This window comes from Archangium gephyra (assembly GCF_049060025.1).
In the GTDB taxonomy this organism is placed as follows: domain Bacteria; phylum Myxococcota; class Myxococcia; order Myxococcales; family Myxococcaceae; genus Archangium; species Archangium gephyra_A.
This window is the reverse complement of record NZ_JBMEQQ010000002.1, coordinates 3,161,562-3,271,493: the sequence shown is the minus strand read 5'-3', so window position 1 is coordinate 3,271,493 and position 109,932 is coordinate 3,161,562. Positions and strand designations below refer to the sequence as shown.

Sequence of the window (109,932 nt, the reverse complement as noted above, 5' to 3'; positions counted from 1 at the left end):
TGGCGTTGGATCCGCGCGAGGTGCTGACGCGCAAGGTCGGGCTCGGCGAGCGCATGTCCATCTTCGAGCGGGAGGTGCTGGAGGTGGGTGGGCGCTCGGTGGAGGCGGTGCTGAGCAAGATGGATCGCAAGACCATTGGCAGCTTCGTCATGGCCAGCAGCACCGGCTACATCGCCCCCACGCCGGATCTGCTCCTGTCGCGGCAGCACGGCCTGCCCATCACCGTCCGCCGCACCTTCGTGGGCAACATGGCCTGCAACGCGGGGATGAACGCGCTCAACGTGGCCCTGGACAGCCTGTCGGCGCGCCCGGACGAGCGCGTGCTCCTCAACTGCACCGAGTTCAGCTCGCTCCACGTCCGCCCGGAGGAGTCCACCCGCGAGCAGCTGGTCGTCCACGCGCTCTTCGCCGATGGCAGCGCCTCCACCGTCCTGGGCATGGCGCCGCCGGGACTCGGGCCGCAGGTGCTGGCCTTCCACTCCATGAGCATCTACGAAGGGGCCCCCCACATGACGTGGGGGCTGGTGGACGAGGGCTTCCGGATGACGCTCTCGTCCGCCGTGCCCGACCTCATCGGGGAGCACGTCGGGTTGCTCATCGGGGCGCTCACCGAGAAGGCGGGGGTGCGCACCCGCGACATCAAGCACTGGGCCGTCCACCCGGGTGGGCCGAAGATCGTGGAGGTCATCGGCCAGAAGTTCTCGCTGAGCGATTCGCAGCTCCGGGCCTCCTGGCACATCCTCGAGGAGTACGGCAACTGCTCCTCGCCCACCGTCTACCTCGTCCTGGAGGACATGATCACCAAGGACAAGCCGCAGCCGGGGGAGTACGGCGTGATGCTGGCCTTTGGTCCCGGGCTGACGATGGAGGGGGCCCTGCTGCGCTTCTGAGGGAATGGGCCACGGGTGGAGCCCTTGGGGCTCCCCCGTGTGCTCCCTGTCCGTCCGGTCTTCGCGTAGGATCCCCGGCGATGACGTCAGACAGCAAGTGCCCCGGATGCACCCGGGCCCTCCAGCCCTTCCTCGTGCCGATGCGCTCCGGCACCGAGCTCGAGCTGTGCCGTTGCACCCACTGCGGTGGGTTCTGGGGCGCGGCGGGCCGCATCCAGGACTCCTTCGGCCCTTCCGCCCGGCACCAGCTCATCGGTGGCACGACGGCACGCAACTGCGTGGAGTGCCGGATCCTCATGACGCCCGCGATGCTCCCCTCCGACATCGCCGTCGAGGTGTGCTCGGCGTGCCGGGGCATGTTCCTCGATGCCGGGGAGCTGGAGCGGCTCGGAGTCCGGGAGAATTCCCGTGCCCCCGCGCAGCCCGGCCTTCCGCGGCCCGCCGGTACGCCACGACCCGCTGTGCCTCCGCCGGTCCGAGCCGCGCCTCCTCCGCCCGCGCCGATCGAGGCCCCCGAGCCGGACGACGCACCCGAGCCGCCCGCCCAGCCCGTCGACACGGCGGGCACCTTCGAGTGCACCGAGTGTGGAAGGCGCAAGCCGCTGCGTGAGGGGCAGGCGCTCCGGGACGGGCTGGCCTGCCGTTCCTGCATGAAGGCGCGCCAGGAGGGGCGCGACAGCGAGGACTTCAGCCTGGGCAACCTGTTCCGCGGGCGGCCCAAGTCCTGAGCAACACCTGCTTCAGGCCGTCTTCGTCGTGGGATCGTTCTCAGCGACCATCGGAGGCATCGCCGCCAGCAGGGAGCGCAGCCGCTGGAACTCGATGGGCTTGTCGATGCAGGGCATGCCCGTGTTGGCCAGGAAGGCGCGCGACTGCTCGGTGAAGGCCCCTCCGGTCATGAAGATGACCCGCTGGGCCTGCTCCGGCGCCATCCGCGACAGCTCCTCGTAGAACCGGGGACCGCTCATCTCCGGCATCATCAGGTCGCACAGGATGGCGTCGTAGCGCAGGCCCGAGGAGAGCTGCGCCAGCGCATCCCGGCCCTGGCTGAGCACGTGCACCTCGCAGTGCGTCTGCAGCAGGCGCTGGAGGGCGCGGCCCACGACCGTCTCGTCATCGAGGATCAGCAGGCGCTGCTTCAACACCTTGCCCGGGGCGGGACGGGCGGGCTTCTCGGTGTCGCCGTGGGCCGTCTGCAGCCGGAGCTGGAACACGGTGCCCCGTCCCACCTCGCTCTCCACGGAGATCTCCCCGCCCATCTCGTTGAGGGTGCGGCGGCAGATGGCCAGTCCCAGGCCCGTGCCCACCCCCACCGGCTTGGTGGTGAAGAAGGGCTCGAAGATGCGCTCGCGCAGCTCCGCGGGGATGCCGCGGCCGGTGTCGTGGATCTCCACCCGCACGTGGTTGGCGCCATCCTGGCGCGTCACCACGCGGATCTCATGCGTGGTGCTGTCGCCATCGGGAATGGCGTCCGCGGCGTTGACGAGCAGGTTGAGGAAGACCTGGCCCAGGGGGGCCTCGTTGCCGAGCACCGGGGAGATCGCCCCGTAGTCCTTGGTGATGCGGGCGCGGTGGAAGATGTGGTTCCACGCCATCCGCAGCGACGAGTCGAGCACCCGGTGCACGTCCAGCGGGCCGCGCTGCTTCTCGTCCGGCCGGGAGAAGATCTTGATGTCGCGGACGATCTCCCGGATGCGCTCGGAGCACAGCAGGCAGTCGCGCAGCGCCTGCTCCTGATCGGCGGAGACGGACGTGGCCCCCTCTTCCGGGTTCAGGACGAAGTCCAGGTTGGCCATGAGCGAGGCCAGCGGGTTGTTGATCTCATGGGCCACGCTGGCGGCCAGCAGGCCCAGCGAGGCGAGCCGGTCCGAGAGCAGCAACTGCTCCTGCATCTTCCGGCGCTCGGCCCGCAGCGCCGCCTCGCGCAGCTCGCGGGCCACGGCGGGCCCCAACCGGCTCAGCCGGTCCTTGAGGAGGAAGTCGTGGACGCCGGCGCGCATCGCCGCCACGGCGGTGTCCTCGCCAATCTGTCCGGAGACGATGAGGAAGGGGACGTCCAGCCCCCGCTGTTGCACCAGCGCGAAGGCGGCCAGCGCGTCGAAACGCGGCAGCGCGTAGTCGGCGATGATGGCGTCCCAGGGCCCCTCGTCGAGCGCGCTCGTCAGGGCCTCGGCCGTCTCGACGCGCTTGTGCGTGACGTCGTAGCCGCTGCGCCGCAGCTCACGCAGCACCAGCAGGGCATCGTCCTCGAAGTCCTCGATGAGCAGGAGGTGCAGCGGCGTGGGCATCAAACACTCCGTCTCGCGGTGGGAAGCTCGTTGAGGACGAGCCAGTACATGCCGAGCTGCCGCACCGCCTCGAAGAAGGCGGTGACGTCCACGGGCTTGTGGACGAAGCTGTTGACCCCGAGCTGGTAGCCCTCCACCAGATCCCTCTCCTCCTTGGAGGAGGTGAGGATGACCACCGGCAGGGTGCGGGTCTGCTCGTGGGTGCGGATGCGCCGCAGCACCTCCAGCCCGTCGATGCGCGGCAGGTGCAGGTCCAGGAGGATGACCTGCGGCCGGATGTCGGGATCCCTGCCCGCGTGCCGGCCCTGCGCGAAGAGGTAGTCGAGCGCCTCGGCGCCGTCGCGCACCACCACCACGGGGTTGTGGATGTTGCTCTTGCGGAACGCCCGGAGGGTCATCAGCTCGTCGTCGGCGTTGTCCTCGACGAGCAGGATGACGCGTTGATTGGGATCATACATGGGGGGCTCCTCAGTTGTTTCCTGACGGGCGGGAGGAGGGAGGATTCACGGTGGGCTCGTGAAGGGTGAAGTAGAAGGTCGCGCCCTGACCCACCCGGCCCTCACCCCACACCCGCCCCCCATGGCGGCGGATGATGCGCTGGACGGTGGCGAGCCCCACTCCGTTCCCCTCGAACTCCTGCTGGGTGTGCAGCCGCTGGAAGACGCCGAAGAGCTTCTTCTGGTACTCCATGTCGAAGCCCGCCCCGTTGTCCCGGACGAAGTAGACGCGTCCGTTCCCGGTGTCCGGCAGGGTGCCGAATTCGATCTCCGCCACGGGCCGCTCCCGGGTGAACTTCCAGGCGTTGCCCATGAGGTTCTCCAGCACCAGGCGCAGCAACTGGGAATCCCCGCGGTCCACCAGCCCGTCCTGGAGCTGGAAGCGCACGGTGCGCTCGGGCTGCCAGCGCTGGAGCTGCTCGGAGATGGCGCGCGACAGGCCGGACAGGTTGACGTCCGTCTCCACGAACTCGGTGCGGTTGACGCGGGAGAGCGCGAGGATGCCGTCGATGAGATCGGACATCCGCTGGGACGAGCCCCGGATGCGCTGGAGGTAGTCCAGGCCGGTGGCGTCGAGCTTGTCGGCGCAGTCCTCGGACAGGGCGAGCGTGAAGTTGGAGATGCTGCGCAGCGGGGCGCGCAGATCATGGGCCACCGAGTAGGCGAAGGCCTCCAGCTCCCGGTTGGAGAACTCGAGCTGGGCGGTGCGCTCGGCGATGCGGCGCTCCAGCTCCGCGTTGAGCCGGCGCACCTGCTCCTCGGCCTCGCGGCGCTGGGTGATGTCGGTGATCATCGCCATGGCCCCGGCGTATTTGCCGTTCTCGTCGAACAGGGGGCCGGTGGAGACCAGGGTCCAGATGAGCGTCCCGTCCTTGCGCCTGAGCCTGAAGTCATCGAGGACGGCGGACTTGCCCTGCTGCCGATCCACGACGTACTGCTGCATGAGGGCGATGTCCTCCTCGCGGATGATGTCGAAGAGGGTCTTCTCCATCATCTCCTCGACCGTGTAGCCGAGCATCTGGGCGAAGTAGCGGTTGACGTAGGTGGTGTGGTTGTTGGCATCCACCGTCCAGAGGCCCTCCTGCGCGGACTCCACGAGGAGCTTGAAGCGCAGCTCGGTGCGGCGCTGGTCGGCCTCGGCCATGCGCTGGCCCTGGGTATCGCGAATGCTGAGGGTGGCGCCGAGGAGCTTTCCTTCGCTGTCGCGCACGGGCCTGGCGATCGAGTGGACGTGCTGGCCCTCGGGGAGGCTGGCGTTGCGCATGAAGAGATCCTCCTCGGCCGCATCCTCGCCCTGGAGGGCGCGGTAGATGGGCAGCCGCTCGGAAGGGCAGCGCGTGCGCATGTCCGGGAAGAAGACGCCGTAGCGCTCGCTCCAGGTGTCGGGGGCGGAGTCCACGAGCCCGAGCCCGAGGAGCCGGCGGGCCATGTCGTTGATGTAGAGCAGCCGGCCCTGTGAGTCGGACACGGCCAGGCCCTCGGCCGCGTTGTCGAGGATGGCGCGCAGCAGCGGATGGTGCTGGGGCTGGAAGAGGCTTTCGGCCAGCTCGTCAGGAGGAAGGGTCGAGGCGGTCGTGGCGGTCATGGCTTTGGGCTGGAGGCCCGTCGAGCATAGCGATTCCCGAGGGAAAGAGTCAGCCGGGTGACAGCTTTCCATGGGCGGGAAGCCCGGTGCTTGACCCGCAGTCGTGGCGCACCGCGCCTAGAGGTCCGCGGAGAGTGCGTCACGCACGCCCGGTAGCTGGGCGAGCAACTCCAGTTCGGCGGCCTTCAGGTGGGAGATGCGCCGTCCGGCGATCCGCTCGAAGTGCAATTCGAGCCGGTGCTCGCCCTCGGCGTCCACGTGGCGGAAGAGGCGGGCGCGCCGGCCCTCCCGCACGCAGGCGAGGATGTCCTGGTGGAGGCTCTTCAGCCGTCGAGACACCTTCAGCGCCATCCGGCCCTCGGGGGTGTCGAACGTGTGGAAGTGCCGGTTGCGCGACAGGGGGCGCGCTGGGTCATGGAGCCTCTCCACGAGGCGCCGAACGAATGGGTCCATCGACGCCGCAGGATAACATCCGCTACCCTGCATCTCAGCGATGCAATCGAAACTTCCCCGCCTGCTCTGCGCCCTGCCGCTGCTGCTTCCGCTCGCCTGCAAGGATCCGGACACCCTTTCCGTCCAGACCCGGGATCAGAAATTCCAGGCGAAGATGAGTGAGGGCCAGGCCCTGCTGAACAGTGGTGAGCCCGAGCAGGCCGCGAGGGCCTTCGAGGCGGCCTCGGGGCTGATGCCCGACAACCCGGAGCCGCTGCTGCGGGTGGCCGAGGCCCGGCGCCGGGAGGGCAACACGGGCGCTTCCATCCTGGCGCTCAAGCGGGCCATGACCCTCAATCCGGGGCAGGCGCCGGAGATCAAACGGAAGATCGCCGAGCGCCACGAGCAGGACGGGCGCCCGCGCGACGCCATCAGCGTGCTCCTGGAGCTGCGCGATGCCGACGAGCTGGGGGACCTGGACGTCCTCCGGCTGGCGCGCCTGCAGACGCGCGAGGGCCAGCACCAGGCCGCCTTCCAGACATTGGAGCGCATCCTGCGCGAGCGCCCGGATGACGTGGACGCCAAGGTGGTGGAGGCGGAGATCCTCCAGGACAAGGGGGAGGAGGTGCTCGCCACGAAGCTGATGGACCGGCTCCTGACGGAGCAGCCGGGGCTCGCGGCGGCGCGGATGCTGCGTGCCAGGTACTTCCTCCGGAATGGCTATGCGGAGTACGCCGAGCAGGACCTGTCGGCGGTCCAGGGCGAGGAGGCCGCGAAGCCGGAGTTCGTCTCCCTGAAGGCGAGGGTGCTCACCCAGCTCGAGCGCCACGCGGACGCGGAGGCGCTGCTGACCGCCACGGTGGCGAAGTACCCGCAGAACGCGGACCTCATCGGCCGGCTCGCGGAGACGCGGCTGACGCTGGGGAACAAGGCCGGGGCGCTGGCGGCGGTGGAGCAGGCGCTGAAGGCCCAGCCGGACTCCGCGCGGGCCCTGTATGTCCGGGGCCGGTTGCAGGAGGCCCAGGGGGACACGAAGCGCGCGAAGGAGGACTACGGCTTCGCCCTCCAGGAGAATCCCCGCCTGGTGCCGGCGCTCTCGCGGATGTGGCGGCTGCAACAGCAGGCCGGCGAGAAGGAGGAGGCGCTAGTGTCGCTGGAGCGGCTGGTGGGCTCGGGCGAGGCCTCGCTGGAGGAGAAGGTGGCACTCGCCAGCCTGTACGCGGAGACCCGGCGGCGGCCCGAGCAGGGTTTGAAGCTCATCGCCGAGGCGCTCAAGCAGGACGCGGGCAACCCCGAGTACCTGGACATCCAGAAGGCGCTGAAGAAGGCCCTGCCCCGGAAGAAGAAGTCCGGGCCCATCATCATGCGCGGACGCTGGTGATGGGTCCGGCCGTCCGCGGCTACGCGGGCGGGCGCTGCCCCCAGACGCCGAAGATGGTGGGCCCGTAGAACCAGGCGTTCGGATCCTTCAGGCGCTCGGAGAACCCGTCGAACTGCTCGCGCGTGAGCAGCCGCATCTTCTCCGCGTACGGCCAGTGCTGCTCCCCGGTGAGCCGGTGGAACTCGGCGGTGGGCGTGCCCCCGGAGAAGTAGAGCATCTCGCCCTCGGCGTTGACGTTCTGCAGCCCCAGCCGCTGGAAGGTGCGCGGCAGCGTCCGCGCCCAGTCCACGGCCGTGCCCGCCGCCCGCCCCATGGCGTGCATGATCTCCACCACCTGGAGGAAGGGCCCGGTGTCGTTCTGGAAGAGCGAGAACGTCTCCATCTCCTCCAGCAGCAGCCAGCCGCCCGGCTTGAGCGACGCCACCAGCCGCTCCACCAGCTCCTCCCGCTCGGCCAGATGCTGGAGCACCATCCGGGAGTGCACGAGATCGAAGGTCTTCTCGGGAGGCTTCATCGAGCGGATGTCCTGCTCGCGCACCTCGAGGATGGGCCCGGCCGCTTCGGCGACGAGCTCGGTGTTCATGTCCACGGCCAGCACGTGGCCGTGCGGCGCCACCCGGTAGCGCATCCAGCGGGCGATGGAGCCGCTGCCACAACCCACCTCGAAGCAGCGCCAACCCTCCTTGATGCCGAGCCCCTCCATGCGCCGGAGGGTGATGTGATCGGCCATTCCTTCGATGGCTTGCAACCGCCGGCGCCCTTGCGCGCCGGAGCTGCCCAGGTCCTGTTTGTAGCCCTGGATCTTCGCAGCCATCGTATCGACCTGTGAGGTCATGTGGTCCACCCCAGATGTAATAGGGGGGCGAGCATAGCGTGTGGCCCGTAGGGTTCGCGCCCCCCCGTCAGATTGACCCAGCCCCCGGCGGCGGGATCAGCTGGTTTCACTTTTGGACAGCACCACTACATGGCCGGTGACGGGCTGGCCTCCCTGCTTGCGCAACGTGTCCTCCCGCTCCAACACCGGGTGAAGGTAGGCCGCACTGGCACACCGCCTCAGGTAATCGAGGTGGTGCACGTAACGCGCGGTGGGCTGGAGCCGGTACCCGGGCTCGGTGCCCTTCTCCACGGTGAAGGCGAACAGGCCACCGGGTGCGAGCCGCCGGGCGGCCTGCTGGAAGAGGGGCTCCAGCGCGCCGAAGTAGACGAGCACGTCCACGGCGACGATGAGATCATGACTCGCCGTGGAGGCGGCGAGCTCCGCGGTGATCTCCCCGGCCCGGAGGGTGTCGTACACGCCCCGCTCGCGGGCCTTGTCCAGCATGCCCTTGGACAGATCGATGCCCTCCAGCCGCCGGGCGAAGGGCCGCAGGAGGGGACCGGCCAGCCCGGTGCCGCACCCGAGGTCGAGCACGTCGAGCTCCCGCCGTCCGCCGAGCACGGTGCGCACCGCGTCCATGAGCCGCTCGGGCGCGCGGTAGGCGAGGAAGCCGCGCAGGCTGTCGTCGAAGCTGGGGGCGTAGACGTCGAAGAGCGCGGCGACATGGGCGTCGGCCATGCGCTCGGGCGGGGTGCTCCCGGTCTCGGCCGCTTCCAGGTAGGCGATCACCGCCTCCCGCTCGGACTCGGGAATGCGCCACTCGTGGCAGCGCCGCTCGTGCAGGTGGCGGCGGAGCGGAACCACCTCCCTGGCGCGCCCGCTCTCCTGGAGGATGGAGATGAGCATCTTCAGCGAGTCCTTGTCTTCCGGCTGCTGGTCGAGGTGCTCGAGCAGCGCGGCCTCGGCGGCCAGCGGCTCCCGCCAGGACCACAGCACGTGGGCCCCGTACGTGGCGGGCACGAGCTCCGCCCCTTCGAATCCACACGCTTCCAGGCGCGCACGCCAGTCGATGGGAGGCTTCATGGGTCTCCCGGAGAGGGTACACCCCGGGCGATCCATATGGCCATTGACGCCGGGCTCGCTCCCTTGGAAGCGTGACGGCATGGACAACATGGTGCGGGCACGCAAGTACGCGGTGGTGACGGGCGCCTCCAGTGGCATTGGCCGGGAGCTGGCGGCGCTCCTGGCGCGCGAGGGGTATGCGCTGGTGCTGGTGGCCCGGCGCACCGGTCCCATGCAGGAGCTGGCGGCTCAACTCCAGCAGGCCCATGGGGTGCCCTCGGTGGTGGTGGGGGCGGACCTGGCCGCGCCCGAGGGGGTGCGGACGGTGGTGGACGAGCTGAAGACGCGCCAGCTCGACGTCGAGGTGCTGGTGAACAACGCGGGCTTCGGCCTGGCGGGGAATTTCGAGGTGCTGCCGGCGGAGCAGCAGGTGGGGATGTTGGAGCTCAACGTCCGGGCGCTCACCGCGCTCACCCGCGAGCTGGTTCCGGGGATGGTGGCGCGGCGGCGCGGGTACGTGCTCAACGTGGCCTCGCTGGCGGCCTTCACGCCGGGCCCGTTCATGTCCGTGTACTACGCGAGCAAGGCGTACGTGCTGTCCTTCTCCACCGCGCTGCACGCGGAGCTGCGGGGCCAGGGGGTGACGGTGACGGCGCTGTGCCCGGGGTACACCGAGACGGAGTTCGCCGCGCGGGCGGCGGAGCACCAGAAGGCCCGGCTCTTCAGCGGGCCCATGGGGACGAGCAACGCGCGGCAGGTGGCCGAGGCGGGTTACCGGGGCCTGATGCGTGGCAAGGCGGTGGTGGTGCCCGGGATCTCCAACCGCCTCTCGGCCTGGTTCATGCCGCTGGCGCCGCTGGGGCTGAGGCTGCGCATCGCCGGGTACATGAACGCGAGCGAGCCCTGAGGGGTGGGGCGCCCATGGCCAGCGGGGGCCTTCTGACGCCAGAATGGGCCAGGGAGGAGCTTTCGATGAGCGGGGACAAGCGGTGCCCTTCGTGCGGGATGCGGATGCAGCGTTTCTTCGCGGTCGGGGTCGAGCTGGATCGATGCCGGTCGTGCCGGGGCGTGTGGCTGGACGCGGGGGAGCTCTCCGAGGTGCTCCTGAAGGATGTGTCGCCGCGGCTGGTGGCGGGCCGGAGCGAGCGCCCGTGCGCCTTCTGCTCGCGCCCGATGCGCACGGCCCAGCTTCCCGGAGGCGTGCCGGTGGAGACCTGCGAGCGCTGCCGGGGCATCTACCTAGACGAGGGCGAGCTGGAGCACCTCACCTTCGGGACGGAGGAGGAGGCGCCGCTCGCCGCGAACGTCAGCCCGGAGAAGCGGTTCTTCTTCTTCTACTGCGTGAGCTGCGGCGAGCGCTTCGCGCTCAACGAGGCGAGGAATGGAAAGGGCGGGCTGCACTGCACGGAATGCGCCCCCTTCGCCCAGCCGCATCCCGTCGAGGAAGAGCAGCCGGTGAAACAGGTGGGGGGGTGGTTGAGCCGGTGGTTCGGCCGGGAGTAGAGGGACGGAATGAACAAGCGCTACCGCTGCCTCACCTGCCAGCACATCTATGACCCCGCCGAGGGAGATCCCGACTCCGGCATCGCGCCGGGCACGCCCTTCGAGCAGATTCCCGACACCTGGTACTGCCCCCAGTGCGGCGCGAGCAAGGCCGACTTCGAGCCGATGGAGGACTAGGGAGCCGGGCGGCGCAACACGTAGACGACGCGCTGGGAGCCGGGCTCGATGGGCTGCAGCTCACTGCGGGTGAAGGGCGCGCCGACCAGCTCCATCATCGCGTCCATGTTGCCGTGCATGAAGTGCGGGTCGATGCCGGGCGTGGAGCCGAGGGCGGCGTGGAACTCGGGCATCACCTCGAAGGTGACCTCGAGCGCACCATCCGGCAGGAAGCGGGTCCGGGCGGACAGGAAGTTGGTCCCCGACTGGAGGCCGCGCGAGATGCGGCCCAGCGAGCGCTCCCAGCCGAGCATCCGGAGCATGGCGAACACGGCCCGGCCCATGGTGGTCTGGCCGTATCCGTCCACCAGCTTGCGGCCGATCCGGTAGCGGGCCTGCTCATTGGAGAGATCCGGGCAGAGGACTTCCGAGCACACCCCGACGGCGGCGAACCAGGTCGGCACGGAGTAGGCGACGAGGAACGGATGATCCAGATCGATGCCGATCTTCTTGAGCCGTGCGCGGGTGTGGGTGTCGAGCCGCTCCTTGAAGGCGTGCTTGAAGAGCGCCTCCACCACCTGGCTGAAGATGACGGGTTCCTTCCGGGGTACGGCAGCGGTCATCATCGAGCATCCCTGGGACGAATGGGTACCCTGCTCAGGGTCTGGTCATCATCCGTTACCAGACCGGGGCAGGGTAGCCGCCCCATGGTGGTGGCATCTACCACCATCTCCGGAGATTTGGTTCCCGGAGGTGTGTTCCAGGGTAGGAGTCCCCCGCTTCAGGGGGGAGTTACTGGATCAGGTCCGCCTGGCGGGTGGCGGTATTGCGGACCAGGCCGAAGTGGCTCTCACTGAGGGTGTAGCTGGCGGTCTCGTTGGTGAGCTGGCTGGAGTGGACGCCGTTCACGGTGCACACGCCGGTGGCGCAGACGATCTCATCCGAGTTGCTCTTGAGGGAGTAGATGCGGGTGGCCATGCGCTTGCCGAAGATGCCGGTGAGGAAGGGGCTCTTCACGGACAGGCCCCAGTAGCCGCAGGTGGAGGTGACCACGTTGAGGGGGTAGGTGCCGCAGGTCCACAGGCCGCGGTAGCCGGCGGCGAGGCCCACGAAGGCATCCACGCGGCTCTGCACGCCGAGGTCGAGGATGGCCTTGATGGCGAGCGTCACGCCCATGGAATGGCCGATGACGTCGATCTTCCCGGTGCAGGAGCGGGCGAGGGCCTGATTGATGGCGTCGCGCACGGGAGTCTCCTCCGAGCCGGAGTGATCGTTACAGGCGGCGCACGTCTTGGAGCCCCAGCTCGGGCGGAAGATCTCCCCGGCGGCGTATCCGCGGGAGATCAGCGTGTTGTAGGTGTTGTTGTAGTCCGAGGGATAGGAGGTGTTGCCGTGCACCAGCACCACCGCATCCCGGCACGTCTGCGCGCTGGCGGAAGCCGCGGCGAGTCCAACGACGAGAACGGACAGAAAACGCACTGCGCTCGACAGCCGCTTGATCTCCATGGTGCTCCTCCGGGTCGTGCCGTCCACCTGGGACGGCGCCGCCGGGGAGGGTTCATGAATCATGATTCAGGTGTCAACTGCTGATTCCCGGATTCAGCGAAAACAATGAATGGGGGAGGCGGTTACTGGGGCAGGGTGACGCTGTGGGCGAGCACCATCCGCCACTGCCCTCCGCGCTTGATGGCGATGTCAGTGAAGGCGCCCACGTCGGCCACGGTGGTGCCGTCCTCCATCTGGATCCGGGCACGCTGCCGGCCGAGGAGGACTCCGACGTCGCCGTAGGTGCGGACTTCCAGGTCATCGGACTCGACGGACAGGATGGTGCCGGGGATGGCGAGGATGGCGGCGATGAACCCGGCGCGGTCTACGGGGGGATTGCCCGGGACGCGGAGCTCGAAGGTCTCGTCCAGGATGCGCTCGAGCATCTCGCGGTCCCGGGTGCGGATGGCGGTGAACATGTCCTTCTCGAGCTGGCGCAACTGGGCTTCGTCAGTCGTGTTCATGGAGTCCGTTTGCCGGGTGGAACGAAGTCCGCAGGCGGTGCACAGGCAGAGGACGGCGAGGAGCGCGAGCCGGGCGTGGGTTCTCATGGCCACCGAAGATACCGGTCTCTTCGGTGGACCCCAGGGGCTCACTTGGAGGGCGTTCTGGCTCGTGTCGAGCCGGTTACCCGAGCGGCGTCACTTGCGTTGACTTGGCTCCGCCGGGTCGACATGGTTGGGCCATGTCGCCGGAGCGCCCGCTTCCTCTCTCCCTAGAAGATCCTGCTCCACTCCTTCAGTGGTTGAGTGGAACAGGACCCGAGCCGCAGCAACTTGATTTGCTGGTCCTCGCTCGCGCGTGGGTATGTGCCGCCATTGGTGCATCGCTGGATGACCCGAGGGCCCGTACGGTTGCTGAACGTGCGATCAAATTGAACGACCAGATGCTGCAAGGGGAGAATCCGGATGCGATTGCGCGGCTCTTTTCAGCCGGCAGTCCATTCGACCCCAACCGTTTTCGTACACAGTGGGTCAACAGCTTCGAGAAGATCGAGCCCTTCGCGAATTACATTTCGAGAGCCCTCATCCCTGAGCCGGAGATGGAGGACACACGGCTTACAATCCGGTACGTGATCGTGGAACTGCTGCGGAATGCGGTCCAACACAGTCAAGCTCCAGCGGGTGGCTTCGTTGCTGCCGACCTCTGGAATAAGGAGAGTGGTCGGCCGATGCTGCAGCTTGCTGTGGGCGATGCGGGTATTGGGATTCCAGCAAGTTTGCGTGCCTTGCATCCCAATCTGTCGGACCCAGAGGCTGCGCTTGAGAAGTCGCTCTGGCCCCACATCTCGGGAACGTTCGAGGAAGGGCTCACGGGCACGCAGCAGAACGCTGGCATGGGCCTCTTCTTCATCGCGGAGATGGCCAAGCTGACGAGTGGCACACTGCTCATCGCGACCCGTGGGGCAACGCTCCTGTTGTCCGGATGGATCGATGAGGCGGGAAACCACAGCCTGCGCTTCATTGAGCCGCGTGGCGTCGGCTTCCCCGGAACGCTCGTCGTGTTCGAACTGCCTGTCGGAGATGTGGCCGACTACCCCGCGCTCATCGAAACCATTAAGGAGCGGGCGAAGCAGCGTACTCCCCAGCGAGCCATCCACCGGTGGATCCGCTTTGACTCCGCACCGCCCGAGTCCACTGTTTTCGAGATCCAGAAGCAGGCGGAGAACACGCCCGCCGCGATCCAGCTCGCCCAGAACGAGATCACGCCGCGCATCCTCCGGCGTGAGCCGATCGTGCTCGACTTCAATGGCCTGCGGATCCTCACGCAGAGCTACCTGCACTCCCTGCTCTTCGAGCCTCTGCGGCTCGCGTGGGCGCTGCGCACGCCCATCCATGTGAGGAACGTCGAGCCCGCCGTGCGCAGCAACCTGGAGCTTCTGGAGAACTACGCGCTCGCTGGGTAGGTCTCGCCCCCCTCACTTGGACGAGGGCAGCCCCTCGGCGGTGTCCACGACCTTCTCCAGGGCCTTGATGCCCTTGCGCTGGCCCACGGCCACCACGGTGAGGTTCTCCCGGGCGAAGTAGCGACGGGCGATGTCTCGCACATGGGCCGCGCTGGCGGCATCCACCAGGTCCGCGCGGCGGCCGAAGGACTCGGGCCGGCGGAACAGCTCCGTCCCGCCGAACCACCCGGCCAGCTCGCCCGGCGAGTCCTGCGAGAACTCCAGCAGCATCCGGTGCCGCCGCCTGGCGCGCGCCAACTCCTCCTCGCCCACCGGTGTGGTGGCCAGCTCGCCCAGCACCCGGAACACCTCTGCCACCACCACCGACGCCCGGTCCGGCGCACACGCGGCTTCGATCTCGAAGATGCCCGCGTCGTGGAAGGCCTCCAGCGAGGCGTGCACCGAGTACGCCAGCCCACGCTTCTCCACGATCTCGAACGGCAGCCGCGAGGACAGCCCGTCATCCAGGAAGCGCCGCAGCAACTGCAGGGCGGGCCAGTCCTCGTGGTGCTCGGGCACGGTGCGGAAGCTGATGCGGAACTCCGTCTGAGACTCGTCGTGGGTGACGACGTGCAGGTGCGGCCCGGCGGGCGTGGGCGGCGGCGGCAGGTCGATGCTCTCGGCTCCCCGGGGCAATCGCGCGAAGTGGCGCTCCACCAGCGCGAGCACCTCGTCGTGCTTCACCCGGCCCGCCGCCGTCACCACCATGTTGCCGGTGACGTAGTGGCGCGCGAAGTGCTCGCGGATCTGCTCGTGAGAGAGCAGCGAGACGGACTCCTTCGTGCCGGCGATCTTGAAAGACAGCGGATGTTGGGGGAAGAGCACCCGCTTGGACAGGTTGTCGATGTCGATGTCCCGGCCGTTCTCGTCCACCTCGTCGAGCATCTCCTCGAGGATGATGCTCCGCTCCACCTCCATGTCGGTGAGCTTGGGGCGGGTGAGCATGTCCCCCAGCACCTCCAGGCCCACGCCCAGGTGCGCCGGGTGCAGCGGGGTGTAGTAGTAGCCGTGGTCGCGCGTGGTGACGCCGTTGAGGTTGCCGCCCACCTCCTCCACGGCCGAGTTCATCTTCACCGTGTCCGGCCAGCCCTCGCTGCCGCGGAAGAAGAGGTGCTCGAGGAAGTGGCTGACGCCGTTGTTGGCGGCCGTCTCGTGGCGGCTGCCGGTGCGCACGTACACTGCGAGCAGGGCGGTGTGCAGGTGCGGGGTCTCGACGGTGACGACGCGCAGCCCGTTGGGCAGGACATCGCGGTGGTAGCTGAAGCTCATGCGCGGGGAAGCCTGACGGAGAAGGTGGTGCCCTGGCCGGGTTCGCTCTTGCACCCGAGCGAGCCGCCGTGGGCCTTGAGGATCTGCTGGCAGACGGCGAGGCCCAGCCCCGTGCCGTCTTCCTTGGTGGTGAAGAAGGGTTCGAAGATGCGCGAGCGCACGGACTCGTTCATGCCGCGCCCGGTGTCCTGGATGGCGACCTCCACGTCGCGCTCGTTCACGCGCGTGGCGATGGTGAGCCGGCCTCCGTCGGGCATGGCCTCGCGGGCGTTGCGCAGCAGGTTGAGGAATACCTGTCGCAACTGGCCCTCGTCGGCCAGGGCCTGGGGCGGGTCCTCGGAGAAGCTCGCGCACCACCTCCACCTGGGCGCGCTCCAGCTCCTCGCGGGAGAAGTCCAGCACGCTGGCCAGCACCTCGGTGACGTCCGTGGGCTCGAGGCTGGGTTGGGGCGGGCGCGCCATGCGCAGGTATTGCTCCGTCACCTCGGTGAGCCGGTCCACCTCGCGGGTGACGGCGGCGAGCAGCTCGCGTGACTCGCGGGCATCGTGCGGGGACTCGAAGGTGGCGCGCTCGAAGGCATCTTGCATCAGCTCCACGTTGAGGCCGATGGAGGACAGGGGATTGCGCACCTCGTGGGCCACCTGGGCGGAGATGCGGCCCACGGCGGCGAGCTGCTCGGCGCGCATGAGGGCCTCGGCCTGGGCCTTGAGCTGGGCCTCGCGCGCCTGGAGCGAGCGGGCCATGGCGTCGAACTCGCGGGCGAGCACCGCCACCTCGTCATCGCCGCGCACGCCCAGTTGCGCGCTGTAGTCGCCACGGCCGATGCGCGACACGCCCTCGATGAGGGTGCGCACCGGGCGCAGCGTGCGGGCCGACCAGGCGGTGGCCGCCAGGCCCACGCCGATGGCCAGCACGGACAGGGTGATGATGGCCAGGCCCGTGCGCCGCTCGCGCTCCTCGGCCCCGTCCACGCGCTCGCGGATGCGGTTGCTCAGCGCGGCCCGGAGGAAACGGATGTCCCGGCCGATGGAGGCCTCCTGCTGGCGCAGCTCGGCGGTGGCGCGTGAGACCTCCTCCGTCGCGGGCCGCTCGTTGGCGAGCACCGTGAAGACGGCGTCCGCCGCCCGCCCGTAGGCCTGGTAACGGGTGGCGAGCTTCTCCGAGGCGCGACTCCAGGTCCTGGACGAAGTGCACCTCGCCGGTGGGCGCCAGGGTGCGCACCTCGCGGGCCCGCGCCTTCGCCGCCTGCAACCGCTCCGCCATGAGCGAGGGGAAGTACAGCCGCGCCAGCCGGATGAGGGCCCGCCGCGTCTCCACGCTGCCCTCCTCGAGCAGCCGCTCGGTGTCCTTCTCCTGGTTGGTGTGGAAGGACTCGAGCGCCGCCGCGTCCTGAGAGAGCTGCAGGTAGCCCTGGCTCACCAGGCGGATCTCCAACCGGTTGCGGTGCAGCTCGGCCACGCTGAAGAGCGACACTCCGCCGAAGGTGACGAGCACCACCGCGTAACCGAGGAAGATGCGGGTGGCGAGCGAGAGCTTCATTCAGGGGCAGGGGGCCGCGTTGACCCCGGACGGAGGCCATCGCTACGCTCGCGGCGGCCCGAGCGCAAGCCCATCTTTAGCCTTCGTCGGGACCTGGGACCGCAAAAGGGGAACACGATGAGGTGGAGTATCAACGGGTGGACCTCGTCCGTCCGCCGGGGCAGGGGACAGGGCAGGCCACGGTCGTCAGGTTGGAAGGCCAGGATGGTGGCACTGGGTCTCCTGAGTGCCTGCGGGTCCTCGGAAGATCGTTACGGGGTGCGGATCAACCACGAGGGGACATGCGGCGGCACTCCGGCCCTGGAGGGCGTCCGCTACCTGCGCTTGCGCATCACCGGCGAGAACATGGAGCCCGTGGAGCGCTACGAGTCCGTGGTGGAGTATCTCAGGCAGCGGCGGCCGGTGCTGCCGCCCGTCCCTCTTGGGAAGGGGCGCGTGCTGGAGGTGCGTGGCTATACGGATCTGCCTCGCTCGGGGGGCCGTGTGGTGGCCCGGGGACTCTCGAGTCCCTTCGATGTCGAGGCACTGGCGGCCTCCTGGGTCCACGTCACCGTCCGCCGGGTGGATGAGTATGTGCGGCCGGCCACCTCCGAGGGCGGGTGCGTGGCGCTCGCCGAGCCTCGCGCGGGACACACCGCGACGCTGCTCGAGGACGGCCACGTGCTGCTGGCCGGAGGCTTCCAGTCCGGCGCGGGTGGTGCCGCCTCCACGGTGTCCTCGGCGGAGATCTTCGATCCGGTGACGGGCTCGGTGCCGCGGGTGCTGTCGCTGGGGACGCCTCGGGCGTTCCACACCGCGACGCGGCTGCCGGGCGGCAGGGTGCTGCTGGCGGGTGGCGAGGTGCAGTCGGTGGAGGGCGCTCTGCCCGTGCGCGGCGCCCAGGTGCTGGACGTGGCCCGGGGGACGTCCACGTCGGTGGAACTGAGGGCTGCTCGCAGCCAGCACGCGGCGGCGGTGGACTCGGGGGGACGGGTGCTGCTCGTCGGCGGAGTGGGGGCGGGCGGCACGGTGGTGGCCGAGGCCGAGGGGTATGAGCCCGCGACGGGCCAGGTGTTCCCCGTGAGCACGCCGGTGCCCCGCGTGGGCATGGCGGCGATGCCGGTGGAGGACGGCCGGCGCATCGCGGTGGTGGGCGGCTCGGACGGGAAGTCGCTGCGGCCCGAGGTGCTGTTCTTCTCCTACGAGGGAGGCTCGTTCGTCCCGGTGGGCGAGGGCGCGCGGCTGCGGTCACCCCGGCGCGACGCGGCGCTCGTGCCGTTCGGCGGGCCGGAGCGGCTGCTGTACGTGGGGGGCAATGACTCGCCTGGACATGTCGAGGAAGGGCGCATCCTGGCCTCCTCGGAAGTCGTCTCCCCGGGCGAGGCCTCGCAGGTGACCGCGGGGCCCCAGGTGTTCGCCAGGAGCGGGCTGTGCGCGGTGGCGCTGCCCGATGGCCGCGTGATGACGCTCGGTGGGGTGCGGTACGGCGGCAGCGGGTTCGTGAGCGACTCGCACGTGGAGCTGCTCGTTCCTGGCGAGGAGGGCGGTGCGCCGGGTCTGCTCGGGTTGAAGCCGCTGGAGCGTCCGCGTCACCAGCACTCGTGCACGGTGCTGCGGGACGGCTCGGTGCTCATCGCGGGCGGGGTGGATGACGATGGGTTCCAGCGGACGACTCTGAGCGACCTGGTCATCTACACGCCGGTTCCGCTGGACTGACGGACCTACGGTGGGGGCCCGGGGGACAACCTGGGGCCCCCGATACCCTCACCCCGTCCCTCTCCCGGGGGGAGAGGGGATGTTGGGGAGAGGGGGGGACAGGTGTTGCGGGTACGGCTCAGGCGCTCGGCGCGGAGGACTTGTCGTCCTGCTGGGACTCGCTCTTCGCGGGCTGCTCGCCCGTCGCGCTGGCCGGCTCGCTCGCCGTGGCCACCGCCTGCTGCTGCGCCGCTTCCGCCGTGGCACGGGCCTGCGCGGCCTCCTCCACCTTCTTGTCGCTCGCCGCCATCTCGTCCGGCGTCAGCTCCGTGCGATCGGCCAGCATGCCCGTCTTCTTCTCCAGGTCCTTGATGGCCCGGCGCAGCAGATCCCGCTCCAGCAGCGTGCGATTCAGCCGCTTCTCCAGCGCCTTGTACTTGTCCTTCACCAGCTCCAGCTCGTTCTTGCTGGCGGAGAAGATGCGCTGCTGCGAGTCAGACCGGCCCTTGATGCGCTTCAGCTCGCGCTCCAGCTCGGCCGCGCGGCTGCGCTCCTTGTTCGCCGTCTGCTCCAGCCGCTCCATCTTCTCGCGGTCGGCGTCGTTCAGCTCCCGGTAGCGGCGCGGGGCCTTCTCCGCGGCGGACTCGGCGGCGGCCGCGGCGGTGGCGGCGGGCAGCACGGTCATGGTCGCGTTCACCACCCGCTCCTCCGGCTGCGCCGGGGCGGACACCTGCTGCGGCTGCGCGGGGGCGGCCACCGCCGGAGCGGGCGCGGCGGCGGGCGCGCCACCCCGGCGGCCCCCCTTGCCCATCTCCATCTCGGACTTCAGGCGGGCGATCTCCGCCTCGGCCTGGGCCAGCTCACCCCGGACCACCTCGAGCTGCGTGGAGGCGTTGCGCTCCACCTCGACGCGCGCCCGGGCCAGGTCCTTCTCCCCCTTCTCCGACTCCTTCTGCTCGTAGAGCTTGCGCTTGGCCTGCTTGAGCTGCTCCTTCACCTCCTGAAGCTGCGCACGCTGTTCATCGGCCTCCTTGCGCCTGCGATCCAGCTCCGCCTCCAGCTTCGCGCGCGCCTTGGTGTCCGACTCCAGCTCGCCCCGCGCCGTGGGCGAGGACGACGAGGGGAGCGCCGCGGCCGACTTCTGGCCGAAGAACACGTACGCGAGCGTGGCGAGGAAGAGCACCGACACGACGACGAGCAGAACTTCCAACACGGGGGTGACCTCCGGGGATGATGCAAAAAGCGGGGCAGCCTAGCGTCAGGCGGCGGGACGTCAATAGGTCTCGTCGCCCGCCCTCCAGCCAATGGACCAGGCCCTGCCTTGCTCCTTCCCTCCAGCGGGGCGGGGGTCCGCTGCTCAAATTAGGAGTCAGGGTGCGGGAGTGCCCGGAGAGCCCGGGTGGTGGTGAGCAGGGCAGGGGGGCTTTCTCCGGGCCCCGGAAAAACGTAAAGCTGGGGGCTCCGCGCACCGTCGTCCTGAGAGGAACCACCGCGTCATGGCTCACCTGGAGCTCATTCCCAAGGAGAACGTTTCCAGTTTCCGCAAGCTGGCCATTGGAAGCTGGAAGACGGCGTACGACCCGACCGTGTACGGGACGATGACGCTGCGCATGGACAAGGCGCTGGCCTACATCGAGGCCTTCCGCCAGAAGACGGGCATCCGGCTCACCGTCACGCACCTGCTGGCCAAGGCCATGGCCGAGGCGCTGCGCCGCTGCCCCGATGCCAACGCCATCCTGCGCTTCAACCGCATCTACCTGCGCAAGCGCATCACCATCTCCACCCTCGTGGTGCAGACGGATGGCGGCAAGGTGGACCTCACCTCGGCGAAGATCGACGACGCGGAGCAGAAGTCCCTCCGGGAGATCGCCGCCGAGCTGGAGGCCGCCGTCCAGAAGGTCCGCCAGCGCAAGGACGAGATGCTGGAGAAGGGCAAGGGCACCATCCACAAGATGCCCTACGCCTTCCTCAACTTCTTCACCTGGCTCATCTCCTTCTTCATGTACACGCTGAACTGGGACATGACGTGGGCGGGCATGCCCCGGGACGCCTTTGGCTCGGCCATCATCACCAACGTGGGCTCGCTGGGGCTGGACACGGCGTTCGTGCCGCTCGTGCCCTACACGCGTGTGCCCATCTTCATCGCCCCGGGCGCCATCAAGGACGCCCCCGTGGTGGAGAACGGCAAGGTGGTGGCCGGCAAGCTGATGAACGTGAACGCCTCGTTCGATCACCGCTTCATCGACGGCTTCCACGCCAGCATCCTGGCCAACACGTTCCGCGAGATGCTGGAGAACCCCTTCGAGCACTTCGACAAGCTCGACGAGGTGGCCCCCGTGGTGCCGGCGGACGCGACGCCGCCGGTGTCGGCCGCGGGGTAGGTGCCCGCGCTCCCGCTACGCCCAGGCGCTGCGCCAGCCGCGCGTGCTCCTGGGCCCCGCCATCTCGCGCAGGCGGCGCACCCGCTCGGGGATGGGCGGGTGGGTGGAGAACAGGCCCATGATGGCGCCGCCGGACAGCGGGTTCACGATGAAGAGGTGCGAGGTGGCCGGCGCCCGGTCATAGGGCATCAGCTCCGCGCCCCGCTCCAGCTTCAGCAGCGCATCCGCCAGTGCATCCGGATCCCCACACAGCTCCGCCCCCGTCGCATCCGCGCCGTACTCGCGCGAGCGGCTCACCGCGAGCTGCAGCAGCGTGGCGGCGATGGGCGCCACCAGCAGCACGCCCAGGTTGCCCAGCGCGTGGCCTGGTCCACCCTCCTCGTCGTCATCTCCGCGGCCGAGCAGCGAGCCGCCGAACCAGAAGAGCATCTGCGCCGCGTAGCTGATGACGCCCGCCAGCGTGGCCGCCACCGTGCCAATCAGCGTGTCGCGGTTCTTCACGTGCGCCAGCTCGTGCGCCAGCACACCCTCGAGTTCCCGCTGATCCAGGATGTCCACGAGGCCCGCCGTCACCGCCACCGCGGCGTGCTCCGGGTTGCGGCCCGTGGCGAACGCGTTGGGCGTCCGGGTGGGCAGCAGGTACAGCTTCGGCTTGGGCATGCCCGCGCGTGCCGCCAGCCGCTCCACCATCTGGTGCAGCCACGGCGCCTCGGCGTACTCCAGCGGCTGCGCCCCGTGCATGGCCAGGGCGATCCGATCACTGAACCAGTACGAGCCGAAGTTCATCACCACGACGAAGAAGCCCGCGACGACGAGCCCCTGTGGGCCGCCCAGACGCTCGCCGACGACCAACAGGAGCGCCGTGAGTCCCGCCAGCAGCACCGTCGTCTTCAGCGCGTTGCCCAGCCGGTGGCCCCAGCCGCTCCCGCGCGCGCCCCCCTGGGGCATCGACGATCCATACATCCCGCCAGCACTCATGACGTTGCCTTGCCTTTCCTTTCCCCTCTCAGGTACGGGCTCAACGTAAGCAGGCGGCGGGGCGCGTCAAACGCACGGGAACCGCTGGCACTCGCTAGAGGTAGAAGCGGTCCACCACATTCGCGGTCCGCTGGAGGATGGCGCTCCAGCCCACCCAGCCGTCGATGGGCCCCTTGTCCGCCTGGGACTCGGCCCCCAGCGCGCCCAGCGAGCCCGTACACCCCTGCACCGTGCCCAGCCCGGACTCCCGCACGTGCTCCAGCAACTGGCGCAGGGTGGGGATGCGGCGCGTCTCGAAGCGGTCCGCCACGTCCTCGCGCGGGGGTTGGAAGTCCGGCTCGTCCAGCCGGCCCTGGAGGAAACGCTCCAGCGCCCACCAGAAGAGGTACACCTCCGCCCGCCGGCCCGACGCCACCGCCGCCGCCGCGATGGACAGCCCCTGATGCACCCGGTCGTAGTCGCCGCTGTGCAGGAAGACGACCACCTTGGGCGCCGGAGTGCTCACGCCGCCCTCATACCGTCCGCCCTCCTACCCGTCCACCCGCACTCCCCGTCCTGGCTCGTGGATCAGCCGTGGCTTGCGCCTGCCTGCCCTACTTGCTAGGGAATCAAGGATAACGGACACTCTCGACGCATCTGTAATTTTCCAAGCACATGGTTCTTAAAGAGGGCAGGCGGGACGTCATGGATGAGGCGACGGCGAAGCGCAAGGACGCCCACCTCGACCTGTGCGCGACCGGGGACGTCGAGCCGGCGCAGAACACCACGCTGCTGGAGTGTGTGCGGCTGGTGCACTGCGCGATGCCGGAGATGGCCGTGGAGGAGGTGGATCTCTCCACGGAGTTCCTCGGCAAGAAGCTGCGCCATCCGCTGCTGATCACCGGCATGACCGGTGGCACGGAGCGGGCCGGGGTGGTGAACCGGGACATGGCGCTGCTGGCCGAGCGGCACGGGTTGGCCTTTGGCGTGGGCAGTCAGCGCGCCATGGCGGAGAACCCGCAGGTGGGTGAGTCGTTCCAGGTGAGGCAGGTGGCGCCCACAGTGCCGCTGCTGGGCAACATCGGCCTGTACCAGGCGGTGGGGCTGGGCGTGGACGGCGTGCAGCGGCTGGCGGAGGCCATTGGCGCCGACGGCATGGCGCTGCACCTCAACGCCGGCCAGGAGCTCACCCAGCCCGAGGGCGATCGCGACTTCCGCGGTGGCTACAAGGTGGTCGAGGGGCTGGTCCGCGCCTTCGGCTCGCGGCTGCTGGTGAAGGAGACGGGGTGCGGCATCGGCCCCGAGGTGGCGCGCCGGCTGGTGGAGCTGGGCGTGCGCAACCTGGATGTCTCCGGACTGGGTGGCACCTCGTGGGTGCGGGTGGAGCAGCTGCGCGCCACGGGTGAGCAGGCCCAGGTGGGCGCCGAGTTCTCGAGCTGGGGCATCCCCACGGGCGCGGCCATCGCCACCGTGCGGAGGGCCGTGGGCCAGGACGCCCGGCTGGTGGCCTCCGGCGGACTGCGCACCGGCCTGGACGTGGCGAAGGTGCTCGCCCTGGGCGCCGACGTGGCCGGCATGGCGCTGCCCCTCTTCCGCGCGCAGCAGCAGGGCGGACTGCCAGCGGCCGAGCAGGCACTCGCCATCATCCTCGCCAGCCTGAGGCAGGCGCTCGTGCTCACCGGCAGCCGCAGCTGTGCGGAGCTGCGCCAGAAACCCCGTATCGTGGTGGGGGAGTTGAAGGACTGGCTCGCGGCACTGTAGGGATTATTCCCGCGGCTCCGAATTGCCTTCTGTGGTGGAGAAACGACGAATGTCTGAATCGCTGACGTCCCGGTTGTCTGGCTTCCACAAGCTGTCGATGGTCGAGCGCCACGAGAAGCTCTCCCAGATGCTGGGCCTGGACGAAATGGACCTGGCGCAGCTCCAGGGCATCAGCGCCCTGCAGCCGGGTCTGGCGAACAAGATGATCGAGAACGCCGTGGGCACGTTCTCGCTGCCGCTGGGTCTGGGGCTGAACCTGCAGATCAACGGCCGCGACTACCTGGTGCCCATGGCGGTGGAGGAGCCGTCGGTGGTGGCGGCGGTGTCGTTCGCGTCGAAGATCGTCCGCGAGGCGGGCGGCTTCAGCGCCGAGGCCGATGATCCGATCATGATCGGCCAGGTGCAGCTCACCCGGTACGGGGACCCCACCGAGGCGACCAAGCGCATCGTCGCGGCCAAGGAGGCCATCCTCGCGCTGGCCAACAGCTTCCACCCGTCCATGGTGAAGCGCGGCGGTGGCTGCAAGGACATCGAGGTGCGCGTGCTGCCGGCCCCCGAGGGTCCGCGCGGCGAGCCGCTGCTCGTGGTCCACCTGATCATCGACACGCAGGAGGCCATGGGGGCCAACCTCATCAACACCATGGCCGAGGGCGTGGCCCCGCTGCTCGAGCAGCTCACCGGCGGCAAGGTGTTCCTGCGCATCCTCTCCAACCTGGCGGATCGCCGGCTGGCGCGCGCCACGTGCCGCATCCCGGTGGAGATGCTGGCGGACTTCGACATGCCGGGCGCGAGCATCGCCGAGGGCATCTACCAGGCGAGCCGTTTCGCGCTGGCGGATCCCTACCGGGCGGCCACGCACAACAAGGGCATCATGAATGGCATCGACTCGGCGGCCATCGCCGCGGGCCAGGACTGGCGCGCCATCGAGGCGGGTGCGCATGCCTTCGCCTGCCGGGATGGGCAGTACCGGCCGCTGTCGACGTGGCACGTGGATGACGGACACCTGGTGGGCCGCATCGAGCTGCCCATGGCGCTGGGCATGGTGGGGGGTCCCATCAAGATCCACCCGGGCGTGCAGGTGGCCATGAAGATCCTGCGCGTGGAGTCGGCACGCGAGCTGTCCATGGTCTTCGCGGCGGTGGGACTGGCGCAGAACTTCGCGGCGGTGCGCGCGCTGGGCTCGGTGGGTATCCAGAAGGGCCACATGGCGATGCACGCGCGGTGCGTGGCGGTGACGGCGGGCGCGCGAGGCGACTGGGTGGAGAAGATCGCCGAGCTGCTGGTGACGGCGGGACACGTGAAGGTGGAGAAGGCTCGGGAGATCATCGACTCGCTGTCGGAGTCGGACTTCCGCGCGGCCACCGGCACCGACGGGTAAATCACACCCTCTCCCACCGGGAGAGGGCCGGGGCGAGGGTCGGGCGTATCCGGAGGTGAATCCGTGTGCGCCCCCTCTCCCTCTGGGAGAGGGCTGGGGTGAGGGTCTTCCTCACGTCCCAGCCATGACAGGACATCATGGACACGAACAACAGTTCCTCCCTGACCGGCTTCGGCGCGGGCAAGGTCATCCTCCTGGGCGAGCACAGCGTGGTGTACGGCTACCCGGCGCTCGCCGGCCCGCTGTCGCGCGGGGTGACGGCGAAGGGCGAGCCCTCCAACAAGTGCCAGCTCGTCATCCCGGATGCCCTGATGCCCGAGCAGCGCAAGGTGCTGAAGGCGGCCTTCGCGCGGGCGATGTCGGCGTGCGGCGAGCCCGGGGTGAAGGTGTCGTTCGATACGGATCTGCCCCTGTCCATGGGCCTGGGCAGCTCCGGCGCGCTGTCGGTGGCGTGCTCGCGCGTGCTGCTGCAGGCGGCGGGGCGCAGGGGCTCGGCCTCCGAGGTGGCGGCCGTGGCGTGGGAGATGGAGCAGGAGTTCCACGGGACGCCGTCGGGGGTGGACCACACGACGAGCGCCATGGAGCAGCTCATCCTCTACCGCCGCAAGCCGGGCGCGGATCAGGGCCGGGCCAAGGTGGTGGAGAGCCCCAAGCCGGTGAAGCTGGTGGTGGTGATGGCGGGCGCGCGCAGCCCGACGAAGCAGACGGTGGGCGCGCTGCGCGAGCGCCAGAAGCGCTGGTCCGAGCGCTACCAGCGCATCTTCCGGGAGATCGGCCTGCTGGCCTCCGAGGGAGCCGAGGCGGTGGAGGAGGGTGACCTGGAGGCGCTGGGGGACGTGATGAACGTCAACCACGGCCTGCTCGCGGCGCTGGGCCTGTCCTCGCCGGGCCTGGATGACATGGTGCACCGGCTGCGCAACATGGGCGCGCTGGGCGCCAAGCTGACGGGAGCCGGAGGCGACGGTGGCGCCGTCATCGGCCTCTTCAACGAGACGGGGCCGGTGGTGCACGAGCTGACGCGGCTCGGCATCCGGTGCTTCGACAGCCAGCTCGCGGGTCCGCGCAACGAGGGCACCCGGGGGGCGGCATGAAGGCGACCGTCCGGGCACACCCCAACCTCGCGTTGGTGAAGTACTGGGGCAAGCGCGATGACGCGCTCATCCTCCCCCACCAGTCGAGCCTCTCGATGACGCTGTCCCCGCTGTCGGTACGGACGACGGTGGCCTTCGGCGAGAGCTCGGCGGACGAAGTGGAGCTCAACGGCTACGTGGCCAAGGGCAGCGAGCGCGACCGCGTGCTGCGCGTGCTGGACACGGTGCGTGCCGAGGCGAAGGACGCGAAGCTCGGCCCGGCGAGGATGGTGTCGCGCGGGGACTTCCCGGCGTCGGCGGGCCTGGCGAGCAGCGCGGCGGGCTTCGCGGCGCTGGCGGTGGCGGCACGCGCGGCGGCGGGACTGCCGGCGGATCCCCAGGCGGCGAGCATGCTGGCCCGGCTGGGCAGCGGCTCGGCGTGCCGCAGCGTGCAGGGCGGCTTCTGCGAGTGGATGCGCGGCGAGCGTCCGGACGGCACGGACAGCTACGCGGTGCAGCGCTTCGACGAGAAGCACTGGCCGGAGCTGCGCATGGTGGTGGCCATCGTCAGCCGCGACGAGAAGGAAGTGAAGTCGCGCGACGGCATGAAGAACGCCGTGGAGACGAGCCCCTATTACCCGGCCTGGGTGAAGGACGCCGAGGCCGAGGTGGTGCGCGCCCGTGAGTTCCTCGCGAAGAAGGACCTGCAGGCGCTGGGCGAGATGTGCGAGCGCAACGCGTGGAGGATGCACGCCACGTCGCTCGCGGCGGATCCGCCCCTCTGCTACCTGATGCCCAAGACGCTGGAGCTGATCCACTCCCTGCGTGAGCAGCGGAAGAAGGGCGTGCCGGTGTGGTTCACGCTGGATGCGGGGCCCAACCCCTGCATCCTGACGGACGCGGCGCACGAGCTGGCGGCGGAGGCGGCGGCCATGGCGTGCGGAGCCACCGAGGTGGTGCGGTGCGTGCCGGGCGGTGACGCGCAGTTGCTGGCGGAGCACCTCTTCTGATGGAGCGCGCGCTCTCGGCCCCGGGGAAGCTGTTCGTGTCTGGCGAGTACGCCGTGCTGTGGGGCGGCGTGTCGCGCGTGGCGGCGGTGGGCCCGCGGACGGCGGCGCTGGTGCGACGGCGCGCGGACAGCCAGGTGCACGTGTGCGTGGAGGAGGGGACGCTGTCGGGGCGGACGACGCCCCGGGGCGTGAAGTGGGAGCGCGAGGTGCCGCCGGGCTTCTCCTTCGTGGCGCGCACGCTGGACGAGGCGCTGCGGCTGCACGGGCGCGAGTCGGTGGGCTTCGACCTGGCAGTGTCGCCGTCGGCGGTGGATTCCAATGGGCGCAAGCTGGGCATGGGCGGCAGCGCGTGCGCCACGGTGCTGGCGGCGGACGCGGTGCGCTTCGTGCTCGAGGAGAAGTTCGACGCGCTGAAGGTGGCGCTCGTCTCGCACGCGGCGGCGCAGGGCGGGAAGGGCAGCGGCGGCGACGTGGCCGCGAGCTACGCGGGCGGTGTGGTGCGCTACCGGCGCTACGAGGTGTCGGGGCTCATCGAGGCCTCGAGCGCGGGTGGGTATCGCGCGGCGCTGGACGCGGCCCCCACGGTGGACGTGTGGCGCATGCCGGTGCCCAAGGTGTCTCTGGGGTACGCCTTCACGGGGGAGAGCGCCTCGACGCGGGTGCTCATCTCGCAGGTGGAGGCGAAGATGGGCGAGGCGGGGCGCCGGGCTTTCGTGGAGCGCTCGGACGCGCTGGGGCACGAGATTGAAGTGGGCCTCGGGGGCGGGGACTTCCGCGCCTTCTCCGAGGCCGTGCGCGATCAGCACGCGCTGCTCCAGGAGCTGGGCCCGCTGGAGACCGAGCCGATGCACCGCGTGCTGGCGATGGCCTCGGCCTACGGGTGCGTGGGCAAGCAGTCCGGCGCCGGAGGCGGGGATGGGTGCATCCTGTTCGCCCCGGACGCGGAGAAGCGCGCCGCGCTGCTGGAGGGCATCCGCGCGCGGGGCTTCCATACGCTCGAGCCTCGACGTGGAGCCCGGCGTGCGCGGCGAGGCCCAGCCGGACGCGCGGCTGCGCTCCTGGCTCGACGCCTCGAAGTGAGCCGCGGGCCCGGCGGTCAGCCGCGACTCGCTTCGTGGAGCACTTCGTGGCTCGGGCGCAGCGAGAGCTGCCCGGGCCGCCTGGCGGGCATGAGTGACAGCACGGCCACGACGAGCCCCACGGCGATGTTGTGCGCGGTGGGGACGATGTCGTCGCTGTAGCCGAGCACGAACGGCGAGGCGAGGAGCCACAGTCCGAGCGCGGTGTCGACGAAGCGGAAGGCCGGGATGGAGTCGGCCACCAGCACGAAGAGGAAGAGGCAGAGGCCCACGGTGATGGTGTTGGCCCGCGCCTGCGGCGAGTCGAAGCCGAGGATGAGCGGCGCGATGATGAGCCAGACGGACAGCAGGAGGTTCGGCCAGCGAGCCCTCATGGGGGCCTCCTTGCGGCGGGGGTCTACCTGACAAGGTGGGGCGTGCTCCGTCGTGCCCGCAAGGCAGGTCCTGGGCTGATGGAGAGGGCAGGGGAACGGGACCAGGGCTCGCAGGCCGTGTCCCTGCGGAGCATGATGGGAGCGCCCATGAGGAATATGTCCCACCGCCTGTTGCTGCTCGTATCGCTCGCCGCCCTCCTGGGATGTCCGGGAGGGGCGGTGGCCGGTTCCCCCGCGCCTCGTCCGCCCACGAAGGAGGAGCGGGCCCGCTACCCATGGCTCTCCGCTGAGCGCTCGATCCGCCCGCTCGCAGAGGCCATCGCGCCCCCGTCCGGTTACTCGCGGGTGGCCGTCGAGGACGGGTCCTTCGGGGCGTGGTTGCGCGGCCTTCCGCTGCGTCCCCCGGGCACCCCGGTGCAGGACTTCGGGGGGGCGGACATCCTGCCCGGGGACCATGCCGCACTCGCGGCGGTAGCCGAGCTGGACGTGGGCTCGGCCAACCTCCAGCAGTGCGCGGACTCCATCATCCGCCTCCATGCCGAGTGGCAGTGGTCCCGGGGACAGAAGGAGCGCATCGCCTACCGCTTCACCAGCGGGCACCTGGCCTCCTGGCCGCGTTACGCGGCGGGAGATCGGGCCCGCGTGTCCGGCTCCCAGGTGGCGTGGGTGAAGAGCGGGCCGGTGGATGGCTCGCGGGCCTCGTTCCGCGCGTACCTGGACCTGGTCTTTACCTACGCGGGCACGCTGTCCCTCGCCGCCGAGAGGCAGCGCCCCAAGCGCGAGGACGTGCGGCCGGGTGACTTCTTCGTCCTGGGCGGCAGCCCGGGGCATGCGGTGCTGGTGCTGGACGTGGCGCGCAACCCCGAGGGCGAGCGCGTGGCGCTGCTCGGCCAGGGCTTCATCCCGGCGCAGGACTTCCACGTGCTGTCACCGGGCGAGGACGGCCCCTGGTTCTCGCTGGAGGGGGACGAGGTGGCGACGCCCTTCTGGAAGCCCTTCCCCTGGTCCTCGCTCCGCCGGTTCCAGGTGCCCTAGTCCGCGTGCATGCTCCGCTTGCGAGCAGCCCTCCAGGTCTGACCGTCCTCCGGTACACCGTTTAGCTTCAAGGTGTCATGTTCACCGGGCTGAAAGCAGGGCGTGCTTCCACTCCTTGGCGGCCCGTGGCCATCTACGCCGTGGTCGCCGGGTTGTGGATCCTCCTCTCCGACGTGCTTCTCGCGGGGGTGGTCCGGGGCCTGGGCGCTTTCGTCCAGGTGCAGATCCTCAAGGGGTGGTTCTACGTCGCCGCCACCTCGGTGTTGCTGTACGCCCTCATCCGCAAGGACACCGCGGCCCTGCGCGAGTCCGAGGCCCGCCACCGGGCAAGCCTGGAGAGCATGGCCGACGCCCTCTTCCTGGTCGATTCCCAAGGGCGGATCGTGGAGGCGAACAAGGCCGTGCTGACGCTGTTCGGCATAGGGGCGAGCGGGATGCCGGAGGAGCTCGAGCGCTTCATCGAGCTGCTCGACATCCGCCATCCGGACGGACGCCCGGTGGCCTGGAACGATCTGCCCAGCCAGAGGGCCCTGCGCGGCGAGACGGTTCGCGAGGAGGAACTCCTGGCCCGGCATTGCAATGGAGAGACGCTCCACATCAGCGCGACGGCTTCCCCGGTCGCCACCGAGGAGGGGCAGCAGCCGGAGAGCTCGCCGTGGTGGTGCTGCGCGATCTGACCGCGCTCAAGCGCCTGGAGCGGATGCGTGACGAGTTCATCTCCACCGCCGCCCACGAGCTGCGCACGCCCATCACCACCATCAAGGGCTACGCCCAGCTCCTGGATCGCTGGACGCCCGGCGGGCACGATCCTCGCGAGGGCAAGGCCTTCCGCATCCTCAACCGTCAGAGCGATCGGCTCACCCAGCTCGTGCAGGAGTTGCTCGAGGTGTCCCGGCTCCAGCTCGGCCGGCTCGCGTTGCGGCGCCAGCGCTTCGAGCTGGGCGAGCTGGTGGCGGACGTGCTCGAGCGCATGCAGGGCGTGTCCTCCCGGCACCGGCTGGTGCTGCACCAGGAGGGCCGCGTGTTCGTGGACGCGGATCGCGAGCGGATCGATCAGGTGCTGGTCAACCTGTTCGACAACGCCATCAAGTACTCGCCCGAGGGCGGAGACATCGAGGTCCGGGTATCGGCCCGGGACGGCTCGGGGGTGGTGTCGATCCGGGACCCGGGCATGGGCATCCCCAAGGAGCGCCAGGGCCAGCTCTTCGAGCGCTTCTACCGCGCCCATGCCGGGCTCGAGACGGACCGCGGAGGCATGGGGATCGGCCTGCACCTGAGCGAGCAGATCGTCCAACGGCACGGCGGCCGCATCTGGTTCGAGAGCGAGGCGGGAAGGGGCTCGACCTTCTCGTTCAGCCTGGAGATGGCGCCGCAGGCCACACAGGTGCAGGGGCAGGAGCACGAGGCACGGGTGTGAGCCCGGGTCAGAACATGTGGCCGAAGTTCAGGTAGATGCGGTGACGGCCCGACTCCGGGGACATGGCCCAGTCGAAGCGCACCACCGCGGCTCGCCGCGCCAGCCGCAGGCCCGCGCCCACGCCCGGGTGCCACTTCCACCACGGACCGTTCTCCACGCCCGGGTGCCACACCCGCCCCAGGTCCACGAAGGCCACCGCGCCCGCGATGACGGGCGAGCCGAACAGGTTGAAGTCGAAGGCCCGGTAGCGCAGCTCCGTGTTCGTGAACGCCTTGATGTTGCCCGCGAACCGGTTGCGCTCGATGCCGCGCACGCTGCTCATGCCGCCGATGCCTTCGGAGGTGCTCACGCCGCCCGTGTTCACCCACTCGAAGAAGGGCACCTGGCCGAAGAGCATGTCCAGCGTCAGCCGCTGCGCCAGGATGAAGCGCGGGCCCAGTTGCCAGTAGCGCCGCTCGCTCAGCGTCACGCCCGCGTACTGGTAGCGGCTGCCGGTGGCACTGCCCGACACGCGCAGGCCTATCTCCTCCACTCCACCGCGCACCGGATCCGACTCGTTGTCGCGCGTGTCCCAGAGCACGCCCGCGGTGAGCTGCCCCGTGGCCCCGCCCTGGATGCCCTCGGGCTTGAGCTGCGCCAGCACCGAGGCTTCGAACGGATCCACCTCCGTGTACCGCCACGAATAGCCCACGTAGGACTGGAAGGGGTGGTTGTCTCCCCAGGGACGGCCGCGCAGGCGGAACCACGCACCCGGCGCGTTCTTCGTGTAGTTGAAGCGCTCCTGGCTCTCATCGCCATTGAAGTCCTGCGCGGACACGTTGCCCGCTCCATAGAAGGGGCTGCGCAGCTCGCGCCGGTACTCCAGGCGGAACTCCAGACGCATGGGACCGATGAGCCGCGGCCCGTCGTAGCGCAGGTAGTGGCTCTGCTGGCCCCGGCTGGTGAACAGCGCCTGGAGGGAGATGGCGTGCCGGTAGGGGATGTAGCCGGGTGCGTACAGATAGGCGCCCGCCACGCCGCCATACGTGAAGCCCTGATCCGAGTTGTAGCTCACCAGGGGTATCGCGATGGCGTCGATACCTTTCTCCTTTTTCGGCGGTTCCGCCACGGGCGCGGAGGCCGTGGTGGCGGGAAGGGCGGAGGGCGGGGCAGCCGTGGCGGTGGCCAGCGTCGTCAGCAGCAGCGCGGTCGTGAGCATCACCGCTCAAGGTGGCACGCGAAGAAGGGGCCAGACCATCTTGACGTTTGGGGCTCGTGCTCGTCTGGCTGCCCTCCGGCGGACCGCCCCGGAAAGCACGGCTGGTGCCCGCCCGGGTGCGCATCATTTGGGCCGCATCCTGGTGCTGGGGGGAGGGGAGACGAGACCGTGAAAGAAGTCATCAACCCGCAGTTGCAGGCGTGGGCTCGAGACTACGTGTGGCGTGTGGGGTCCAAGGTCGGCCCATTGTCGTCTTCACGCCAACGCAAGTTGCTCGTCGTCCATCTGGACGGTGTACCCAAGGCTCTGTTGGATGAGGCCGTCCGCACCGGGCGGATGCCCTTCCTGTCCAGGCTGGTGACGTCGGGCACCTATGCCCTGGACGGAGCCTTCTGGGGCTCGCCTGCCTCCACGCCCTACTTCCAGGCCGGCTTCCTCTACGGCCTGCGCCATCCCAACCTGCCCGCCTACACCTGGTTCGATCGGGACCTCGGCCGCAAGGTGCAGATGAACACCCCCACGGACACGCTCGCCGTGGAGTCGCGGCTGGGCTGCCGTCCCGGCACCAGTCTGCTGTCCGGTGGCGGGCACACGTACTTCTCGCTCTTCCAGGCCGAGGCCAACAACCGCCTCTGCATGAGCTCGCTGGCCCGCTACAAGGTGATGGTCCGCAGCCTCAAGTACGAGATGGAAGGCATCGTCGCGGCGCGCTCGCAGACGCCCCTCTCGTACCTGCGCTCGTTCGGGCGAGACGCGTGGAACTCCTTCACGGAGATCTACCGCTGGGGCCGGTCGCTCCGTGACTGGCGCCATGAGAGCGGCTTCCTCGTGAGCCGCGTCCTGTTGCAGCGGCTCGGGTGGAGCTTCGCCCACACCAAGGCCCTGGTGGACATGGTGCGCGGCGTGCCCGCCGTCTACCTCGTCTACGGCAACTATGACGAGGTGGCCCACCGCCGCGGTCCGCGCTCGGGTCTGGCGCTCGCGGAGCTGCAACGCGTGGACGCCTACCTCGCCGAGCTCTATGCCGTGGCCCAGACGGTGGAGCCCGGCTACGACCTCGTCTTCCTCACGGATCATGGCCACGTGGACAGCCACCCCATCGAGAAGCGCGGGGGCCAGCGTCTGGAGGACATCCTCCTGCGCGGCGCGCCGCTGCCGTTGTCCGAGGACATCGCCCGGGCGCTGCTCGACGGCCGGCCGCACCCGCTGGACGAGCCCCATGCGCCGCAGGAGCCGGTGGTCATCGAGTCCGGCAACTTCTCCCACGTCTACCTGACGCGCGAGCGCGAGCCGCTCGAGGCCGCGCGGTTGGTGGCGCGCCACCCGGAGGTGCTCGCGAGGGCCATGGGCCATCCGGACATCGCCATCGTGGCGATGCGCCGGGGCGATTCGGCGGTGGCCATCATCGGGGGCGGGGTGTACGGGCCGGACGAGATCGACAGCGCGCCGTTGGATGCGGAGTTCTCGCGCCGCGCGGTGGCGGACTTCCTGCGCGAGCTGCCCCACATGCCCACCGCGGGAGACCTCGTTCTCTACGGCCAGGCGGTGTCCAAGGGCGGCACGGTGGGCTTCGCCTGGGAGTTCGGCTCGCACGGCGGCCTCACGCGCACGGAGACGAACAGCGTCATCTGCTGGCCGAGGAATCTCCCGGTGGACCTGTCCGGGCTGAGCCACGTCACGCAACTGCACGAGCGGCTGTCCGAGGTGTACCGCGACGGGCCCCGGCGCGTGGTGCTCCCCGAGGAGAGGTGGGCGGAGGCGACATGAAGCGCCCGGCGGGCCGGACGTTCCTCAAGGCACTGCTGGTGGTGGTGGGGGTGGTGCTGTCCGTCGCCCTCATCTCCAGCGTCTTCTTCCGGTTCAATCCCGGTGGGGACGGGCCCCTGCTCGTCCCCCGCTTCCCGCTGGAGAAATTCGTCCACGACCTGCCGGGCCACCTGCGGTGGCTCATCCTCTTCATGCTGCTGTCCGCGGCCATCATCCCGCTGCGGGCGGTGCAGTGGCAGAGGACGCTGAGCAAGCCCGTCCCCCTGCTCGAGCGCTACCACCTGGTGGCCATTGGCGCCTTCACCCACAACGCGGTGCCCGGGAAGCTCGGGGACGTCATGCGCTCGTTCCTGATGTCGCGCACCCAGCGCATTCCGTTCCTGCAGTCGCTGGGCTCGGTACTGGTCTGCAAACTGCTGGAGTTCGCCGCGTTGATGGGGCTGTTGGCGGTGTCCTTCCTCGGGCCCTTTGGCGAGACGATGGCCGGGTTCGCCGGCCCGCTGCGAATCGCCGTGGGGGTGTGCGTGGGACTGGTGGTGCTGGTGGTGCTGCTGGCCCACTACGCGCTGCCGCTGGCCCGCGTGTTGGAGCGCAAGCACAGGCTGCCGCGGGCGCGGCACCTGCTGGGGCACGTGTCCGAGGGGCTGGGCACCGCGCGCAGCTTCCGGGGCATGGCCAAGGCGCTGGTCTTCTCCGTCGGGCCGGTGCTGGCGCCCGCCCTGGGCTATGGGTTGGCCCTCCGGGGTATTGGCGTGCACGGAGGCCTTTTCGCCGGTGCCGTCATCCTGGGGGCCATCGCACTCGGTCAGGCGCCCGGGGTGCCGGCGGGCACGGGCATCTACTTCGGGGTGACGAGCGGGGTGGCGAGAGACCTGCTGGGGGCCGCGCCCGAGGACGCGGCGGCCTTCTCCATCCTCACCTGGCTGGGCACCGTGTTGACCCAGGTGGCCGTGGGCGCGCTCTCCGTCCGCTTCCGAGGCATCCGGCTGAAGGACCTCCGCAAGGGCGGCAGCCTGGCGCGTGAGGCCACCAGCCATGTGGCCCACGAGGCGGTGCAGCCCGTCCACACCCCGGGCTGACGCGGGAGTGGGGTGCCGGAAAAGAAAAAGGCCCCCGGCTTTTCAGCCGGGGGCCTTTCTCAGTGCCCAGGAGAGGACTCGAACCTCCATGCCCTTGCAGGCGCTAGACCCTGAATCTAGTGTGTCTACCAATTCCACCACCTGGGCAGGCGGTGCTTTTCGCTCGGCGGTGCGTTGCGTCGCGTTGACGGGAGCGGTGTATAGATGCCTGAACCGTCCCCGTCAAGCACATGTTTCAACATCACTTCTTCAACGGCCATTTCCCCTCGGATTCGAGCCGGCGCCGGACGGCGGGGTTCTCATCCATGTAGGCCGTGAGGGACTCCTCGGTAATCTCCACGAAGATGTCCTCATTCCCCAGCTCGGTCTGACAGGACAGGCGGGAATACGGGCGGACGTCGAAACCCATGTCCAGCCGGTCCATCTCCTGGTCCGTCTGTTCGGAGAGCGACTCAAGGCCCTTGCGCACCCAGATGTGGCAGGTGGAGCAGGCGCAGACCCCGCCGCAGGAGTGACCCACCTGGGCGCCCGCCTTCTCGGCGGCGTCCAGCAGCGTGGTCCCCGTCGTCACCTCCACGGTGACGTCGTCCAGGGGGCTCTTGAAGTGGACCTTGGGCACGTCAGAACTCCTCGACCGAATGGCCCGCGACGACCTTCGTCAGGGCCTGGTTCATCACCCGCTCGACGAACGGCTTGCACACGTCGTCCAGGGCATGGATGGCTTCCTTGAGGGCGTGGTGGTCGTTCCCCTGGGCCACCTCGCGCACCTTCGCCATGGCCGCTTCGATGGAGGCCCGCTCCCCGTCCACCAGCAGCTCCCCGTGCTCCCCGAGCTGCCGCTGGGCCTCGGTGAGGACGCGCTCGGACTCCACCCGCTGCTCGCGGAGCTGGCGCACCTGCACGTCGTCCTCGGCGTGATCGATGGAGTCGAGCAGCATGTTCTCGATCTCCTCGTCCGTGAGGCCGTGGCTGGGCTTCACCGTGATGGACTGGGTGGTGCCGGTGCTCTGCTCCTTGGCCGTGACGGCGAGGATGCCGTCCGCGTCCACCTGGAAGCGCACCTCCACGCGGGCCATACCGGCGGGCATGGGCGGAATGCCACTGAGCGTGAAACGGGCGAGGCTCCGGCAGTCCTCCACCAGCTCGCGCTCACCCTGGAGCACGTGGACGTCCAGGCCCGTCTGCCCATCCTTGAAGGTGGTGAAGACCTGGGCCGCGGCGGTGGGGATGGTGGAGTTGCGCTGAATCAGCTTCTCCACCAGGCCGCCCATCGTCTCCAGGCCGAGCGACAGGGGGATGACGTCCAGCAGGAGCACCTCGTCCTGCCGGTCCACGTTGGTGAGCAGGTCCGCCTGCACGGCCGCCCCGAGGGCCACCACCTGATCCGGGTCGATGTCGCTGAGCGGCTCGCGGCCGAACTGCTCGGCCACGAAGCGGCGCACGGCGGGCACCCGGGTGGCGCCGCCCACGAGGATGATGCCGTCCAGCTCCGTGGCCGCCACGCCCGCGTCCTTGAGGGCCCGGCGGCACACCACGCCCGTCTTCTGGATGAGCGGGCGGATCCACTCCTCGAAGTCCGAGCGCTTCAGCGTCTGCCGGTGCGTGCCCGCGGTGAGCTCCACCTCGGGCGCATCGGTGAGGGCCTCCTTGGCCTTGCGCGAGGCAGCCAGCACCTTGGCCACCAGGGAGGGGGTGGGGGAGGACTGGCCCATGGCCTCCAGCACGCGCTGGGCGATGGCCCGGTCGAAGTCGTCGCCGCCGAGCGCCGAGTCACCGCCGGTGGACTTCACCTCGAAGACGCCGTCCACCAGCTTGAGGATGGAGACGTCGAAGGTGCCGCCGCCGAGGTCGTAGACGGCGTAGGTGCCCTGGCTGCCCTTGTCGAGGCCGTAGGCGAGCGCCGCCGCGGTGGGCTCGTTGAGCAGGCGCAGCACCTCGAGGCCCGCGAGCCGGCCCGCGTCCTTGGTGGCCTGGCGCTGGGCGTCGTCGAAGTAGGCGGGCACGGTGATGACGGCCTGCTCCACCCGGCCGGCGAAGTGGCTCTCCGCCCGGCGCTTGAGGGCGCGCAGGATTTCGCCGGACACCTCGATGGGCGTCACCGGCTGGCCGCCGGCCACGTCGAAGCGCACCACCTTGCCGCCCGTGACGAACTTGTAGGCGCCCAGCTTGCGCGTCTCCGCGTCCTCCGGGCTGCGGCCCATGAAGCGCTTCACGGAGATGATGGTGTCCGTGGGGTGCTCGGCCGCGAGCGGCTTCGCCCGCGCCCCCACCACCACGCCGCCGTCCTTCCCGTAGTGCACCACGGAGGGCAGGAGGTTGGACTCTCCCTCGTCCGCCGCCAGACACCGGGGCTTGCCCTGGATGACGCTCGCCACCAGCGAGTTCGTCGTTCCCAGGTCGATTCCCACCGCGTGCCCCTTGGGCTTCAGGGGATCGTGAATCTGCAGGTAGCCGTTCTTGCTCACGACAGCATCTCCTCCTCGAACGTCTCCACCTGCTCGAGGAAGCGCGTGAAGTACCTCACCCGTCCCAGCGCGTGCGACGCCTTTTTCACCGATGACTCGACCGGGGGGCCCTTTTCCAGGGTGCGGAGCGTGTCCACGGCCTCCTGGAGGGCGGCCTTGCGCCGGGCTTCCACATCCGTGCCCATCTTCCGGGCCCGCTCCAGGTTCTTCGCTTCCATCGCCTCGTCGAGCGCCTCGCGCAGCTCCATGACCTCCTCGAGGAACTCGAGGGGCATCTCCTTCTGCGCTCCGGCGTCCTCCCGCTCCAGGTCCACCCCGTGCAGCTTCAACAGGTAGAAGGCCCGCTTCGTGGGGTCCTTGAGCGTCTTCGCCGCCTCGTTGAGCGCCGTCGTCTGCTCCAGCGACAGCCGGCGCTCGCGCGCCTCGGCCTGCGCGAAGCGGTCCGGGTGCAGCTTCAGCGAGAGCTCCCGGTACTGGCGCTCCAGCGCCGCCACGTCCACGTCGTACGCCCGGGGAAGACCGAAGACGTCGAAGTGCGTCGCTCCCGGCGGCCGGGCCGCGATCTTTCCGCAGGCCGGGCAGAACGGGCGCCCTTGCGTGTCCTTCTCACAGTTCCAGCACTTCACTTCGGTGTCCCCTTTCCGGGGGAAAGCGAAAGGGCCCGGCTTTTCGCGGCCGAGCCCCCAGTGACTCTCTCACCCCGGGTTGGAAGCCGGGGTCCGTGGCACCCTCACCCCGACCCTCTCCCGAGGGGAGAGGGGAGGATTCTCAGACGGAGAAGCTCTCGCCGCAGCCGCACGAGCCCTTCACGTTCGGGTTGTTCAGCTTGAACCCCGAGGCCATCAGCGTCGACTCGTACACGATCTCCGTGCCGAGCAGATACAGGTAGCTCTTCGGATCCACGAACACCCGCACCCCGTCCCGCTCGAAGATCTTGTCCTTCTCGCGCGGCTTCTCCGCCCACTCCATCACGTACGCCAGCCCCGAGCACCCGCCGCCCCTCACCGCGATGCGCAGCCCCGCCTCGGGCGTGCGCCGCTCCTCCAGCAGCTTCTTGAGCTGCTCCACCGCGCTCTCGTGCACCGTGATGCCTCGCGCCGGCTTCGCGGCCGTGGCGGCAGGCGCCGTCGGCGTCTGGCTCGTCTGATTGGTCGCCTGCTCGTTCATCACGTGCCTCCTCCTTCAACCCGTCCTGCTCAAGCCTTCTGCTGCCGCGCTTCGCGCTTCTTCTTGAAGTCGTCGATGGCGGCCTTGATGGCGTCCTCGGCCAGCACCGAGCAGTGGATCTTCACCGGCGGCAGCGCCAGCTCGCGGGCCACGTCCTTGTTGGAGATGGTCATCGCCTGGTCCACCGTCTTGCCCTTCACCCACTCGGTCACCAGCGAGCTGGACGCGATGGCCGAGCCGCAGCCGAACGTCTTGAACTTGGCGTCCTGGATGATGCCGTCGTCGCTGATCTTCAGTTGCAGGCGCATCACGTCGCCGCAGGCCGGCGCCCCCACCAGGCCCGTGCCCACGTTGGGGTCGGCCTTGTCGAGCGTGCCGACATTGCGGGGGTTCTCGTAGTGGTCGATGACCTTGTCGCTGTAAGCCATGGTGTTCCCTTACCTATATGAAGCCTTGTGGCCGGGTCCGTTTGCCCGGCAACCGTGCCGGGGCGGGGGCCCGCTCGCCCTCCGAGCAGGGGAGGGCCTCAGGACGGGGCTAGTGCGCCGTCCACTCGATGCTCTTCAGGTCGATGCCTTCCTTGGCCATCTCGTACAGCGGGCTCATCTCGCGCAGACGGTTCACCTTGTCCACCATGAGCTTGATGACGTAGTCGACCTCTTCCTCGGTGTTGAAGCGGCCCAGGCCGAAACGGATGGAGCTGTGCGCCAGCTCCTCCTCCACACCGCACGCGCGCAGCACGTACGAGGGCTCCAGCGAGGCCGAGGTGCACGCCGAGCCCGAGGACACCGCGACGTCCTTGATGGCCATCATCAGCGCCTCGCCCTCGACGTAGGCGAAGGAGATGTTGAGGTTGCCCGGCAGCCGGTGCTCCAGCGAGCCGTTCACCGTCACCATGTCGAGCTGGTCCGTAATGCCCTTGCGCAGCTTCTCGCGCAGGCGGAGCAGGCGCGCGGACTCGTCGGCCATCTCCTGGCGGGCGAGCTCCGCCGCCTTGCCGAAGCCCACGATGGCCGCCACGTTCAGCGTGCCCGAGCGCATGCCGCGCTCATGGCCACCGCCGTCGATGATGGGGGCGATGCGCACGCGCGGCTTGCGGCGCACGTAGAGCGCGCCCACGCCCTTGGGGCCGTACATCTTGTGCGAAGTGATGGACGCCAGGTCGACGTGCATCTCCTCCACGTTGAACGGCACCTTACCGAGCCCCTGCACCGCGTCGCAGTGGAAGAGGATGCCCTTCTGGCGGCACAGCTTGCCGATCTCCGCCACTGGCTGCACGGTGCCGATCTCGTTGTTGGCGAGCATGATGGAGACCAGGATGGTCTTGTCCGTCATGGCCGCCTCGAGCTTCTTCAGGTCGATCCGGCCGTCCTTCTCCACCTCGAGGTAGGTGACGCGCGCGCCCCCGGTGGGCATCTCGGCCCACTGGCGGTACACGGCGTCATTGTCGAGGTCGTGCTTGATGGAGAAGCTCGGTGAGGTGGTCGCGCGACACGGGCGCGCCGGTGAGCTGCGCCAGCCGCATCTGCTTCAGCTCGTCCAGCCGCTCCTGGCGGATGCGCTCCAGACGCTTGCAGGTGTCGAGCACCGCCTTGTGCTCGGTCTTCAGGGTGATGATGTGATCACCCTTCTCCTTGTAGAACTCGACCACGCCCTTGATGGCGAGGTTGTCGGACTCGGTGGCGCCCGAGGTGAAGACGATCTCCTTGTCGGACGCGCCGATGAGGGCCGCCACCTGCTTGCGCGCCACTTCCACCGCCGCCTCGGCCTTCCAGCCGAAGGGGTGATTGCGCGACGCGGCGTTGCCGAAGTCCTCACGGAGGTACGGCATCATCGCCTCCAGCACCCGCGGATCCATCGGGGTGGTGGCGTGGTTGTCCATGTAGATGGGCAGCTTCAGCATCTCGGTAAACCTTCCGGGCGGCTGTCCGTCCGCTCGCACCGGGCGCCGGATAACCCCGCGTGCTCTCTAGGTGGTCCTACATGGACACACCTAATGTGGACTGGACCGGTCAAATATAAAAGAGGGCCCCCCCCGGTCAAGACGACATAAGGAGCGGGCCTCCCGGTCTCTTTCAACCACGAATCGGACCAATTCAGTCCTCTATCACGGATCGCGCCGGAGCGGGGCGCTCCACTTCGGGGCAGGTGCGCCAGGGTGGAACACCCCGGGTGGCCAAGTGCGCGATTTCAGGGCAACGCGGGGTTGGCCAACAGACTGCAATTCCGGGAGTCCGAGACTTCCGGAGGGCACGCCGATGAGCACGAACGAGAAGCGCGCAGTGAAGCTGAACGCCGTGGGGGCCATGGAGCTGTCGGTGGGCGGGAGGAACGAGCTGGCGCGCAGTGGAGGGGGCGAGCCGCCGAACGGGGGAGGAGAGGACCCGCGCCGGTACGCGCAGGGGGGTTGGAGGGCGGGCAAGCCGGAGGAGGACCCGGAGAAGATGAAGAAGTGGGGCCTGGTGACGGCGCGGCCGAGCGAGTTCCTCATCCACATGCGGCGGGGCCGGGTGCGGGAGGTGAGCGGGCAGGGCGCCTCGTGCTTCAAGCTGCCGGGCGACGCGGTGGCGATCGTCCCCACGAGCGTGCAGCGGCTGCAGTTCACCGCGGACCAGGTGACGAACGAGAAGGTCGGCGTGCAGGTGACGGGCCTGGCGGTGTACCGGATCGTCGATCCGCTGGTGGCCTTCCGGATGCTGAACTTCTCGTTCCCGGAGCGGGCGCAGCAGAAGCTGGCGGACCTGCTGCGGGAGATGTTCGTGGGCGCGGTGCGCCGGCTGGTGGCGAACCTGTCGGTGGAGGAGTGCCTCTCCAAGCGCAAGGAGGGCATCGCCACGGAGCTGATGCGGGAGATTGCGCCGGTGGTGTCGGGGAAGGGGAGGCCGGAGGACCGGACGGACTCGGGATGGGGCGTGGTCCTGGACACGATTGAAATCCAGGACGTGCGGGTGCTGTCGGAGACGGTGTTCGCGAACATGCAGGCGCGCTTCCGGGAGGAGCAGGAGCGGGTGGCGCGCGAGGCGGAGCTGTCGAAGGAGCGCTCCATCCAGAGGGCGGAGGCGGAGGCGGAGCGGCAGATCGCGCTGACGCGGCTGGAGACGGAGGAGGAGGTCCGGCACAAGCGGCAGGAGGCGGAGGAGCAGGCGAAGCTGGAGGCGCTGGCGGTCGAGTCGCGAGTGGAGGAGGCGCGGGTCGCGAAGGAGCGGAGCACGCGGCAGGCGCAGGTGTCGCTGGAGCGTGAGACGGCGCTGACGAAGCTGAACGCCGAGCTGGAGGTGAGGGAGCAGAAGACGAAGGCGGAGGAGGCGCAGAAGCTGGCGCAGCTCGAGGCCGAGCGGAGGATGTCGGAGGCGAAGCTGGCGCAGGAGCGGGCGCTGGCGGCGTCGAGGGCGCAGGCGGAGCTGGAGAAGCTGAAGCTGGAGCAGCAGGCGCAGGCGGCGAAGCTGACGAACGAGCGGGCGTTGGCGGCGGCGAAGGCGCAGGCGGAGCTGGAGCGGCTGAAGCTGGAGCAGGAGGCGGAGGCGGCGCGGCTGGCGCACGAGCGGCAGATGGCGGCGGTGAAGGCGGAGGCAGAGCTGGAGAAGCTGCATCAGGAGCAGCAGGCGCAGACGGCGCGGCACGGGGCGATGATGGCGGTGCTGCAGCAGGAGGCGGAGCGGGCGAGGGCGCAGGCGAAGGTAGCGGAGGCGCGGTGCGCGATCGCGGAGGCGGAGCTGGCGATGGCGGAGATGGACGCGCGCAAGGCGCGGATCACGCAGGATCCGGAGCTGGCGAAGGTGAGGGCGCTGAAGGAGATCGACAACACGCTGTCGCCGGAGGCGATCCAACTGGTGCTGGCGCAGCAGTTGCCGCAGGTGGCGGCGGCGTTCCAGCAGAAGATGGGGGAGGTGCACGTGACGGCGGTGGATGGAGCCAACCCGTTCGGCTACATCGCGGCGGCGGTGGAGGGCGTCATGGGCCTGGCGCGCTCGGCGGGCCTGCAGGTGCCAAAGAAGGACCAGGCGGTGTAGCCCCCCAAACCCACCCAAGAACCACTCCCTCTCCCCTCGGGAGAGGGTCGGGGTGAGGGTGCCCGGACCCCAGGTTGAGCCCGGTCACCCCGTCAAGACGTCACCGTCACACCAGGGTCAGGATCTCCGCCCCATCCCGAGTCACATAGATGGTGTGCTCGAACTGCGCGGACCGCTTCCCATCCGCGGTGACCACGGTCCACCCGTCATCCCAATCCAGGTGCCGGATGGAGCCCATGGTGAGCATGGGCTCGATGGTGAAGAACATGCCCTCTTCGATGACGTCGGTCGCGTGGTAGTCGAACGTATGGTTGACCTGCGGCTCGAGGTGGAAGATCTCCCCGATGCCGTGGCCGCAGTACGACTGCACGACGCCGTAGCCGTACCGCTTGGCATGAGCCTCGATGGCGCGGCCGATGACGTTGATGGGTAGCCCCGGCTTGACCGCCTCGATACCCAGCATCATGCACTCGCGAGTCACCCGGAGCAGCTGCTCGGAGGCGGCGTCGATCTTGCCCACGGGGAAGGTGGCCGAGCAGTCCCCATGCATCCCATCGAGGTAGATGGTGATGTCGAGGTTGACGATGTCCCCGTCCTCCAGGGCCCGGCTGTCCGGGATGCCGTGGAGGATGACCTCGTTGACGGAGGTGCAGAGGGACTTGGGGAACCCGTGGTAGTTCAGGGTGCTGGGATACCCACCGCGGCGGATGTACTCCTCGTGCGCGAGGGCATCGATCGCATCCGTGGTGACGCCCGGCTTCACGGCGGCGCCGGTGACCTGGAGGACCTCGGCGGCGGCGCGGCAGGCCTTGCGCATGCGCTCCAGCCGGGTGGAGGGATCTCCCTTCGCGCCAGGACCGGGGCGGCCCGTGTCGGCGTAGTCGGGCCGGGGGATATGGGCGGGCACGGAACGGCGGGGGCTCACCGCGCCAGGCTTCACACGCCGGGAGACGGGGATGGGCGCGCGGGCCTGCGAGTCCTCGCCGCGGTGGCACTTCTTGTACTTGTTCCCGCTGCCGCACCAGCAGGGCTCGTTGGGACCGGGCAGCTTCGCGGGGGCCGCGAGGGTCGTGCTGGATGTACTCATGTCCGTGCTTCCTCCGTCAGGTGCCACTTGCCCCCATATCTACACCTCGGGAAACCCAAGGGCTCATGCGATTTGCGCATCGCCTGCCGAAGCCGGGGGAGGACCGTGGCAACCGCTCACTCCCCGGCTCGGTGTTCCCGGCGTCCACCCTGGAGGCGCCCGAGAATGTAGAGGGTGCCGCGCTCCAGGAGCACGAGCAGGGCCACCACGAGGAGGGAGAGCAGGAAGAGGGGGAGGTTGCGCTCGTCGCCGCTGCGGTAGGCGAAGGCGAGGGAGGTGGACACCGCGGGTGGGTGGACGGCGTCGAGCCCGACCATGAAGGCGATGGTGGTGAGCATGGCGGCCCCGGCGGCCAGGTACTGCGGCCCGAAGAGCAGGTAGGTGCCGAATCCCGCGAGCGCCGCGATGGTGTGGGCCACCACCAGCGTGCGCACGTTATTCATCCCGTGCTGCGGGTCCAGGTAGATGAGGAAGGCACTGGAGGCCAGGGAGGCGAACAGCACCCGTTGGTGGCTGAGGGCGTCCACGAAGGCCAGGACGAAGAGGATGATGAGCGTCGGCAGGAGCACGAGCAGCAGCTCGTCCTTCAATGAGAGCCGCTGACGCAGGCGGCGCAGCGGACGCGGCCCCGGCTGCAGACTCGAACGTTCGTTCACGTGGCTTGTGCCTGCCCCCGGGGAAGCTCCCCGGGGGGGTTGAAGGGTCCGAGGGTCAGCGACGTTCGTTCTCCTCGATCGGACCCTCGCCGTCGTTGATGACCCCGGGTTCGTCGCCGATGACGGCTTCGTCCTGCTCCCGCTCCTGCTCCCGCTCCACCCCGGAGCCGCCCAGGCCCTCCTGGAAGCCCTCCTCGGCCTCGTTGGCCGCCTCGCGCGCTTCCTGAGCCGCCTCGCGCGCTTCCCGAGCCGCCTTGTCTACCGCTTGTCCGGCCTGGCGGGCCTCGTCCCGTACCGTTCCCTCCCGGCGATTCTCACAGCCCACCGTCAGGCCGAGTGCACCGAGCAACCCCGCCAGTGCGAGGCCCTTCCATCCCTGCCGCATCATCACCGACCTCCTTCGTTATGAATGCGTTTCACGCCAGGCCCGCTCAGCCGATGCGGGCCAGCAGCCTGTTCCCGAGCGCGACGGCCACGGCGTCCTCCACCAGTCCCGCCACCACGTTGGGGACCCCCCACTCCCGCGTCGCCAGTTGCCGCAGCTTGTAGAAGGCGAAGGACGAGGCCACGGCCGCCGCGGCGCCGAGCACGGCACGGCCCACGGACATGCGCCGGTGTGGAGCCGCCACGGCGGCACCGGTCAGTGCGCCAGAGATGATCCTGCCCACCAGGGCAGGCGGAGAGATGCGCGCGGGGATCCACGGCGTCTTGTCGGCGGCCATCTCGCCGACGGCCAGCACGGACAGCACGCGCGAGGTCCGCTCGGACGAGAGCGCATGCGCGCGCCCCTTGGGGGCGTCGACGGGCTGTTGCGAGAGCTGATGGCTGAGGAGGGCGGGGGCGCTGAAGGTCCGCATCCCGGCCAGCACTCCGAAGCCCACGGTGTTCAGCAGTGCGTCGCGTCTCATGTGTTCCGTCTCCCGCTCGATGCCGCCGAGCCGGCGGCCCAAGCCCTTCTGCGAGTAGAACTGCACCGGCTTCTCATCCACTTCGAGGTGCGCGTGGACCAGCGCCTCGGCATCGGGGTGCCGCTCCAGGTGGCCGGTGCGCAGCAGCTCGCGCAGCCGGGCGTGGGCCAGGTGATGCCAGGCGCGCTGGTAGCGCCGCCCCAGCAGCGCGAACCCCACCCGGCTCCACCAGTTGGGGAACTGCCCCTCGCGCCAGGAGGCCTTGATGTGGAAGCGCAGCTCTCCGCTGCGGTGGTCCTTGATGAGGAGGAACCACTCCCGCCCGGCCTCGATGTGTCCCCGCAGGGTGTCGATGCGGAAGCCGTACACGGTCCGCTCTGCCTCCTGCTCGGAGCGGATGGCGCCGATGCGCACCGGGCAGAGGTAGTGCAGCCCCATGGATTTGAGCTCGAGCAGGACCGGGCGCCCTTGCAGCGGCGCGGCGGCGTCGAAGTGCCCGTACACGACCCGCGGGTCGGAGAAGCCGTAATAGATGAGGGCGTGCTTCAGCTTCTCGAACGCATCCTCTCCGGAGGGCGCACCCGGGCGATCCCGGGCGATGACGGCCTGCGACTCCACCTGGTTCCAGCCGTTGTCGAGCGTCATCTCCTCCTCGGCCGCCTCGAAGTTGAGGGGGCGGGTGGAGGCCTCGTCGAGCCGCGCCAGCACCTCGTCCGCCGACCAGCCCCGCAGCCAGCGCCACTCGACGCGCGTCATGACTCGTCTCCCCGAGCGAGGAAGGTCGGGCCTCGGACATCATCCGCGCTCTCGTGCGCCTCCTTCATCACGGTGCTCTCCGCGTGGAGGAAGCCGATGACGCCCTCGCCCACGGTGAGGGCGACGGTGTTCACGAATTCGGTCCAGGTGTTGGTCTGCATGGCCTCGCCGCCGGTGCGGAATCCCAGGTACATCACCCGCGAGCCGGAACGGGCCCGGCTGCGGATGTGGAAGATGACGTCGCCCCGCTCGTTGCGGTAGGCACCAAAGGTGATGCGTCCCGCTTCGGGGTGCCCGGGCAGGGTGGCCAGGGTGAGGCTCTGGCGATCCCGGTGGATGATGCGTACGCGGAAGGTCCCCGCCCCGCGGATGCGCACCGTCAGCTCGTCTCCCGGCTCGAGCGGCCCCTCCCGTTCGCTCTCGGGCTCGAAGACGACCAGCTCCCGCGGAGCGAACTCCGGGAAGCGCGAGGCCACCAGCTCCATCACCTCCGAGGGCGAGCACCCGCAGCGATCGATGACGGCCCAGTAGTCGCGTTGCAACAGGGGGCCGGCGCCCTCCGTGGCGGAGAGCAGCCCGTCCCACAAGCCATCGCCTGCCGCTGTGCCTGCTTCGCCCATCTCGCCACCTCCCCGGAGGTCCTAAATATGGTGCAGGGCGCAATGGAGGGCGCGGGGGGCCAGGGGACGGGCCCTCATCCGAGACAGGAGGGCGTCATGCAGCAGGACATCAATCCGGCGAGCGGGAGGTCGGAGCGGGACTACCGGGCCGCGACGGTCATGCGGGCCGAGCACACCGAGGGCTCGTTTACCCGGCTGCTGGAGCAGCAGACGGCGAAGATTCCCTCGGACTTCTTCCTCTTCGCCAGTCTGTGCGCCATGGCCTTCTCGCTGGGCGCGGAGATCGCGCAGCGCACCCGGGCCAGCCGCTTCGTGGGCATGTGGGTGGGGCCGCTGCTCATCATGGGCGTCTACAACAAGATGGTGAAGACGTTCGGCGCCCAGTGAGCCGTGGCTCAGCCCACGTGCCGCTCCATGCTCGGGGCGTAGTGGTGCCGGATGCGCTCGGCGGCGTGAGGCTGTCCCGCGCCGTCCAGGCACTTCGCCGCCCACTTCGCCGCCTCGGGCAGGGAGCGGGTGATGAAGTACGGCATGGGGGGCGGGCTGAAGTGGAGCACGAGGCTCGCGGCCAGTTGCATCACGGGCGAGGTGATGACGGCGGCGCAGCCCAGGATCTGCGTGCGAATCAGCGCGTGGTGTTCCCGCGCGAACTCCACCAGCTTCTGGCGATGCTCGCCCGTCATCATCCGCACCTGGCGGGTATCGAGGATGAGCACGCACTTCTCTTCCCGCCGCAGGTGGACGAGGAACTGGGCGAAGTACTCCTCCTGGTCCTGGAGCGTGGGGAGCCCCACGAATCTCGCCACCAGCAAGGGCCAGAGTGAGTCGTCGAGGCTGATGAAGTCCTTTGCGCCCAATGCAGCCACCGGAGAGAGGAGGCCCGCCCGTGGGCCCGCGCCTCATTATCAGGAGGCGCTCCTTCTCGAAAGCGATGTGGAGCGGCCCGCGAATCGGTACATGCTCCCGGCGCGGACACATCCGGAGACACACATGCGCTACTTCGAGGACTTCCAGGTGGGACAGGTACACGAGCTCGGGTCGCACGAGGTGACGCGCGAGGAGATCCTCGCGTTCGCCCAGCAGTACGATCCCCAGCCCTTCCACCTGGACGAGGAGGCGGGCCGCCGCTCCATCTTCGGCGGCATCATCGCGAGCGGCTGGCAGACCGCGGCCATCTGCCACCGGCTGTTGGTGCGCTCGGTGCTGGAAGACTCCGCCAGCATGGGCTCGCCGGGCGTGGACGAGCTGCGCTGGTTGCGTCCGGTGCGGCCCGGGGACACGATCTCGGCCCGCATCGAGGTGCTCGAGATCACCCCCTCGCGCAGCAAGCCGGACCGTGGCACCGTGCGCACCCGCATGGAGGTCCGCAACCAGCAGGGCGAGGTGGTGATGACGGAGAGCGCCGCCGTGCTCTTCCTCCGCCGCCCCGCCTAGGCTCCTGGAACCGAGGCGCCTCCCGAGCGCCTCTCCGGTCCCACGCGCTCCTCCCTTCTTCTCATTCCATGCGACCGTGGCGTTTGTCCTGGACCTGTCAGTCCCGGATGCTACTGGGAGCGCATGACTACCGCGATTTCCACGATTTCTCGTTCTTTGACGCAGCTCGGGCAATTCAGTGCCCCACTCGCGGGGGTGTTGCCCCGCCTGCGCACGGCCGGACGGGTCGGGCTCCACGCGAGTGGACTGATGTCCGGCTGGGCCAGTGCGCTGCCCGTGGACGAGGTGGATCTCTCCTTCTTCAAGAACAGCTTCGCGGGAGCCATGGAGCTGCACGAGCGCGTGCTGTCGGATCCCGACAAACGCGAGGCGCTCGCCCGGGCCGAGCGGGAGGATCTCTTCACGCTGCCGCTGTTCCTCGGGGCCATCCTCTCGGACATCGGGCGCGTGCGGTACAAGCAGCGCAACGGATTGCAGGAGCTGCCGGTGGAGCCGGAGGACGCGTTCCCCTATCCGGACTACTACCTCACGGACTTCCACAACCAGGCCAATGGGGGCCTGTCGCTGCGCTCGGCGCTGACGTACGAGTGGCAGATCCGCTTCCTCTTCATGGGCGCCAACCGGCTCATGCGCCAGGGCGTCATCGACCAGATTCCCGAGGGGAGCCACCTGGACATCCTCGATGTGGCGTGTGGCCCGGCGGCGTGGATGAGCCAGGCGTGGCTGCAGAACCGGCGGCACCGCTACACGGGCATCGATCTCTCGCCGTCCTATCTGGAGGCGGCCCGGCTGTTGCGCCGCAAGGCCACGCTCCTGCAGATGAACGCCGAGGAGATGCCGCCGGAGTGGACGGAGCGCTTCGACCTGCTCACCTGCATCTGGCTGTTCCACGAGCTGCCGCCGCCGGCCATCGAGCGCGTCACCGCGGAGATGGCGCGGGTGCTGCAGCCGGGCGGGACGCTGGTCTTCATGGATGCCATCCAGCAGGGGGACGCCGCCGCCGGGGAGACGGGCCCCTCCGAGCACTTCGGGACGTATTTCAACGAGCCCTATTTCCAGGACTACACGCGGTTGGAGCTGCCGGAAGCTCTTCGCGCGCCACGGGCTGCGGGTGGTGAAGACGGAGCGCTGGTACATGTCGAAGCTCCTGGTGTTGCGCAAGGAGGGGTAGGGCGAGCGCGCGAGGCGGTTCTCCGCTAGGTTCCGGGCGGTGAAGAGGCTCTCGTACCGGAAGGTGGGGCTGCTCGGCGCGCTGTACTTCGCGCAGGGGATGCCCTACGGCTTTCAGGCCAAGGCGCTGCCCATCTATCTGCGCGCCAATGGCGTGGAGGTGATGACCATCACCTTCCTCGAGGTGCTGGCGCTCCCGTGGATGCTCAAGGCGTTGTGGGCCCCGCTGGTGGACCGTTACGGCTCGGAGCGCATCGGCCGGCGCAAGTCGTGGATCTTGCCCATGCAGGCCGGGCTGGTGCTCACCTGCGTGGCGGCGGCCTTCGTGCCCATCGAGGGCCAGTTGCCGTTGCTGCTCGGCCTCGTCTTCCTGATGAACCTCTTCGCGGCCACGCAGGACATCGCGGTGGACGGCTTCGCGGTGGATCTGCTGGAGCCCCACGAGCTGGGCGGAGGCAACTCGGCCCAGGTGATGGGCTACAAGCTGGGAATGCTCACCGCGGGGGGGCTGCTCGTCTGGATGATCGACATCATCCACTGGCGGGGCGTCTTCCTGGCGATGGCGTTGCTGTCGCTGCTGGTGCTCGGGGTGGTGCTCCTGACGCGGGAGCGCCGGGGCGCGGTGAAGGCCATGGAGATCGAGCGGCCGTCCTGGCCCGAGCTGCGGGACAAGATTCGCGCCGTGTTGCTGCTGCCCGGCACGGGGTGGATGTTGCTCTTCATCGGCACCTACAAGCTGGGCGAGACGATGGTGGATGTGCTCTTCAAGCTCTTCCTCCTCGATGCGGGCTTCAAGGCCTCGCAGATCGGCCAGTGGGTGGGGACGTGGGGGACCGTGGCGTCGTTGCTCGGCTCCGCGGCGGGAGGGCTGCTCGCCACGCGCATGCCGGTGTTGGGGGCGCTCGCGCTCGCCTCGTGCCTGCGGGTGTTCCCGCTCGGGTGGGAGTGGTGGCTGGCGCTTCATGGACCCACGCCGACGGGCGTCATCGCCGCCACCGTGGCGGAGAACTTCTTCGGGGGCGTGCTCACCACCACCCTGTTCGCGTTCATGATGTCACGGGTGGACCGGCGCATCGGGGCCACGCACTACACGCTGCTGGCGAGCGTGGAGGTGATTGGCAAGGGGCCGAGTGGTCCCCTCGCGGGCCTCCTGTACTCCAAGCTGGGGTGGAGCTACGCGCAGGTGTTCCTGCTCGGCACGGTGCTCTCGGTGGCCTTCGTGGGGCTCCTGCTTCCCTTGAGGCGCACGGCGTCCAGGCCTCCCTCCACCTCTCCCACGGTGTAGGAGCCGCGGCTCCTGGGACGCCCGCCCGTCCGCCCGGAGGCGGGGCGTACGAGAGGTGGCGCGCCGGGCCGGATTCCGTTACCTGCTCGCGCTCGGGCTCAACCTCGGGTGTAACCATCGGCCGCTCGCGCGTATATAGGGGGCCGCGAGGCAACAGGAGCGACATGGACGCGAAGAAGAAGGTGGGAGTCATTGCGGCGGTATTCGGGCTGGCCGTGGCTGTCGTGCCCTGGCTCCTCCCGACGGGCCCGAGCTCGGGGCTGGACGCGGCGCGCTTCCTCGAGGCCGGCAGCTTCGCGCTCGGCGCGGCCGCGGTGTTCGCCGGGGGCCTGCTCACCGCGATGACTCCCTGCGTCTACCCGCTCATCCCCATCACCGTGTCCGTCTTCGGGGCGCGCAAGGCCGAGGGCCGCGGCAAGGCGCTCGTGCTGACGAGTTCCTACATCATCGGCATGGGCGTGGTGTTCAGCGGGCTGGGCGTGCTGGCGGCGAAGACGGGACAGGCCTTCGGCTCGATGCTGGGCAGTCCGGTGGTGGTGACGGGCCTGGCGCTGTTCCTCCTGCTGCTGGCCACCTCCATGTTCGGCGCCTTCGAGCTGGCGCTGCCCCAGGGGCTGCAGCAGCGGCTCAACTCGGTGGGCGGCTCGGGCATCACGGGCGCCTTCCTCATGGGCAGCGTGTCCGGCTTCCTCGCGGCCCCGTGCACCGGGCCGGTGCTGACGGGCCTGCTGGCCTTCGTGGCCAAGTCGCAGAGCACGGCGCTCGGCGCGGCGCTGCTCTTCATCTACGCGCTCGGCATTGGCGTGCCCTTCTTCCTCATTGGCGTCTTCACCGTGCGCCTGCCCCGGGGCGGGGTGTGGATGGAGTGGGTGAAGAGCGTGCTGGGCATCGTGCTGGTGGCGCTCGCCATCTCGTACCTCCGGGACGGCTTCCCCACGGTGGGCGGGGCGGTGAAGGGCGTGGCCGAGCAGCTTGGCCGGACGCCGGGCACGGCCATCGCCGCGGTGCTGGCGGTGGTGGGCGTGCTGCTGGGCGCCATCCACCTGTCCTTCAAGGAGGGCGCGCGGGACTTCACCCAGAAGGCCTTCGGCGTGGCGCTGGTGGTGGTGGCCCTGGTGCTGCGTGGCGGTGCCATGGACGCGAAGTCGGCGGGGGCGTTGTGGGTGTCGCTCGGGGTGATGGAGGCGCCCAAGGCGCCCACCTTCGAGTGGCACGCGGTGCTGCCGGCCAAGGGCACGGGTTTTTCGCCCGAGTCCCTCGAGCAGGTGCTGGCCCGTGCGAAGAACGAGGGCCGGCCGGTGATGATCGACTTCTTCGCGGAGTGGTGCGCGGCCTGCAAGGAGCTGGACCGTGAGACCTACCCGGCCGTCGAGGTCATCAGCGAGGCGGGGCGCTTCATCAACGTGAAGGTGGACGCGACGAACAGCGATGACGCGCTGGACGCGCTGATGGAGCGCTTCGGGGTGGAGGGCCTGCCCACGGTGGCCTTCATCTCGTCCAACGGGGAGATGCTGCGCGCCCCGAGGGTGACGGGCTTCCTGGATGCGCGCTCCTTCGTCGTCGAGATGAAGAAGGTCGATTGATCCCCAATTTCCCCTCTCCCGAGGGGAGAGGGGAAATGCTACGCGTCGCGGTGGACGGTGTCGGGCGAGAAGGCCGGCAGGCAGATGGCGATGTACTCGGCGCCATCGGCCTCGGGGGTGCTGTAGCGGACCCACTCGCCGGGCTCGGTGATGACGGCCTGGCCCGCGTGCACGTCCAACTGGCCGCCCTTGTGCTCCACGCGCAGCACGCCCTTGATGACGACGGTGATCTCTCGGAACTCGGGCGTCTGCCCGGGCTCCAGCCACCCGCCGGGGCTGCGCATGTGGGCGACGCTGAACTCGGCCTGCTTCGTGTTCACCCGCCCCACGTACTCGTCGATCAGCTTGGGCTTGTTGCCCGCGGCGGTGACGCGCGTGGGGGCGGGAATGAGGGTCGGCATGGGTGTCTCTCCGGGGTAGGGCGCTGGCAGGCTACCAGCGCCCGGTCCTCCCCGGGGAGAAGTCCCGGTGCGTCTAGCGGACCGAGTCTCCGGCCACCGCCGCGCTGGTGCCCCTCAGGTACTCGAGCGCCTTGTCCAGCACCTCGTCCCTGCCGGCCAGGACGCCCTGGCGCGTCGGCCTCACGAAGAGCTGGGGACGCAGGCCCACCCGCTGCAACTGGCGGCCATCCACGTGCCGCACATCGTGGCCGGTGAAGATCATCGAGATGCCGCCGGGCAGCACCAGGTCCGTGATGTCGCCGTTGGCGCCCGCGCTCGGGCTGCCGATGAAGGTGGTGCCGTTGGCCGCCTCGAAGAACAGGCCCGTGTGCTCGGACTGGCTGATGGCGCGCTCGTCGATGAGCATCACCGTCTTGCCGCGGTACAGCGGCACGTCCGCCTTGGGCAGCTCCTGGATGAACTTGTACCGGCCCGTCGTCTCGGCCGCCGAGACGACGTTGCGCTCGAACACCGCCGCCTGGCGCGCCTGGCGCGTATTGATGTACGGCGCGATGGCCCAGGCCGTCCCGTTCGGGTAGCCGCGCATGTCGAAGACGATGGCCCTGGTGCCCTTGAGCTTCTCGAACATGGCCGCCACCTCGGACGTCTGCAGGCGCGTCAGGTCCACGTAGCCGGTGTTGTCCGGCAGCACGCGGTACGCCTCGCCCTGCTTGGGCTTCTGCAGCGACTGGATGCTCCGGGTGATGCGCACCTGCTTCGTCTGCCCACCCTCTCGCACGCCCAGCGTCGCCTGGGAGCCCTCGGGCCCCGCCAGCGCCTTGGCCAGCAGGCGGTGCCGCAGGTGTACCGGGTGCGAGGCCGTGACGTAGGGCTCCAGCGCCTTCATCCGCTCGGCCAGCGGCTTGCCGTCGATCGTCTCGATGACCATGCCCCGCTTGAGCCCCGGCGCGGCCTCCTCGTTCCACACGGTCATCACCACCGCCGCGCCGTCGAGCTCCATCGCCTCGAAAGGTGCGCTCACGCCGGTGATGCCGCGCTTCTCCAGCTCGGGGTGGCCGCGCAGGTGGGTGTGCCCGTCCTGCACGAGCGTGCTCAGCTCCGCCACCGCGAGCGCGTACTCCGACGCGTCCTTGGCCTTCTCGAACTTCGGCAGGAACGTGGTCAGCGCGCCGTCCCAGTCCCGGCTCAGCAGGTGCTTGTACGGGTAGAAGAAGTGGATGACGTTCCAGAGCCGGAAGAGCGCGAGCAGCCGGTACTCGCGGCTCGGGTAGAGCATGTCCTCGTACTTGCGGTCGGCCTGCCACCGGGCCGGGGGCAGCTCCGTCTCACGCGCCGCCTTGCCCTTCTTCGCCGGCTTCTTCGCCAGGTCGAGCGCCTTCTGGAGCGTCTCGTCCTTGTCCGAGCGCGCGCGCTTGGGCAGCACGGCGTCCGCGCGCATGGGGATGCCCAGCTCGCTCAACCGCACCGAGGCCGTCAGCCCCGCGCCCAGCTCCACCTGCGTCTGGTCCACCACCGCGCCGTCGTCCAGCCGCCCCTCGGTGACGAGCTGCGCCAGCCCCTGGGCCTTCATGGTGAGGGCGCGCGCATCCAGGTACGACTTGTCATCCAGCAGGAAGATGACCGGGCGCGCCTTGCCATCTCCCTTGGGGGAGATCTCCTCGCCCGCCGTGGTGAGGAACGAGGTGGTGTAGCCGCCGCTCGTCCCGCCGAGCGTCTGGGGGCGGTAGCCCGAGTGGAACACCGTGCGCTCGCCGGGGACCTGGAGCTCCTCGCTGAGCAGGAACGGCAGGAGCCTGCCGAGCGCCGTGGACATGGACCAGACGGTGTTGGGCTCCAGCCCTCGCGCGCGCAGATCCACGATGACGGCCTTGGCCTTGGAGATGTCCGGGCGCAGCTCCTCGGGCCGGGTGCGCAGGGTGGCCATGACGGCGGAATCCCTGACGGCGCGCAGATCCAACACGAGCACGTCCTTGGACTCCCAGCTCCGCAGCTCGCGCACCGGGACGGTGGGCCCCTTCTGCGAGCCCTCCTGCTGCTCGTCCGGGCGGAGGATGCGCGTGGCGGGATCCTTCAGCGCGTCCAGCATGTCCTGCACGGCCGCGGCGTAGGCGGCGCGATCCTTGGCGGCCTCCACCCGGGGGATGGCGGCCACGAGCGCGGCATCCCAGTCGATGTTCTTGTAGGCGAGGGACGGATGGCGGTAGCGCACCTGACCCCACAACCGGGCCAGGCTCTCCAAACGCTCCTCCCGGGAGGGCAGGGCCTTGGGGGTGGGCTCCGCCGCCGACGCGGTCCATGCGGCGAGGCCGAGGGCCAGAGCGAGACTCGTGAGAAGGGTGCGCAGCATGTACCTTCCTGGGGGATGAAGAACGTCTTGGGTCCCAACGGTAGCGCACCACCCTCACTCCACCGAAGTGGGGAGTGCGGTTGAGGGCGAGGAAGCTCCGCTGAGAGCCCCTGCCTGCCCGCACCCGGAGTGTGGGCGGGGGAGGGGGGTGTGAACCAGTTCACAGCATTGGAGTGAGCCAACTCACAGCGCGGGGGGAGCGCCCATGAGAAGGTGCTTTCAGAAAACGGGGGGTGGTTCCGCCGAGCGAGGGGGCTTGCACTGCGGAACTGAAGATACCCCAGGAGGCGCCTTGCAGTGCAAAGGGGGGAGGCGCCTCTGGATTTCCGCGAGGTCCGGGGGGGCACGCGGAACTCTACGTGGCCCGCTTCTTGATGCCGGGGGGCATCGGGAAGCGGGCCGCGGTTTTTTTGGGGTTCCGGAGATGTCTTGACTTCACGCTGCGCGCGCCAATCAAGTGACGCCCGGCGAAAGTGGTGGAAGGGGACCGCTCGCCCTCGAACCTCCCCGTCAGACGAGACACGAGATGAACCGCTCCATGCTGTCGTCTTGCGCCGCGCTGGTGCTGGCATGGCTGGCTCCGGCAGGGCAGGCCGCCGCGGCCACCCAGCAGGCCCAGGCCAGCTCGGCCATCATGGTCCAGGGCTTCCACTGGAACTCGGCCAACGCCACCAACCCCAACTGGTACAACGTCCTGCAGGGCAAGGCGAGCGACCTGGGGGCCATGGGCTTCACCCACGTGTGGCTCCCGCCGCCCACCGACGCGAAGCTCCACGCAGGGCTACCTGCCGCGCCAGCTCAACGTCCTCAACTCGCGCTATGGCAGCGAGACCGAGCTGAAGAACGCGATCACCGCCTTCTCCAACGCGGGCATCAAGTCGGTGGCGGACGTGGTCATCAACCACCGCGTGGGGACCGCGGGCTGGTACGACTTCACCAACCCCGCCTGGGGCACGTACGCCGTCGCCGCCGGTGACGAGTGCAACTGCTCCACGGGTGCCCCGGACACGGGGGACGGCTACGGCGCCGCCCGCGACATCGATCACACCCACGCCACCGTCCAGGGCGACATCAAGAACTGGCTGAGCGTCCGGCTGAAGGGCGTGGGCTTCACCGGCATCCGCTATGACTATTCCAAGGGCTACGGCGCCAGCTACGCCAGGCTCTACCACGACGCCATGCAGCCGGACTTCTGCGTGGGGGAGATCTGGACGGACCTCCACTACGCCAACGTGGATGCGCACCGGCAGCTCCTGGTGAACTGGGTGGACGGGACGCAGGGCACGTGCGGCGTGTTCGACTTCACCACCAAGGGTCTGCTCAACCAGGCGCTGGCCTACAACGAGTACGGGCGGCTCAAGGACGCCACGGGCAAGCCGGCAGGCGGCATCGGCTGGTGGGCGCAGAAGATGGTGACGTTCGTGGACAACCACGACACCGGCCCGAGCGAGTCCTGTGGCAACGGGCAGAACCACTGGCCGGTGCCCTGTAACAAGGTGATGCAGGGCTATGCCTATGTGCTGACGCACCCGGGCATCCCCTCGGTGTACTACGCGCACATCTACGACTGGAACCTCAGGGCGGAAATCAAGGCACTGATGGACGTGCGCAAGGCGCAGGGCCTCACCTCGACGTCCACGGTGGCCATCCAGCGCGCCGAGAACGGCCTGTACGCGGCCATCATCAACGGCAACACGGCGATGAAGATCGGCGCCACGGCCTGGGACCCGGGCACGGGTTGGACGCTGGCCGCCTCGGGCTCGGGCTACGCGGTGTGGACGAAGGGCTCCACGGGCGGTGGCGGCGGCACGTGCACCTCGGTGCCGGTGACCTTCAGCATCGCCAACGCGAACACCACCTTCGGGCAGAACCTCTACGTGGTGGGCAACCAGACGCAGCTCGGCAACTGGACTCCGGCCAACGGCTTCAAGCTGACCATCCAGGGCACGGGCGCCAACGCCACCTGGAGCGGCACGGTGAACCTCAGCCCCTCCACCGCCATCCAGTACAAGTTCATCAAGTACAACAGCGGCACGGGGGCGGTGGTGTGGGAGAGCAACGCGCCCACCCCCAGCGGCAACCGCGAGGCCACCACGGCCGCCTGCGGCAGCTCCACCCCGCTCAACGGCGGCAACTTCCGCTTCTGAGCCACCCGGCCCTCCGGCCGCGCGCGTCAGCAACTGGTCCGATTGTTGGACCAGTTGGTCGAGCCCGCGCCCGGAGGGTCTCCCCGCGGAGGGCCGCCGGGCCTACTCCGTCCAGGAGATGCGGAACGTGGCCTCGCCGCTGGCACTGCTGGCGGCGAGTGTCACCGAGAGCCCCTGGGCACCCGCCTTCTCGAGGGCCTCGGTGAGCAGGCCCCGGAAGTAGCCGGTGCGCAGGGCGTAGTTGAACCACAGCTCGTAGGTGCTCGGCCCCACCTTGCGCAGGCGCGTCTCGGTGTAGTTGTTGGCGCTGCGGAAGTTGCGGCTCATGCGCTCGAGCGTGCGGTGCGGCCCGAGCACCTTCGTCACCGAGAACACCGCCTTGCCCATCAGCGTCTCCCGGTAGGAGCGCATGAAGGCCCGGCCCAGCTCGAAGCCCGCCTGTTCCTGGGACAGGCCCGGCCAGAGCTGGCCGGTGATGAAGTCGATGAGCGCGGTGTACGTCTCCACCGGGTAGGCGGGCAGCAGCGGCCTGCTCGGGTCGACTCCCAGCGCCGTCAGTCCGGGGAGATGCTCGGGCGCGAGCGGTTGTCCCAGCACCCGGAGGTTGCTCTGCACCGTGTAATCGAAGATGAGCTTCTGCATCGCGGCGCCCACCCTACCACCGGGGACATGCTCGTGACGCCTACGCGACACTCCGTCCACTGGCCGCTCCGCCCGTGGCGCACCGCGGCGAAGCTCACTCGTCCTCGTCGCCGAGGCGTCCGCGGGCGGCCAGCACCCGGTCGATCATCAGCTCGTGGAGCGCGTAGAGGGGGCGGGCCACCTGCTCACCCTCGAGGACGGAGATGGCTCCGGCGATGGCCTCCACGGTGGACATGCCATAGGGGTGGGGCGAGCGGCGCAGGCGCCGGGCGTCCGGTGGGGGAGGCGGCAGGGCGAGCCCCGGCAACCGGCGCAACTCGGGGAGGCGCTGGTACATGCGCCGGGCCTGCGTCCAGTTGCCATCCAGCACCACCAGCCGCTCGGGGGGAGGCGTGCCGGGCGGAGGCGGCTGGGCATCCGGGAAGAGCAGCCAGGTGCCCGGCTCGGTGAGCACCGAGATGTCGAAGGGCTGGCCCGGAGCCCCATAGGTGAGGATGCGGCACTGGGTGAGGGCGAGCCCCGCCAGCCGGGCGGTGTTGGTGGACTTGTTCGCTTCCTTGTTGTGGCGGATGACGAGGAAGCGGGTGCGCGTCTCCAGCCGGGGTACCTTGGCACAGAGGCAGAGCGCGGTGGGCAGGTAGCAACCGGGACAGCGGCCGGCGAGATCCGCCGGGGTACGAGACCTCATTTGCCCTGACGATAACGCTGCATCAGCTCACGGGCCTCGCGCAGCTTGGTCTCGACGAAACGGTCCTCGGCGTCCATCTCCTCGTCCGTGTCCAGACCGAGGTGGAAGAGGGCCGAGAGGCTGGCCGGGTTGACGTCGAGCCACTCGGCGGTGCGGTCGAGCACGTTGCGGCGGAGGCCGGCGAAGGTCTCGGGGCTCTCGTCGGGGAGGCAGCGGCAGATGCGGGCCGAGTCGCTGCCCACGTCCACATAGAGCCCGAGCACCTCGGTATCCAACTCGGTGGCGATGGCGGAGGCGGCCTCGGAGACATGGTCGGCCAGGGCGTGGGCCGCGGAGCGCTCGGTCATGGAGCGCACCAGGTAGACGCGCCAGCCTGCCTCACCGAGGGTACCGGCGGCCTCGAGGGGGGCGAAGCTCGGCGGGGGGAGCGGAGATGCGCGTGAGGACGCGGCGCACCGGTGCCTCGATGTGCTCGAGCTGAGCGCTCGAGGTCGGGCAGAAGAAGACGACGCGGTACTCGCGGCTATCGACAGAGGGTTCCATGAGGGTACTGCTCCCGCGGGCACGGACGGACGGGGCCAGCCAAAGAGGACCACTCCCCCGCCCTGGAGCGCAAGCGGGGAATTGAGGGAGTGCGAGGGGACTGCTACACGGGAGGCATGTCCATCACGCTCTATATCAAGAACGGTTGAACGGGTTGTAAGTCAGCGCGGGAGTTTCTCGCGCAGAAAGAAGTGCAGGCGGAAGTGCGGGAGTTGGTGAAGAAGCCGCTGAGCGAGGCCGAGGTGCGGGCGCTGGCGGCGAGGATGGGCGGGGTCCGGGAGTTGATCGCCCCCAAGAGGAAGGGCGAGCTGGGCTCACTGGGCGAGGCGGAGCTGGTGAAGCACCTGGCGGCGAACCCCAACCACGTGCGCAGGCCGTTGATCGACACGGGGAGCCAACTGCTGGGGGGCTTCACCGCGGAAGTCCGGGCCGCCCTGGAGAAGCACCTGAAGAAGTAGAGCTCCTCCCCGGTTCCCATGGGTCACCCCGTACCCGTGGGAGCCGGAGCGGGCTGAGCGGGAGCACGGGACTCGCTGGCGACCCACGCGCCGGAGACGAGCACGACCAATCCACCCAGGAGGCCCAGCGGCCCGAGGGCCTCGCCGAAGACGAGCACGCCCAGCAGCGCGGCGGTCAGCGGCTCCAGATAGGTGAGCGCGCCGGCGGTGGCGGTGGGGACGTGGCGGAGTCCGGAATAGAACAGGCTGTTGGCGAGGATGCCGCACAGGACGGTGCCGCCGGCCACGTAGAGGAGGCTCACGTCGAGCGCGGGGGGCAGGGCGCCGCGTCCGAAGACGAGCAGGAGGAGGAGGCCGGAGGGAATGGCGTGAAGGGAGTTGATGGCCAGAGGCGAGAAGGAGCGGGCGGCCTCCTTGGAGGCGAGGACGTTGGCCATGAAGAAGAAGGCGCTGGCGCCGCCGAGCAGCGCGGTCCAGGGGTCCGCGCCGTCCTGGGGCGTGCCGAGGATGAGGGCGAGGCCGACGAGGGTGAGCGGCGCACCGAGGAGGGCGCGGGGGGAGCGGCGCTCGCGGAGGACCCAGGGGGCGGCGAGGGCGATGAGGAGCGGGGCGAGGTAGTGGGTGAGGACGGCGACGGTGACGGGCCCGCGCTGGACGGCGGCGAAGTAGAGGGCGGCGTTGGCGGCGTCACAGAGCGAGAGCACGCCGAGCGCGAGGGTGGCGCGGCGGTCGCGGAAGGCCTCGCGGCGGAAGACGAAGGGGGTGGGCAGGGCCATGATGGCCATCATGAGCAGGGCGCTCTGAGGACCGGTGAGCCCCGTGGGCCGCAGGACGAGAGGCCAGCACCCCCAGAGGGTGGTGCCCACGGCGACCATGACGAAGTACCTCACGACAGCTCCAGACAGGTGGGGGCACCCGGGCCCCGGCGGGCGCGGACAGTAACCGAGGCCCCCAGTGGGCGCGCGGGCGGAATGGACGCCCCTGCCCGGAGGCCCGCCCGGCGAGCGGGCGGAGTGGCTCAGCCGATGCGGCCGATCTCCGCGCCGCGCTCGTAGACGGTGATGGGGCCGTCCTCGGAGACATGGATGGCCACGCCGCGGAAGCTGGCGCGCCAGGCGGCGAGCATGCGGGCCCCGGGCATGCTGGGCTCGCGCACGCCGAGACGGGCGATCTCCTTGGGGCTGGAGACCATGCAGGCGATGTCGAGCACGCTGCCGTCGCTGTCGAGCACGACGGCGCCATCGGTGGCGGCGGCGGCGGCGATGACCTGGCGCTGGGCCCAGACGGAGATGTTCTGGCCACGGAGGCTGCGGCGCAGGTGGCTGTTGGCGGCCAGGGGGTGGCCGTGATCGGGGATGAGGTCGGTGAGCTCGTTGCGCGAGTCGAGCAGACAGAAGAGGGCGCCGGTGCGCTCGTAGGCCAGGTCCATGGCGGCGCGGAGCACACCGACGACGACGTCCTCGCGGAAGCGGGAGGAGATGCGCTCGTGGAGGGCCTCGTAGTCGAGGACGCGCCAGTGGCCGTGGGACTTCTGGAAGACGGAGCCCTTGCCGCTGAGGATGAAGAGATCGTTCTGGGGCGAGGTCACCAGCGCGACGTCGTGGGTGGCATGGGCGAGCACGGCCTGGACGGGGACGAGCGTCTCGTGGGGCGCGTAGCGGAGGGCGGCCTCATTGCGGTCCACCTCGGTGAGCGAGATGAAGCCGATGATGCTGCCGGACTGCATGCTGCCGAGCAGGGCGACGCGGCGGCCGTCGACGACGGTGCGGATCCACTTCTCGCGCAGCAGGGCGTTCTCGATGGAGAGGCCACCGGGGAGGGGGATGAACTTGTTCTGGAGCTTCTGGACGAGCCGGCTGGCCTTGCGGGCGATGATGAGACAGTGGCGGACGTTGCGGCCCTCGTAGGTGAGGGCCATGGAGTCCTCCATGGCGCGGACCCAGTTGGACATCTTGTGGGGCCGGTAGTTGAGGTAGCGGGCAACGGCGCGGCGCAACCGGGTCTGCTCGAGCGCGGCCCAATGCTCGTCGAGGGAGCGCGCCGAGGAGACGTGGGTCAGGTCGTCATTGAAGACGCGGCAGAAGGAGCGGGCGAAGTGGCTGTCGCTGACGCGGACGGGGCGGCGCAGGTCGATGAGGAGGCCGGCCTGGGGCGTGGGCTGGTCGAAGTAGAGGAGGGCGGCGAGACGGCGCTCGTCGAGGGGGAGCACCTTGGGCTTGAGCGCGGCGCGCGGGCCGAGCTCTTCCACGTGCGCGGCGAGCTCGTCCGACGACAGCGAGGACGTGGTGCTGCCGGGGAAGATGTCCTTGAAGGCGGTGGCCAGCGATGCGAGCGCATCGATGACGACGAGGGGCCTGCGCGTTCGCATCGGAGGACCATTCTAGGCAGGTCGTTCGAAGTTCCCCCACAAAAGGGCGGGGGGCTTCAACCGGCGGCTGCCACCGCGGCGGGCTGCTCGACCGCCGGTCCGACGAGCGACTGCCTCTCCCAGGCCCGGCTCCTCCACCGGAACCAGAAGATGATGCCGCGCGTCCATTCGTCCGCCGAGACGGCGAGCCAGACGCCGGCCAGGCCCAGGTTCATCTTGAAGACGAACAGGTAGCCCAGGGACAGGCTCAGGCAGGCCATCGAGAGAAAGCCGATGTAGACGGTGAAGGTGGCGTCTCCGGCGGCCCGCAGGGCATTGACCAGGACGAGGTTGAAGGACCGCCCGGTCTCGAGGATGAGGCTCAGGACGATGACCTGGGAGGTCAGCCGGATGATATCGCCATTCACCGTGAACAGCCGGACCAGGGGCTCGCGGAGCAGGATCGCGGCCACATCCACCAGGACGGTGATCGCCACGCTCCACTTCAGGCTCCGCAGGGCCTGACGGTACGCGTCATCCCGGCGGTTGGCCCCCACCAGCCGCCCGATGAGGATGGACGTCCCGATGCCGATGGCGAGGCTGAACAGGAAGACGTACTGGGAGATCGCATGGGCGTACTGCCTGGAGGCCAGGGCCGTGGAGCCGAGGAAGGTGACGTAGTACAGGAACACCGTCTGGCAGGCGTGGTAGGTCATCTGCTCGACGGCGGAAGGGACGCCCACCTTGAGGATCTTCCGGATGTAGTCGCCCGGGAAGGCCACGTAGTCCCGAGGCTTCATCCGGACGTCCATCACCCGGTAGAGCATCCAGATGAAGACGGCGAGCGCGACGGAGCGGCTCAGCACGGTGGAGATGGCGGCCCCGGCCACGCCCAGCTCCGGGAAGCCGGCCTTGCCGAAGATGAGCAGGTAGTTGCCGAGCACGTGGACCACGTTCATGCCCAGCGAGACGTACATGGACTGCTTGGTGAAGCCGTAGGTACGGATCAGGCTGGAGAAGACGTTGATGAGCGCCTGGATGAAGAGGAATCCGCCCGCGATGCCCATGTACGTCCGCGCATGGGCCAGCACCGGGCCCTGCAGGTTCATGTGGGTCAGGATGGCGTTGCCGAACAGCAGCAGGCCCGCGCTGACCACGAGCCCGAGCAGGAAGTTGAGCGTGATGGAGAGGGCGGAGATCCGGGCGGCCTCCTGCGCCCTTCGGGCGCCGATGTACTGGGCCACGACGATGGAGGCGCCGTTGCTGATGACCTCCATGATGAGGATGCAGAGGAAGATGTACTGATTGACGACGCCGACCGCGGAGACGGCATCGTCGGAGACGCCGCTGAGCATCAGCGTGTCCGCCGTGCCCATCATCATGAATAGTAGGAACTCAAAGAAGATGGGCCACGTCAGCCGCAACAGCCCCAGCGCGGGTTGTTCGGATGCCGTTCCAGGATGCAGCACCGTCTCGCTCGTCACGCGCGGGCGTTTCTCACGACTGCTCCCCGGCGTCGAGTGGCCCGTAGGCGCTTGTCCGCCTGCTCACTCGTGACTCCGGTGTGACTTCGCTCAGGCCACCTCGGCGGCCCCGCGTCCCGAGACGTCGGCCCAGCTCAGCCCGAAGCGGGTGAGATACTTCCGCAGCCGGTCCGCGTCGTTGACGCTTTTCTTCTGTGCCCGCGACTGCGCGAAGAGGGCTCGCCCCGCGTCGGACAGGGAGCGCGCCTGCCGACACACGGCGAGCACCTCCCCGAGCTGCGCTCGATCGAACCGGTCCAGCGCCTCGGCGCGCTCCTCTCCGAGCACTTCCAGCACGAGGTCCACCGCCGCCTGCGGCCTCGGCCCGCTCCTGGCCCAGGCGGCGCGCAGCCGTTCCAGCTCTTCGTCCACGCCCTCGCGGGTGATGCGTCCACCGGGCGCGAGCGTCGCCATCCGCAGCACCGCCGCGTTGAGATCCCTGAAGTTCCCGCTCCAGCGCGCCGCGGGTGAGGTGGCGAAGCGCAGGAAGTGCTCCTGGGCCTCCTTGTTCATCGTCACCCGCGTCTCCAGCACCTGCGAGGCCTGGTCCAGCTCGTAGAGGAGGTTGGGCGGGATGTCCTCGGGCCGTTCGCACAGGGGCGGCAGCCGGAAGGTCCACAGGTTGATGCGCGCCAGCAAGTCCTCCCGGAAGCGCCCGCGCTCCACCTCGGCCTGCAGATCCCTGTTGGTGCCCGCGATGAGTTGGAAGTCACTCTCCGCCTCCTTGTCCGAGCCCACCGGCAGGAAGCGTTTGTCCTCGAGCGCCCGCAGCAGCATGGCCTGCTCGTCCGCGCCCAGCTCGCCAATCTCATCCAGGAACAGCACGCCGCCGTGGGCCTGGCGCAGCAGCCCCGGCCGGTCTCCCACCGCCCCGGTGAAGGAGCCCTTCACGTGGCCGAAGAGCGCGGACATGGCCCCATCCCCGCGCAGCGTGGCGCAGTTGATGTCCACGAACGGGCCATTCACGTGCCGCCGCGTCTTCTTCAGTTGGTAGATGCGTTTGGCGAGCTGCGACTTGCCCGCTCCCGTGGGCCCGGTGAGCAACAGCGGGGCGCGCGAGCTCGTGGCCACCTGCTCGATGCGCTCGATGAGCCGGTTGAAGGCCGCGTTGTGCGTGTCGATGCCCGCCTTGAGGAAGGACAGGCCCGCGCGCTGCTCCTGCTCGAAGCGCCTCGCCAGCGTGTCGTACTTGGAGAGGTCCAGGTCGATGATGGCATGGACGCCCGGCCTCCCCTGGTCCCGGACTCCCTGGGGCGGCGACGTCTGCACCAGCCGCCCGGGGATGTGCCGGCTCTCCACCAGGAGGAACATGGAGATTTGAACGATGTGCGTCCCGGTGGTGATGTGGACGAGGTAGTCCTCGTGCTCGGGGTGGAAGGGGTAGGCCTTCGCGTAGTCGAGCAGCGCGCCGTACGTCTCCTCCAGGTCCCACGGGTTGCGGATGTTCAGCTCGGTGGGGCGCACCTGCGTCTCCGGTGACACCTGGGCGATGTCCTCCACCACCGTCTGGAGGAGTTCGGCATTTCCCGGCAGCGCGAGCAGTTCGAACCGGTGCACGAGCAGGTCCTCCTGCTGACACAGCCCCACGGTGGGGCGCCACTTCTCCCACCGCTTGGGCCCCCGCGCCATGTCGAGCGTCGTGCCCAGCATCCCGAACACCACCGTCTCACGCGTCCGCGTCTTCGCCATACGGATAGGACTTTATCCCAACGGATAGGAAATGGGGCGGGGGAGTCGTGCCCTCCCTCGGAAAGGGGCTGGCACGCGCCCTGCTCTAGGTCCTCGCGTGCCCGGCACGGCCCGGGCGAACGGACTGAAGGAGACGGTCATGCAGACGCAGCGCGGCTACGAGGTGGTGACGAACGAGGCGGGTGGGGTGCCCATCAAGGCGTGGACGGTGGGCGTGCCGTTCGAGGACGAGGCGAAGAAGCAGCTGCGCGCGATGGCGTCCCTGCCGTTCATCCACAAGTGGATCGCCGTGATGCCGGACGTGCACCGCGGCTTCGGCGCGACGGTGGGGAGCGTGGTGGCGACGGCGGGCGCGGTGATTCCGGCCGCGGTGGGCGTGGACATCGGCTGCGGGATGATCGCCGTGCGCACGACGCTGCGCGCGGAGCAGCTCCCGGACTCGCTCGGGAAGGTGCGCTCGGCCATCGAGAAGGCGGTGCCGCACGGCCGGACCGATAACGGTGGCCGCAATGACCGGGGCGCGTGGAAGGACTCGCCCACCCCGCACCTCGAGGCCTGGGCCCGCCTGAAGCCCGGCTATGACGCCATCCTGGCGAAGCACCCGCGCCTGGGCCGAGGCCCGGACCTGGGTCACCTCGGCACGCTGGGCACGGGGAACCACTTCATCGAGGTGTGCCTGGATGAGGCGGGCCAGGTGTGGCTGATGCTGCACAGCGGCTCGCGCGGGGTGGGGAACCGGATTGGAAGCCACTTCATCGAGCTGGCGAAGGAGGACATGCGCCGCTTCTTCATCCACCTTCCCGAGGCGGACCTGGCGTACCTGCCCGAGGGGACGGAGTACTTCAAGGACTACCTGCACGCGGTGAGCTGGGCGCAGGAGTACGCGGCGACGAACCGGGAGCTGATGTTGCGCTCGGTGGTGGAGGCGCTGAAGGCGAGCGGTGAGCTGCCGGAGTTCGAGCTCACCGAGGCGGCGGTGAACTGCCACCACAACTACGTGGCGCGCGAGTCGCACTACGGGAAGAACGTATTGGTGACGCGGAAGGGGGCGGTGCGTGCGCGCGAGGGGGACCTCGGGATCATCCCCGGCAGCATGGGGGCGCGCTCGTACATCGTGCGAGGGAAGGGGAACGCGGAGGCGTTCCACTCGTGCAGCCACGGTGCGGGCCGGGTGATGTCGCGAGAGGCGGCGAAGCGGCGCTTCACGCTGGAGGACCACGCGAAGGCGACGGCGGGCATCGAGTGCCGCAAGGACGCGGAGGTCATCGACGAGACGCCCGGTGCGTACAAGCCGATCGACGCGGTGATGACGGCGCAGGCGGACCTGGTGGATGTGGTCCACACGCTGCGTCAGGTGGTGTGCGTGAAGGGCTGAGGGGAGTGGACGAGAGGGGTTCCCGGCGAAGGAGGGACACATGAGGGGATAGAGACAATGAGATGCCCGCTCTCTCCGAGACTTCGGTCGCCAGGATGAGGGAGCGGGCATCGCTACGTGCGGGCAGTGCGCAGTATCCTCCCGCCGCGCGTCCTCCCCTCTCCCCTCGGGAGAGGGTCGGGGTGAGGGTGCCGGGGACCTTGGGTTGGCTCAGTGGAATTGAGGGTTCAGTGATGATTCGCATCGATGGTTCGAAGGGAGAGGGCGGAGGGCAGGTGCTGCGCACGTCGCTGGCGCTGTCGCTGGTGACGGGGAAGCCCTTCCAGATGGTGAATATCCGCGCGGGACGGTCGAAGCCGGGGCTGCTGCGCCAGCACCTGACGGCGGTGAAGGCGGCGGCGTCGGTGGGGGACGCGGAGCTGGAGGGGGCGGAGCTGCACTCGAAGGAACTGACGTTCCGTCCGAGGAGCCTGAAGTCGGGGGACTACCACTTCGCGGTGGGGACGGCGGGGAGCGCGACGCTGGTGCTGCAGACGGTGCTGCCGGCGCTGCTGGGGGCGAGCGGGCCGTCGACGCTGGTGCTCGAGGGAGGGACGCACAATCCGGCGGCGCCGCCGTTCGACTTCCTGACGAAGGCATACCTGCCGCTGGTGCGGCGGATGGGGCCGGGCGTGGAGGCCACACTGGACCGGCCCGGTTTCTTCCCGGCGGGGGGAGGGAAGTTCGATGTGCTCGTGCAGCCCGCGCCGCTGAAGCCCTTGCACCTGATGGAGCGAGGGAACGTGGTGCGGCGGCAGGCGACGGCGATGATCGCGCAGGTGCCGTACGACGTGGCGAAGCGGGAGATGGAGACGGTGGGGCGGAAGCTCGGGTGGCTCCAGGAGGAGCGGCGGGTGGAGGAGTTGAAGCGCTCGGCGGGGCCGGGGAACGTGGTGTGCCTGGAGGTGGAGAGCGAGCACGTCACGGAGGTGTTCACCGGATTCGGTGAGCGGGGCGTGCGAGCGGAGGACATCGCCGAGGCCGTGGCGGAGGAGGCGCGGGTCTACCTGGAGGCCGGTGTGCCCGTGGGGCACCACCTGTGTGATCAGCTCATGCTGCTGCTGGCGCTGGCCCGAGGGGGCTCGTTCCGGACCCTGCCGCTCGATGGGCATGCGCAGACGCAGATCGAGACGTTCGCGCACTTCCTGGACGTGAAGGTTTCCGTCAACGAAGTGTCACCGCAAGTGCGCGAAATCTTAGTTGAAGCTTGATAGAGGTAGGCAGGGACTGGGCACTCGGAATTGTATGTTTGTAGCCGTTCACCAATTCATGTGTCGTTGGTGAACAGCGGAGCGTCCAGTGTTACGCCAATGCGATTCATTCGAGTCGGCTAAAGATCGAGGAGGCAGTTGAATGGCCATTGCGGACATTCGTAATAATCAGCACTTCGAACCGTTGGGTATCTACGCCCTCGCCTTTCTGGATTCCGCATCGGCACTGTTCCGCCGCGCTGATGAAGGGATTGGTATGGTCGACTATGCCATCTACCCGGCGGCGTTCAACTTACGACATGGTCTGGAATTATTCATCAAGCAGATGAGTATTTACGCTGCGTATGAGATGAAGGACCCGGCCCTTCTCTACCTTCCTGGTCACGGTTTGGAGCAGGCTTGGCAGTCCGTGAAGGAGTATGTAACTGACATCGTTGACCATGACTACAGCGGCGAACGCGACGAGGCCTTGAGCCATCTCGACGTGGTGACTACCACCATCGAGGAACTGCACGAGATGGATCCCCGAGGCACGCTCTTCCGGTATCCGGAAGACGTTAAGGACGTCAAGAAGAAGAAACCCCGCGCGCGAACTGATCAGCCACCGCCCTTCGACATGGTGAATCTGGCCGACTGGGCAGCCATCTCCGCGTCCACCTTCGACGCCGTTCAGTACCTGCTCAACAACGGTCATGATCGCGCGGAATCGCTCGCGCACCAGCGCGGCGATCCACCGCTCCACTTCCATGAGACCGTCATGAAAAGGGGTGAGGAGGGTGCCAAGGAGAAATAGGCGTAGCGCTCATGTGAGCTGAGGGCATGTCGGTCGTCTTTCGCTCGGCCTAGCCCGGATTTGTCACACCGGGCACGGACATAGGGCTGGTGTCGCGGCGTAGCCTGCTGGTGGCCGCGAGCCTGGCCTCGCGTCGGTTCTGGCTCCGGTAACGGGCAAAGCTCCGCCCTCTCCAGCCGGAGTCGGACCCGCGCGAGGTTGTCAAAGAGCTGCGGACGTCAGGAGGGCGCGGGGACGGAGAGCAGTTGCTCGGCGATGCGCGCGAAGAGGTCTCGCACCGGGGCGGCAGCGCTCAGGGACAGGACGACGCGGCGGACGCTCACGCGGACAATGGCAGCGACCTTCAGCAGCTTGAGCCGGAGGGTGCCCGCCTGCGCGCGCTCGAGTTCCGTGCCCTTCAGGCCGAAGTGCCGCAGCAGGTTGAGCAGCACGTAGGCCACGGAGGCAAACCACAGGCGCAGTTGGTTGGCGCGTAGGGTGTGGGCGCTGGTGCGGTCGGCGAAGAGGTCCAGCTGCTGCTCTTTTATCCGGTTCTCCATGTCGCCGCGCGCGCAGTAGAGCTCCTCGTAGAGCGAGCGCGCGGGGTGCTCCTTGTCGGACAAGGACGTCACGACGAAGCGCGGGTTGTGCTTGTCGCCCAGCCACTCCGCCTTGGCCACCACGCGGCGCTCCCGAGTCCAGGAGTCCTGAGTCCGGTAGCGCAGCTCGCGGTAGGCACGTGTCGGTGCTCCATCGCGTTCCTCCAGCGACACCTTGCGCACCAGCTGCGAGTCCGCCGCAATCATCTCCTCCAGCCGCTTGTTGCGGGCCAGGCCGAAGACGAAGTCGACGCCGTTGTCTTCGCACCACGTCATGAGGCCATCTCTCGCGAAGCCAGAGTCCGCACGCAGCACGATGCGTGTGGCGGGCCAGCGCGCGCGAATGCGGGCCACAATGCGCTCCACCTCCTCCAGTGCGCCCTCCGACGCGTCGATGCCGGAGGTCCGCAGCTTCGCGCACAGCAGGAAGTCTCCGGCGAAGATGTAGAGCGGCAGGTAGCAGTAATTGCCGTAGTAGCCGTGGAAGAAGCGGCCTTCCTGCGTGCCGTGGATGGGGTCGTCGGTGGCGTCCAGGTCCAGCACCACCTCACGCAGCGGACGGCGGTGCGCGTCGAGGAAGGCGTCGACGAAGAAGTGCTCAATGGCTTGCGCGTCGTAAACCACTTTGCGGTAGCGCGCCTGCGCCGTCGCATCCGCCGGCGTCAACTCCAGCCGGTTGAGCGTGCTGGGGCTGGCCAGCTGCCGCGCCGGGTCCGCCTTGCCCACCACCGCTGCCAGCAGCGGGTCATGACGCAGCGCCGCGTGGTCCACCAGGTCCTCGTAGCCGCAGGCGATGCCGAAGACGCGCTGGCGCACCAGCTCCTCCACCGAGTGGTGGATGAGGTCCGGGTCGCGAAGGTCACGAAAACAGGCCGCGAACTTGCGCATCAGCCCGAAGCGCTGGTCGAGCCGATGCAGCAGCACCAAGCCCCCATCGGAGGAGATGTGCTCCGCGTCGAACGCGGCCACCAGTTTTCGGCGGCCAACGGCATCGAACTCCAGCTGCTTCGGGGTACACTCTGTTTTCACCGCGTAGCTCCTACCGGTAGATGGAAAGCCTTGAGAACTCTCCACTTATCAGTCGGCCGCTACGCGGTGCTCCCTCTACACGTGATCGATCCGGGCTAGCCGACCTGAATCCTGCAGAACCCTCCCGCGTGCTACCTATTGCCCTTCCCTGACAAGAAGAAGCGACGTGTCTCCTGCCTCGCAGAGGACTGTCGGGTAGGCAGGGGCGCCTCGGTGTCCCGCTGAAAGTGTCAGATGCTTTCCAGCTCAGGATCCAAAGAGGGAGAGGCTGGGGGCCCTCCAACCATGCATCCGCCTTATTGCGCGTCGAAGCGATACGTGGTCTCGCCGATGGAGGCCCGCGTCGCGAACTGCTGACAGAACTTGTTCAGCTCGGAGTAGGAGGCAGTCGGCAGAACGTCCCGGAACTCCAAATGGGCCACGAGGCAGAAGAGCGAGACCTCCAGGTAGCTCAGGTCCCGGTGCTGCGGGAGTGCGGCGAGCACGGACCTCGCGTTTTCCTCCAGCCACGACATCATGTTGACCAGGCTCTGCCGCATTTTTGTGTGATGAGCGCTGTCGCCGGTGCCACCCAGCTTGCCCATGATCAGCGCCACTTCCGTCGACATGGCCTGAAGAACGAGTTCTTGCGCATTGGCGAGCAACGGTTCGTCGTGATCCTCCGGCCATACTACATGGGGTCTGGGGCTCGACCGCCGCCATAGCTCGCGACAGACATTGAGAGAACCGAACCAGACACCTCGAGGCGTCTGCAAGGACGGTATTTTGAGCGCGGGGTTGCCGCCGTAATCCTCCGGATTGGAGGACATGAGATCGCGCACCACCCGGAAGGAGTAGTCGACGTGCATCTCCGCGGCGAAGATCCGCGCGACGCGCGTGAAGTGTGAGCTCGAGCGGCCGATGATGACAGGTCTGGCGAGTTCTTCGAGCGCCGCGGGCATGCGTGTTCCTCCAATCCGGGGAGCGATACGAGGCAACCGTAGGCGTTTCCCCGCGCAGTGTACAAGCCGGAAGGGGTCCGGTCTTGAGCCCGGGCGGTGGCAGTTACTCGTCCTCTCCTTCGGTTTCCGCCCCATCTTGTTGCTCGACGGCCCTCTTCCTCTCTTCCCACTCCGCCAGGGCAGAGGCCACATGGTGGAGCGTGTGGCGTTTCAGCCTCTTGTGATGCACCGCGAGGTATGGCTCCCCGGCGATTGACACGAAGGCAAAGGGAGCGGCTGGGTGGTCCGTCAGCCACGCCTTTGCTTCCGCACGGGTTCCAAAAGATGGCGTCGAGGGAGGGATTCCACTTGCGGCGAGTCCTTCGATGTATGGCTCGATCATGTACTCCCGGTACATGAAACGAGTGTTGTCTTCACGGTCGTACACGGCCTGATAATACTCATCGCCAATGAGTATGAACGACGGACTGGGTGGCTCTGTGGGGCCCTTCAGCCATGCCTCCGCCTCGTCGCGCGTCGTGAAATGAGCGATGGCGAGCGGAGCATAATCGAGGCGATTGTTGACGTAGTCTTCGCAAGCATCGAGTTGTCCGGTGTCGGCGATGAAATTGATCAAGCGGATGAGGGTGCTCGCCGACTGCTGCTGATCAGGCGCAGCTGGCTCGTCGAAAGCCTTCAAGAGAAGTTCCATGACCCGTTGCGAGGTCGCCGCATCCTTGCGCGACTCAAGAGCGGTGCTCACGTGGGGGCGGACTGTGGGCGCGATCCCCTTGAGGTAGTCTTCAAACAGGTAGACTTGGCCTGTCGCGTCTATGAAATCTCTGTACACGTTCGTCTGCGCCCAGAGCCGCTGTTCTTCTTTTCTGCCGTCGAACCCCGCTGCGCGCCACTGAGAGGAGGTGAATCGTGCTGCGCTATTGAGAGAATCAAAGATGCTCACCGGGTAGCCTCCGCGATGGTGGGGGCGGGGAACCCGGAGGGAATCTCCGCGACAAAAACGAGCGGCATCAGGATGAGCGCACCTCCGCCCGAGGCAGCGACCGCCGCAACGAAGGCGACTCCTGCGATGACGATGACGGAGCCTGCGAGAATTTCCTCACGGTGAGTCTTGAGCCAGTCAACCGCGGGCTCTATCGCATGGAACTCCGCAGCATATTCGTTGGCCCAACTGCCTCGTCCCTTCGTGCACTGAACAGCTTGTTCCATGCAATACCTCGGACACCACCATGTCCTGGCTTGGCGCCACGGCTGTGTTTTGACATCGTCGTATTTCACATGGCCAACCTGGACCGGCCTGCTACTCGCGAGGCAGTCCTGCTGGCACTGAACCCGCCGGCCTTCGCAGTACCCCTTCAAGCCCGCAGAGGAGACGCGCACGATTCCCCTGTTCAAGTTCATCGCGCTCGGGCGTATTGGAACTTCGTCAAGTCGAAGTACTTGAGCGGTTTCCAATCGTGCGTGACCCGCCCGTCCGGCAGTTCCTGGATGATGAGCACGTACCTGGCCAGGTCGTGCAGTCCAGTGGGGCCTTGGGCCGCAACGATGGGCTGGGTGACGCTACAGGAAACAAGGAGAAGACCGAGGCTCGCTGCCGTGAGCTTCCGCGCGAGCGTTCTGGTGGACATGCAGGATTCCTGGCGTGGTGTTCCAGGCATCCTCTCGATACCCGGCGAAGGCGAGACCATAGAGGGAGTGAGGTGACGGCACACCTGGTCTCTGAAGAGGGGATTGCCTCCACCCCCGGGAGCGGGGATTCTCTCGTCCATGGAATCCAGGCGAATCAAGAGAATCGGAATGGTAGGGGGTGGTGCCATGGGGTGCGGCATCGCGCTTGAGTTCGCCACCGCGGGCCGGCAGGTGACGCTCTACAACACCCGCCCGGAGAGCAGTGCCCAGGCTCAGGTGCGCATCGAGCGTGATGCGGCGCTGATGGTGGAGACGGGGCTCCTCTCCCCGGCGCAGGCCTCCGCCGCGCTCGGGCGCATCCGGCGCACCACCGTCCTCGCCGAGGCTGCTGCGGACCAGGACTTCGTCATCGAGTCCGTCCCCGAGGATCTCGCCGTCAAGCAGCGGGTCTTCCGGGAACTGGATGGGCTCGCGTCGCCGGACACCATCCTCGCCTCCAACACCACCGCCCTCAGCGTGACCGCGATCGCCAGGGATTGCTCCCGGCCCGAGCGTGTCCTCTCCGCGCACTACTACCTGCCCGCGCACCTCGTCCCCCTCGTGGATGTCATCCCCGGCGAGAAGACGTCCCCGGACGTCGTCGAGGCCACCCGGCTCCTGCTCGAGGAGGTGGGCAAGGCTCCGGTGGTGTTCCAACGGGATGTGCCCGGCTCCGTGGGTCCCCGCCTTCAGCAGGCGTTGATCGCCGAGGCCCTCCGCCTCGTCCAGGAGGGCGTGGCCACCCCGGACATGGTGGACCGGATCATTACCCAGGGCATCGGGCGGCGCCTCGGGGTCACCGGCGTCTTCGACCGGTTGGATCTCGTGGGGCTGGACCAGATGGCGGCCATCATGCGCGGCTCCGGCCGCCCCGTGCCTCCGGTCATCGCGCAGAAGGTCGAGCGGGGAGAAGCTCGGGCTGAAGTCGGGGCAGGGCTTCTATCCGTGGACACCCGATGCCACCGCCGCCTTCGAGGAGCGCGTGGCCCGCCATCTCAGCTCCCAGCTCCGCGAGGAGCGTGCCGCGGGCCGGCTGCGCACCCCTTCCTCCGAGGTGGAGCCGTGATGCCCGACACCGTGTTGCTGGACCTGTCGGTGCTCGCCGACTTCTTCGGCGACTCGGTGCGTGAGTACGAGTCGTGCACCCCCGAGCTCCCGCCTCGCTGCTGGGCCATCCTGCTCGGGCGCTTCACCGAGGACGCCATGTCCGTGGAGCGCGTCCGCTTCGCGCGCAACATCCGCGAGTCCGACGGCGAGGTGCTCCAGGAGTTCGACTCCACCATCATCCCCCTCTTCGGCGCCTGTTACTCCAATGGCCGCCGCGGTTTCTGGTGCGAGCCCAAGGAGCTCCTGCGCATCACCCAGGAGGCCGAGGCCGAGGGGCTGGAGGTGCTCGGCTCCATCCACCTGCATCCGGATTGGCACCGCATCGGTCCGCCCCATGAGCGCGGCCTCCGCGTCAGCCAGGAGCCCACCCCCATGGACAGGCACCTGTTCTGTGGCTCGGGCTGGCCGCTCAACATGATCCTCTACCTGGAGCGGCGCGAGGGGCGGCTCTATCACTCGCTCGGGGCCTGGGCTCCTCCTCCCGAGTCCGGTGCCAGTTGCCGTTCCCTGGCCCTCCGCTTCACCGTCCACGGGCGCTGAGCTTCCACGAACGGCGCGAGAAGGACCGCTCCTCCGTGGGCGGTTCAACTCGTGAGCATCGTGCTTCCGGCATGTTTAAATAGGGCCGTGGCCGACTTCACCGAAGAGCAGATGAATGACGCGCTCCACCGCGCCAGCCAGGAGCTGTCCTTCCCCTCCTATTACGAGGCCTGTGTCCGGCCCCTGCTGCGCAACCCCGAGGGGCATTGGCCCCGGTGCTGCGCCGGAGGGTGTGAGCCTTGTGCGCAGACCCTGATTCGCGTCGCGCAGCGCACGCTGGAGATTCTCGGCACTCCCCGGGTGACTCCCATTCCGGAGTGGTGAGCACGGGGGCTCCGTGAACCACGGAGCCAACCTGGGGGGCGTGGCACCCTCACCCCGTCCCTCTCCCGAGGGGAGAGGGGCATTAGAAGAGGCGCACTCCCAGGCCCAGGCGCACTCCGTAGCCCAGCCTCGTCTGCGTCACGCCTCGCAGCTCCTTGAACACGTCCACTCCCAGCTCGCCCACCGCCGACAGCGAGAGATCCTCTCCCAGGTAGATCTCCGCTCCTCCTCCCGCCATCGGCTTCACCCGCCACGTCCCGCCCGGGCTCAGCCCCAGCTCGTACGGCACCTCCACCAGCCCCACCGCCGTCACCGTCTCCGCCACCTTCCAGCTCGCGATCACCGCCGGGGTCAACCGCAGGAACCAGCCCTCCAGGTTCTGCTCGTCGAAGTACCGGCTCCCCGTGTTCCCCGTCACCCCGAGCCCCAGCTCCGGCGCCACCGCCCACGCTCCGCTCGTCCACACCTGGCGTCTCGCCACGCCCTCCACCGTCACCGCCAGCCGCAGATAGTCGAACCGCGCCCGCCCTCCTACCTCCCAGCCTCCTGTCCCCTGGCGGTAGGCCGCACCCACCTCCGGCACCCCCACCCACCCGGAGATCGCCGTCGCTCCGTCGGGCAACGCCGCGGGCGCCACCACCGCCCCGAAGTTCTCCCGCTTCGCCTCCAGCCTCACCGCCTCCGCCGTCGCTTCCTCGGGGGCCGCGGCCGTCGTCTCCTGCGCCGCCGCCATCAGCGGCGTGAGCACACACACCAGCATCAGTCGCGTCATAGGCCGCCCACTCTGGCGCCTCGCCCCCCAGCCCGTCGAGCCTTTCCTCTTCCCTCCTGCTGCCGCTTACCCAACAATTTCAAGCCCTTGGCTTTCAGTGCTACCCTTCTCTCGGATATGCCTGGGTCTACTCTCGTTTCGTGGTAGTCTTCTTTCTCGGAATCCTATAGTTTTTTACCTGCAGTGGATGTCCGGTTCCTCCCAGGATCGCCGCTCCAGGAGTCCCTCATGGCCGACAGCTCGCACCGCGCCACCATCCTCGAGCCCGCCCCCTCGTCCGTCTCCGCCGACGTCAGCCCCCGGCAGCGCTCCAAGCGTTTCCGCCCCCGGGTCCTGCTCGTCGAGTCCGACCAGGACGCGCGCTCCGCCCTCGCGCTGGGCCTGGTCAGCGCCGGTTTCGAGGTGCTCGCCGCCCCGGCCATCGAGGACGTCCTCGGGGAGCTGGGCGAGGGCCGGCCGTTGCCGCACCTCGTCATCGCCCCCGCCGAGGCCCACGGGGACGGCATGGACGGCTTCACCTTCTGCGAGCGGCTGCGCGCCGACGCCCGCACCGAGCACCTCCCGGTGTACCTCCTCTCGCATCACGAGGAGCCCCACCACCGCTCGCGCGCCGAGGCCGTGCGCGCCGATGACTGCCTCCCGTGGCCGGTGTCCCCGCAGGTGGTGGTGTCGCTCGCCCGCCTGAAGGCCGGCCGCAGCGCCTTCGCTCCCGCCTACGAGGCCCATACCGTCCGCATGCCCCTGGCCCAGGTCGTCCACGCGCTCCTGTGTGGCTCGCGCTCGGGCCGCGTCGAGCTGCGCGACAACGAGGGCTGGCTCTCCTTCCACCAGGGCCACGTGGTGGACGCCTCCTACGAGGGCGAGCGGGGCCTCACCGCCATCCGCCGCATGCTCCTCTTCGGCTCGGGTGCCTACGCCGTCTCCTTCGCGGAGGTGCTCGCCGAGGGGAAGCTGCTCATCAACCTGAAGATCTACGCCTCGCTGCTCCTGCCGGCCGCCGAGCGTTTCGCCGCCCTGTGCTCCCTGGGCATTCCCCTGTCCGCCCGGCTCGTCGTGGACTTCAAGCGGCTGGCGGACCTGCTCAAGTCCCTGCCCGATGACGTGGGCCAGGTCATCCGCCTCTTCGATGGGCAGCGCACCGTGCACACCGCCCTGCTCGAGTGCGGCCTGCCGGAAGTCACCACCCTGGAGGTGGTGACGTGCCTGTACGCCCAGGGCGTGCTGGTGCCGGCCAACCTCATCGCCGAGCGCGAGCCGGTGCCCCAGTCCATTCCGTCCTTCTTCGAGCCGGTGCTGTCCTCCGAGGCCCTCGAGGAAGAGGAGGAGCCCTTCTCCGAGGCGTTCGGGACCACGGGCCCCTCCCGGGCGGCCTGAGGCGGGCCTGGACCGGCCCCACGCCGGAGGTTAGAAATCCCGCCATGTCCGGTCACAATCGGTGGTCGAAGCTCAAGCGGTACAAGGCCGTGATGGGCGTGAGCAAGGGCAAGCTCTACACGAAGCTCATCAAGGAGCTCACGGTCTCGGCGCGGCTGGGCGGGGGCAGCCCGGAGAGTAATGCCCGGTTGCGCGTGGCCATCCTCGCGGCCCGCGAGGCCAACATGCCCAACGACAACATCCAGCGTGCCATCAAGAAGGGCACCGGCGAGCTGGAGGGCGAGAGCTACGAGGAGATCGTCTACGAGGGCTATGGCCCCGGCGGCGTGGCCGTGCTCGTGGAGTGCCTCACCGACAACCGCAACCGAACCGCCAGCGACATGCGCTCCATGTTCTCCAAGGAGGACGGCAACCTGGGGGCCGAAGGCTCGGTGAGCTGGATGTTCCACAAGAAGGGCCTCATCACCGTGAAGCCCGGCCCCTCCGAGGACGAGGTCATGGAGAAGGCCATCGAAGCTGGCGCCGAGGACGTGCTCAACCACGGCCCCGACGGCTTCGAGGTGCGCACCGCGCCGGTGGACCTGCACGCCGTGGCCTCCAGCCTGGAGCAGTCCGGCCTGAAGCTGGGCGAGCAGAAGTGGACGTACGTCCCGCAGAACACCATCCGCATCGAGGGCGACAACGCCAGGAAGATGCTCAAGCTGATGGAGCTGCTCGAGGACAACGACGACGTGCAGCACGTGCACGCCAACTTCGAGATGGACGAGTCCCTCATGGACTCGCTCTCCGCCTAGCTCTCCGCGTAGTGGGGCGGACGGGCACATCGACAGGGGGGCGGCCCGCGCGTTATAGGGCAGGCTGAACCCCTGTTCCGTTGTCCCCGGAGAGGCATTTGCGCGTCCTAGGCATCGACCCCGGCAGTCGCTTCATGGGGTATGGCGTGGTGGAGGAGCGGCGCGGCCGGCTGGTGCACGTGGGCCATGGCGTCATCAAGGTGGACCCCGACGCCCCGCTGGAGCTGCGGCTCAAGGAGCTGCATGGCGGGCTGCTGACGGCCGTGAAGCTCTACAAGCCCCAGGCGGTGGCGGTGGAGGGCGTCTTCACCTTCCGCAACGCGCGCAGTGCGCTCATCCTCGGGCATGCCCGCGGGGTGGCGCTGCTGGCCGCCGCCCAGGCGGGGCTCTCCGTGCACGAGTACCCGCCCGCGCGGGTGAAGCGCGCGGTGGGGGCCGGTGGCGCTGGCGACAAGGACGCCGTGGCGCGCATGGTATGTACCTTCCTCGAAATCGAGGTGCTGGAGCGCTCGGACGCCAGTGACGCGCTGGCGGTGGCGATCTGCCACCTCAACCATGGCCGGTCCGCCGTGCCGGTGTCGGGCGCCAAGCCCTCGAAGACGCGCCGCAAGTCGGCGCAGGCGCAGCTCGCGGACAAGCTGACGCCGTCCTACAGGAGGCCTGAGGCGCGATGATCGCGGCACTGCGTGGCAACGTTCTGGAGAAGAGCCTCGAGGAGGCCACCATCGACGTGGGTGGGGTGGGGTACCGGGTGTTCTTCTCCTCGCTCACGCTGGGGCGGCTGCCGGAAGAGGGCCAGCCCGTGCAGGTGCGCGTGCGCACCGTGGTGCGCGAGGACGCCTTCGAGCTGTTCGGCTTCCTCAGCCGCGCCGAGGAGGAGCTGTTCCTCCTGCTCAACTCGGTGTCCCACGTGGGGCCGAGGCTCGCGCTGGCGGTGCTCTCCGGCATGGAGGTGCCGGAGCTGGTGGCAGCGCTGAGCAGGAGCGAGGTGGCGCGCCTCACCAAGATTCACGGGGTGGGGAAGAAGACCGCCGAGCGGCTCGTGCTGGAGCTCAAGGACAAGGTGAAGACGCTGCACCTGGAGCAGGTGGCCGCCGAGGCGAAGCCCGCCACTCCCGAGTCCGGGCACAGGGCGGACCTCGTCTCCGCGCTCATCAACCTCGGCTACAAGCAGCCCCAGGCGGAGAAGGCCGCGGAGTCCGCCAGCGAGCGGCTCGGTGCCGAGGCCGCCTTCCAGGCCCTCTTCCGCGAGGCCCTCAAGTCGCTGCGCACCGGCGCCTGAGGGGTATCCGGAAAACTACAAATCCAGTGACTCCTGCTCTGTCCGGGAAGCCCGTGATAAGAGCGGGAGGCCGCCCGCTGCCCCGTGGCGGTCCCCCCTCTCGAGGAGTCACCCCATGAAGGTCGCAGGCTCGCGTTCGCTGTTGCCGTTGCTGCTCGCCACCGTGCTGGCCGGTTGCGGCCCGGAGCTGGACGAGTCCTCCCAGGTTCCCGCGGGGGAGGTGGAGACGGACACCGCCGCGGTCATCAGCGGGGCCGTGCGCGGCTCCACCGTGCAAGTGACGGCCACCGACGGCGTCAACCTGCGCTCGGGCCCCGGGACCACCTACGGCGTCGTCGTGACGGTGCCGTACCTGAAGACGGCCACCGTGCTCAACGCCACGCCGAGCAACGGCTTCTACCAGGTGGACTACCAGGGCACCGTGGGCTGGGCGCACGGGGACTACTGGAATGTCGTCGCCGGGCTGTGGGTGAACGGCTACCAGCTCAGCGCCACCCAGGAGAAGTGGGTGCGGTGGATCGCCACGTACACCGTGCCGAAGCTCAAGGGTACCCGCGACGCGCGCCTCACCGTGGCCTCGCGCGTGGCGTGGTGGTCGCTCAAGGAAGGCGTGCTCGACCTGGCCAACCCCTTCCCGTACTCCAACTGCAACACCACCAGCGGCGATGTGCGCTACGGGCCCCTGGACGTGTGCGTGGCGGGCCGGGCCTGGCAGGTGGGCATCTCCGGCGTGCAGGTGCCCAACTTCAGCATGGCCACAGTGCAGAACACCTCGGCCTCCATCCACTCCACCATCACCGAGGCCCAGGTGCTGGGCGCCAGCGCCAACCAGGCCGGCTACGCCACCGGGACGAGCACGTACAACAGCATCGTCAACGCCTCGGGGGACCTGCGGAAGTCCTGGCTGCTGCGCAACCACGCGGTGGGCATCACCCTGCAGGAGACCACCGTCACCTACGAGTGCGTCACCAACAGCTACGGCTGGTGCTACGGCACCGGGTGGTCCACGTCGGCCCGGTACGCGCCCAACCGCACCGAGTCCTTCGAGTCCATGCGGGAGCTGAAGGCCATCATGGACGGCCTCGCGCCGTAGGCTCCGCCCACGGCACCGGCCTGCCGGGCGCGAGCGGCGCGAAGTTGTCCAACTGTCGGACAACTTTTGGAAGCTCGCGCCCGGAGGGCGGGTTAGCGCTCCAGGAACGACTGAAGATCGGTTGTGAACTTCACGGGGTTCTTGAACATGAGGAAATGGTCGCCCTGCTCGGCCTTGGTGTAGGCGTAAAGCGTCGCCCCGGGGATCACCGACTGCATCCACCGCTGGCTCGGCAGGTTGTTGCTGTACTCGCCGGAGAAGATCGCCACGGGCACGTCGATCTTGTGGCGGATCACGTCACGCCAGTCATTGGTGGCGTGGTCGAACAGCACCTTGGCCAGATAGTTCGGGTCGTTCTTGATGAACGTGTTCGCGAAGCTCTCGGAGTTCACGAAGTAAGGCGAGTCCTTCGCCATGGCGCGCTCGATTGGCTTCATGTCGACGACCAGGCTGTTGGTCGGCGCGCCCGCCGTGAAGGCGGCGACCATGCGCTCGGGCGAGGTGGTCATGCCCCCGGCGTCGAGCCGCTCCTGCTCGGACCAGTCGGCGTGGGAGTAGATCGAGATCGGCTCGTCGACGAACACTGCCTTGCGGATGCCCTTCGTGCCGAAAAGGTCGATGTAGCCCCACAGGACGGACGCCCCCATCGACCAGCCGCAATAATCGGCCGACTTCAGCCCGAGGTGAGCGGAGAACTCCTTGAGGTCCATCGAGAAGCGCGAGATCCGCGTGCCGTAGTCGACCCGTTGGGAGAGGCCCTGGTTGCGCGGATCGAGGACATAGACGTGGTAGTGCTTGCTGAGCAGGTACATGACATTGATGTACTCCGCGCCATTGGCTGACCAGCCGGGAATGAAGATCAGCGGCTTGCCCTCGCCGGCTTCCCAATAGGACAGCTTCACGCCATCACTGGTCTCAAAGGAATTGATCTGCAGGCCTTTGAAGTCCGACAGCCTGGCCGGAAGGCCTTCGATCTTGTTGGGGAAGGTGTAATCCTTGCCCAGCACCGACAAGGCAGGCGCGGCCATCGCCTGGCTGGCGGACAGAATCCAAGACAGGGCGCAGGCGGCCAAAAACATCGATTTTCGCATGTTCATCTCAACGAGTTGGAAGGTCGCGCCGTCCGGTCGTCCATTCAGCGCGGTCTGAGTGTCCAGAGTCAGCGTGTTGTCCTGCGAGATGTCCAACAAGATGCGGGACCCGTTCCGCGAAATAAACGGCATGAAAGTCATGACACCGTTGACGCCGCGTCATCAATCCTGCGAGCGTTGTCCGCATGGACCCCTTCTCGGAGCTTCCAGGTCTTCACCCGGGTCGTGGATCTGGGCGGCTTCACCCGCGCGGCGGAGAGCCTGCGGCTGACGCCCTCGGGCGTGAGTCGCATCGTCTCGCGACTGGAGGAGCGGTTGGGGGCGCGGCTGCTGAACCGCACCACGCGTAGCCTCAGCCTCACGGACGAGGGGGCTGCGTACTACGAGCGCTGCAGCCGCATCCTCACCGAGCTGGAGGAAGCCAATGCCGCCGTTACGCAGGCGAGCGTGATGCCCCGCGGCCGCCTGCGGGTGGACGTCCCGGTGGTGCTCGCCGACTTCGTGCTGGGGCCGGTGCTCCCGAAGTTCCTGGAGCGCTACCCAGACGTTTCGGTCGACTTGACAGTGCGCGACCGGCTCATCGAGCCCACGGCCGAAGGCGTCGACGTCGTCATCCGTCTTGCGCCCTCCCGCGACTCGGGAGCTCATGTCGCGCCGGCTCGCCCCTGCGCGCTCGGTGCTGGTCGCCTCCCCCGCCTACCTCGCCAAGCACGGCAGGCCGCGGACACTCGCCCAATTGCGCGAGCACGAGTGCATCGGGTACCTGGCGAGCACCGGGCCCCTTCCCTGGCGGCTGAAAGGGCCGTCCGGGGAGCTGACCTTCTTGGCCCGGGGCAGGCTGATGGCCGGCTCCGGGAATGTCCTCACGCACGCGGCCCTGGCCGGCCTGGGCATCACGCAGACGTTCGAGTACCACGTCGCCGCGCACCTCACCCGCGGAGAAGCTCGATGTCCTGCTCGAGGACCTCGAGCCCGAGCCGCGCACCGTCCATGCGCTCTTCGCGCGGCAGAAGTCCGCCGTCCCCAAAGTGCGGGTGTTCGTGGACTTCCTCGCGGAGCTGTTCGGGGCCAGGCCGCCGCATCAGGCGCCTCGCAAGCGCCGCGGGTAGCGAAGCGAGAGTCGGCATGCCACTCAAGGCACGCGCGCCAGGTGCACGGCAAACCAGCCGCGCGCGTCCGTGAAGACCCGCTCGGGCTTGAAGCCCGCACGCGCCAGCAGTTGCTGCTGCACGTGGGTCGACCACTTGTAGCTGCGCTCCGTCTCCACATGCTCCCCACGTGCGAGCCGCAGCGTGAGGCCGAGCGCCGGGAGGTGCACCGTTTGCGCGCGCAGCGACTCGAGCCCCATCCGGACGCACGATGCGCGCGCGTCCCACGTCGCGCGATACTCGAAGGCGTCCGGCTCGAAGTCCGCGCCCAGTTCGCGATTGAGCCGCACGAGGACATTCTTTTCGAAGGCGGCCGTCACCCCGGCCGCGTCGTCATAGGCTGGTAGGAGCACCCCAGGCTTTTTGGGAAGGTCAGCTCCAAGGACGAGGCAGTCGCCGCGCACGAGCGAGCGGCGCACGCGCGTCAGCAGCCGCAGCGCGCCGACCGGGCCGAGGTTTCCCGCGCTCGAGCCGATGAACAAGACGAGCCGCGGTCCCGGCAGCCCGTCAAGCAGCGGCAACGCGTCCTCGTAGCGGCCGACCAGCGGGTGCACCGAGATGCCCGGCCCTCCCAGTGCGCGCGTGGCCGTGTCCAACGCGTCACGTGAGACGTCGATGGGGTGGAAGGCGACGCTGCCGCGAATGGCGCGCACCGCATCGAGCACCACGCGCGTCTTCGTCGCCGTGCCCGCGCCCAGCTCCACCACCGACGCCGCGGGGCCACTGTGCGTGGCGATGGTCGACGCGTGCGCACGGAGGATGGCCCGCTCGGTGCGCGTCAGGTAGTACTCGGGCAACTGGGTGATGGCCTCGAAGAGCGCCGAACCGCGCGCGTCGTACAGCAGGTACGCGGGGAGACGGCGCGGGCTGGCGGTGAGGCCCCGGCGCACGTCCTCGGCCCAGTCCGGTAGCGGGGGCGCGGCGATGAGCTGCGTGACTTGGAACATCAGGCCTCCCTCGCGAGCCGTAGCCCGCTCACCTGCCAGCGTGCGGCCGGCGGAAAGAAGTTGCGGTAGCTCGCGCGCACGTGCGACTGCGGCGTGAAGGCGCTGCCGCCGCGCAGCACGCACTGGCCAGACATGAACTTGCCGTTGTACTCGCCCACCGCGCCAGGCTCGGAGCGGAAGCCGGGGTACGGCAGGTACGCACTCTGCGTCCACTCCCAGCAGTCGCCGAAGAGCTGCGCGAGGTCGCCCGCGGGGGCCGCGCGCGGGGCGAGCGTGCCGGCCTCGAGCAGGTTGCCCGTGACGGAGCGGCCCGCGGCGGCGACCTCCCACTCAGCCTCCGTGGGCAGCCGCGCGCCGGCCCAGCGGGCGAACGCGTCCGCCTCGTAGTGGCTCACGTGGCACACGGGCGCCGCCAGGTCTACTGGGCGCAGGCCGTGCAGCGTAAAGTGCCACCACGCGCCCTCGCGCTCCTCCCAGTACAGCGGCGCGCGCCAGCCGTGCGCCTGCACCGCGGCCCATCCGTCGGAGAGCCACAGCTCGGCCCGCGCGTAGCCCCCGTCGCGCATGAACTCCAGCCACTCCCCGCACGTGACGAGCCGGCTGCCGAGCTCGAAGCCCGGCACGAAGACGCGGTGGCGGGGCCGCTCGTTGTCGAAGGAGAAGCCCGTGCCCGCGTGTCCCACGTGCACCAGGCCCTCGTCGAAGCGCGTCCAGCGGAGAGGTGGCGGCGCGTGCGGTGCGGCCGTGGCCGCCGGCGCCTCGCGGTACGCGGGCCGCAGCGGGTTCTGCGCCAGCGCGTGCTTCGCGTCGGTGAGCAGCAACTCCTGGTGCTGCTGCTCATGCTGCAGGCCGAGCTCCACGAGGGCGAGTGCGTCCGCGTCCAGCGCACCGGCCTCGAGCTGGCGTGCAAGGGCCGCGTCCACGTGCGCGCGGTAGGCGCGCACCTCCTCGAGGCCCGGGCGCGACAGCATCCCGCGCGCGGCGCGCGCCACACGCGGCCCCACTGCCTCGTAGTACGAGTTGAAAAGGAAGGCGTACTCGGGCCGGAAGGGGTGATGGCCCGGCAGGCGTGCGAGCACGAAGGCCTCGAAGAACCACGTGGTGTGCGCGAGGTGCCACTTGGTGGGGCTCGCGTCCGGCATGGACTGCACCTGCTGATCCTCGGGGGTGAGTGGCGCGGCGAGCGCCTCCGTCTGCCGCCGCACCGCCCCCCAGCGCACCAGGAACTCTCGCGTCGCGTCTGTCACTCCGACCTGCTTGCCGGTGATTCCCATCTTCGTCGTCATGGCGGCGCTGTCTTGAAGAGCACGGGGCGAAGCACCCCGCTGCCTCCGGCAATATGCGGGGAGCGGCCAGTCCGATAAATGCCAGTCCCATCAAGACACCGTTGCCGCGCAGTCACCAATCTACCGTCCAAGAGGCGTCCGACCGCCGCCTGCTTGCGGCGAAGCGAATATGGAAGGGTGCCCGTTGAGGTCGCCCGCAGCCAGTTCGAGGAGCCAACGGATCCTGCTGGCTTGCGCCGCCGCGGACGGGTCGCCCGTCCCCTCGGTCGGGCTGGCCTGGGCGGCATGGCGAAGCAGCATTTCTCCGGCCCGGAGCGGATCGTCCATGGGAGAAGCCGTCAGGCGAAGCGTTTCCCGAATGATGCGACCCGTGCCCGGGAGTGCCGCGATGGACCCCATCTCTCCGAGCCGGAAGAGCGCGTGCCCGAGGGAGAGCGCCGCGAGCGCATCCTCAACCTCGGGGACCTGGCCGCGAGACCGGACCGCGAGACTGAACACGAGATACCGCAAGCGCGCCAGATGGCGCCCGGCCCAGGGGGTCGCGGCTCGGACCGAGATGGCGGCGATCTCCCTGCGGATGGACGCCCTGAGATGCTTCCGGCGCCGCTGCGTATCCATGGGCAGCAGCCAGCGATAGAAGGCATAGCTTGTGGCAATCCCGCACAGGAGCATCGCCTCGGTCCCGGCGAGACCGATCGGGGCGCTTGGAATCGTGTCCACCGGGCGCGCGAGGACCGCAAAGAGCATGTTGAAGGCGAGTCCGACGAAGGCGGTGCCCTGTCTCGCCTGCAACAGCGACGCACCGAACACAAGAGGAACGGCAAGCGCGAGGGAGAGCCAGCCGTTTGCGACTTCCGGAAGTACCGCGACGCGCCACAGGAAGGCCGCCGCCGACGCGCCGAGGCCGCCGACAAGGACCTGGCGAACGACCGGGACGGGCTCGTCCACTGCGGAGAACAGGACCGTGAAGATGCAGGTGCCGAGCACCAGGTAGCGCAACGGGTCCCAGCCGATCGAGAGCCACGCGAGCCCCGTCAGGGAGACAGCGAGCGCTCCCCTGAGCACGGCCAGGCGCAGGGCCGCGAAGTCAGGATGCGGGGTCGACCAGCGCGGCGCAGGCTGGCTCGCGGCAGCCATGACCTGTCCGTAGCCCGCGGAGGCACGGAGCAGGAGGGTCCTCATTTCGTCGAGAACGGGGGACAGCACAGGGTCCGCCTGCTCGAGCCGTCGCGACACCGCGAGGATCGTCTGGACGTCGAGATCGCCACCCGCATCCAGGACTCCAGCGGATCGGTCGAATGCCTCTCGCAGGATAGCCATGTCGGCATGCCCCGGGGCATGTGCGGGACCCTCGCGCGAGCGGATGGCCCGGGCGACGACGACGAGGTCGAGAAGGAACGCGAACAAGGCGTGCAGTTCCTTCAGCTTGCGCCGGGACATGATCGAGCCCGCTGCTGCATCCTCGGCGGATGCTTCGAGGGAAGCGAGCGACAGCAGGAACTCGCGCTCCCGTGCGAGCGACCGCCTTCCGGGCCCGGCCAGAGCCTCCGCGATCAACGCAAGGGCGTGCGACGTCACCGTCCGGGCGCGGCTCGCGACCGTCGGGCCGGGCGAGGGCGGGCCGAGCGAGATCGCGGCGAGGAGCGCCGAGCCGATCCCGATCACATTGTCCATGGCGCGGGCGGCCGCAAAGCCGACTGGATCGATGTGAGTCCCCAGCGTGAGCGAGACAACGACCGCGGACGTCAGCCCGCACAGCGCCGCCCCGTAGGCGCGCTGGTGCCGCATCACGTTGGCGATGCCGCAACAAATGGCGATCCAGACCGCGAGGCCGAGAACGGGCACGGCCGGGATTCCGGGCCACGGCAGGACCAGCGCGACTCCCGCTGCGGCCCCGAGAACGGAGCCGAGAAGTTGGGCAACGCTGCGTTCGAGCAGGAGTCCCCGCGATGGCTGGCCCACCATCCACACCGCCATGGCGGCCCACCATGGGTTTGGGAGGGACAAGGCAGTCGCCGCGGCCATGGCAACCGTGGATGCCACGGTCAATCGGATCGCGACGTTGCGGGCTGCCGGGTCGGAGAAGGCGGCGGCTAGGACATTGGCGTTGGCCGCTGCCGCCCGCCGGAGGCCTCTCAGGATTGCACGAAGCAAGGCTACTTTTTGCCGTCGGCCGTTGGGCCGCCGAAGAGCTTGCCTTCCCCGGCCCAGTTGCTCGGCGCCACGTCCTCGAAGATCACGTAGATGTACTTCGCGTCAGTCGCAGTGTTCCGGACGATGCTGTCCGTGATCTCCGCCGCGACCTTTTCCTTCATCTCGTGGCTCTTTCCTTCGAACCAACTCACGCGAACAACTGGCATATTCTTGTCTCCTGACTCTTTGTACTCGTGTGCCGCCCAGGCGCTTCGGCGCATGAGCGGTGGATTTGGGTCTGTCCTTGTTTATGGCTTGACGGCTGCGGCGAGCGCCGGGGCCGCGACTACTTCCCGAGCCCGACGACCTTGAATCCGAGGTCCGTGCCGTATTGGGTGGGGCCGTAGCCCAGCTGGATGTTGAGGAAGCCGAGCGCCTCGAGGTAGCGCGCGTTGATCAGCGGGCCCACGTCGACGGCCGCGAAGCCGATGGCCTTGCCGAGGTCGAGCACCTGCGTCTTCGCACCCGCGTCGTCGCCGGCGACGAGGAGGCCCAGGGACTCGCCCTTCACCTTGCCGGTGGCCATGTTCTGCGCGAACACCGTGTTGAACGCCTTGACGACGCGCGCGCCCGCGGCCCACTCCTGGACCTGCTCGGCGCCGCTCTTCTTGAGATCTCCCGCGTAGCTCCAGTCCTGATTGAGGAGGTTCGTCGGATCGACCAGGGTCTTGCCCTTGATGTCGCCCAGGTTCTTGATGGCGTCCTGACGCGCAGAGGCCGGGATGGCGAGGACGATGATGTCGCCCCAGGCGCCTGCGGCGCGCACGTCCGTGGGGTCAGCGCCGGTGGTGCGAACCTCATAGCCTGCCCTCTGCGCGCCCTTCTCCAAGGCGCTTCCGACGTTCCCGTTCCCGATGATGGCAATCTTGAGGGTGGTCATTGTCCTGTTCTCCATGCGAGGTGTGGTGCAACGAGGAGAAGAATAAGCCGTTCCAGAATCAGCACTAGGTGGCGGAAGGTGGTAAACGCGTTCCATGCCTGGAACGCCAGACTGGAACCTGCTCCCCCTCTTCGTGGCGGTCGCCGAGAGCGGAAACATCTCTGAGGCGGCGCGCAAGCTGGGCGCCCCCAAGTCGTCCGTCAGCCGAGGGGTCGCTGCGCTCGAGCGGTCACTGGGCGTGCAGCTCTTCCACCGGACCACGCGCGACGTCCGTCTCACGACGGCGGGCACGGCATTCTATGACAAGGCGCGGCCCGTCCTGGCCGCCTACCGGGAACTCACTGGCGCCATCCCGGAGCAGGAGGCGGAGCCGTCAGGGACCCTGCGCATCACGGCGCCGGTCGACATCGCGCTGACCTTCCTGGTCGGCGTCCTGCCGCAGTTCCTGCTGCGCTACCCGGGCGTGAACCTCGACGTGCGGCCCACGTACCGCGTCTCCGACTTGATTGGCGAAGGCTTCGACGCCGCGCTCCGCCTCGCGGACAAGCTGAAGGACTCGACGCTGGTCGCGCGCCGTCTCGGCGACGTGGAACTGGGCATCTTCGGTGCGCCCAACTACGTCGCGCAGTTCGGCGCGCCACGCGCTCTATCTGAGTGCGCCAAGCACCGCTGGGTCCTCTTCTCGGGGTTGACCCGCCTGCCGGAGGAGTTGCGCAACCTGTCCTCGGCGAGGATCTCCACCGACGACCTCCTGTTCGCGCACGGCATGGCCCGCGCCGCCGTGGGGCTGAGCGTGCTCCCCAACCACCTGGCGCATGAGGATGTGCTGGCAGGCCGGCTCGTCCGGGTGCTCCCGGCGTGGAAGCTCACCGTGGGGACGCTCTTCTTCGTGCATCCACCCGCGAAGCACCTGCCGCGCAAGGTGACCGCACTGCGCGATCATCTCGTCGACGTGTTTGCCCGGCGGCCTCTCACGCCGAACGACCGGTGACCGGTGCACCGGCGCAAGACGGGCGCCTCGACCCGACCGAATCGAGCAGTGCGCGTTCCGATTCCGGAAGGAAGGCGGTCAGGGCAGACCAGCCCGCCGCCCAGCAAGAGGGCCTCCATTCCGCCATACTTCGTCGTATAGGGGTTCCATGGCAGAGCAGATGTTCTTCGATTTGTTCGGCGCTTCTCTATCCGACATCAACCTGCTGCCCTGCGACGGTATCGTCAACGACTACGGCAGCGCGCTGGGCCCGGCCGAGGCGGATGCCTTGTACGAGCGCCTGTTGAACCAACTGCCCTGGCGGCCCGACATCGCCGTCGTCAATGGCGTGGCGACCGAAACGGCGCGCCATGCGCTGTGGTACGGGGACCGGCCGTTCCGCTATATGCATTCCGGTATCCCTCGCCAGGCCCAACCTTGGCCAGCGGGATTGCTCGACGACGTCAAGCGCCTGGCGGAGGAAGTGTCGCAGACACGCTTCAACTCCTGCGTGCTCAACCTGTACCACGACGGCAGAGAGGGCATGACATGGCACAGCGACAGCGAAGCGGCCTACGGTCCGCACACGGCCATCGCCTCGCTGAGCCTTGGCGCGACACGCAAATTCGCCTTCATGCACAAGCGGACTCGGGAAAGGCGTGAACTGATGCTTCGCCACGGCCAGTTCATCGTCATGCGCGGGGAGACGCAGCGGCACTGGCTGCATGCCGTGATGAAGACATTTACCGTCACGTCGCCGCGCATCAACCTGACCTTCCGCACCTTCGACGACGGGACCGGCCGGGCTGCCTTCTGAATGGACGGGCCCAGTTCAGCGCGCTAGCGGGCCACCGCTCGCGGGGAAGCTCGGGGCGCGGACTGATGACGACAGGTCAAAGGTGCTTTGAGCGCTCTGGCGTTTTTCTTGGGAGGCTCTTCCGACATATCTCGCGGCGGCACTGAGCACTCGTTCTCAGCGGCCCTCTCACCTCGTTGGAGTCCTCATGAAGCTCGCTTCCTCCCTGTTCGCTCTCGCCTTCGCGGCGACGGCTCAGGCCGCCGCGCCCCTCAAGACGGAGGTTGTCACCGCCAGTCCCGCGGGGTTCCTCGTCACGTCCACCCTCATCACGGGTGAGAAGGAGGCAGTGCTCGTCGACGCGCAGTTCACGCTCTCCGAGGCGCACCGGCTGGTGGCCAAGGTCCTCGAGTCGGGTAAGACGCTGAAGACCATCCTCATCACTCACGGGCACCCGGACCACTATTTCGGCCTCGAGGTGGTGCGGGCGGCCTTCCCCCAGGCAAAGGTCGTCGCCACGCCTGCCGTCATCAAGGAGATGAAGGCGCACGCCCCCGCCCAGCTGGCGCAGTGGAAGCCGATGTACGGCAGCAATCTCACCTCCAAGCCGGTGTTTCCCTCGGCCCTCACCGCGGACGCCCTGGAGCTGGAGGGGCAGCGGCTCGAGCTCATCAACGTCAACGGCGGTGAGAGTGAGGCTGGCACGGCGGTGTGGATTCCCTCCACCCAGACGCTCATCGCGAGCGATGCCGCCTACCAGCAGGTCCACGCGTATCTGGTGGGGGTGGACGCGGCCCGGCGGGCACAGTGGCTCAAGAACATCGAGCAGCTCGACAAGCGCGGCGCCACTACGGTCATCCCGGCCACCGGGCAGCAGCCGCCCCCGCGACGGGCGAGAAGGCCCTGGCCGAGACGGCGGCCTACATCCGCGACTTCGAGGCCGCGCTCGCCGCGTCCAAGGACGTGGATGGCCTGAAGCGCCCCATGCTCGAGAAGTACGGCGCCCACGAGCTCCCCGTCATCCTGGACTTCAGCGCCCAGTCCTCGCTCGCGACCAAGCGCTGACGAGGAGCGGCGTCCTGACAGGCCCTTCCATGCCAAGGTGCGCGGGAGGGCCTGGCGCATGAAGTGAAGGTCCAGACCTCGACGCGTCTGCCCCGACCTCCTTGCCACCGCGTATCAACTCCCCCCAACATGGCACGAAGCAGAACCTCCGATTCACCCGAGCACATGACCACGTCCGAGTCGCTCGACCGACCCGTGTCGCTTCAAGCACGCGTCGTGCGGTACACGGTGGGTGCCGTCACCGCGCTCGACGGCGTCAGCCTCCACGTGGCGCAGGGGCAGTGCGTCGCCCTCGTGGGAGAGAGCGGTGCGGGCAAGACGACCCTGCTGCGCTGCTTCAACCGCATGGTCGTGCCGTCGGCCGGCGAGGTGCTGGTGGGCGGAGCCGACGTGTCGCGGCAGCCCGCGGCCGAGCTGCGCCGGCACATCGGGTACGTCCCGCAGCACGGCGGTCTCCTGCCGCACTGGAGCGTGCTCCGCAACGCGGCGCTCGTGCCCGACCTTCTTCGCCGGTCGGATGCCTCCGGCGCGGCGAGGCGGGCGCTCGAGCTCGTGGGGCTGCCGACGGACGAGTTCGGGGACCGTTTCCCGCACGAGCTGTCCGGCGGGCAGCGGCAGCGTGTGGCACTCGCCCGCGCCATCGCCGCCCGTCCGGGCGTCCTGCTGATGGACGAGCCGTTCGGCGCTCTTGACGCCATCAGCCGCTCGGAACTGCACGCCCTCTGTGCGGCGCTCCGCCGGGAGCTGGGCGTCACGACGCTGCTGGTGACGCACGACCTCCAGGAGGCCGACTTCCTGGCGGACGAAATCGTGGTGATGCGCGCGGGAGCCATCGAGCAGCGCGGCACGCTGGACGCGATGCTCGCCTCTCCCGCGACGCCCTACGTGGCGTCTCTCCTCGAGCGCGCCAGGGTCAGCGGGCAGCGCCGGAGCGAGTCATGACCTGGCGGGGGTTGATAGCGCTGGCGCTCCTGCTCCTCGTTCCGTTCGGGGGCGGGCGGGCCGCCGCGCAGGAAGCACGGGCGAGCCAGCCTCCGGTGGTCGTTGCGTCAAAGCCCTTCGGCGAGTCGTATCTCCTCGCCGAGATGTTCGCCCAGCTCCTTGAGGCCCACGGGATTCCTGTCGAGCGGAGGCCGGGACTTGGGAGTACCGAAATCGCGTTCGGCGCGCTGCGCAGCGGCGCCATCGACGTCTACCCCGAATACACGGGGACCGGCCTGGTCTCCATCCTCCACGACACGTTGCCGCCTGACTCGCTCGCGGACCCGCGGCGCGTCTTCGCGCACGTCGCCTTCGCCTTCGATTCGCGCTACGGCGTGCGCTGGCTGCCGCCGCTCGGCTTCCAGAACACCTTCGCCATCGCGGTGCGCCCCGAAATCGCGAGCCGGTACGGATTGCGCACGCTGAGCGACCTCACGCGGGAGGGGGAGCACCTGACGGCGGGCTTCACCCCGGACTTCGTGGGGCGGCCGGACGGGCTCGCGGGGCTGGTGCGGGCTTACGGCAGCGGCATCCGGCCAGGCGCGGTGAAGCCGCTCCTCCCGGCGCTCAAGTACCAGGCGCTCGCCGGAGGAGCGGTCGACGTCGTGGATGGCTTCTCCACGGACGGTCTCCTTGAGCGCTACAACCTCGTCGTCCTCGAGGATGACCGTCACTTCTTTCCACCGTACGAGGCCGCGGCGCTCCTCGGGCCGCGTGCGGCGGCGCGCAGCGACGTCGTCGCCGTGCTCACGCTCCTGAGCGGGCGACTCGGGGAGACGACCATGCGCACGCTCAATCGCCGCGTCGAGGTGGACGGGGAGGAGGTTCGGGCCGTCGCCGCGTCCGCCCTTCGCGCGCTCGGGCTACCGTCGTCGGTCGACGCGTCGCGAGGGAGCAGCGGGCCGGCCGCCGTGGCGCCACCCGTGACGCCGGAGGCACGTGGCGGCTCGTTCGGCGCCTACCTCTGGACGCGCCGGGACACGTTGATGTCCCTCACGCTCCGTCACCTGGGGCTCGTCACCCTGGCGCTCATCGCCGCGGCGCTCGCCGCCGTGCCGCTGGGGCTCACGCTTGAGCGAGCGCGGCGCGCGGCCGGGCCAGCACTCGGTGGGTTGGGGATCCTGCAGACCGTCCCGAGTATCGCGCTGCTCGCATTCATGGTGCCGTTGCTGGGCGTCGGTATCGCTCCCGCGCTCCTCGCCCTCTGGCTCTACGCGCTCTACCCCATCGCGCGGGGCACCTACACCGGTGTACGCGACGCCGACCCGTCCGCTGTCGAGGCCGCGGAGGCGCTGGGGATGACGCCAGCGCAGCGCCTACTGAAGGTCCGGCTGCCACTCGCCGCACCGGTCATCATGGCGGGGGTACGCACGGCGGCCGTCGTCACGGTGGGCGCGGCGACGCTCGCCGCGTTCATCGGCGCGGGCGGGCTCGGGGAGCCCATCGTCACCGGACTTGCCCTCGCGGACACGCGGATGGTGCTCTCCGGTGCGCTGCCGGCCGCTGCGCTCGCCTTGCTCGTGGACGGCGTGCTGGCACTCGTGGAACGACGCGTCGCACCCGCGCATCGCCGACGCGGGCCGCGCCGGCTGCGAAAGAGGACAGCAGCGATCCAGAGGCGGGAGGTGCATCCATGAAAGCGATACGAGTCCATCGGCCCGGCGGACCCGAGGTACTGCGGCTCGAGGAGATTCCGTGCCCGGAGCCCCGCGCCGGGTGGGTACGAATCCGGGTGCGGGCCTTCGGTCTGAATCGGTCCGAGCTGTTCACGCGGCAGGGGCACTCGCCGGGCGTGCAGTTCCCGCGCGTGCTCGGGATCGAGTGCGCCGGCGTCGTCGACGACGCGGGTGGCACCGACCTCGCCGCCGGCCAGACGGTCGTGGCGCTCATGGGCGAAATGGGCCGGGCCTATGACGGCGGCTACGCGGAGTACACGCTCGTCCCGCGCGAGCGTGTCCTCCCAGTCCGCACGACGCTTCCCTGGGATGTGCTGGCCTCGCTCCCCGAGACGTACCTCACGGCCTGGGGCTCCCTCAGCGAAGCCATGGACATGCGGGCAGGCCAGACGCTCCTCATCCGCGGCGGAACGTCGTCTGTCGGCATGGCAGCCGCCTCTCTCGCGAAGGAGATGGGCCTCCGCGTGTTCGCCACCACGCGTGCCCCCGCGAAGGCCGAAGGGCTGCGCGCGAACGGCGCGGACGACGTCATCATCGACACGGGGCGCATCGCCGAGGACGTCAGGCAGCGTGTGCCGCCAGGGGTGGACGGGGTGCTCGAGCTCGTGGGCACGGCGACGCTGCTCGATTCGCTGCGCGCCGTGCGGCCGGGCGGCATCGTCTGCAACACCGGCATCCTGGGCAACGCCTGGGTGCTGGAGCGTTTCGAGCCGCTGGAGGACATCCCCTCGACGGTGCGGCTCACGACCTACCACAGCGGCACGACATCAGCCGAGCGCAGCACCGCCGCGCTGCAGAAGATAGTCGACGGCGTGGCCGCGGGCCGCTACCGCGCGAACCTGCAGCGCGCCTTCCGCTTCGACGAAATCGTGGAGGCGCACCGGTTCATGGAGGAGAACCGGGGGAGCGGCAAGCTCGTGGTCGTCGTCGACGCGTGACACGCTGTACAGCGCCCTCGAGGAGTACTCGTCATGACATCGGAAGCTTCAGTGGCGCGAGTGCGCACGTGGCTCGCGGAAAGTCACCGCGTCCTCATTGGCGCGGGGGCCGGGATGTCCGCGGCCGCGGGCTTCGACTTTGGGGACACGGCGAGCTTCAAGCGCCGCTACCCTGCATTCTACCGCATGGGCTTTCGTGCCGAGTACCAGTTCATCGGCTACGAGGACCTCACGCCCGCGCAGTTCTGGGGCTTCTGGTCCACGCACGTGAGGCATGTGCGCTTCGGGCAGGACGAGCACCCTGTGTACCAGGCCTTGCGCTCCCTCGTAGCGCGCAAGGACACCTTCGTCCTGACCTCCAACGTCGACATGCTGTTCCCTCGCAACGGCTTCGAAGCGGGCGCCCTCTTCACGCCGCAGGGCGACTACGCGCGCATGCAATGCCGTCGGCCGTGCGTGCGCGAGACGTGGCCCACACTGCCCTTCATCGAGCGAGCGCTCGCGGCGCTCGACCCCGAGACGCAGGAGGTGCGGGATGCCTCTGCCCTCCCGCGTTGCCCGAGCTGCGGTGGCCCCGTCTTCATGAACGTGCGCGGGGACGACACCTTTCTCGAGGAGCCCTATGTGGACCAGGCACGCGCCTTCCGCGATTGGGTGCGCGCAGCCGCCCGGGAACGACTGCTGGTGCTGGAGGTGGGCGCCGGGTTCAACACGCCCTCCGTGGTGCGCTGGCGCATGGAGCACCTGGTTCACCACCATCCCGGCGCGCGGTTGGTGCGCATCAACCCCACGCACCCCGAGATCCCGGAAGAGCTGGCCGGGTGCGCCGTGTCGCTCGCCGTGGGGGCAAGCGAAGCCCTCGCTGCCCTGGCATGACACGCTTCGAATTCCTTCCACAGGAGAGTCTCCCATGTCTGCCTCCTTGCCCCCGCTCTCGCTGGACACCTATCGAGCACTGGTAGGACTCGACACGCCCTTCGCGCCACCGCCCCCGGTGGGTCCCGGTGAGCACGCGGCGCTCGTGCAGCGCCTGCTCGCGCAGCTCGGCGTGGACGGGACCACGGGGCACCTCCACGAGGCGCTCGAGGCGCGCGGCATGGCGCTGGGCGGCCTCGACTCGCGCACCCGCCTGCGCGCGCTGCTCACGGTGCGTGGGCCCACGCCTCTTCCGGACGCCTTCCACCACGACCTGGACCGGCTGCTGCTGGGCGAGGCCCAGGCGCGCCCGCGCGTGACCCCCACCGAACTGCCGCGGCTGGGGGACGGGCGCGCCGCAGCGCGCTGCGCCCTCTGGCAGGGGGACATCACCACCTTGGCCGTAGATGCCATCACCAATGCCGCCAACGAGCAGTTGCTCGGCTGCTTCCAGCCATTCCATCCGTGCATCGACAACGCCATCCACTGCGCAGCCGGTCCCCGCCTGCGGGAGGACTGTGCCCACATCATGGCCCTGCAGGGCCGCCCCGAGCCCACCGGCACGGCCAAGGCCACACGCGGCTACAACCTGCCAGCGCGCTTCGTGCTGCACACCGTGGGGCCCATTGTCCGCGGACCCGTGAGGCCGGAACACGCCGAGGCTCTCGCCTCCAGCTACCGGGCTTGCCTGGACCTCGCGGCGGCGCTGCCGGGCGTGCGCAGCGTCGCGTTGTGCGCCGTGTCCACCGGCGTCTTTGGCTACCCCAAGGGCCCAGCGGCCCGCGTGGCGCTCGCTGCCGTGGGCACCTGGCTGCGCGCGCACCCGGGGACGTTGGACCTGGTCGTCTTCAACGTCTTCAGCGATTCGGACCGCGCCGCCTACGCGCAGGCGCTCTCTGAGGGCGTGCTCGAGAGGGCGACTAACGGATTGAAAGGCCACGCCGTCCGGTAGTCCGGTCAGCGCGGCCCGAGTGTTCCAGAATCAGCGCTTCTCCTTCGTCGCGAGCGCCGCCTGCGCGCTGAAGTCGAGGATGATAGGGAGCTCGAATGCACCGTACTTCGCGAGCACGGGGCGCTTGAGGCCATCCACGTCCTTGGCCGCCGCAGCGAGGCCTCGAAGTCGCGGATGTAGGCCGCCGTCTCGCGCAGGGCCGTGGGGCCCAGGGCCGCCTTCTCCGCCCGGTGGCCCGGGATGACCGTGGTGGCGCCGCGCTTGTCGAGCTGCTCGATGTTCTTGAGCCACTGCGCCCGCCACGCGGCGTCCGCGTTCACGAGATACGCATGGACCTGCTGGTAGGCCGTATCCCCTGCGATGAGCGTCCGGGTGGAGGGAATCCGCACCGCCGTGGCGGCCTCGCTCTCACCGGGGTTCAGGCCGATGAGCTTGAGCCGCTGACCCTCCAGCTCCAGCTGGTCCGCCGCGAGCGGGGACGGAACCACCGGCTCGGAGGTGAGATTGGCGCCGAAGAGCGGCTTCCACTGCGCGAGCTGCTTCGGCGCGAGCGCCTTGAGCTCCGCGATGACGGCGGGGGGCGATGATCCGCGCCTGGGGGAAGGCAGCGCGCACCAACCTCGAGACCAAAGTAGTGGTCCGGGTGACCATGGGTGGTCAGGATCGTCTTCAGCGTCACCCTCGAATATCACGTGGCCGCGGAGCTCGCCCGCGGCGAGCTCGAGATCCTCCTCGAGGAGTACGAGCCCGAGCCGCGCATCGTTCACGCCCTCTTCGCGCGGCAGAAGTCCGCCGTCCCCAAGGTCCGGGTCTTCATCGATTTCCTGGTGGAGCTGTTCGCGTCCATCTCGGCGGACATGGCCGGCCGGAAGCGACGCTGAAAACACAACGGGCGGTGGGGTCTCCCCCGCCGCCCGTCTGAGCAACGACCCGTCTGGTAGGTCGTCAGCCAAGCATTCTGCGCACGACCCGGCCTGCTAGCGGTGGCTGCCTGCCTCCTCGCCCACCGCCATGGACGTCACCCGGTCGGAGGGCCTGGGCTTGTCCGGCTTGCTCGCCTGCTTGTCGTCGGGCTTCTTGCGCTTGGGCAGCTCGAATTTGATGAAGGAGAGCAGGCCCTTCCGTGTCTTCGTCACGACATCCTCCCCGTGTGTCCATCTTCAAGGTGTCCATTTCCCGGGGGGAGTGCCTTTGAGGATCGGCGTCTTTGGTGGAGCGGCGGATGTGCAGTGCAAGGCAGTGGCCCGCGAGGCCGCGGCGCTCGGCGCGGACACCCTCTTCATCGAGCCCGATGCGCTCGACCGGGGTGTGCCGCTGTCCATGCTCGACGGGCGGATCTTCTACCGCGGCGAGCCGGTGGACGACCTCCGGGGGTTCTACCTGCGCTCCATTCCCTCGCCCTACGTGCCGGCCCTGGAGCGCGATGACGAGCTCGTCCTCTATGAGGACTGGTTCACCACCTTCATGCACACGCGCGAACGGGCCTCGTACTTCGTGGCGTGGTTGCTCCAGCTCGCCCACCGGGGCGCCACGCTGGTCAACGCCCCGCATGCGGCGAGCGTCATGCAATACAAGCCCTTCCAGCTCCACGCGCTGCGGAGCCTCGGGGCCCAGGTGCCGCGCACGCTCATCTCGAACGACCCGGCCGCCATCCGCGCCTTCCACGCCGAGGTGAAGGACGTCATCTTCAAACCCATCATGGGTGGGGCCATCACCCGGGTGCTGGATGACGAGGCACTCGAGCGGCTCGAGGCCGTCACCGCCTCGCCCGTCATCTTCCAGGAGCGCGCCCCGGGCGAGGACCTGCGCATCATGCTGGTAGGGGAGGAGATCGTCTCCGCGGTGGCCATCGACACGCCCGAGCAGCACCTCGACTTCCGGGCGGACCCCATCTACAGCGGGGGCGGGGCCTCCTACCGCGAGGTGGCGCTCCCCGAGCCCGTGCGGCGCTTCTGCCGGGAGGCGGCACGCGCGTGCGGCCTCACCTTCGCGGGCCTCGACATCAAGCACCAGGGCGATGCGTGGGTGTTCCTGGAGCTCAACAGCTCACCCATCTACCTGGACGTCGAGCTGAAGCTGGGACACCCCATCAGCCGCGCCATCGCCCGGCACGTGGTGGAGGGCGCGCGCGGTCAGAAGTAGGTGACGGCCACCGCGGGCTCCGGCGCCTCGTCCGGGACGCCCTCGCGCTTGCGCTGGCAGGCCGCACAGCACTCGGCCCACGGCACGAGCTGCAGGCGCTCGAGGAGGATGGCGGTGCCGCAGTCCTCGCACTGGCCGTACTTCGTGGGATCCGCCGCCAGCTTCCGCAGGGCGCTCTGCACCCGCGGGAGCAGCACGGGATCCCGATCCTCGCCCGACTCCGCCGCGTCCCGGAGCTGCTGCTGCTGCTCCTCGTCGATCGTCGACCACACCCACTCGGGCGGCTCCTGGCCGGACAGGACGTAGTACAGCACGTGGAGCTGGTGCTCGGCCTCGCGGCGCTGGGCCTCGCGGCGCATGTTCACCAACGCCGGGGTCTCCATCAGGCGCGACAGCCGCTTCTGGACCTCCCGCCGCATCCCGGCGTCCCGGGTGATGACGTCGATGTAGGCCTCGGGGCTGACCCCCTGGGGCTGGCAGATCTGCTGGAGCACGCGCTCGAAAACGGGCTCGATACCGACCGTGGCGGCGGTGGGAATCCACCCAGTGGACGAAACCAGCGCATCGAGCGTGGAGAGGACCGCCCGGTGGATGTCCGGCCACGGGGGCGGGGGGCCTTCTTTGGAACCGATCGTCATGCCTGGGGACATCTAATCACAGGGGGCCGGGGGGGCACACCGTCCTACCCATTCAGTGAGACGGTTCCGGGGCGGCGGGCTCGGGGGCAAGCGGGAGGATGCTCGCCTTGCTTGAATCCAGGCCATGTCCGGGGCCAGATAGGGGCCAGACTGTGCTGCCAGGAGGGCCCAGGGATGTCCGGTGCTTCGAGGTGGTGGGAGAGCGCTCGGGAGTGGGTGGGGAAGTTGCCCGCGGGCCTGTCCGGCCAGGTGACGGTGGACGTGGCCCGGAAGCGGGTGCGCTTGTCGCACGCCCGGGTGGAGGCCCTCGCACGCCGGGTGCTGCGGGACGTGAAGGTGCTCTCGGTGGGGGATTGGGCGTACGGGCCCCAGACGTATGACGTGCGGCTGGAGGTCTCCGGCTGGAAGCTGCGCGTGGAGGTGGCCCTGGAGCGGCTGGAGCTCGCCTCGGGCCGCTACCACCTGACGCTGCGCACTCCGGGCCGGGTGGACCTGGAGGAGTCCCGGGCGGCCTCGGCGCTGGTGCAGGGCGTGTTGCGCCTGGGCGGGGGCAAGGCCGCGCTGCGCACCGTGCTGGATCAGGTGATGCCGCCGGGGCTGAGCTGGGATGGGCAGCGCTTGCAGGTGTCCGGGACGCTGCCGAAGGAGGGCGCGGTCTCGGCGCGGCTCTTCGAGTCCTCCTCACTGGCGGTGAACGCCGAGCATGAGCCCGAGGGCCTGTGGTTGTCGGCCGAGGCGTGGCCCGGCTTGATGGACCTGATGCAGGCCGTGCTCAGCGTGGACCTGCCGCGCAAGCCGCCAGGGACCTGAGCAGCCGGGCGCTCCAGGGAGAGCAACTGAAACGGCCCCGTGACCCGGGAGCGGTGCCCCGCTCCCGTGCCGGACGGCGGCTCAGAAGCCCACGACGGTGATGCAGTCGTCCAGGCACTGCTTCATGGTCTCGGAGCAGGTCCGGCCCTTGACGCACTGGGAGCACTCCTGCGCCTGGGCCGAGAAGTCCTTGTCCTTCTTGACCTTCTCCTCGCACGTGTCCGTGCACTTCGCCACGTCGAGGCCCGAGGACACGCACTCCTGCTTCTTCTCGCAAGAGACGCGGCACTCGCTCTTGCAGCCCACCAGGGACATCGCCAGTCCCAGGGCCGCCACTGCCATCACAATCCGGTTCTTCATCGACTCCTCCGATGGGGGCGCATCATGCCCGGAGATGGGCTCTGTGCAAGCAGGGGGCCGTCTCAGGGTCCTTTGGCCTTGCGCGCCGGCACGAACTCCTCCCGGACGGCCTTCGCCACCAGGTCCGGGGGCAGCAGTCCCTGGTCGAGGATGAAGTTGTTGAAGGCCAGGCGGTCGAACTTCGGGCCGAGAGCGATCTCCGTCTCGGCGCGCAGCTCCAGGAGCCGGGTGTAGCCGTAGAAGTAGCTGCCGGCCTGGCCCGGCATGCGGAAGGTGTAGCGATCCAACTCCTGCCGGGTCATGGCCTCGGAGAGCCCCACTTCCTCGGTGAGGACGCGGCCGGCTTCCTCGCGCGTGAGCTGGCCCAGGTTGACCATGGGGTCCAGCATGGCCCTCGCCGCGCGCAGCAGGCGGAACTGCAGGGCGATGAACTGGCCATCGAGGGGCTCGTAGGGAACCATCTCGGCCTCGGCGTAGAGCGCCCAGCCCTCGACGTTGACGGAGTTGAAGGCGAACAGGCTCCGCGCGAGCGACACGCCGCGCTCGATCATGGCGGCGAACTGGAGCTCGTGGCCGGGGCGGCCCTCGTGGGCGGAGAGGGTCCAGGCGGCCGCACCGAAGGTGAAGTCGTCGTAGGTCCCGCCCTTTCCGCCGCCACTCTTCGGGTTGCCCAGGGGGAGCACGAACTGACCCCGCTCGCCGGTGTTTCCGACCAACTGCGGCGTCCTCAGGTGCGGCGCGGGTTGCGCGGCGCTCTCGGCCTCCGAGGCCAGCCGCATCACCATCGGGCGCTTCGGGAGGTCCACCACGCGGTGCTTCGAAATCAGCCGCTCCATCTCGCCGATGACCTTCCGGTAGTGTCCCTCGATGCGCTCGCGGCCGAGCTGCTCCTTCTTCAGCGCGCGCAGCACGTCGAGGTAGCCGGTGGCCTTGAAGCCCCGGGCCTTCGCCACCAGGGGCGCCAGCGCCTGCATCTGCGCGCGGATCTCCAGGAACTCGAATTGCGCGCGGCGCATCAACTGCTCCGGCGGGATGTCGATGCCGAACTGCTTGAGCCCGAAGGCATAGAGCTCGGGAGGGAGGCGGAAGTCCTCACGCGCCCGTGGCAGCACCACCTCGCGCTGCCAGTGACCGTACTCCGCGATCTGCTTCTCGAGCGCGGCCAGGGCGGGCTCGGCCCCGGAGAGCTTGTACTCCGTGAACAGGTCCCGGATGCCCTTCACATAGGTGGGCGCGTTGGAGAGCGCCTGCTCCACCTCGAGCTTCACCGGACCCAGCAGTTGGGGCTGGATCAGCCCCTCTTCGAAGCGGGCCCTGGCGAGCCCGGTCAGCGGCGTGCTGCCCGGCACGAGGCCCACGTAGCGCTGCAGGCGGACCAGTGCCTTGGCGCGGCGCTCCGGGGCGATGTCCTCATCCAGTAGATCCCTCAGGCCCCGGAACATCACCTGCGGCGCGTCGACCCACTGGAGGAGGTAGCGCTCGTCGAGCGTGGACCCCTGGATGGAGTCCTTCGCGGACTGGATGAGCACCTGCAGGTCCTGGCGGACGTTGGGGTCCTTCTCCCCGGCGAGACGCTTCTCCAGCTCGGCCTGGGCCTGGGCCATCGCGGCGCGGGTGCGCTCGCCCACGCGCGGACCGAGGTCGATGACCTGCTCGTCTGTCGTGGTGACGCCGAGGGACGACGCTTCCTCCGGGTTGAACCGCGCCACGGTGTCCAGCAGCACCTGGGCATGGGCGTTGCTTCGCTCCACCCAACCCGTGTCCCCGGTCTTTTGTTGGGCCGGTGCCGCGAAGGAGGTGATGAACAGCGCCAGGCCGGCGAGCAGTCGTGAGTGCATGGTTCTCTCCCGTGCCGCCTCGTACCATCAAAGAGCGGCGGCTGCGCTACAGTCCGCCGGTGCCCGCCATGATGACCTCCCTGATTCTTTCCGCCCTGCTCGCGAGTACGCCTGTCTCTTCCAAGCCCAGCGCCACGGTCCCCGGACCCCAGGCGCTCACGAAGCTCTGGGAGCAGGTCCACTCGAAGGACTTCCCCCTGCCTCCGCTGGTGCGCCACGCCCACGTGGAGAAGCACCTGAAGGGCTTGCGTGAGAAGGCCCCCAAGCTCTTCCAGCTCGAGGTGGTGGGCCACTCGGTGGAGGGGCGCGCCCTCTACCATGTCTCCCTGGGGACCGGGCCCCGGCACGTCCTGCTCTGGTCCCAGATGCACGGCGACGAGCCGACCGCCACCACGGCCCTGCTCGACTTCCTCGAGTACGTCCGGACGCACCGCGAGGAGCCCTGGGTGGCGCGAATCCTCTCCGAGCTCACCCTCCACGCCGTGCCACTCATCAACCCCGACGGCGCCGAGCGCCACCAGCGCCGCAACGCCCAGGGCATCGACATCAACCGGGATGCGCTCGCCCTGCAGACCCCCGAGGCCCGGACCCTCAAGGCGCTCCGCGACAGGCTCCAGCCCTTCATCGGCTTCAACCTGCACAACCAGAGCTGGCGCCACGCGGTGGGCAATACGGGCCGCCCGGCCTCCATCTCGCTGCTCGCGGCGGCCTTCGACGAGGCCCGGAGTGACAACCCGGGGCGGGTGCTGGCCAAGAAGGTGTGCGCGGTGATTCGCGATGCCCTGGAGCCGCTCGCCCCCGGACAGGTGGGCCGCTACGACGACTCCTTCGAGGTGCGCGCCTTCGGCGACAACATGACGCGCTGGGGCACTCCCTCCGTGCTCATCGAGACGGGGCCCTGGCCCTCGCGGACTCCGGATGCGTCCCTCGTCCAGCTCAACTTCGTCGCGCTCGCCACCGCGCTGGATGCCCTGGCGAGCGGGAAGGCCGAGAAGGCGGACGTGGCGCGCTACGAGTCCATTCCGGAGAACGACAGCTCGGGGCTCGTCTACCTCATGCTCAAGGGCGTGGGCCTGTTCGGCGCGGATGGCAAGCCCTTCACCGCGGACGTGGGCGTCACCGTCACCCGCGCGGTGCGCGACAACGGCCAGGGGCCCGCGCTCGCCCACGTGGGCAAGGTGGACGAGCTGGGTGACCTGCGCGTCCTGGGGGCCCTGGAGACCGTGGACGGAAGCGGGCTGTTCGCCGCGCCGCTGCCGAGGCCGGAGTTGAGGGAGGGGGACACCCTCCACCTGGACAAGCCCCAGCAGCACGCCGTTCAGCTCGGACAGCCCGCCGAGCTGATGCTCCTCAGGCCCCTGGAGAAGAAGGCCTCCTTCTATCGCATCGAGCGCATCATCCGCTTCGATCGCTGAGGCGAAGGCGCCCGGCTCAGGTGCGCACGAAGGCGCTCGCGTCGGGGAGCCCGCTCCCCGAGGTGTCGACGCCCATGGCGGTCAGGATTCCCGAGAAGATGTCGGGCTCGTTTGTCGTCATCTTGCCGGGTTCTGGCGCTCCGGTGCGCGGGTCGAAGCCGTAGGTCAGCCCGGTGAGCGGGTCCATGCCTCCCAGCACCGTGTTGCCCTTGAGCATCGGCGAGAGCATCAGGAAGCCGTTGTTGAGGTCATGCCCGGAGCTGAACTCCACGGCGTCGTTGGGCCGCGTGCGCGTACGTCCGAACTCGGTCGCCACGTAGATCAACGTGCGGTCCCACATGCTCTCGCCGCTCGTCTCGTCGAAGGGCTCCGCCTTGAGCAGATCGATGAGCTTGTCCACCACGCCCATCACCCGCGACCACATGAAGGCCTGGCCCGAGCGGTGCTCGGTGTGGCTGAAGTCGAAGGCCAACGGCGGGCTGGCGATGAACTGCTCCCGCGTGCTCCCCACCGCCACGTTGAAGGACGGGCCCAGCGTCACCGTCACCGACACCCGGTACTTGAGGAGCAGGAAGGCCAGGGCCGCCTGGCTCTGCACGGGGTCCGTCAGGTAGTCCGGGAAGAGCGCGCGCAGCCGAGCCCCATCCGGAGAAGCTCGACAGGCCGTACTCGGAGAGCGGCGTCGTCGGCGGCTGGTCGGGCAACACGTTGAGGCGGTTGATCAGCTCCCGTGCCTCCAGGGACGGCTGCCCCACGATGCGCTGCTCGTTCCACCGCTGGAGCGCGGGCGCGTTCTCGAAGGTCCGTCCGAAGACCGACTGGGAATCGAGCGTGTTGCGCGCGCGCCGGGCCAGCTCCACCACGTCGCGAGGAGGCGCGCCCTTGATGCCCTTGCTGCCATCGAGGCCCAACGGCCAGAGCGAGGCGTTGCTCACCACCTCGCCGTAGCAGTACGAGGGCAGCGAGTGATCGGTGCCGCGCTCGGAGTAGCCCCCCATGGCCATGTTCACGTTGGGAATGGGGAAGCCCGCGCCGTACTGGAGGGCCACGCACTCCTGCAGCGTGCGGCCGCGCCAGGCCGCGTTGCCGGTGATGCTCCGCTTCTGCGCGATGACGTGGTTCACCGAGGTGCCCACCGAGGTGGCCACCAGCATGTGGTCCTTGTGCTTGCTCACGAAGGGAAGCTGATCCGTGTTCACCGCCTGGGGGATGTTGCCCAGCCGGGGGCTGTTCACCCTCACCGCGCGGAAGGGGGAGTCTTCCACGCCTTGCACCTGCTCGTCGGCGAAGGTGTTGAGCCGCGAGGCGTTGGCACCGGCCTCGGAGGCGCGCACCGCCAGCAGGCTGTCGACGATGGAGGCGCCCCCGGCGGCGCCCACCACGATGAGGAAGCGGGGCTTGCCATCGAGGCGGTCGCGGCGCAGGCCCCCGAGCCGCTCGAGGGCCTCCGGGGTGGTGAGCGCATCACGGCAGCCCGACAGCAGGGGCCCCAGGGTCGCGGAGCCCGCGGCGCACAGAGACAGCGCCTTCAACATCTCCCGGCGCGAGAGCCGGCCATTGTTGCGGAGTGACATGGCGTTTCCCTTTAGAAAAAGACGGACTCGGCGGAAGAGAGGACGGCGAAGCAGGCGGCCTTCATCCAGTCGCGGCCGGGCGCAGGGCTGCTCGTGGACTCGATGTCGGTGGCCAGTTGCACCAACGCGCCCACCTCGGCCTCCGTGGGGTCTCGCAGCAGGGCGCGCTGGTAGAGCGCGGTGATGGCGTTCTTCACCGGCTCGCCCTCCCGGCTCGCCAGGCGCCCCTGGGCGTCGAGCCCGATGCCCCCGAAGATGACGGCCTCCGAGGGGCGGGTGACGTCGAGCGTGACGCGCTGGCCGCAAGCCGCCAGCGCCACGCGGTCGACGGCGATGGGCGTGGTCACCCCGGTGAAGGGCAGGGGCTCGTAGAAGCCAAGGCCATAGGGCTCGACACCGCCCAGGGCCACGGTGTGCACGGCGGTGGTGCAGGGGTACTGGCCCAGCTCGTTGCACACCTGCTCGGCCGGCAGCGACAGCGCCGCCGCGAAGTCGAGCGCCAGCCGCTCCGGGCCCTTGAAGCGCAGGTTGTTGCGCGACGAGCGCGTCACCTCCGCTGGGGGACCGGGGTCGACGGGAGCGGGAGGGGTAGGGGGCGTGGGCGACGGGCAGGCGGTGAGAACGCAGGCCGCGGACAGGAGTAACACGCGAAGGGAATCAGGGCGCACCGTAGGCCTCCGTGCGGATCAGATCGTGAAGCATGCGCTGCACGCGGTACTGGTGCGTGCCCTTGAAGCGCTGCCAGGTGGTGACGAACTCGGCGTGCTCCTCGGGCGTCGGGGCGTGGCCGATGAGCAGCTTCCAGTAGTCGGTGACGGTGGCGATGGCGAAGGCATCGCTGTTGGCACCCACCTGCGCCCATTCCACGAGGTCCGCCACCGGCTTGCCCAGGAGGTAGCCCGCCTCGGGCGTCTGGGTGATGTCCGGCGCGACGTCACTGAAGTGCGTCTCGAGGCGGTTGGGGACGTAGCGTGCCGAGGTGTTGCGGGCCGTGAGGGAGAGGCCCTGGTAGTTGCGGAAGGGGTAGCTCAGCGGATCGAGCGTCGCGTGGCACGCGGCACAGGTGGGGGCCGTCACGCCCTTGGCGTCGTAGTCGCGGGGCTCGCCGGGGATGCTGTAGAGGCCCTCCTGTTTGGCGATGTCCATGCCCAGGTACGCGCGGTAGGCCTGCGAGGCGGCGTTGCGCGGCAGCGCGGTGAACATCACGAAGTAGATGAGGCTCCACGAGGAGGTGATGTTGCCCGCGCGGTGCGCCTCGTCGACGAACTGCGTCGGCAGCGTCGGAACGACCGAATAGCGCGTGGGGTGGGTCTCCCGGCGCACGAAATACTTCGCCGTCAGCACCTCGCGCGCGTCGTGGTCATCGAGCTGCGAGTAGGCGAAGAGGGCGTAGTCGTCATAGTAGTCGGCGAGGGGAATGGCGCCCTTGTCCTCTCCGGCCTTGAGCGAGCCCACCGGGCGGATCTTCGGGTGCGCCAGCTTCCAGAGCTGCCCATTCTTGCCGCGCCAGAACTCGCTGGTGGTGCAGCGGTCGAGCTCGGCGCCGAGCCGCGAGCGCTGCTCATCGGCGTTCAACGCGGTGAACTCCTTGAGCTGTGCATAGGTGGGGGATTGTCCGCAGAAATCGAGCAGCACGCGGCGGTAGGCGAAGCGTGTGTCATAGCGGCACACGTCGTACTGGGGGTTGGTGCCCGTACCCGCCGCGCAGCCACCCGTTTCCACGGGCACGCTGTTGGCGTCCGCCGGCTGGGTGCCGCGCTGGTGCTCCACGAGGTTGGACACGCCGTCACCATCGGCGTCCGCCGCCTCGACGGCCCTCAGCGCGGTGGGGAGCGCGAAGGCGAAGTCCGTGTCGGACAGCGGGCGCGTCGCACCGGGCGCGAGCTGGGCCTCCAGCGCGGTGCCGAAGGCGTTCCGCTGGGGCGGCGCGACGTGACAGTAGGTGCAGGCGGGCTGCTGCCCGGTGCACGCGGGCGCCGTGGGATAGGTGGCGCAGAACACGTTGCCCGCGGGTGGTTTGGCCAAGGCCTCCCCCGACAAGCACAGGGCGGCCCCCAGAATGAGTCGTTGAAGCACCTGACCTCCTTGTGATGGGATTACTCAGGAGAAACACGGATACCTGAATAGACCTGAACTGGAAAGTCTCGTCATGGTGACGTTCAAAAGCCCACACGCACCTCGTGCAGCCAGCCGGGCCGCGCCTTGGTTTGTGAGAAATCAATCGGGATGGACCCGGAAGCAAAACCAGACACCTCGCCGGTCCATTGACAAGTCTTTCGAGCCGGGGACGCGCGGCACCTGGCCGGTGGGGGACCCCTCGCGCCGGAGGACGTGCCGGGCGTAGAGTGCCCCTCATGGAAGTGGGGGTCGACTTCGGAACCACCAAGGCGATTGCCGCCTGGGAAGAGGACGGAGAGGTCCGGGTCAGCGAGCCCGTGCCCTCGGTGGTCTGGTTCGAGGAGGACGGCAAGAAGCCGCCTCATGTGGGGCATGTCCCGCCCGAGGACTCGCCCACCTGGGTGGGGCAGCCCGGGGTGAAACGGCAGTTCGGCGACAGCGGCAAGCGGCGCTGGTTCCCCCAGGAGGTGGCGGCCCACGTGCTCGGCGAGCTGCGGGCCCGCCTTCCCTCGCCGCCCGCGGGCCAGGCGCTCTCGGCCGTGCTCACCGCGCCCGCCTCGTGGGGCATGCGCCAGCGCGCCGTGCTGCGCGAGGCCGCCGAGCTGGCCGGCTTCCAGGTGCGCCGCATCGTCCCCGAGCCCGAGGCCCTGGCCGTCTGGTGGTCCCGGCAGCCGGGCGGCATCGAGGCGCGCGCGCTGCTCACGGTGAACTTCGGCGGTGGCACCATCGACGTGGCGGTGGTGGAGACCGATGCCTCGCTGGTGGAGACGGTCGCCATCGGCGGCGCGCCCCTCGGCGGGTTCGATCTGGACGCGCTCGTGCTGCACCACGCCGCCCAGACGGCGAAGGTGGACCCCGCGAACCTGCGGGGCGCGCGCCTGCGCCGCTTCATGGCCGCGCTGGAGAACGCGAAGATCGCCACGCTCGCCGGACAGAACGGCCAGCTCCGCTTCTGGCGCGACGAGGGCGGCGAGCCCGTGGTGGTGGAGCTTCGGGGCGAGGAAATCCTCAAGCGCAGCGAGCCGCTCCTGGCCGCGGCCTGCCAGGTGGTGCGGGAGACCTGGGGCCGCGCGGGCTCGCGGCCCCTCGCCCATTGTCTGCTGATTGGGGGCTCGGGCCGCATCCAGCGCTTCCGCTCCCAGCTCGTGTCGGACCTCGCGGGCACGCACCTCCACGAGTGCCGGGGTGATGAGATCGCCCGGGGAGCCCTCATCCACGCGCACGCCCTGGCACGGCGCGGCGGCCTGCTGCTCTCCGCGTTGCCCCGCCCGGTGGGCATCCTCCTCGGAGAGGGCAAGCCGTGCTGGATGCTCCAACAGGGGCATTCGCTCCCATGCCGGAAGACCGGGCAGTTCGCGGCGAAGGGGCCGCGCCAGGAACTGCGAGTCCACGTCGTGGAGGGCGGCGCGCAGCCGGGGACGCACGAGTTGCTCGGGACGGTGTCCCTGGTGCTCCCCCCGCCGGACGCGGCCCCGGCTCCCGCGCCGGGCGAGAAGAAGGAGGAGGAGCTGCCCTTCGGCGTCACGCTCGACATGGACGCGGAGTTCGAGATCGTCGCCGAGGTGCGCGCGGCCGGGCAGGGCCACCGCGAGACGGTGATGTCACCCGCGCGCCTCAACCCCACCCAGAAGTCCGTGATGGGCAGGCGGATCGGCGAGTGGGTGGAGTCCCGCCGCGCCGCCCAGCCGCGCGAAGCCCGAGACGAGCGCCTCCAGGCCGTGGCGCGCGAGGCGAAGGAGCTGGCCGGCGCCCTGGAGCGCAAGGGCGTGGCGGAGACCGCGCGGCGGCTGCGGGAGGTGGCGGAGCTGGCCGCGCATCGCCTTGCGGCTGGAATCAGGTTCGCCGAGGGCGAGACCCGCGACTGGGAGCGGCTGCGGTCCCGGGCCCGGCTGTTGCGCGCGCTCGGCTCGGTCGAGGGCGACTGGTCCGTTCCCTCCATGCCCCTGGCCACCGATTCCGTCTCGCTGAGCGATTCGCTGCTGGCCGCCGCCAAGGGGGCGGACCGTCAGTGGTTGACCGAGGCCCGGGCAGAGCTTTCCTCGGCCCGGAAGGCGGGCACGCTCCGCGCCACCGTCCACGAGGTGCTGCCGGAGCTCCCCGTGGGCCGTGGCCGGCAGGTGCTGGCGGTGCTCGCGGCACCGGCCCTCACCGCGCCCCAGCTCGGGCAGATGCTCTCGGGAGCGGAGACGCCCTGGGACCGTTACACCGCGAGTTGCGTGGCGCTGGTGAGCGAGGAGCCGGAGGTGGCCTGCGGTGCATTGGGGTTGCTGCTCGACTGGGCGGACCGGGCCCGCGAGGACGACGCGCCGCTGGGCCTGGCGGGGCCCGCGAGCCCGTTGCCTCCCGTGCTCTCGCCGCTGCGGGCGCTCTATCCCGAGGGCTTCGTGTCTCCCTTCGCCTGGCTTCTGTGGACGTCCCTGCGCCCGGGGACGGGGCGGGACTGGGTGCCCGGCGCGCTGGCTTCGCGGGCGGCCACGCCACTGACTCGCGCCGTGCTGGGCCTGGCCACCGGCCGGTTCGAGGCCGCTCCCGGCGATGCGCCACGCCGCCTGCGGCTCGCCTGCGAGCTGGCCCTGGCCCTGGCACCGGAAGCGGACGAGGGCACACTGGAGCGGCTCGCCCGCTGGCGCGAGGAGGATGTGACGGCGCTGGAGCGCGCGGTGGACGCGCTCGAGACGGAGGCCTGGGCGCGGCTGGTGGCCCGTGCCGCCGTCCCGGGACAGGAGGCGTTCCTCGGGTGGCTGTTGGCGCGCTTCAGCGCGGCACCCGGCGGGCTCGTCCCCCTGCTGCGCCCGATGTTGGAGCGGACACCGGAGCAGGTGACGCTGTGGCGGGCCATCGCTGGCTTCGCGAGCCAGGAGTTGGAGCGGCTCGCGCTGGACGTGCTGTTGCGCGGGCGGGGGAGGGCGGCGGCGCTGGAGGGGCCCCTGGGCTACCTGCGCAGCCTGACCGGCAAGGTGGGCGCCAACGCCGCGCGCTTCTACGATCTGGTGGGGCGCGTGCGCTCCGAGGGGAAGCTGGGGCTCTCGGGGGTGCTGTGGGCCGTATGGACATGGCTGGTGGCCCCGGAGCTACGGCCCGTGGTGGCCCGGCTGCTGCGGGGCACGCCAGAGAAGGAGGTTCGATGAGCCAGGCCTGGATCCTCTCGGAGTCTGCCTTTCTGCGGAGCCTGCTCGGGCCCCGCCCGTTCTTCCGGGACACCGCGCTGCTTTACGCGGAGCTGTCCAGCCCGGACGAGGCGCGGCTCCGCCAGGGCATCCAGCGGC

109 protein-coding genes, 1 tRNA gene and 5 pseudogenes (2 of these 115 running past the window's edge) are annotated in these 109,932 nt (G+C 69.2%); 54 read left to right on the top strand and 61 right to left on the bottom strand.

The annotated features are described in order from the left end of the window. Both ACN28I_RS14045 and ACN28I_RS14040 read left to right on the top strand, forming a co-directional pair. Positions 1–890 carry the 3' portion of a type III polyketide synthase gene (locus ACN28I_RS14045; RefSeq protein WP_420942544.1) on the top strand. It extends 175 nt beyond the left edge of the window, so the window shows 890 of its 1,065 coding nt (coding positions 176–1,065); its start codon lies off the left edge, out of view; the stop codon is at positions 888–890. Between the two features lie 80 nt (positions 891–970). Then, positions 971–1,618 (top strand): zf-TFIIB domain-containing protein, encoded by a 648-nt coding sequence (locus ACN28I_RS14040; RefSeq protein WP_420942543.1) that lies wholly within the window; start codon positions 971–973, stop codon positions 1,616–1,618. A 12-nt stretch (positions 1,619–1,630) separates the two neighbouring features. On the opposite strand, the gene ACN28I_RS14035 is transcribed toward ACN28I_RS14040, so the two are convergent. The 4 genes from ACN28I_RS14035 to ACN28I_RS14020 form a co-directional block, all read right to left on the bottom strand. Then, complete coding sequence (locus ACN28I_RS14035; protein WP_420942542.1) at positions 1,631–3,178, bottom strand: hybrid sensor histidine kinase/response regulator; 1,548 nt, start codon at positions 3,176–3,178, stop codon at positions 1,631–1,633. Beyond that, entirely contained in the window at positions 3,178–3,636 is a 459-nt protein-coding gene (locus ACN28I_RS14030) for a response regulator (RefSeq protein ID WP_420942541.1), read from the bottom strand. Before ACN28I_RS14030 ends, ACN28I_RS14035 begins: the two co-directional genes overlap by 1 nt. Positions 3,637–3,646: 10 nt before the next feature. Further along, positions 3,647–5,260: a sensor histidine kinase gene (locus tag ACN28I_RS14025; RefSeq protein ID WP_420942540.1), complete on the bottom strand. Its 1,614-nt coding sequence runs from the start codon at positions 5,258–5,260 to the stop codon at positions 3,647–3,649. A gap of 117 nt (positions 5,261–5,377) precedes the next feature. After that, the gene (locus ACN28I_RS14020) at positions 5,378–5,713 is read right to left on the bottom strand and encodes a hypothetical protein (RefSeq protein WP_420942539.1); all 336 of its coding nucleotides are present in this window, start codon (positions 5,711–5,713) and stop codon (positions 5,378–5,380) included. A gap of 40 nt (positions 5,714–5,753) precedes the next feature. Here ACN28I_RS14020 and ACN28I_RS14015 point away from each other — a divergent pair, with 40 nt between their 5' ends. Further along, a complete protein-coding gene (locus ACN28I_RS14015; RefSeq protein WP_420942538.1) occupies positions 5,754–7,073 on the top strand; it encodes a tetratricopeptide repeat protein in 1,320 nt (439 codons plus the stop codon). Between the two features lie 19 nt (positions 7,074–7,092). Here ACN28I_RS14015 and ACN28I_RS14010 read toward each other — a convergent pair whose 3' ends face one another. Both ACN28I_RS14010 and ACN28I_RS14005 read right to left on the bottom strand, forming a co-directional pair. Continuing rightward, a complete protein-coding gene (locus tag ACN28I_RS14010) occupies positions 7,093–7,887 on the bottom strand; it encodes a class I SAM-dependent methyltransferase (RefSeq protein WP_420942537.1) in 795 nt (264 codons plus the stop codon). 117 nt (positions 7,888–8,004) lie between these two features. Continuing rightward, complete coding sequence (locus tag ACN28I_RS14005) at positions 8,005–8,973, bottom strand: class I SAM-dependent DNA methyltransferase (RefSeq protein WP_420942536.1); 969 nt, start codon at positions 8,971–8,973, stop codon at positions 8,005–8,007. A 79-nt stretch (positions 8,974–9,052) separates the two neighbouring features. Here ACN28I_RS14005 and ACN28I_RS14000 point away from each other — a divergent pair, with 79 nt between their 5' ends. The 3 genes from ACN28I_RS14000 to rd all read left to right on the top strand — a co-directional run bounded on the left by ACN28I_RS14000 (position 9,053) and on the right by rd (position 10,632). Beyond that, positions 9,053–9,859 (top strand): SDR family NAD(P)-dependent oxidoreductase, encoded by an 807-nt coding sequence (locus ACN28I_RS14000; protein ID WP_420942535.1) that lies wholly within the window; start codon positions 9,053–9,055, stop codon positions 9,857–9,859. Between the two features lie 65 nt (positions 9,860–9,924). Further along, positions 9,925–10,455 carry a zf-TFIIB domain-containing protein gene (locus tag ACN28I_RS13995; protein WP_420942534.1) on the top strand — a complete coding sequence of 177 codons (531 nt, stop codon included), beginning with the start codon at positions 9,925–9,927 and terminating at the stop codon, positions 10,453–10,455. Positions 10,456–10,464: 9 nt separating this feature from the next. Beyond that, positions 10,465–10,632, top strand: a complete 168-nt coding sequence (gene rd / locus ACN28I_RS13990; RefSeq protein WP_420942533.1) for a rubredoxin — start codon at positions 10,465–10,467, stop codon at positions 10,630–10,632. On the opposite strand, the gene ACN28I_RS13985 is transcribed toward rd, so the two are convergent. The 3 genes from ACN28I_RS13985 to ACN28I_RS13975 all read right to left on the bottom strand — a co-directional run bounded on the left by ACN28I_RS13985 (position 10,629) and on the right by ACN28I_RS13975 (position 12,620). Then, the gene (locus tag ACN28I_RS13985; RefSeq protein ID WP_420942532.1) at positions 10,629–11,237 is read right to left on the bottom strand and encodes a DUF2378 family protein; all 609 of its coding nucleotides are present in this window, start codon (positions 11,235–11,237) and stop codon (positions 10,629–10,631) included. The two genes, rd and ACN28I_RS13985, sit on opposite strands and share 4 nt — an antisense overlap. A gap of 166 nt (positions 11,238–11,403) precedes the next feature. Then, entirely contained in the window at positions 11,404–12,180 is a 777-nt protein-coding gene (locus ACN28I_RS13980; RefSeq protein ID WP_420942531.1) for a hypothetical protein, read from the bottom strand. A gap of 59 nt (positions 12,181–12,239) precedes the next feature. Beyond that, positions 12,240–12,620, bottom strand: a complete 381-nt coding sequence (locus tag ACN28I_RS13975; protein WP_420942530.1) for a nuclear transport factor 2 family protein — start codon at positions 12,618–12,620, stop codon at positions 12,240–12,242. Positions 12,621–12,841: 221 nt separating this feature from the next. Here ACN28I_RS13975 and ACN28I_RS13970 point away from each other — a divergent pair, with 221 nt between their 5' ends. Beyond that, positions 12,842–14,062, top strand: a complete 1,221-nt coding sequence (locus ACN28I_RS13970; protein WP_420942529.1) for an ATP-binding protein — start codon at positions 12,842–12,844, stop codon at positions 14,060–14,062. 12 nt (positions 14,063–14,074) lie between these two features. Here ACN28I_RS13970 and ACN28I_RS13965 read toward each other — a convergent pair whose 3' ends face one another. Both ACN28I_RS13965 and ACN28I_RS13960 read right to left on the bottom strand, forming a co-directional pair. Then, the gene (locus ACN28I_RS13965) at positions 14,075–15,370 is read right to left on the bottom strand and encodes a M16 family metallopeptidase (protein ID WP_420942528.1); all 1,296 of its coding nucleotides are present in this window, start codon (positions 15,368–15,370) and stop codon (positions 14,075–14,077) included. Next, positions 15,367–16,910 (bottom strand): annotated as a pseudogene (locus ACN28I_RS13960) (ATP-binding protein). Before ACN28I_RS13960 ends, ACN28I_RS13965 begins: the two are co-directional and overlap by 4 nt. Before the next feature lie 204 nt (positions 16,911–17,114). On the opposite strand from ACN28I_RS13960, the gene ACN28I_RS13955 reads away from it, so the two are divergent. Beyond that, complete coding sequence (locus ACN28I_RS13955) at positions 17,115–18,605, top strand: kelch repeat-containing protein (protein ID WP_420942527.1); 1,491 nt, start codon at positions 17,115–17,117, stop codon at positions 18,603–18,605. Between the two features lie 118 nt (positions 18,606–18,723). Here ACN28I_RS13955 and ACN28I_RS13950 read toward each other — a convergent pair whose 3' ends face one another. Then, entirely contained in the window at positions 18,724–19,794 is a 1,071-nt protein-coding gene (locus ACN28I_RS13950) for a cell envelope biogenesis protein TolA (RefSeq protein WP_420948637.1), read from the bottom strand. A 286-nt stretch (positions 19,795–20,080) separates the two neighbouring features. Between ACN28I_RS13950 and ACN28I_RS13945 the strand changes: the two genes are divergently transcribed. After that, on the top strand, positions 20,081–20,965 hold the full coding sequence (locus ACN28I_RS13945; protein WP_420942526.1) for a 2-oxo acid dehydrogenase subunit E2: 885 nt from the start codon (positions 20,081–20,083) through the stop codon (positions 20,963–20,965). A 15-nt stretch (positions 20,966–20,980) separates the two neighbouring features. Here the strand turns inward: ACN28I_RS13945 and ACN28I_RS13940 are convergent, their stop codons facing one another. Continuing rightward, on the bottom strand, positions 20,981–21,943 hold the full coding sequence (locus ACN28I_RS13940) for a zinc metalloprotease HtpX (RefSeq protein ID WP_420942525.1): 963 nt from the start codon (positions 21,941–21,943) through the stop codon (positions 20,981–20,983). A 94-nt stretch (positions 21,944–22,037) separates the two neighbouring features. After that, positions 22,038–22,448, bottom strand: coding sequence for a hypothetical protein (locus ACN28I_RS13935; protein ID WP_420942524.1), 411 nt, complete (start codon positions 22,446–22,448; stop codon positions 22,038–22,040). A gap of 179 nt (positions 22,449–22,627) precedes the next feature. On the opposite strand from ACN28I_RS13935, the gene fni reads away from it, so the two are divergent. The 5 genes and pseudogenes from fni to ACN28I_RS13910 all read left to right on the top strand — a co-directional run bounded on the left by fni (position 22,628) and on the right by ACN28I_RS13910 (position 28,221). Continuing rightward, positions 22,628–23,683, top strand: coding sequence for a type 2 isopentenyl-diphosphate Delta-isomerase (fni, locus tag ACN28I_RS13930; RefSeq protein WP_420942523.1), 1,056 nt, complete (start codon positions 22,628–22,630; stop codon positions 23,681–23,683). A 49-nt stretch (positions 23,684–23,732) separates the two neighbouring features. Continuing rightward, positions 23,733–25,061: a hydroxymethylglutaryl-CoA reductase, degradative gene (locus ACN28I_RS13925; protein ID WP_420942522.1), complete on the top strand. Its 1,329-nt coding sequence runs from the start codon at positions 23,733–23,735 to the stop codon at positions 25,059–25,061. A gap of 137 nt (positions 25,062–25,198) precedes the next feature. After that, positions 25,199–26,152: a mevalonate kinase gene (gene mvk / locus ACN28I_RS13920; protein ID WP_420942521.1), complete on the top strand. Its 954-nt coding sequence runs from the start codon at positions 25,199–25,201 to the stop codon at positions 26,150–26,152. Beyond that, positions 26,149–27,141: a diphosphomevalonate decarboxylase gene (gene mvaD / locus ACN28I_RS13915; protein WP_420942520.1), complete on the top strand. Its 993-nt coding sequence runs from the start codon at positions 26,149–26,151 to the stop codon at positions 27,139–27,141. Before mvk ends, mvaD begins: the two co-directional genes overlap by 4 nt. Next, positions 27,141–28,221, top strand: a pseudogene (locus tag ACN28I_RS13910) (mevalonate kinase). Before mvaD ends, ACN28I_RS13910 begins: the two are co-directional and overlap by 1 nt. Before the next feature lie 16 nt (positions 28,222–28,237). Here the strand turns inward: ACN28I_RS13910 and ACN28I_RS13905 are convergent. Beyond that, positions 28,238–28,594, bottom strand: a complete 357-nt coding sequence (locus ACN28I_RS13905) for an SPW repeat protein (protein ID WP_420942519.1) — start codon at positions 28,592–28,594, stop codon at positions 28,238–28,240. Positions 28,595–28,750: 156 nt separating this feature from the next. On the opposite strand from ACN28I_RS13905, the gene ACN28I_RS13900 reads away from it, so the two are divergent. From ACN28I_RS13900 to ACN28I_RS13890, 3 genes are all read left to right on the top strand, one after another. Further along, a complete protein-coding gene (locus ACN28I_RS13900) occupies positions 28,751–29,629 on the top strand; it encodes a DUF4846 domain-containing protein (RefSeq protein ID WP_420948636.1) in 879 nt (292 codons plus the stop codon). Between the two features lie 125 nt (positions 29,630–29,754). Next, positions 29,755–30,306, top strand: coding sequence for a PAS domain S-box protein (locus ACN28I_RS13895; protein WP_420942518.1), 552 nt, complete (start codon positions 29,755–29,757; stop codon positions 30,304–30,306). Further along, the gene (locus ACN28I_RS13890; protein WP_420942517.1) at positions 30,285–31,046 is read left to right on the top strand and encodes a sensor histidine kinase; all 762 of its coding nucleotides are present in this window, start codon (positions 30,285–30,287) and stop codon (positions 31,044–31,046) included. The genes ACN28I_RS13895 and ACN28I_RS13890 overlap by 22 nt, the downstream gene beginning before the upstream one ends. 7 nt (positions 31,047–31,053) lie before the next feature. On the opposite strand, the gene omp85 is transcribed toward ACN28I_RS13890, so the two are convergent. Then, positions 31,054–32,244, bottom strand: coding sequence for an Omp85 family outer membrane protein (gene omp85, locus ACN28I_RS13885; RefSeq protein ID WP_420942516.1), 1,191 nt, complete (start codon positions 32,242–32,244; stop codon positions 31,054–31,056). Positions 32,245–32,412: 168 nt separating this feature from the next. Between omp85 and ACN28I_RS13880 the strand changes: the two genes are divergently transcribed. Beyond that, the gene (locus ACN28I_RS13880; RefSeq protein ID WP_420942515.1) at positions 32,413–34,011 is read left to right on the top strand and encodes an alkaline phosphatase family protein; all 1,599 of its coding nucleotides are present in this window, start codon (positions 32,413–32,415) and stop codon (positions 34,009–34,011) included. Continuing rightward, positions 34,008–35,090 carry a lysylphosphatidylglycerol synthase transmembrane domain-containing protein gene (locus ACN28I_RS13875; RefSeq protein WP_420942514.1) on the top strand — a complete coding sequence of 361 codons (1,083 nt, stop codon included), beginning with the start codon at positions 34,008–34,010 and terminating at the stop codon, positions 35,088–35,090. The genes ACN28I_RS13880 and ACN28I_RS13875 overlap by 4 nt, the downstream gene beginning before the upstream one ends. 63 nt (positions 35,091–35,153) lie before the next feature. On the opposite strand, the gene ACN28I_RS13870 is transcribed toward ACN28I_RS13875, so the two are convergent. The 7 genes and pseudogenes from ACN28I_RS13870 to ACN28I_RS13840 all read right to left on the bottom strand — a co-directional run bounded on the left by ACN28I_RS13870 (position 35,154) and on the right by ACN28I_RS13840 (position 40,622). Then, positions 35,154–35,237: transfer RNA gene (locus ACN28I_RS13870), tRNA-Leu, on the bottom strand. Positions 35,238–35,331: 94 nt separating this feature from the next. Continuing rightward, on the bottom strand, positions 35,332–35,709 hold the full coding sequence (locus ACN28I_RS13865; RefSeq protein WP_420942513.1) for a 2Fe-2S iron-sulfur cluster-binding protein: 378 nt from the start codon (positions 35,707–35,709) through the stop codon (positions 35,332–35,334). Position 35,710: 1 nt separating this feature from the next. Continuing rightward, positions 35,711–37,555 carry a Fe-S protein assembly chaperone HscA gene (hscA, locus tag ACN28I_RS13860; RefSeq protein WP_420942512.1) on the bottom strand — a complete coding sequence of 615 codons (1,845 nt, stop codon included), beginning with the start codon at positions 37,553–37,555 and terminating at the stop codon, positions 35,711–35,713. Beyond that, positions 37,552–38,118, bottom strand: coding sequence for a Fe-S protein assembly co-chaperone HscB (gene hscB, locus ACN28I_RS13855; protein WP_420948635.1), 567 nt, complete (start codon positions 38,116–38,118; stop codon positions 37,552–37,554). Before hscB ends, hscA begins: the two co-directional genes overlap by 4 nt. 205 nt (positions 38,119–38,323) lie before the next feature. Continuing rightward, entirely contained in the window at positions 38,324–38,722 is a 399-nt protein-coding gene (locus tag ACN28I_RS13850; RefSeq protein WP_420942511.1) for a HesB/IscA family protein, read from the bottom strand. Positions 38,723–38,751: 29 nt separating this feature from the next. Next, positions 38,752–39,150, bottom strand: a complete 399-nt coding sequence (iscU, locus tag ACN28I_RS13845) for a Fe-S cluster assembly scaffold IscU (RefSeq protein ID WP_047856579.1) — start codon at positions 39,148–39,150, stop codon at positions 38,752–38,754. A gap of 109 nt (positions 39,151–39,259) precedes the next feature. Continuing rightward, positions 39,260–40,622: pseudogene (locus tag ACN28I_RS13840) on the bottom strand (IscS subfamily cysteine desulfurase). Positions 40,623–40,980: 358 nt separating this feature from the next. Between ACN28I_RS13840 and ACN28I_RS13835 the strand changes: the two are divergent. After that, positions 40,981–42,732, top strand: a complete 1,752-nt coding sequence (locus ACN28I_RS13835; RefSeq protein ID WP_420942510.1) for an SPFH domain-containing protein — start codon at positions 40,981–40,983, stop codon at positions 42,730–42,732. Between the two features lie 106 nt (positions 42,733–42,838). Here ACN28I_RS13835 and map read toward each other — a convergent pair whose 3' ends face one another. The 5 genes from map to ACN28I_RS13810 form a co-directional block, all read right to left on the bottom strand. Then, on the bottom strand, positions 42,839–43,819 hold the full coding sequence (map, locus tag ACN28I_RS13830; RefSeq protein WP_420942509.1) for a type I methionyl aminopeptidase: 981 nt from the start codon (positions 43,817–43,819) through the stop codon (positions 42,839–42,841). 116 nt (positions 43,820–43,935) lie between these two features. After that, positions 43,936–44,475, bottom strand: coding sequence for an HPP family protein (locus ACN28I_RS13825; protein WP_420942508.1), 540 nt, complete (start codon positions 44,473–44,475; stop codon positions 43,936–43,938). A 55-nt stretch (positions 44,476–44,530) separates the two neighbouring features. Beyond that, positions 44,531–44,863: a hypothetical protein gene (locus tag ACN28I_RS13820; protein ID WP_420942507.1), complete on the bottom strand. Its 333-nt coding sequence runs from the start codon at positions 44,861–44,863 to the stop codon at positions 44,531–44,533. A 43-nt stretch (positions 44,864–44,906) separates the two neighbouring features. After that, the gene (locus ACN28I_RS13815) at positions 44,907–46,139 is read right to left on the bottom strand and encodes a DUF1990 family protein (RefSeq protein WP_420942506.1); all 1,233 of its coding nucleotides are present in this window, start codon (positions 46,137–46,139) and stop codon (positions 44,907–44,909) included. Then, the gene (locus ACN28I_RS13810) at positions 46,136–46,759 is read right to left on the bottom strand and encodes a DUF1990 family protein (protein WP_420942505.1); all 624 of its coding nucleotides are present in this window, start codon (positions 46,757–46,759) and stop codon (positions 46,136–46,138) included. Before ACN28I_RS13810 ends, ACN28I_RS13815 begins: the two co-directional genes overlap by 4 nt. A 96-nt stretch (positions 46,760–46,855) precedes the next feature. On the opposite strand from ACN28I_RS13810, the gene ACN28I_RS13805 reads away from it, so the two are divergent. Then, a complete protein-coding gene (locus tag ACN28I_RS13805) occupies positions 46,856–47,146 on the top strand; it encodes a hypothetical protein (RefSeq protein ID WP_420942504.1) in 291 nt (96 codons plus the stop codon). Between the two features lie 8 nt (positions 47,147–47,154). Here ACN28I_RS13805 and ACN28I_RS13800 read toward each other — a convergent pair whose 3' ends face one another. Then, entirely contained in the window at positions 47,155–47,616 is a 462-nt protein-coding gene (locus ACN28I_RS13800; protein ID WP_420942503.1) for a hypothetical protein, read from the bottom strand. 133 nt (positions 47,617–47,749) lie between these two features. Here ACN28I_RS13800 and ACN28I_RS13795 point away from each other — a divergent pair, with 133 nt between their 5' ends. The 4 genes from ACN28I_RS13795 (at position 47,750) to ACN28I_RS13780 (ending at position 52,231) form a co-directional block, all read left to right on the top strand. Then, positions 47,750–48,193, top strand: coding sequence for a MaoC family dehydratase (locus ACN28I_RS13795; RefSeq protein ID WP_420942502.1), 444 nt, complete (start codon positions 47,750–47,752; stop codon positions 48,191–48,193). Between the two features lie 249 nt (positions 48,194–48,442). Then, positions 48,443–49,393: a class I SAM-dependent methyltransferase gene (locus ACN28I_RS13790; protein WP_420942501.1), complete on the top strand. Its 951-nt coding sequence runs from the start codon at positions 48,443–48,445 to the stop codon at positions 49,391–49,393. Positions 49,394–49,403: 10 nt separating this feature from the next. Further along, on the top strand, positions 49,404–50,648 hold the full coding sequence (locus tag ACN28I_RS13785) for an MFS transporter (RefSeq protein ID WP_420942500.1): 1,245 nt from the start codon (positions 49,404–49,406) through the stop codon (positions 50,646–50,648). Positions 50,649–50,812: 164 nt separating this feature from the next. Beyond that, the gene (locus ACN28I_RS13780; protein WP_420942499.1) at positions 50,813–52,231 is read left to right on the top strand and encodes a protein-disulfide reductase DsbD family protein; all 1,419 of its coding nucleotides are present in this window, start codon (positions 50,813–50,815) and stop codon (positions 52,229–52,231) included. Positions 52,232–52,269: 38 nt separating this feature from the next. On the opposite strand, the gene ACN28I_RS13775 is transcribed toward ACN28I_RS13780, so the two are convergent. From ACN28I_RS13775 to ACN28I_RS13765, 3 genes are all read right to left on the bottom strand, one after another. After that, positions 52,270–52,632, bottom strand: a complete 363-nt coding sequence (locus ACN28I_RS13775; RefSeq protein ID WP_420942498.1) for a cupin domain-containing protein — start codon at positions 52,630–52,632, stop codon at positions 52,270–52,272. Between the two features lie 73 nt (positions 52,633–52,705). Further along, on the bottom strand, positions 52,706–54,979 hold the full coding sequence (locus ACN28I_RS13770) for a S41 family peptidase (RefSeq protein ID WP_420942497.1): 2,274 nt from the start codon (positions 54,977–54,979) through the stop codon (positions 52,706–52,708). Positions 54,980–55,489: 510 nt separating this feature from the next. Continuing rightward, positions 55,490–55,705, bottom strand: a complete 216-nt coding sequence (locus ACN28I_RS13765; RefSeq protein ID WP_420942496.1) for a hypothetical protein — start codon at positions 55,703–55,705, stop codon at positions 55,490–55,492. Between the two features lie 155 nt (positions 55,706–55,860). Here ACN28I_RS13765 and ACN28I_RS13760 point away from each other — a divergent pair, with 155 nt between their 5' ends. Then, on the top strand, positions 55,861–57,126 hold the full coding sequence (locus ACN28I_RS13760) for a carbohydrate-binding module family 20 domain-containing protein (RefSeq protein WP_420942495.1): 1,266 nt from the start codon (positions 55,861–55,863) through the stop codon (positions 57,124–57,126). 102 nt (positions 57,127–57,228) lie between these two features. On the opposite strand, the gene ACN28I_RS13755 is transcribed toward ACN28I_RS13760, so the two are convergent. The 4 genes from ACN28I_RS13755 to ACN28I_RS13740 form a co-directional block, all read right to left on the bottom strand. Continuing rightward, the gene (locus ACN28I_RS13755; RefSeq protein WP_420942494.1) at positions 57,229–57,768 is read right to left on the bottom strand and encodes a DUF2378 family protein; all 540 of its coding nucleotides are present in this window, start codon (positions 57,766–57,768) and stop codon (positions 57,229–57,231) included. 94 nt (positions 57,769–57,862) lie between these two features. Then, positions 57,863–58,456, bottom strand: coding sequence for a tRNA-uridine aminocarboxypropyltransferase (locus tag ACN28I_RS13750; protein ID WP_420942493.1), 594 nt, complete (start codon positions 58,454–58,456; stop codon positions 57,863–57,865). Beyond that, positions 58,453–58,803: a hypothetical protein gene (locus tag ACN28I_RS13745; RefSeq protein WP_420942492.1), complete on the bottom strand. Its 351-nt coding sequence runs from the start codon at positions 58,801–58,803 to the stop codon at positions 58,453–58,455. The genes ACN28I_RS13750 and ACN28I_RS13745 overlap by 4 nt, the downstream gene beginning before the upstream one ends. Before the next feature lie 31 nt (positions 58,804–58,834). After that, on the bottom strand, positions 58,835–58,999 hold the full coding sequence (locus ACN28I_RS13740; RefSeq protein ID WP_420942491.1) for a hypothetical protein: 165 nt from the start codon (positions 58,997–58,999) through the stop codon (positions 58,835–58,837). Positions 59,000–59,190: 191 nt separating this feature from the next. Here ACN28I_RS13740 and ACN28I_RS13735 point away from each other — a divergent pair, with 191 nt between their 5' ends. Continuing rightward, positions 59,191–59,457, top strand: coding sequence for an arsenate reductase family protein (locus ACN28I_RS13735; protein WP_420942490.1), 267 nt, complete (start codon positions 59,191–59,193; stop codon positions 59,455–59,457). A 23-nt stretch (positions 59,458–59,480) separates the two neighbouring features. Here the strand turns inward: ACN28I_RS13735 and ACN28I_RS13730 are convergent, their stop codons facing one another. From ACN28I_RS13730 to rtcR, 4 genes are all read right to left on the bottom strand, one after another. After that, positions 59,481–60,347 (bottom strand): DMT family transporter, encoded by an 867-nt coding sequence (locus tag ACN28I_RS13730; RefSeq protein WP_420942489.1) that lies wholly within the window; start codon positions 60,345–60,347, stop codon positions 59,481–59,483. 128 nt (positions 60,348–60,475) lie between these two features. Then, entirely contained in the window at positions 60,476–61,825 is a 1,350-nt protein-coding gene (locus ACN28I_RS13725) for a hypothetical protein (protein ID WP_420942488.1), read from the bottom strand. 56 nt (positions 61,826–61,881) lie between these two features. After that, a complete protein-coding gene (locus tag ACN28I_RS13720) occupies positions 61,882–63,288 on the bottom strand; it encodes an MATE family efflux transporter (RefSeq protein ID WP_420942487.1) in 1,407 nt (468 codons plus the stop codon). A gap of 90 nt (positions 63,289–63,378) precedes the next feature. Then, positions 63,379–65,016 carry an RNA repair transcriptional activator RtcR gene (gene rtcR / locus ACN28I_RS13715; RefSeq protein WP_420942486.1) on the bottom strand — a complete coding sequence of 546 codons (1,638 nt, stop codon included), beginning with the start codon at positions 65,014–65,016 and terminating at the stop codon, positions 63,379–63,381. Between the two features lie 139 nt (positions 65,017–65,155). Between rtcR and ACN28I_RS13710 the strand changes: the two genes are divergently transcribed. The 3 genes from ACN28I_RS13710 (at position 65,156) to ACN28I_RS13700 (ending at position 68,434) form a co-directional block, all read left to right on the top strand. Then, a complete protein-coding gene (locus tag ACN28I_RS13710; protein WP_420942485.1) occupies positions 65,156–66,391 on the top strand; it encodes an RtcB family protein in 1,236 nt (411 codons plus the stop codon). A gap of 233 nt (positions 66,392–66,624) precedes the next feature. Beyond that, positions 66,625–67,641, top strand: a complete 1,017-nt coding sequence (gene rtcA / locus ACN28I_RS13705; RefSeq protein WP_420942484.1) for an RNA 3'-terminal phosphate cyclase — start codon at positions 66,625–66,627, stop codon at positions 67,639–67,641. A 142-nt stretch (positions 67,642–67,783) separates the two neighbouring features. Then, positions 67,784–68,434 carry a hypothetical protein gene (locus ACN28I_RS13700; RefSeq protein ID WP_420942483.1) on the top strand — a complete coding sequence of 217 codons (651 nt, stop codon included), beginning with the start codon at positions 67,784–67,786 and terminating at the stop codon, positions 68,432–68,434. 218 nt (positions 68,435–68,652) lie between these two features. On the opposite strand, the gene ACN28I_RS13695 is transcribed toward ACN28I_RS13700, so the two are convergent. The 5 genes from ACN28I_RS13695 to ACN28I_RS13675 form a co-directional block, all read right to left on the bottom strand. Next, a complete protein-coding gene (locus ACN28I_RS13695) occupies positions 68,653–70,041 on the bottom strand; it encodes an IS1380 family transposase (protein ID WP_420940962.1) in 1,389 nt (462 codons plus the stop codon). 296 nt (positions 70,042–70,337) lie between these two features. Then, complete coding sequence (locus ACN28I_RS13690) at positions 70,338–70,982, bottom strand: glutathione S-transferase domain-containing protein (RefSeq protein WP_420942482.1); 645 nt, start codon at positions 70,980–70,982, stop codon at positions 70,338–70,340. Between the two features lie 103 nt (positions 70,983–71,085). Further along, complete coding sequence (locus ACN28I_RS13685) at positions 71,086–71,922, bottom strand: hypothetical protein (RefSeq protein WP_420942481.1); 837 nt, start codon at positions 71,920–71,922, stop codon at positions 71,086–71,088. Continuing rightward, on the bottom strand, positions 71,919–72,188 hold the full coding sequence (locus tag ACN28I_RS13680; protein WP_420942480.1) for a hypothetical protein: 270 nt from the start codon (positions 72,186–72,188) through the stop codon (positions 71,919–71,921). Before ACN28I_RS13680 ends, ACN28I_RS13685 begins: the two co-directional genes overlap by 4 nt. Before the next feature lie 188 nt (positions 72,189–72,376). After that, positions 72,377–72,607 carry a hypothetical protein gene (locus ACN28I_RS13675; protein WP_420942479.1) on the bottom strand — a complete coding sequence of 77 codons (231 nt, stop codon included), beginning with the start codon at positions 72,605–72,607 and terminating at the stop codon, positions 72,377–72,379. 169 nt (positions 72,608–72,776) lie between these two features. Here ACN28I_RS13675 and ACN28I_RS13670 point away from each other — a divergent pair, with 169 nt between their 5' ends. Both ACN28I_RS13670 and ACN28I_RS13665 read left to right on the top strand, forming a co-directional pair. Further along, complete coding sequence (locus tag ACN28I_RS13670) at positions 72,777–74,294, top strand: 3-hydroxyacyl-CoA dehydrogenase NAD-binding domain-containing protein (RefSeq protein ID WP_420942478.1); 1,518 nt, start codon at positions 72,777–72,779, stop codon at positions 74,292–74,294. A 111-nt stretch (positions 74,295–74,405) separates the two neighbouring features. After that, complete coding sequence (locus ACN28I_RS13665) at positions 74,406–74,618, top strand: hypothetical protein (protein ID WP_420948634.1); 213 nt, start codon at positions 74,406–74,408, stop codon at positions 74,616–74,618. Positions 74,619–74,700: 82 nt separating this feature from the next. Here ACN28I_RS13665 and ACN28I_RS13660 read toward each other — a convergent pair whose 3' ends face one another. After that, positions 74,701–75,390, bottom strand: coding sequence for a hypothetical protein (locus ACN28I_RS13660; RefSeq protein WP_420942477.1), 690 nt, complete (start codon positions 75,388–75,390; stop codon positions 74,701–74,703). A 228-nt stretch (positions 75,391–75,618) separates the two neighbouring features. Between ACN28I_RS13660 and ACN28I_RS13655 the strand changes: the two genes are divergently transcribed. From ACN28I_RS13655 to ACN28I_RS13635, 5 genes are all read left to right on the top strand, one after another. Then, the gene (locus tag ACN28I_RS13655) at positions 75,619–76,764 is read left to right on the top strand and encodes a response regulator (RefSeq protein ID WP_420942476.1); all 1,146 of its coding nucleotides are present in this window, start codon (positions 75,619–75,621) and stop codon (positions 76,762–76,764) included. Between the two features lie 44 nt (positions 76,765–76,808). Beyond that, positions 76,809–77,558 carry a YebC/PmpR family DNA-binding transcriptional regulator gene (locus tag ACN28I_RS13650; protein WP_420942475.1) on the top strand — a complete coding sequence of 250 codons (750 nt, stop codon included), beginning with the start codon at positions 76,809–76,811 and terminating at the stop codon, positions 77,556–77,558. 98 nt (positions 77,559–77,656) lie between these two features. Beyond that, entirely contained in the window at positions 77,657–78,232 is a 576-nt protein-coding gene (ruvC, locus tag ACN28I_RS13645; protein WP_420942474.1) for a crossover junction endodeoxyribonuclease RuvC, read from the top strand. Next, entirely contained in the window at positions 78,229–78,840 is a 612-nt protein-coding gene (gene ruvA / locus ACN28I_RS13640) for a Holliday junction branch migration protein RuvA (RefSeq protein WP_420942473.1), read from the top strand. The genes ruvC and ruvA overlap by 4 nt, the downstream gene beginning before the upstream one ends. A gap of 115 nt (positions 78,841–78,955) precedes the next feature. Next, entirely contained in the window at positions 78,956–79,933 is a 978-nt protein-coding gene (locus ACN28I_RS13635; protein ID WP_420942472.1) for an SH3 domain-containing protein, read from the top strand. A gap of 92 nt (positions 79,934–80,025) precedes the next feature. Here ACN28I_RS13635 and ACN28I_RS13630 read toward each other — a convergent pair whose 3' ends face one another. Beyond that, positions 80,026–81,123, bottom strand: coding sequence for an alpha/beta fold hydrolase (locus ACN28I_RS13630; protein WP_420942471.1), 1,098 nt, complete (start codon positions 81,121–81,123; stop codon positions 80,026–80,028). Here ACN28I_RS13630 and ACN28I_RS13625 point away from each other — a divergent pair. The 3 genes and pseudogenes from ACN28I_RS13625 to ACN28I_RS13615 form a co-directional block, all read left to right on the top strand. After that, positions 81,040–81,669: pseudogene (locus ACN28I_RS13625) on the top strand (LysR family transcriptional regulator); the annotation flags it as partial. The gene ACN28I_RS13630 and the pseudogene ACN28I_RS13625 overlap by 84 nt on opposite strands. Before the next feature lies 1 nt (position 81,670). Then, positions 81,671–81,946: pseudogene (locus ACN28I_RS13620) on the top strand (LysR substrate-binding domain-containing protein); the annotation flags it as partial. After that, complete coding sequence (locus ACN28I_RS13615) at positions 81,882–82,133, top strand: hypothetical protein (protein WP_420948884.1); 252 nt, start codon at positions 81,882–81,884, stop codon at positions 82,131–82,133. The pseudogene ACN28I_RS13620 and the gene ACN28I_RS13615, both read left to right, overlap by 65 nt. A 23-nt stretch (positions 82,134–82,156) precedes the next feature. Here the strand turns inward: ACN28I_RS13615 and egtD are convergent, their stop codons facing one another. The 5 genes from egtD to ACN28I_RS13590 all read right to left on the bottom strand — a co-directional run bounded on the left by egtD (position 82,157) and on the right by ACN28I_RS13590 (position 87,478). Continuing rightward, positions 82,157–83,119 carry an L-histidine N(alpha)-methyltransferase gene (gene egtD, locus ACN28I_RS13610; protein WP_420942470.1) on the bottom strand — a complete coding sequence of 321 codons (963 nt, stop codon included), beginning with the start codon at positions 83,117–83,119 and terminating at the stop codon, positions 82,157–82,159. Then, positions 83,119–84,405, bottom strand: a complete 1,287-nt coding sequence (gene egtB, locus ACN28I_RS13605) for an ergothioneine biosynthesis protein EgtB (protein WP_420942469.1) — start codon at positions 84,403–84,405, stop codon at positions 83,119–83,121. Before egtB ends, egtD begins: the two co-directional genes overlap by 1 nt. Before the next feature lie 120 nt (positions 84,406–84,525). Then, positions 84,526–86,454, bottom strand: a complete 1,929-nt coding sequence (locus ACN28I_RS13600; RefSeq protein ID WP_420948633.1) for an FUSC family protein — start codon at positions 86,452–86,454, stop codon at positions 84,526–84,528. Positions 86,455–86,561: 107 nt separating this feature from the next. Beyond that, a complete protein-coding gene (locus ACN28I_RS13595) occupies positions 86,562–86,765 on the bottom strand; it encodes a tautomerase family protein (protein WP_420942468.1) in 204 nt (67 codons plus the stop codon). Between the two features lie 119 nt (positions 86,766–86,884). Further along, entirely contained in the window at positions 86,885–87,478 is a 594-nt protein-coding gene (locus ACN28I_RS13590; RefSeq protein WP_420942467.1) for an NADPH-dependent F420 reductase, read from the bottom strand. Positions 87,479–87,572: 94 nt separating this feature from the next. On the opposite strand from ACN28I_RS13590, the gene ACN28I_RS13585 reads away from it, so the two are divergent. From ACN28I_RS13585 to ACN28I_RS13550, 8 genes are all read left to right on the top strand, one after another. Then, a complete protein-coding gene (locus ACN28I_RS13585; RefSeq protein ID WP_420942466.1) occupies positions 87,573–88,469 on the top strand; it encodes a LysR family transcriptional regulator in 897 nt (298 codons plus the stop codon). Positions 88,470–88,617: 148 nt separating this feature from the next. Further along, positions 88,618–89,265: an alpha-ketoglutarate-dependent dioxygenase AlkB family protein gene (locus ACN28I_RS13580; RefSeq protein ID WP_420942465.1), complete on the top strand. Its 648-nt coding sequence runs from the start codon at positions 88,618–88,620 to the stop codon at positions 89,263–89,265. A 187-nt stretch (positions 89,266–89,452) separates the two neighbouring features. After that, positions 89,453–90,220, top strand: a complete 768-nt coding sequence (locus ACN28I_RS13575) for an MBL fold metallo-hydrolase (RefSeq protein ID WP_420942464.1) — start codon at positions 89,453–89,455, stop codon at positions 90,218–90,220. 254 nt (positions 90,221–90,474) lie between these two features. Then, positions 90,475–91,251 carry an ATP-binding cassette domain-containing protein gene (locus ACN28I_RS13570; RefSeq protein ID WP_420942463.1) on the top strand — a complete coding sequence of 259 codons (777 nt, stop codon included), beginning with the start codon at positions 90,475–90,477 and terminating at the stop codon, positions 91,249–91,251. Continuing rightward, entirely contained in the window at positions 91,248–92,927 is a 1,680-nt protein-coding gene (locus tag ACN28I_RS13565) for a glycine betaine ABC transporter substrate-binding protein (protein ID WP_420942462.1), read from the top strand. Before ACN28I_RS13570 ends, ACN28I_RS13565 begins: the two co-directional genes overlap by 4 nt. Next, positions 92,924–93,904, top strand: a complete 981-nt coding sequence (locus tag ACN28I_RS13560; protein ID WP_420942461.1) for a zinc-binding alcohol dehydrogenase family protein — start codon at positions 92,924–92,926, stop codon at positions 93,902–93,904. The genes ACN28I_RS13565 and ACN28I_RS13560 overlap by 4 nt, the downstream gene beginning before the upstream one ends. A gap of 33 nt (positions 93,905–93,937) precedes the next feature. Then, positions 93,938–94,780, top strand: coding sequence for an NAD-dependent protein deacetylase of SIR2 family (locus ACN28I_RS13555; RefSeq protein WP_420942460.1), 843 nt, complete (start codon positions 93,938–93,940; stop codon positions 94,778–94,780). 34 nt (positions 94,781–94,814) lie between these two features. Further along, complete coding sequence (locus ACN28I_RS13550) at positions 94,815–95,771, top strand: protein-ADP-ribose hydrolase (RefSeq protein ID WP_420942459.1); 957 nt, start codon at positions 94,815–94,817, stop codon at positions 95,769–95,771. Between the two features lie 5 nt (positions 95,772–95,776). On the opposite strand, the gene ACN28I_RS13545 is transcribed toward ACN28I_RS13550, so the two are convergent. Then, positions 95,777–96,259, bottom strand: a complete 483-nt coding sequence (locus tag ACN28I_RS13545) for a hypothetical protein (RefSeq protein ID WP_420942458.1) — start codon at positions 96,257–96,259, stop codon at positions 95,777–95,779. A gap of 165 nt (positions 96,260–96,424) precedes the next feature. On the opposite strand from ACN28I_RS13545, the gene ACN28I_RS13540 reads away from it, so the two are divergent. After that, positions 96,425–96,652, top strand: a complete 228-nt coding sequence (locus ACN28I_RS13540; RefSeq protein ID WP_420942457.1) for a hypothetical protein — start codon at positions 96,425–96,427, stop codon at positions 96,650–96,652. A gap of 96 nt (positions 96,653–96,748) precedes the next feature. On the opposite strand, the gene ACN28I_RS13535 is transcribed toward ACN28I_RS13540, so the two are convergent. Further along, positions 96,749–96,907, bottom strand: a complete 159-nt coding sequence (locus ACN28I_RS13535; protein WP_420942456.1) for a hypothetical protein — start codon at positions 96,905–96,907, stop codon at positions 96,749–96,751. Between the two features lie 88 nt (positions 96,908–96,995). Here ACN28I_RS13535 and ACN28I_RS13530 point away from each other — a divergent pair, with 88 nt between their 5' ends. Next, positions 96,996–97,913: an ATP-grasp domain-containing protein gene (locus ACN28I_RS13530; protein WP_420942455.1), complete on the top strand. Its 918-nt coding sequence runs from the start codon at positions 96,996–96,998 to the stop codon at positions 97,911–97,913. On the opposite strand, the gene ACN28I_RS13525 is transcribed toward ACN28I_RS13530, so the two are convergent. After that, the gene (locus ACN28I_RS13525; protein WP_420942454.1) at positions 97,904–98,551 is read right to left on the bottom strand and encodes a TraR/DksA family transcriptional regulator; all 648 of its coding nucleotides are present in this window, start codon (positions 98,549–98,551) and stop codon (positions 97,904–97,906) included. The genes ACN28I_RS13530 and ACN28I_RS13525 overlap by 10 nt on opposite strands. A gap of 174 nt (positions 98,552–98,725) precedes the next feature. On the opposite strand from ACN28I_RS13525, the gene ACN28I_RS13520 reads away from it, so the two are divergent. Continuing rightward, positions 98,726–99,361: an Hsp20/alpha crystallin family protein gene (locus tag ACN28I_RS13520; protein ID WP_420942453.1), complete on the top strand. Its 636-nt coding sequence runs from the start codon at positions 98,726–98,728 to the stop codon at positions 99,359–99,361. Between the two features lie 81 nt (positions 99,362–99,442). Here ACN28I_RS13520 and ACN28I_RS13515 read toward each other — a convergent pair whose 3' ends face one another. Continuing rightward, on the bottom strand, positions 99,443–99,721 hold the full coding sequence (locus tag ACN28I_RS13515; protein ID WP_420942452.1) for a hypothetical protein: 279 nt from the start codon (positions 99,719–99,721) through the stop codon (positions 99,443–99,445). Between the two features lie 62 nt (positions 99,722–99,783). Then, positions 99,784–101,559 carry a DUF885 domain-containing protein gene (locus tag ACN28I_RS13510; protein ID WP_420942451.1) on the bottom strand — a complete coding sequence of 592 codons (1,776 nt, stop codon included), beginning with the start codon at positions 101,557–101,559 and terminating at the stop codon, positions 99,784–99,786. Between the two features lie 68 nt (positions 101,560–101,627). On the opposite strand from ACN28I_RS13510, the gene ACN28I_RS13505 reads away from it, so the two are divergent. Then, positions 101,628–102,974 (top strand): M14 family metallopeptidase, encoded by a 1,347-nt coding sequence (locus ACN28I_RS13505; protein WP_420942450.1) that lies wholly within the window; start codon positions 101,628–101,630, stop codon positions 102,972–102,974. A 16-nt stretch (positions 102,975–102,990) separates the two neighbouring features. Here the strand turns inward: ACN28I_RS13505 and ACN28I_RS13500 are convergent, their stop codons facing one another. From ACN28I_RS13500 to ACN28I_RS13485, 4 genes are read right to left on the bottom strand one after another with little or no spacing between them, the layout of a single operon-like run. After that, a complete protein-coding gene (locus ACN28I_RS13500) occupies positions 102,991–103,245 on the bottom strand; it encodes a hypothetical protein (RefSeq protein WP_420942449.1) in 255 nt (84 codons plus the stop codon). Beyond that, entirely contained in the window at positions 103,223–104,548 is a 1,326-nt protein-coding gene (locus ACN28I_RS13495) for a hypothetical protein (RefSeq protein WP_420942448.1), read from the bottom strand. Before ACN28I_RS13495 ends, ACN28I_RS13500 begins: the two co-directional genes overlap by 23 nt. Positions 104,549–104,559: 11 nt before the next feature. Next, positions 104,560–105,216, bottom strand: a complete 657-nt coding sequence (locus ACN28I_RS13490; RefSeq protein ID WP_420942447.1) for a hypothetical protein — start codon at positions 105,214–105,216, stop codon at positions 104,560–104,562. Then, positions 105,206–106,573, bottom strand: coding sequence for a hypothetical protein (locus ACN28I_RS13485; protein WP_420942446.1), 1,368 nt, complete (start codon positions 106,571–106,573; stop codon positions 105,206–105,208). The genes ACN28I_RS13490 and ACN28I_RS13485 overlap by 11 nt, the downstream gene beginning before the upstream one ends. Positions 106,574–106,902: 329 nt before the next feature. Between ACN28I_RS13485 and ACN28I_RS13480 the strand changes: the two genes are divergently transcribed. Together ACN28I_RS13480 and ACN28I_RS13475 are read left to right on the top strand one after the other, a co-directional pair. After that, a complete protein-coding gene (locus ACN28I_RS13480; protein WP_420942445.1) occupies positions 106,903–109,794 on the top strand; it encodes an Hsp70 family protein in 2,892 nt (963 codons plus the stop codon). Continuing rightward, a protein-coding gene (locus tag ACN28I_RS13475; RefSeq protein WP_420942444.1) for a hypothetical protein crosses the window boundary here: on the top strand, positions 109,791–109,932 show its beginning. 485 nt of this gene lie beyond the right edge of the window; the window shows 142 of its 627 coding nt (coding positions 1–142); the start codon lies at positions 109,791–109,793; the stop codon falls past the right edge of the window. Before ACN28I_RS13480 ends, ACN28I_RS13475 begins: the two co-directional genes overlap by 4 nt.

Coding starts and splice junctions, on each gene's coding strand:
- ACN28I_RS14040 (WP_420942543.1), top strand. CDS start 971: ATGACGTCAGACAGCAAGTGCCCCGGATGCACCCGGGCCCTCCAGCCC.
- ACN28I_RS14035 (WP_420942542.1), bottom strand. CDS start 3,178: ATGCCCACGCCGCTGCACCTCCTGCTCATCGAGGACTTCGAGGACGAT.
- ACN28I_RS14030 (WP_420942541.1), bottom strand. CDS start 3,636: ATGTATGATCCCAATCAACGCGTCATCCTGCTCGTCGAGGACAACGCC.
- ACN28I_RS14025 (WP_420942540.1), bottom strand. CDS start 5,260: ATGACCGCCACGACCGCCTCGACCCTTCCTCCTGACGAGCTGGCCGAA.
- ACN28I_RS14020 (WP_420942539.1), bottom strand. CDS start 5,713: ATGGACCCATTCGTTCGGCGCCTCGTGGAGAGGCTCCATGACCCAGCG.
- ACN28I_RS14015 (WP_420942538.1), top strand. CDS start 5,754: ATGCAATCGAAACTTCCCCGCCTGCTCTGCGCCCTGCCGCTGCTGCTT.
- ACN28I_RS14010 (WP_420942537.1), bottom strand. CDS start 7,887: ATGGCTGCGAAGATCCAGGGCTACAAACAGGACCTGGGCAGCTCCGGC.
- ACN28I_RS14005 (WP_420942536.1), bottom strand. CDS start 8,973: ATGAAGCCTCCCATCGACTGGCGTGCGCGCCTGGAAGCGTGTGGATTC.
- ACN28I_RS14000 (WP_420942535.1), top strand. CDS start 9,053: ATGGACAACATGGTGCGGGCACGCAAGTACGCGGTGGTGACGGGCGCC.
- ACN28I_RS13995 (WP_420942534.1), top strand. CDS start 9,925: ATGAGCGGGGACAAGCGGTGCCCTTCGTGCGGGATGCGGATGCAGCGT.
- rd (WP_420942533.1), top strand. CDS start 10,465: ATGAACAAGCGCTACCGCTGCCTCACCTGCCAGCACATCTATGACCCC.
- ACN28I_RS13985 (WP_420942532.1), bottom strand. CDS start 11,237: ATGATGACCGCTGCCGTACCCCGGAAGGAACCCGTCATCTTCAGCCAG.
- ACN28I_RS13980 (WP_420942531.1), bottom strand. CDS start 12,180: ATGATTCATGAACCCTCCCCGGCGGCGCCGTCCCAGGTGGACGGCACG.
- ACN28I_RS13975 (WP_420942530.1), bottom strand. CDS start 12,620: ATGAACACGACTGACGAAGCCCAGTTGCGCCAGCTCGAGAAGGACATG.
- ACN28I_RS13970 (WP_420942529.1), top strand. CDS start 12,842: ATGTCGCCGGAGCGCCCGCTTCCTCTCTCCCTAGAAGATCCTGCTCCA.
- ACN28I_RS13965 (WP_420942528.1), bottom strand. CDS start 15,370: ATGAGCTTCAGCTACCACCGCGATGTCCTGCCCAACGGGCTGCGCGTC.
- ACN28I_RS13955 (WP_420942527.1), top strand. CDS start 17,115: ATGGTGGCACTGGGTCTCCTGAGTGCCTGCGGGTCCTCGGAAGATCGT.
- ACN28I_RS13945 (WP_420942526.1), top strand. CDS start 20,081: ATGGCTCACCTGGAGCTCATTCCCAAGGAGAACGTTTCCAGTTTCCGC.
- ACN28I_RS13940 (WP_420942525.1), bottom strand. CDS start 21,943: ATGAGTGCTGGCGGGATGTATGGATCGTCGATGCCCCAGGGGGGCGCG.
- fni (WP_420942523.1), top strand. CDS start 22,628: ATGGATGAGGCGACGGCGAAGCGCAAGGACGCCCACCTCGACCTGTGC.
- ACN28I_RS13925 (WP_420942522.1), top strand. CDS start 23,733: ATGTCTGAATCGCTGACGTCCCGGTTGTCTGGCTTCCACAAGCTGTCG.
- mvk (WP_420942521.1), top strand. CDS start 25,199: ATGGACACGAACAACAGTTCCTCCCTGACCGGCTTCGGCGCGGGCAAG.
- mvaD (WP_420942520.1), top strand. CDS start 26,149: ATGAAGGCGACCGTCCGGGCACACCCCAACCTCGCGTTGGTGAAGTAC.
- ACN28I_RS13905 (WP_420942519.1), bottom strand. CDS start 28,594: ATGAGGGCTCGCTGGCCGAACCTCCTGCTGTCCGTCTGGCTCATCATC.
- ACN28I_RS13900 (WP_420948636.1), top strand. CDS start 28,751: ATGTCCCACCGCCTGTTGCTGCTCGTATCGCTCGCCGCCCTCCTGGGA.
- omp85 (WP_420942516.1), bottom strand. CDS start 32,244: ATGCTCACGACCGCGCTGCTGCTGACGACGCTGGCCACCGCCACGGCT.
- ACN28I_RS13875 (WP_420942514.1), top strand. CDS start 34,008: ATGAAGCGCCCGGCGGGCCGGACGTTCCTCAAGGCACTGCTGGTGGTG.
- ACN28I_RS13850 (WP_420942511.1), bottom strand. CDS start 38,722: ATGAACGAGCAGGCGACCAATCAGACGAGCCAGACGCCGACGGCGCCT.
- iscU (WP_047856579.1), bottom strand. CDS start 39,150: ATGGCTTACAGCGACAAGGTCATCGACCACTACGAGAACCCCCGCAAT.
- ACN28I_RS13835 (WP_420942510.1), top strand. CDS start 40,981: ATGAGCACGAACGAGAAGCGCGCAGTGAAGCTGAACGCCGTGGGGGCC.
- map (WP_420942509.1), bottom strand. CDS start 43,819: ATGAGTACATCCAGCACGACCCTCGCGGCCCCCGCGAAGCTGCCCGGT.
- ACN28I_RS13820 (WP_420942507.1), bottom strand. CDS start 44,863: ATGATGCGGCAGGGATGGAAGGGCCTCGCACTGGCGGGGTTGCTCGGT.
- ACN28I_RS13815 (WP_420942506.1), bottom strand. CDS start 46,139: ATGACGCGCGTCGAGTGGCGCTGGCTGCGGGGCTGGTCGGCGGACGAG.
- ACN28I_RS13810 (WP_420942505.1), bottom strand. CDS start 46,759: ATGGGCGAAGCAGGCACAGCGGCAGGCGATGGCTTGTGGGACGGGCTG.
- ACN28I_RS13805 (WP_420942504.1), top strand. CDS start 46,856: ATGCAGCAGGACATCAATCCGGCGAGCGGGAGGTCGGAGCGGGACTAC.
- ACN28I_RS13795 (WP_420942502.1), top strand. CDS start 47,750: ATGCGCTACTTCGAGGACTTCCAGGTGGGACAGGTACACGAGCTCGGG.
- ACN28I_RS13790 (WP_420942501.1), top strand. CDS start 48,443: ATGTCCGGCTGGGCCAGTGCGCTGCCCGTGGACGAGGTGGATCTCTCC.
- ACN28I_RS13780 (WP_420942499.1), top strand. CDS start 50,813: ATGGACGCGAAGAAGAAGGTGGGAGTCATTGCGGCGGTATTCGGGCTG.
- ACN28I_RS13775 (WP_420942498.1), bottom strand. CDS start 52,632: ATGCCGACCCTCATTCCCGCCCCCACGCGCGTCACCGCCGCGGGCAAC.
- ACN28I_RS13770 (WP_420942497.1), bottom strand. CDS start 54,979: ATGCTGCGCACCCTTCTCACGAGTCTCGCTCTGGCCCTCGGCCTCGCC.
- ACN28I_RS13765 (WP_420942496.1), bottom strand. CDS start 55,705: ATGGCCCCCAGGTCGCTCGCCTTGCCCTGCAGGACGTTGTACCAGTTG.
- ACN28I_RS13755 (WP_420942494.1), bottom strand. CDS start 57,768: ATGCAGAAGCTCATCTTCGATTACACGGTGCAGAGCAACCTCCGGGTG.
- ACN28I_RS13750 (WP_420942493.1), bottom strand. CDS start 58,456: ATGAGGTCTCGTACCCCGGCGGATCTCGCCGGCCGCTGTCCCGGTTGC.
- ACN28I_RS13745 (WP_420942492.1), bottom strand. CDS start 58,803: ATGACCGAGCGCTCCGCGGCCCACGCCCTGGCCGACCATGTCTCCGAG.
- ACN28I_RS13740 (WP_420942491.1), bottom strand. CDS start 58,999: ATGGAACCCTCTGTCGATAGCCGCGAGTACCGCGTCGTCTTCTTCTGC.
- ACN28I_RS13725 (WP_420942488.1), bottom strand. CDS start 61,825: ATGCGAACGCGCAGGCCCCTCGTCGTCATCGATGCGCTCGCATCGCTG.
- rtcR (WP_420942486.1), bottom strand. CDS start 65,016: ATGGCGAAGACGCGGACGCGTGAGACGGTGGTGTTCGGGATGCTGGGC.
- ACN28I_RS13710 (WP_420942485.1), top strand. CDS start 65,156: ATGCAGACGCAGCGCGGCTACGAGGTGGTGACGAACGAGGCGGGTGGG.
- rtcA (WP_420942484.1), top strand. CDS start 66,625: ATGATTCGCATCGATGGTTCGAAGGGAGAGGGCGGAGGGCAGGTGCTG.
- ACN28I_RS13700 (WP_420942483.1), top strand. CDS start 67,784: ATGGCCATTGCGGACATTCGTAATAATCAGCACTTCGAACCGTTGGGT.
- ACN28I_RS13690 (WP_420942482.1), bottom strand. CDS start 70,982: ATGCCCGCGGCGCTCGAAGAACTCGCCAGACCTGTCATCATCGGCCGC.
- ACN28I_RS13680 (WP_420942480.1), bottom strand. CDS start 72,188: ATGGAACAAGCTGTTCAGTGCACGAAGGGACGAGGCAGTTGGGCCAAC.
- ACN28I_RS13675 (WP_420942479.1), bottom strand. CDS start 72,607: ATGTCCACCAGAACGCTCGCGCGGAAGCTCACGGCAGCGAGCCTCGGT.
- ACN28I_RS13670 (WP_420942478.1), top strand. CDS start 72,777: ATGGTAGGGGGTGGTGCCATGGGGTGCGGCATCGCGCTTGAGTTCGCC.
- ACN28I_RS13665 (WP_420948634.1), top strand. CDS start 74,406: ATGAATGACGCGCTCCACCGCGCCAGCCAGGAGCTGTCCTTCCCCTCC.
- ACN28I_RS13660 (WP_420942477.1), bottom strand. CDS start 75,390: ATGACGCGACTGATGCTGGTGTGTGTGCTCACGCCGCTGATGGCGGCG.
- ACN28I_RS13655 (WP_420942476.1), top strand. CDS start 75,619: ATGGCCGACAGCTCGCACCGCGCCACCATCCTCGAGCCCGCCCCCTCG.
- ACN28I_RS13650 (WP_420942475.1), top strand. CDS start 76,809: ATGTCCGGTCACAATCGGTGGTCGAAGCTCAAGCGGTACAAGGCCGTG.
- ruvA (WP_420942473.1), top strand. CDS start 78,229: ATGATCGCGGCACTGCGTGGCAACGTTCTGGAGAAGAGCCTCGAGGAG.
- ACN28I_RS13635 (WP_420942472.1), top strand. CDS start 78,956: ATGAAGGTCGCAGGCTCGCGTTCGCTGTTGCCGTTGCTGCTCGCCACC.
- ACN28I_RS13615 (WP_420948884.1), top strand. CDS start 81,882: ATGTCCTCACGCACGCGGCCCTGGCCGGCCTGGGCATCACGCAGACGT.
- egtD (WP_420942470.1), bottom strand. CDS start 83,119: ATGTTCCAAGTCACGCAGCTCATCGCCGCGCCCCCGCTACCGGACTGG.
- egtB (WP_420942469.1), bottom strand. CDS start 84,405: ATGACGACGAAGATGGGAATCACCGGCAAGCAGGTCGGAGTGACAGAC.
- ACN28I_RS13595 (WP_420942468.1), bottom strand. CDS start 86,765: ATGCCAGTTGTTCGCGTGAGTTGGTTCGAAGGAAAGAGCCACGAGATG.
- ACN28I_RS13590 (WP_420942467.1), bottom strand. CDS start 87,478: ATGACCACCCTCAAGATTGCCATCATCGGGAACGGGAACGTCGGAAGC.
- ACN28I_RS13585 (WP_420942466.1), top strand. CDS start 87,573: ATGCCTGGAACGCCAGACTGGAACCTGCTCCCCCTCTTCGTGGCGGTC.
- ACN28I_RS13580 (WP_420942465.1), top strand. CDS start 88,618: ATGGCAGAGCAGATGTTCTTCGATTTGTTCGGCGCTTCTCTATCCGAC.
- ACN28I_RS13575 (WP_420942464.1), top strand. CDS start 89,453: ATGAAGCTCGCTTCCTCCCTGTTCGCTCTCGCCTTCGCGGCGACGGCT.
- ACN28I_RS13570 (WP_420942463.1), top strand. CDS start 90,475: ATGACCACGTCCGAGTCGCTCGACCGACCCGTGTCGCTTCAAGCACGC.
- ACN28I_RS13565 (WP_420942462.1), top strand. CDS start 91,248: ATGACCTGGCGGGGGTTGATAGCGCTGGCGCTCCTGCTCCTCGTTCCG.
- ACN28I_RS13560 (WP_420942461.1), top strand. CDS start 92,924: ATGAAAGCGATACGAGTCCATCGGCCCGGCGGACCCGAGGTACTGCGG.
- ACN28I_RS13555 (WP_420942460.1), top strand. CDS start 93,938: ATGACATCGGAAGCTTCAGTGGCGCGAGTGCGCACGTGGCTCGCGGAA.
- ACN28I_RS13550 (WP_420942459.1), top strand. CDS start 94,815: ATGTCTGCCTCCTTGCCCCCGCTCTCGCTGGACACCTATCGAGCACTG.
- ACN28I_RS13525 (WP_420942454.1), bottom strand. CDS start 98,551: ATGACGATCGGTTCCAAAGAAGGCCCCCCGCCCCCGTGGCCGGACATC.
- ACN28I_RS13520 (WP_420942453.1), top strand. CDS start 98,726: ATGTCCGGTGCTTCGAGGTGGTGGGAGAGCGCTCGGGAGTGGGTGGGG.
- ACN28I_RS13515 (WP_420942452.1), bottom strand. CDS start 99,721: ATGAAGAACCGGATTGTGATGGCAGTGGCGGCCCTGGGACTGGCGATG.
- ACN28I_RS13510 (WP_420942451.1), bottom strand. CDS start 101,559: ATGCACTCACGACTGCTCGCCGGCCTGGCGCTGTTCATCACCTCCTTC.
- ACN28I_RS13505 (WP_420942450.1), top strand. CDS start 101,628: ATGATGACCTCCCTGATTCTTTCCGCCCTGCTCGCGAGTACGCCTGTC.
- ACN28I_RS13495 (WP_420942448.1), bottom strand. CDS start 104,548: ATGTCACTCCGCAACAATGGCCGGCTCTCGCGCCGGGAGATGTTGAAG.
- ACN28I_RS13480 (WP_420942445.1), top strand. CDS start 106,903: ATGGAAGTGGGGGTCGACTTCGGAACCACCAAGGCGATTGCCGCCTGG.